Here is a 115,343-nt window from a genome sequence, read left to right on the forward strand (position 1 = left end):
GACATCGTATCCCGGTCGAAATCGCAGTGTTGTCCAAGTCAAGTACACTAACCTGATGTAATCGAGAGATTGCATCACATGCTTCCCTGAACGAACCAGTCAGGGAAGTGGGAAATGTATGACTTCTGATCTAGAAAGCCATTAAGTTGGCGCGAAGTTTGGCCCTGCCAAGAGCCTTGCTTTTTCTGGATCAGATCAAGCGCGAGAAGGGCGTTTGGTGGATGCCTTGGCAGTAAGAGGCGATGAAGGACGTGATACTCTGCGATAAGTCATGGTTAGCCGAGAATAGGCTTTGATCCATGAATTTCCGAATGGGGCAACCCACTTGATACTCTGTTATTATTGATCTTCGGGTCAGCTAATAACTGGGTAAACCAAGTACTTTTTACCTGAATACATAGGGTTTAAAGAGCAAACCCGGGGAACTGAAACATCTAAGTACCCGGAGGAAAGGAAATCAACAGATACTTCCCTAGTAGCGGCGAGCGAACGGGAACCAGCCGAGCCTTGAGAGTGATCAGAACATGTTGGGAAGCATGGCCATAGTGGGTGATAGCCCCGTATGAGAAGCTCGATAGGACGTATTAAGTAGGGCGGGACACGTGAAATCCTGTCTGAACATGGGGGGACCACCCTCTAAGGCTAAGTACTCCTTACTGACCGATAGCGAACCAGTACCGTGAGGGAAAGGTGAAAAGCACCCCGACGAGGGGAGTGAAACAGTTTCTGAAACCGGACGCCTACAAGCAGTGGGAGGCCCCTTGAGGGCTGACCGCGTACCTTTTGTATAATGGGTCATCGACTTGGTCTTACTAGCAAGCTTAAGCCGATAGGTGTAGGCGCAGCGAAAGCGAGTCTTAATAGGGCGAATGAGTTAGTAGGATCAGACCCGAAACCGAGTGATCTAGGCATGGCCAGGTTGAAGGTAAGGTAACACTTACTGGAGGACCGAACCCACATCTGTTGAAAAAGATCGGGATGAGCTGTGCCTAGGGGTGAAAGGCCAATCAAACTCGGAGATAGCTGGTTCTCTGCGAAATCTATTTAGGTAGAGCGTCATCCGAATACCCCGGGGGGTAGAGCACTGGATGGGTAATGGGGCCCCACAGGCTTACTGATCCTAACCAAACTCCGAATACCCGGGAGTACTAGATGGCAGACACACTGCGGGTGCTAACGCCCGTAGTGGAGAGGGAAACAACCCTGACCTACAGCTAAGGCCCCCAATTCATGGCTAAGTGGGAAAGCAGGTGGGACGACCAAAACAACCAGGAGGTTGGCTTAGAAGCAGCCATCCTTTAAAGATAGCGTAACAGCTCACTGGTCTAAATAAGTTATCCTGCGGCGAAGATGTAACGGGGCTCAAGCCATGAGCCGAAGCTTAGGATGCACATAGTGCATGGTAGCAGAGCGTAGTGTGATAAAACCCAATCCTCCTTAGACCCTTCGGGGTCATTGGAGGACCGGGTTTGGCGATGAAGCAGTCCTGTGAGGGGCTGTGGAGCGATCACTAGTGAGAATGATGACATGAGTAGCGACAAACAGGGTGAGAGACCCTGTCGCCGAAAGTCCAAGGGTTCCTGCTTAAAGCTAATCTGAGCAGGGTAAGCCGACCCCTAAGGCGAGGCCGAAAGGCGTAGTCGATGGGAACCAGGTTAATATTCCTGGGCCAGGAGGATGTGACGGATCGAGACTGTTGTTCACCCTTATCGGATTGGGTGGGCCGCTAATCGGTTCCTGGAAATAGCCCTCCATGAGATCGTACCCTAAACCGACACAGGTGGACTGGTAGAGAATACCAAGGCGCTTGAGAGAACGATGTTGAAGGAACTCGGCAAAATGCCTCCGTAAGTTCGCGAGAAGGAGGCCCGGTTCCAAGGCAACTTGGAGCTGGGGGCACAAACTAGGGGGTGGCGACTGTTTACTAAAAACACAGGGCTCTGCGAAGTCGCAAGACGACGTATAGGGTCTGACGCCTGCCCGGTGCCGGAAGGTTAAAAGGAGATGTGAGAGCGTCGAATTGAAGCCCCGGTAAACGGCGGCCGTAACTATAACGGTCCTAAGGTAGCGAAATTCCTTGTCGGGTAAGTTCCGACCTGCACGAATGGCGTAACGACTTCCCCGCTGTCTCCAACATCGACTCAGCGAAATTGAATTGCCTGTCAAGATGCAGGCTTCCCGCGGTTAGACGGAAAGACCCCGTGCACCTTTACTACAGCTTCACACTGGCATCAGGCACAACATGTGCAGAATAGGTGGTAGGCTTTGAAATCAGGACGCCAGTTCTGATGGAGCCTCCTTTGAGATACCACCCTTGTTCTGCTTGATGTCTAACCGCGGTCCGTTATCCGGATCCGGGACCCTGTGTGGCGGGTAGTTTGACTGGGGCGGTCGCCTCCTAAAGAGTAACGGAGGCGCGCGAAGGTTGGCTCAGAGCGGTCGGAAATCGCTCGTTGAGTGCAATGGCAGAAGCCAGCCTGACTGCGAGACTGACAAGTCGAGCAGAGTCGAAAGACGGCCATAGTGATCCGGTGGTCCCGAGTGGAAGGGCCATCGCTCAACGGATAAAAGGTACGCCGGGGATAACAGGCTGATACTGCCCAAGAGTCCATATCGACGGCAGTGTTTGGCACCTCGATGTCGGCTCATCTCATCCTGGGGCTGGAGCAGGTCCCAAGGGTACGGCTGTTCGCCGTTTAAAGAGGTACGTGAGCTGGGTTTAGAACGTCGTGAGACAGTTCGGTCCCTATCTGCCGTGGGTGTAGGATACTTGAGAGGAGTTGCCCCTAGTACGAGAGGACCGGGGTGAACGATCCACTGGTGGACCTGTTGTTGCGCCAGCAGCAGTGCAGGGTAGCTATGATCGGACAGGATAACCGCTGAAGGCATCTAAGCGGGAAGCCCCCCTCAAAACAAGGTATCCCTGAGGACCGTGGAAGACCACCACGTCGATAGGCCGGAGATGTAAGTGCAGCAATGCATTCAGTTGACCGGTACTAATTGTCCGATAGGCTTGATTTGATCCAGTAATAGCAAGGCTAATACTGGTCAGAAGCATACACACACATGCTTGACTTGGAATTTTGGTTTTTCCTCGGTTTGGTGGTCACAGCGCCAGAGAAACACCCGATCCCATCCCGAACTCGGCCGTTAAGCTCGGTTGCGCCGATGGTACTGCGTCTTAAGACGTGGGAGAGTAGGTCACCGCCAAACCTAGAAAAAACCAAAAAAACGTATCTCTCAGATCGATGACAATCCAAGCCTCAGAACAAAAACACTGAGGCGCCTAAATGGCGCGGGATGGAGCAGCCCGGTAGCTCGTCAGGCTCATAACCTGAAGGTCGCAGGTTCAAATCCTGCTCCCGCAACCAACGAAATCTGACAAAATGACAAAAGATCGGCCCAAGGGCCGCTTTCAGGCGTTTCCGTAGCCCCCTGAAAGGCCGAGGACAGGTCGCCCTGTATCTCGATCCGCATTCCGTCACGGGCCTCCGGATCCCCCCACAGACGCACCTCGCCAAGCATCTCCCTGAGAAGGGCATTTGCCGCCACGATCTCGTCGCTGCCGGTCAGAAGTCCCTCGAGGCGCGCGAGTTGATCCTGGTAGATCTCTTGCAGCTCGTCCAAAGAGGGAGCAACGAAGGGCTGCATACCCACGCTACGCTGCGGACTCCGCCAGCAGACTCAAAGGCGATGAAATGGGCTTCACTGGAGCGCTTAGAAAATCAACGGCCGGTATCGGCGTCCTAAGGATCACGTCCGTCAATCCAAACCGAACACCACCAGATGGGCGCGGGGAAAGTGCGTAGACCGGATTCTCCCCGTGCCGTCGGAGCCGAAACCGACGCCGCCGCCACGTTGAATGACGAGCGCTAATTTATATTTCTGCTGTTAGTGATTTTCTAACGTCTTAATGGCGATCACTCATCGAGGCCGTTCACACCTTGATATACGATCTTGCCTGAGCCGACCGCGCCATTGGCAAAGAATTTGGCACAACCACCGTCTAGGTCCACGGTGTGCTCAATTACTTGGTCGGGCAACCGTGCGTGGAAGCAGATCGGCGGAGCCTTTGCGTTGGGGCAATGGTCCCGGTCTCCTCGCGATTCACTCGGTGGTGACCCGCTTCCACGAAGACGGATATAGGTGATTTCTTTTCGTCAGAATAACGAATAGAAAATATATTTAAGATGAGTAAATCTCAAGGATAGACCGCATGGATATTGCCCTGATCCGGACCTTTGTCGAAGTCGCTGCCACTGGCTCATTCGTGAATGCGAGCGAGCGTTTGTTCGTTACACAGTCGGCCATCAGTTTGCGGGTGCAGCGCCTAGAAGACTCTTTGGGAAAGCAGCTCTTTATTCGATCGAAGGCCGGGGCCGAGCTTACGCCGGCTGGCCGAGAGTTTGAACGCTACGCACTTTCGTTCATCAAAATCTGGGAGGAGGCGCGTCAGCAGATCGGCGTACCGGAGGGGTATACAAAATCTCTCACGGTTGGGGCGCAGTATTCACTCTGGCCGCGTCTTGGCTTTCGGTGGATTGATGAGATGCAGGAAGCGATGCCGACGCTCAACATTCGAGCCGAGCTTGGCATGCCGGATCGGATCACGCGCTTCCTTGTGGAAGGCATGGTGCAGATTGGTTTGCTCTATAATCCACAACTGCGGCCCGGCTTAACCGCACGAAAGGTGCTTGACGAAGATTTGGTACTTGCGGCGTCGTTTGAGGTGGGTCTTGACGACATCGCAGAGCACTATGTCTTTGTCGATTGGGGGCCAGAGTTCGTCCATGCTCATTCGCTTGAATTACCTAACCTCACAAACCCAGGTCTCACACTTTCTCTTGGCGCAATGGCAGCTGAGTATGTTGTTCGACGTCGTGCGGCTGCGTATCTGCCTGCGCGATATATCAAGCGATACCTGGATGAAGGCCGTTTACATCTTGTCCCAGACGCGCCGACCTTCCCCTATCCTATCTGGTCGATCTGGCGTGATGATCTGGATGAGGACATTCGAGCCACGGCCGAGGCCACCCTTGTGGCAATCCAATCACAGATTGACGATGAGCAAAGTGCGGTAATCGCTGAATTGGCTGACATTAGCGAGGGCGAAACCGTCGAAGTACTTGGAAACGTTGAGTTGCCAGCTTCAAATAAGTAATACTCGCTTAAAGCATAATTATTTTGAATTTTACTTGTTTAAGGATCTTACCTAAATCCCAATGCAGCAGAAATGCTCCCGCCCTCTGGGGACGGGTCACACTTTGTTGGGAAAGGATTAGACCCATGAACAAAGAACTCAAACTTGGTGTGGGCGTGCTTGCTCTTTTCGCGGCGCTGTCCGCAACTTCCGCAACCGCTCAAAGCCTGATTGGCCGCGACACGGTTGCCGGTGAGCGGAACGAGGACCTCGTTGAAGCTATCGAAGACGACGCAGAGCGCGATCTTGACCGCTTTGGCAACGAAGGCCGTCCGCAAGGTTTCACCGGCTCGTTCGCACTGCGCGGTATCGCCGAAACCGGCAACACCGAGACCCTGAACGTCGGCATCGGTACAGACATGAACTATGTTTGGGGTCCTAACGGCATCGAACTTCAGTTGAACTATGCCTATTCTGACGATGATGACTCGGTTGCAGAAGAGAGCCTGTTCTACGGTCTCGAATACACCCGTGACTTCAACCCGCGAACCTTTGGTTTTGCAAAGCTGCAAGGCTCGGTCGACAGCGCGACAGATGCACAGTTTGAATCGGACACCTTCGTGTCGTTTGGTGCGGGCTATCGTATCTTCAACGAAGCGGACCGTCAGTGGTCGGTACAAGCTGGCCCTGGCTATCGCTTCGCCGAACTCTCGGACGTCGGATCGGCTAACGTAAGTGAAGGTGCCTTCGGCGTTTCGTCGGACTATGCACACAAGCTGACGGATACGCTTTACCTTACCAACGACACGGACGTGATCTGGTCGGAATCTGACACTGCTATCTTTAATGACCTGGCGCTGAATGTCGCAATGACTGACGCGCTTGCGCTCCGGACTAGCATTCTGACCGAGTACCATTCGGACTCTGGCTCTGCGAAAAGCACCGACAACACGTTCGGCGTCTCGCTGGTCTACTCGTTCAACTAAGACGCACGAATTCCCTCGTGAACCTTGGGGGCGGAGCAATCCGCCCCCAACCGTTTTACCGAATTGTTGGAGAGGAGCTGACAATGTCGATCTCAAACAAAGTTCATGAAACCGAAAATGGTTATTTGGAAGTCTTCACGACCCAGAGGACAGGCACAGAGTTTGGCTATCGGATCGTTGGAGCAAAGCCAGGGCCACAAGTCGTTGTGGCCGGTCACTGTACCTCGACCGTCAAGGTCTTTGAGCGGCTCTTGGCGATCCCAACGCTTCCATGGATGCGTGGCAACCTTGTTCTGATCCGCCTTGATGCGCTCGACGATCTAATCCACGACATCACATCCATTGCTTCGATTGGAGTTGTAGACCGTACCGTCATTCTCGCAGACAGCGTGTCCGAAGAGGGTGATGAGAAGCTTCAGCGCCGAAACTACCATATGATCCTGAGAACCTGCAGCCAAATGGGAATGGTCGCTGGACGCGGTGTCGCAGCGGGGTGAGGGAGCAGACATGAAGAAACTAATCGCACAAATTCGTTGGGTGTTTTTGGTGGCCGTGGCAGCCCTTCTGGGTGTCTTTATCCTGCAGAACGCAGCCGCCGTGGACTTGCAGTTTTTATCTTGGACCATCTCAACACGCCGCGCATTCCTTGTTCTCGTCTGCGTTGGGTTGGGGTGCGTCGTGGGATGGGTGTTCGGGTATTCCAGCAGACAGAGATGACAAACGTGGCCGAGCGACGGGTTTTCAACGAGAACCATGTCAACTGGATACGACGGTCTTTCTGATACAAAACCGACCACCTTTGATACAGGTTTCCCCCGTTTGCGCGAAGAGTGATCGGTCCTGATACAGTTTACCTGTTCAGGACTTGCCTCTCCAACGCCGCAAAAGCGGTAAGTGCCGAGTTGCCAGCCAGCTCAACAGTTTAGGTAACCCTTCGCGTTGAAGGGAGTGACTGACCAAATGCTGCATGCTCGTAAGCTTGATATCGGGTTGAAGAAATGCACCGTCATCATAGCAAAGGTGACAGTATAGCCCGCTTTTGCTGCCGTCTGCGTCGCGTCCGGGCATCAGGCCTTTCTCGCTCATTGGCATCCCACAGCTTTGACAGAGACGAAGCATTTGATCGCTCCTAAGGCATCAGGTTGTGTGTGCGCTCGGTGGCGTCAACTTCTTCTGGCGATGGTGTTTGCCAAGATGGCCAGAAGCAAGCCGAGTGTGAAATAGCCGACGATAACCTCGCTTATGACAAGTATTTCACCCATCAGGCTGTTGGCCGTCACGTCGCCATAGCCAAGTGTCGTGTAGGTCACCACCGAATAATAGAAGGGTGTGAACCAAGTTTGGGCGGAGTTTGAATAATCCATCACATTCCAGCCAAACGTCATATCGGCGAGATAGATAAAGCCATACAGCATGGCGATTATCGTAGCGTAGAAGGATACTTTCAAAAGGCTTCGGCCGTGGTCGATCAAGGCCCAGGCGCGGAACAGAAACAAGTCCAGAGACTTGATAAACCCGGGTGATTTGTCATTGAGCGACTGAAACAGCGTGTCGATATAGTCCTGATCCTTGGCATCGCGCACGAAGAGGGCGCTTCCGTAGCATTGTTCGACGCCCCGCACACCCAGATAAAGCCCCTCCATCTGCCTGTAGTTTCCATATTTCAGATGGGTGACATTGGCCTCGGCCAGTTGGGCAAAATGGAATTTCGCCCCTGTGATATCCGCAAGCGACAGATCGGCGCCTGTCAGGTCGGCTTGTGAAAAATCGGCGCCACGCAAATCGGCTCCAGCCAGATTGGCCCCGCGCAGGGTGGCACCTCTAAAGTCCGCGCCCCGGCAGTCAGTCGAGGACAGATCGGCCTCGGTCAGGTCGGTTTCATGCAGGATCGCCTTGCTTAAGTCGGCTTTGTACAGGGCCGCTTTCTGCATTTTGCTGTTGGCCAGTTCCGCCTTGTGCAGAATGGACTTTTTCAAGTTGGTACTGGTCAGACAGCCAGCAAAGAAATCCACATGGGAAAGGTCAAGCGACGAAAGATCGCGATCACTCAGGTCTAATTCTGAGAAATTCGCATTATGCAGAGCGTTGGGAACAGAGGCCAATTCGGCGACGGTCTTGCGCCAAGTCTCTCCTCCTTCAAGCAGCGCAGCTTTGACGGTGTCTTGTGAAAGAACGGTTCCGTCATCCATAAGAGCGCTGCTTACCCCTCGATCCATTTGCTGATTTTTTCCAGCAACCGGGGAAGCTCGACGGGCTTGGTGTCGTAATCGTCACAGCCTGCTTCAAGCGCCTTTTCCCGATCTCCAGCCATGGCATGGGCCGTCAGGGCGATGATTGGAATGTCTTTGGTATCATCACCGCTTTTCAGGGTGCGTGCCGCATCCCAGCCGTCGACAACGGGCAGGCTCATATCAAGAAGGATAAGCTTGGGGTTGCCGGCCCGGGCCATGTCGATGCCCTGTTGACCGTCGATCGCGATCTCTATCTCAAAGCCACGTTTCTTGAGCCGCCTTGAGAGCATATCGCGGTTCAACTCATTGTCCTCTACCAGCAGTATTCTGGACATATTCCCCCCGTCGCATCTGTTAACAGCATAGTAATTTGTATTTTATCTGGCAAATGTTCAGTCCCCTTTGGTTTGTCGCGAAAGGATCGTCTGAACCAGTTTGCGCAGGTGAATTTCCAACATGGTTTCAAATTGTTCGATGCGATCGAACATGTGGAAAGCCGCTGCATAGGATCCATCCTCGCCCATAAGCATCCGTTCGCGGTAATCATTTAGGCGGTCGATTTGTTCCAGCCGATCCAGAACTTCTTCCCGGTTTTCAAGAGAAATCTCGGGGTAACCGGTTTTCAGGTACAACAGCATTTCCGGCTTGCCGGTCGTGCGGTGACCGGCCAACGCGTCCTCGAATTCAAACGCAGTACCGGATTCATAAAGTGATCCATCCTCACGCCGGATCGTGTCCGGAAGCGGTGATCCAATCCGCGACCAGAGAACGCCCAGATAGATGTCGGTTTCATGCGGCGGGTGAATTTGTGCCTGAAAGGTCTGGGTCACCAGAAGGGGTTCCTCTTCCCACAAGATCGGAACCAAAAGGGCGCGGCCTGCATATTCCTCGTTCAGCCGCCCTAGCACCATCTTTGCGATCTGCCGCTCTGGGATCACGTCCCCGGGCGACGAGATGAAGACTTTGATCTGCCGCGCGGCGTTTCGGCGCAAACGCACCTTTTCCAGCGCGGCATTGATCCGGGCAATCAGCAAGACCGGGTTGAAAGGTTTGGCGACATAATCGTCGGCCCCAGACAGGATGCAGCGGACCATGACGTCGGCGTCGTCGGTCGCCGACAGCATAATGACGGGGATCGACCTGATTTGCGGATTGGCTTTGATCTGTTGCAGCGCCTCAAGCCCAGAGAGGCCCGGCATCATGTGATCCAGCAGGATCAGATCGAAACTGCGCGTTTGCAGGATATCCAGTGCCTCTTCGCCTGATGACACTGTGGTTGCAGTGTATCCTCCGCGTTCCAACCGTCGGGACAGAAGCTCGCGGTTCATCTGGTTGTCATCGACCACAAGGATATCACCGCCAAGGCCCGTAATCGCAGCCGCGGCAAGGTCATGCGGGGCAGGGGCATTGGCGACGGGTTCCTCATCGCTTTCCCCCAAAAGCAGGGCACCCATGTCTTCGATCAAGGCTAGAACCGATCTGTCGGCAGAGGTGATGCGGCCTAAGTCATCGATCAAGTCGGTCTCTTCGCGATCAACGGCTTCTTCTCGCAGCATTTCAGCATAGCCACCGATGTGGTTCAGCTGTAGCCGCAGCGCGAATTGGGCTTCTTCAAGCGAGATGTCTTCCAGTGATTTCTTCGACGCGTTGAGGTGTTGGTCAATGATCGCCAGCATCTTCTGACCCGCACTCAGAATGGCAGCAAGGTCATGGCCATAGGCTTCGCGCTGCTCAGTTCCCAGATCCTCGTCGATCAACTCTGCATAACCGATGATGTGACCGATAGGCGTCCGTAACTCGTGCCGCAGGTTCGACAGGCGGTCCTCGAAGGAAAGTGCAACCTGATCGGACTTTGCCATGCCTATCCTGCTGCCGGGGGTTCGTGTTCACGGTGGTAGCGATGTACGCTCCACATGTAGATTTCGATCAGCGCTTTGTCCGCCAGATCCCGGATGATTTTCTGACCGGCCTCAAGGCTGTTAGCCTGTTCGATCTCGCGGTTCGCCGCGCGGAAATAGCGGCTTTGATTGGCATATTGCCAAAGCAATTCTCGTGTCGCCATCTTGCCTTGGTACAGTTCCCAAACAGCGACCCAAAGCGGCAGAAGGCCCATGAAGAACACCAGCCAGGCCTTGCTGTCGTAACCCATCATCTCTAGGTGAACGAGCGTCTTCTTGAAGAAGATCAGCGCCAGCGCGCCAAGAACGGACCCGGCCAGCAGCGCAACCTTGATGCGTTCCAGTCGTTCATGCTGGCGGTGAAGTGTGTGTTGTTTCTTTTCGAAATAGCCAAGTTGGTCGCGGATCCATCGGTCTTGCACCACGTTCAGCGCGTCGCTTTTCGTGCAATGGCCGAAATAGACCAAGGGCTCTGCAACGCGGATGGCCTCTTGCAGCCACTCGAAGCGGCGAAATTGGTCGACCGAGGTCAGCGCCAGTATGCGTCTGGGATTGTACCCATCGCCCGCGCCCGACAGGATCAGGAAGAATTGCACGCGAAAGGTCTCTGCCAAAGCCCTGAAGGCCAAGTGTTTAGAGTGCAGATGTTGGCGGTGCGAATAGCGAAACCCAAGGAAGCCAGCTGCGAATAGCGCGATATAGACGATTAGAAAGACTTTGCTGGCCAATAGTTTAGCGTAGATGAGGAAGGCCAGGCCCATGCCGGCAGCCAGCAGTCCAAACAATGCGAAAAGCTTATGAGACTGGGCCTGATAGAACCGCGCGATCTGGTCTGCGCGCACGAACTCTGCATCAAGACCGCGTGGGTCGCCCGATTGTAAAGTGTCGCCGCTTTCCGAAAGCCCATAGGCGGGTAGGTCCGCGCCGTGGTCCGAAATGCGTTCTGCATAGAACCCGTCGAAGCCTTTCCACCGCGTCAGGATCGGTTGAGGTAAAGTGTTGTCCTGCCAGAAGCAGTCATAATTGGCATTGGAAATCAGATAGCAGGCGCCAGATGGCAGTTCGCCAGCGGTCGAACTTTGTCGGTCGACAGGCACCCAGGCCATGATATTTCCGCAGCCCTCATTGGCATTCTCTTCACGTTCAATGCGGTTTGGGGTCTCTCCTCGTCCGTCGCTGAGATAGCGCATCACCACATCGGATGTGCCGCCGACGAGACCGGCATCTACCCCGTCCCAGACGGCCACCAACAGGTTGGACCGTCGCCGCAGATAATCGGCCAGCAGGCGGTATTGTTCATCCCGTGCCGCTTGGTCCGACATCTCTTCAGCAGAGCGCCCTTCGGCCAGCGGTATCTCAAACACGCGCACACCGTCGTCTGCCAAGAGGGACTCTAACTTGGTTTTCGCGTCACCCTCGAAGTCTTGCAGGTAATGTTCGCGCGGCATCGGAAGAACGGCCACAACGCCCAGCCCAAGCTCTAGTGCCACTTCAGCGGCCAGGGTGTCCGCACCTTCTGCAAGCCCGGTCGCGATCCGTACCGGGAGGTATTCGAACGTGTCAGAGACGGTCTGAAACAGGGTTCGCAGTTCAACACGTGCGCGTTCGATATCGCCCGCTGCAATATCGCGGTGACCGGTAATCCCAACGATGAACTCCGGTGTGATACCCGTTTCCGGCAGGGCCTCGCCAATCGCCGTCACCATTCAAAACCCCCGTCCCTCGTGGCCATTTTCAGCTTGTGCCAAGCGGCCCGAAGTTAACCGATCATAAGTCCATGCCTTCTTCCAAAGCAACAATTGGGTCTGTCGGGCAGGTGTCACTTGGATCGGGAAAACGCGAAATTCTTTGCTTTATTAGGTATTTCGATCAAAAATATCCCCATGGGGGACGGGATTATGAGTGAAGAACCGAAGATCCGTATCGGAGATCGGGAAGAGTTACTCTTCATGTTGGCCGAGGCTGCCGCGATCGAGCACAACGTTATGTGCTGCTACCTTTACGGAATATGGAGCCTGAAGCGTGGGGAGCGTGATGGGCTGACGCCTGAACAAGCCAAGGTCGTCGCAGCGTGGAAACGCCACATGACCGAAGTCGCTGTCGAAGAGATGACCCACCTTGCGCTGGTCGGAAATCTTACTGTCGCCATCGGGGGCTCACCCCACCTTTCGCGCCCCAATTTCCCGATCCCTGCGGCCTATCATGCCGCAGAAGTCGATCTGGAACTGATGGGCTTTAGCCGGGCCCTTGTGGATCACGCGATTTTTCTGGAGCGGCCCGAGGGGGTCGAGATGAACGATGCACCGGAATTCGTTCATCCCGCCGAGTATCATCGCGCTGCGCCCAAGGGCATGATCATGCCAAGTGCGCAGGACTATCAGACCATCGGCCATCTTTATCGCGGTATTTATCACGGGTTCGAAGTGCTGGCGCGCCGCTATGGCGAGGCCAACCTATTCTCGGGTGACGTCGCGGATCAGATCAGCCCCGCAGATGCGCCGTTGCCCGGCCTATGCACAGTCACTGATCTGGCAAGCGCCCACGACGCGATCGAAACCATCGTCGAACAGGGAGAGGGCGCGCCCGAACACACAGAGGACTCTCACTATCAGAAGTTCCTCGACCTGAAAGACCAGTTCGAAAAGATGGTGGCCCAAGACCCAAGCTTTGAGCCCGCTTTCCCGGTCGCCCGCAATCCTGTCCCAACTGAACCGCTGGACCCGGACAATCAGGTCTGGATCACCGATCCACATGCGGCAAAGGTGCTGGATATTGGAAATTCGCTGTACAACATGATGCTGCGTTTTCTGGTTCAGGGCTATGGTCGTGATCCCGGAGAAGCCGATCACAAACGCCTGTTCATCACCCTGTCACGCGAAATGATGTCTGTGCTGACACCAGTTGGCGAGTATCTGGCCTCGTTGCCTGCTGGTCCGGAAAACCCGGGTGTGAATGCAGGTATGACCTTCTCGATGGTCCGCGACATCGGTCGTCTTCCGTCAGGGCGGGGCGAGATGCGCCTGCTGAACGAACGCCTTCACGAGATCGCAGATCACGCCGGTCGGGCCTTCCCCGAAGGTCACGAGTTGGACTCGGTAGAGGCCGCATTACGCGGCATGGCTGACCGCATCATCGTTCCGGGAGAGCCCCCCAAACCGCCCGCAGTCACGGCGCATGATGATCGTCCAAAGCCGGTTTCCGCGGACGCGGTCAATGATAATGACATCGTTGGACACGGCGATGGAAAGGACATGCTGCTGACTTTTGACACGCGGCGCTGCATCCACGCGCGCCGTTGCGTTCTGGGGGCACCTAAGGTGTTCTTGTCGGGCGTCACGGGCGATTGGTTGTTCCCGGACGAGATGGACACGGGCGCGTTGCGCGGTGTCTGTCATTCCTGCCCCTCTGGTGCGATCACCTATGACCCTAAGGGCGACACGCCCGCCGAACCGGTTCCAGAGGTCAATCAGGTCAAGATCCGCGAGAATGGACCTTATGCCTTCAGGGCATCGCTGGTGGTCGATGGCGAACCAGATGGCTTTCGCGCGACACTGTGCAGATGCGGGGCATCAAAGAACAAACCTTATTGTGACGGCTCACATGTCGAAGCAGGGTTCCGGGCAAGCGGAGAGCCGGAAACGCGGCAATCTGAAAAACTGGAGGTCCGTGATGGTGATCTAGAGATCACCCCACTTCCAAATGGTCCGCTTCAGGTGTCCGGCAATCTGGAAATCTGTGCCGGGACCGGGCGCAATGTCGACCGTGTTACGACCGCGCGCCTGTGCCGTTGTGGGGGCTCGAAAACGAAACCATTCTGCGACAACACGCATTTAAAGATCGGGTTTAAGTCAGATCAGTAATCAGCCGGGGCATGACCATGGCGCGAAAGACCAAGACACCAAACACGTCCGAAATGAACCCATCCGGTTCATCCGGAGCGCTGATGGAAGAATGCCCTTACCCGATTTTTCGGCTTGATCCGAAAGGAAAGCTTTTGCTTGCGAATCGGGCCACGCTTAAAGCCCCCGGTATTCTGTCTGACGACGGTAAGCGTGTCTCTGACGAGCTTTCAAAGCTGGTTGTGAGCGCTTTTAAGAACAACTCAAGCGAACGGGCGGATATCCAATCTGGAAGCCGCATCTACAATCTTCTGTTCAATCCAGAGATCGAGTCCGGCTATGTCAACGTATTTGGGCGGGATGTCACCTCTATCCGCGCGCAAAGCAAGACAATGGCGGATTTCGCCAAGTTTCCTGAAGAGAACCCAAATCCGGTGCTTCGGATCACGCCGGAAGGAGAGGTCCTTGTTGCCAACCCGTCGGCAAGAAAGCTTGAAGGACTAATCGTGCCAGGACCGCCCGAAAGGGTGAACCCAGAATTGGCCTGCTTTGCATCTGAAGTCGCGAGCAACGGGAAGAACGGCGACTTTGAATTTGCGCTTTCTGACGGCCGTGTCCTTCTTTTCAGCTTCGCCCTGATCGAGGGGAAGGGTTACCTGAATACCTATGGTCGTGACATGACGGCCGAGTTGCAAGCCAAGAAGGATTTAGAAGCCGCGAATGATCGGTTGGAGGCGCGGGTCGCAGAACGCACTGCGTCGGTCCGGTTGCTGCAAAACGTTGTGCTTGCGGCCAATACTGCCGACAGCTTTGAAACAGCTTTGCAGTCTGCATTGCACGAAATCTGCCTGTTTGCAGATTGGTCCGTGGGGCATGCCTATGTGGTGCGGCACGAGAACGGCAAGGATGTCCTTGTGCCTTCGGGTATTTGGCAAATCGAGGATTCAAAGCAGGCCTCAGCCCTGCGAAATGCGACAGAGACTTTGCGGTTTGGAACCGATGAAGGCTTGCCGGGGCGCGTTCTTCGCACGGGTCAACCCGCCTGGATCGAAGACCTTTCGCATGACACTTCGCTACGTCGGATAGAGTTCGCGCGCGCTGCGGAACTTAATGCGGCGATGGCATTTCCGATTGTGTTGCACGATCAGGTTGTTGGCGTCTTGGAGTTCTTCGCGAAAGAGCCTCAGGTCTCGGATGTCGAGACAGTCAAAACGCTGGGGCATGTGGGGACTTTGTTGGGGTCTGTCGCGCAGCGAAAACAGGCAGAGGACGCTGTCTCTCTCAGCAAACAAGAGGCCGAGACAGCCCATGACCGCCTGATGATCGCTTTGGAAGCGATGGATCAGGCGATTTGCCTATTCGACAAGGATGACCGGATCGTCTTGTTCAACAAAGGGTATTCTGACCTCTTCACCGTCTTTACCGGCGGCGTCCCCCCAAAGATCGGTAATAGTTTCGAGGTCGGCCTGCGCTTGTCCTCGAAGGTGATGCACGCCCGCATGACCTCGGAAGAGCAAGAAGCTTGGGTACAGAACGTGCTGAAGGTCCGCCGCGAAAACGCGGTTCGGGACTCGACCGACCTGATGCCCGACGGGAAATGGATGCGTTCGCAAGGCTATGCTACCGCCGATGGCGGAAGTGTCTCTGTCTTCACCGACATCACAGAGGCCAAGCAACACGAAGCTGAACTTGGTCGTTTGGCCGAAGAGGCAGAGTTGGCCCACAGTCGCTTGATGGATGCGGTCGAGGCGATGGGGCAGGCGATTTGCCTTTTCGACAAAGAAGAACGGATTGTTCTGTGGAATTCAGAATACGAGAAGGTCTCTCGCACCCTTGCCCCGGGCCTGAAGATCGAACAGGGCATGCCATTCCGCGAAATACTGAAGCAAACAGCGCCCAATGTGCATCCAGAGTTTTCCAAGAAAGAATTGGACAAGTGGATGAACCAAGTTCTGGAAGAGCGTCTTTCTACGGATATCCGTAGCTCGATGAACCAACTGCCAGACGGAAGCTGGCTTCGCTCTGAAGGCTATCGCACCAGCGATGGTGGGACGGTGTCTGTCTTTACCGACATGACCGACGCGAAAGAGACAGAAGCAGAGCTTGCCCGACTGGCCGACGAAGCCAAGATCGCGCACCAGCGCCTGACGGCTGCGATCGAGGCGATTGGTCAGGGGTTTGTTCTATACGACAAGGATGACCGGGTAGTCCTTTTCAACCAACGGGTCAGCGAACTGTTCAGTTCCAGCTTTGGTGGCAAAGAGGTCTTCAAGGTCGGTCTGAAATTTGAGGACATTATTCGGCAATCCGAGAACGCGACCCGAAACCTCACGAATGACAAAGATCGAGAGGAATGGGTTCAGAAAGTAATGAAGGCCCGGCGCGAGCAGAAAGTGCGCAGTTCGGTCGATCAACAGTCCGATGGTCGTTGGCTGCGGTCCGAAGGTTTCCAGACGGATGAGGGTGGGATCGTCTCGGTCTTCACCGACATCACGGAAACGATCCAACACGAGGCCGAACTGGACGAGCTTGTGAAGGAGCTGGGCGTCGCCCGCGACGCGGCGGTTCAGGCAAACTCTGCCAAGTCGCAGTTCCTGGCAAATATGAGCCACGAGTTGCGCACCCCGCTAAACGCGATCATCGGGTATTCCGAGTTGCTGATCGACGACACAGTCGATGATGGCAATGACGACTATGTGCCTGACCTCACCAAAATCCAGAAGGCTGGGCAGCATCTTCTTGGGCTGATCAATGACATTCTGGATCTGTCCAAGATCGAAGTTGGCAAGATCGAATTGTACGCCGAGGAATTCGATCTTGATGAATTGTTGGAGGATATCAGAAACACCATCAAACCGGTGGTCGAGAAGAACTCTAACACACTGCAAATCCGGAACGACTGCGGTCAGAAGACAGCCCACAATGACCTGACAAAGCTTCGGCAGTGCTTGTTCAACCTGTTGTCAAACGCCGCGAAATTCACTGAGAACGGTGAAATTCATCTGACGACCTCTTTGGCCGAAGACGGCACTCTACTGGAATTCAAGGTCAGGGACCAAGGTATCGGGATGACCCCGGACCAGATGGAAAAGATCTTTGATCCTTTCACGCAGGCGGATGCGTCCACATCGCGCAACTTCGGTGGAACCGGCCTTGGGCTGTCCATCACGCGTGAGTTTTCCCGGATGATGGGCGGAGAGTTAACGGTCCAAAGCGAACCGGGAGCCGGATCAACCTTTACGATGACAGTACTGAAAGAGGCTGGCGAGATTGGGTCGGCACCCGGCGCTCGCGAGGTCGAAGACCTTCCGGAAGATGCCCCGGTCGTTTTGATGATTGACGATGATCCATTGGTTCGAGACCTCTTGTTCCGCCACTTTACCAACGCCGGTCTTCGTACGATCGAAGCGGCAAGTGGGGAAGAGGGGCTTAAGCTGGCACGTTCGGAAAAACCGGATGTCATTACATTGGACGTAATGATGCCGGGAACCGACGGGTGGTCGGTTCTGGCCGCGCTTAAATCGGACGCCGAAACGTTCGAGATACCAGTGGTTATGGTGACCATTGTCGAAAACAAGCGGCTCGGGTTCTCTATGGGGGCCGCAGATTACATGACCAAACCAATAGAGCGCGACAAGTTGGTCAAGATTGTCCGGTCTTTGGTGGCTGATGAAGAGAACCCTCATCTGTTGGTGGTCGAGGACGACGCCGACACGCGTTCTTTGCTGTGCCGCACGCTGGGCGAAAGTGGCCTGACCTTCGAGGAAGCAGAGAATGGGAGAGTTGCTCTTGAGAAGCTCAAAACTTTCAGGCCGTCGCTGATCCTTCTGGATCTGATGATGCCGGAAATGGACGGGTTTGAATTTGCTGAAGCCTTTCGAAGCAACAAGGAGTGGGACGACATTCCGATTATCGTGCTGACGGCCAAGACCTTGACCTCAGAAGACCGCGCACGCCTAGAGGGCTGGGCTGAAGCCTACTACGCCAAAGGCGACAGAAACGTTGAGCAGATCGTAGCTGACGTTCAGGGTAGGATCGGTGACAAGCGCGCGAAATCAGGTGCTTGACGGCAAATAGAAGCAGCGCATCCGACGCTACAATGAAAACAGCCGACCCAGAAGGTACTGGATCGGCTGTCAGTTTTTCAATCGTTAGCGTTGCCAGACCAGAGCCCCGTGCGCATTGCCTTTACGAGACAAAAATGGGGGTCCGGTCTGATGCAGTTACGCCTTACCCGTAAACCAGATTTGGCAGCCAAGTGATGATCTCTGGGAAGAGCATACAGATGACAAGACCAAGGATCTGCAACGCAAGGAAGGGCAGGGCCGCCTTGAAGATGTCGCTCATCGGGATTTCAGCCGGTGCCACACCACGAAGGTAGAACAAAGCATAGCCAAACGGTGGTGACAGGAACGACATCTGCATGTTCACAAGGTAGAGAACCCCGAACCACAGAACTAGGTCGTTCGGATCTGTCATGCCGAAAGGCTCTGGACCCATTGCCTTGATGATCGGGACAAAGATTGGAACACAAAGCAGCAGGATGCCGACCCAATCGAGGAACATGCCGAGCACGACAAGTACCACCATCATCACGATCAGAATGCCCCAAGGGCCAAGGCCTGTCGCTGCAAGGCTGTCTTGAACAAACTGCTGACCGCCTTCCAGAACATAGAGGCCGACGAAGATCGTGGCACCGAACATGATCCAGATGACCATCGCGCTTGCCTTCAACGTTGTCAGGCAGGCACCACGAATGGTCGGCCAATCCAGCTTGCGGTGAATGGCCGCAACGATGAATGCGCCAAACGTACCAATGCCGGCCGCCTCCACAGGCGTCGCAACGCCCGAGAAGATCACACCCAGCACAACCACGATCAGGGCAATCGGAGCAGACATCTTGCCGATCAGCTGGACCTTTTCGGCGGTGGACACGCGTTCCGAAACCGGAATCGGAGGACCTAGATCAGGGTTGATGAGCGAGCGGAGCAGGACATAGACGATGTACATGCCCGACAGCAGAAGGCCGGGAATGACTGCGCCGATGAACAGTTCGCCCACGGACTGTTCTGCAACAACCGCATAGATGATGGCTAGGATAGACGGCGGGATAAGGATGCCAAGTGTTCCCCCCGCCATGATCGAACCCATTGCGATCTTGGGGTCGTACCCGCGCGACAGCATCGCTGGCAGCGCAATAATCCCCATTGTCACAACGGCAGCACCGATCACACCGACCATCGCAGCAAGGACCGTGGACGCGATGATCGTTGCCGCAGCAAGACCGCCTTTAACGCCCCCAAGCACCTTGTAGATCACATCGAACATATCGTTGATGATGCCTGCCCTCTCGAGCATCGCCGCCATAAAGATAAACAGCGGGATGGCCGAAAGCTGGTAGTTGGTCATCAGTGGGAAAACGCGACTTGGAACGATGTTCAGGGCATTTGCGTCCCCCAACAGAAACAAGAACACGCAGGCAAGGCCCCCGGTCACGAAGGCCAAGGGAAGACCAGCCATCAGCAGCGCAAGAAGGCTGCCGAACATGATGAGCGTTAGCAGCTCAATACCGATATCAAGACCCATGACTTATTCTCCCCGCGCGATCGCGCGGATGTCTTTCGACACCTTCGATACGCCTTGTAAGACCAACAGAAGGCCCCCCATAACCATGACCCATTTCATTGGCCAAAGCGGAACTTCCCATTCGTTAAAACTGATTTCACCCCAACGGATATTCGGGTCGGTCCACTGAGCAAGGTTCAGATTTGCCAGCATTTCCGTGGTGGATAGCTGCCCACGAGCCCATTCAGACAGAACCGAGTTCCCGGTTGGAACGGCCAGTGCGTCCATTGCGAAAATCCAGCTGGTAATCAAAAGGGTACCAGCAAAAATGAAGAAGAAGATCGACGTTAGAAGATCTACCCACGCTTTGGATTTGCGTTTCATCGGGGCATAGAAGATATCCACCCGGACGTGTGTCTCTGTCAGCATCGCGTAGGACCCTGCAATCAGGTACTGCATGCCGAACATTAGGTACATCGCTTCATGAGCCCAGTTTGTCGGGCTGTTGAAGACATAGCGGGCCACCACTTCGTAGTAGTAGACCAATACCGCGATCACAGCCCAGTAAGAGACAAATTCGCCGCAAACCAACGAAAGCCGGTCTATCCAGTTTTCGGCATAGTCGCGATCGTCTTTGGGGGCCTCGCCGGTGGCATCCACCTCGGGGATTTCGTGGTCTTCGCTGTGATCAAGCTTCGCATTCGCGCTCCGCACCATCTTCGGTAGAAGCACGGCGTCAATCAGCAGAAGAGCCAAGATCACGTAGAAGGCATATCCCGCAAGAGAGTTCCAGAAAGCACGGTTTCCGGTGGCTTCTTCCAAGGCGTTGCCGATCTCGGCCAGAGATTGCTCTGCTTCTGCAAGTTTTTGACTGCTCTTCTCGATCGTGCCCTGGGCACGTTCCAAGCGTCGCTCTGCTGAGCGTTTCGCGAAAGAGCCTTCTTCCGCCTCATCAAAGGCAGCCTGATACTCTGCCAAGCTCGCGCGGGCTTCTTCGACCCTAGGTGCTTCGCGACTGATTGTACGTTCCGCGACCCGAACTTGGTTCGCGACATCAGACTCGATGTTCCGAGCGGCTTGTTCATTCGTATTGGCGACAAGGATCACCAAGAAGATTGGTAGGTAAACAAGCCCGAGCAGGCTTTTCAGGTAAAACCGGTGTAAGCCGATAATACCGCCTGCGATCAGGATCATGTATCCCAACACGGATGAATATTGTTTGCGTTTTGGTGCGGGGCGACGCGCTAAGACCATGGCGATGAGGGGGAACCCGATGAGTCCGACCCAATAAAGCCAATGGGGCAGCGTAAAGCTGAGGCCAGGCATTCTGACGATCCTGTTTTCTGGTAGTGCAAATCAAACCACCGGCGATGAAACCCGCCGGTGGTATCGTTGATTTTCAGAGTGTCTTAGAGGTCCAGTTCAAGACCTTCGATCTGCTCAGGGCGAACATAGCCCAACGAACCGGACATCATGTAATCCAGCTGAATCTTGAAGATCCGCGCTGCATTCTTGTCCCGGTTGGCGTATTTGAACCAGATCGGAATTGCGACTTCGGTCATCAGTTCAACGTCGTCCTGCGACAGACGCGTGACCTCGGTCCCGTCCTCTTCAAACTTGGCCCACGCTTCCTGGTCCGCTTTCTGGATCGCCGCGTGGTGCATATCGGAATAGACGTGTGTTTCCATCTCGACAAACTGCTGCATTTCCGGGCTTAGGGCGTCCCAGGCGGCTTTGCCGACCGTGATGTCCATAAGGTCAACCGGCTGATACAGCGACATGAAGCCCGGAGGGCCCATCGAGATGTAGTCAGTGACCTGGCTAAAGCCCAGAGCGTAGTTAACCGCCGGACCCACATAGTCGGCCACGTCGATGGTACCTTTTTCAAGCGCAGGGAAGATCTCCGAACCCGGAAGAACGGTGGTTTCCGCACCGATTTCCGAGAATACCTCGGCGACCATGCCGCCCGGTACGCGCATCTTGCGTCCTGCGAAGTCGTCGATCGAGCGGATCGGCACCTTCGAGTGAATGATGTTCGGGCCATGGTGGACCGGACCCACGAAGTGCAGGCCTTGCGCCGCGAACAGTTCGCGTGCGATCTCAAGACCGCCGAGGCTGTAATAGAACACATCCCACTCGTGCGGGTTACGCAGACCAAGCGGGTAGCTGGTCATGAAGGTCGCCGCCGGGATGATGCCCTGATAGTAAATGGTGAACGGGTTGATCGCTTCCAGAACGCCGTTCTTCACAGCATCCGCGAGTTGGAAGTCGCCAACGACGTCGCCAGCGCCAAACGGCTGGAACGACAGTTCGCCACCGGTTTTTTCTTGGATCGTCGCACACCAGTCTTTGAAGATCTGCAAGCCTGCACCACCTGGCCAGCTTGTCTGAATTCTCCATGTTGTCCCATGCGCTGCAGCAGAGGCAATGTGAGGTGCTGCCAAGGTGGCGGCGCCTGCTCCTGCCAGAGCACGCAGAGCGTTACGACGTGTGGTTGAATTGTTAGTCATTTCTTTCCTCCCTTGTTGGCTTGGCCTGCGTCGTTTTTTGCGAGCATTGACCCTGCCAGACGACAACGTTAGCGCGTTTTTCGATTTTTGGTAATTTTTTCTTCTAGAATTTGAAAGTTTCTCAAGAAAAACCTGTGTTTTCAGGGGGCTGGAGGCCGCGGAAGGGGTGTTTAGGGCTCTGTCTCGAATGATTTTGGGGGACTCACTCCAGAGTTGAGAATTTCGCACCGCCTGCCGGCATTGAGACGGCAACCTGCCCCCTCTCAGGCGGCGAGCCGGAAAGGAAGCACGCCATCGGTTGCCTTTTCTCAATTTATGTTAGGTTGCTTCATGCGAGTGGTAATGTCGGTAAAAGGGAGGCATCTCATGCAGATAGGAAAAGCGGGAAAGGCGACAACGTCAATCTCGACAGCAACTCACGACGCTATCACGGTTCGCAACCATGACCTGGTGAACGAGTTGATGGGAGGTGTCAGTTTCACCGAATATTTTTTCCTTCTGACGACAGGCCGCAGACCTACGGCAGAGCAGACTTTCTTTCTCGATCTATTGCTGGTTTCGATTGCCGAACATGGATTGGTCCCGACCAACCAAGCCGCGCGCATGACCTATGCGGCGGACCCGGATTTCCTGCAGGGCGCCGTCGCTGCCGGGTTGCTTGGCTGTGGCAAAGTCATTCTTGGAACGACCGAGATCGCAGGACAGTTCCTTCTGGAAACTCAAAACCGAATTGCGAACAGCGGTGAAGCAGTAGACGACATTATCGTCGAGCTGCGTGACAGCGGGCGACGCATTCCGGGTTTTGGGCATCCGTTGCACAAACCTGTCGATCCGCGCGCGCAGCGCATTCTGAATCTGGCTGAAGAACGCGGCGTGATGGGCACCTATTCCAAACTTGCCCGTGAGGTGGAAGACTCCGTCACTCGGCTCTGGGCAAAGCCTTTGCCGATGAACGTGTCATTTGCCATCCCGGCGGTGCTTCTTGATCTGGAGTTTCCGGCCTCGGTGCTGAAAGCGATCCCAATCTTGGCACGAACGGCAAGCCTGTTGGCGCATCTGGCTGAGGAAAGCGAAACACCCATTGGATTTACCTTGGCCCACCACGCCGAGAAGGGGATCAGCTTCGATCCTGGCGGAGGCTCGGAATGAGCCAGTCTAGCGTTTCTAAACCATTAACGGGTAAGTCTGACCCAGAGCTTGATGCAGCTTACCGGGCCCAAATCGCATATCTCCTTGAGCATTCTGAGTTCTATCGGTCGAAGCTGGCTGCTGCTGGCATTTCGTCAGCCGAAGAGGCCGGCGGGCTTGATGAGATTTCGCAGCTTCCATTCACCGAAAAGGACGAGCTTCGCGCAGCCCGAGATGAAAATCACCCGATAGGCCGCCACCTTGCGGCCCCCATGTCGGATGTCGTGCGTGTCTATTCGACAAGCGGAACCACCGGGACGCCCAGCTACATTCCACTGACAGCCGAAGATTTGGCGAACTGGGTAGAGATTTCGACTCGCTCCTATGGTGCCAGCGGGCTGGCTAAAGGCGAGCGGATGGTCACGACCTACAACGCTGGCCCCTTTGTCGCTGGCGTTACGCTGGATGCCTTTGCCAAACTTGGGGTGTGTCACATTCCTGTTGGCGCGGGAAACACCGAACGATTGATGGCTGCCGTTCAACTTCTGAAACCCACGACCCTTGGCTGTACGCCTTCTTATGCTCAGTACCTTGCTGAATGGGCCGCCGAGCGCGGGATCGACACAGCTGGGTCTTCGGTGAACAAAATTCTTGTAGCGGGCGAACCGGGCGGTGGGGAATCCGCGATGCGACAACGCATAGAAGCTGCTTGGGGCGCGCGCGTGACCGAGGCCATGGGTATCGGCGACATTTCGGTCTCGCTTTGGGGGGAATGCACCCATCAGACCGGCATGCACTTCTCTGGCGACGGCTTGGTTCATTTTGAACTTATTGATCCGGCGACCGGGGCCCCCGTTCCGATGGAAGACGGCGCTGAGGGAGAGCTGGTTTACACGCATCTCAAGCACAAAGCGGCACCGCTTCTTCGCTTTCGCTCTCGCGACAGGGTGCGGCTGAGCACCGGTGCCTGCCCCTGTGGCCGAAGCGGTCCCAGAATTCGGTGTATCGGGCGGACCGACGACCTTTTGATCGTTAGAGGTGTCAATCTCTTCCCTTCGGCCGTACGAGATGTCGTGGGCAAGATTGGGAAAGGTGTCAGTGGTACAATCTCGATCAAACCGAAAACCAAAGAGGTGCGGCAGACGCCACCATTATCGGTTGTCGTTGAGTTGGCGAAAGACGAGCAAGCCAATCCCGCTTTGTCCGACCTTATCCGCAAGCGGATACGCGACGAGCTTTTGGTCTCTACCGAAGTCACCTTGGTTGACTATGGGTCGCTACCCAGAACCGATTACAAATCAAAACTGATAGACTGGACTGAAGCCGCGGAAAGCGGCGCGAAGGGGGAATAGACAAATGGATAAAGCGAACGAACTGAAATTAATTCAGACGCAAGGTGTTCACCACATCACCATCATCGGGGCCGATCGGCAAACGTCGATCGACTTTTGGGAGGGGGTGCTTGGCATGCCTTTCGTCTTTGATCAGCCGAACCTCGACAACCCGAATGAGGGTCACCTTTATTTCGATCCGGGCGATGGGCGTCTGATTACCATCTTCACCAACGAAGAGCGGAAACCGGATGCGACCGCCGTGCCCGAAGATACAGGTTCGCTGCACCACCTTGCGCTTAACGTCAGTCAGGCAACGTTTTGGCAAATCCCTGAACGCCTTGATGCCCGTGGCGTAAAGCATTCTGGGCCGGTCGATCGTGGCTTCATGGACTCTATTTACTTCCGTGACCCGCTGGGCCTTCGGATCGAGCTGGCGTCCTACCGCTTTGAACCCCCGGAAGGGTGCCGCCATGCCGATGTCATGATCGAAGCGCACCGCATCCGGGTGGCACGTGGCGATCACCATATCGACAAGGAACATCTGGCGGACGCGATCGAAAAGCTGGTGCAGCGCGATCAACAATCTCTGTCGTCAGATCGCTCTGCGCGAAACCCGTATGGAAGAAACTAAGCCGACTGGGTTACATCAAATGTTTGAAGGCAAAAGTGGAATGGACGCTGAGCTAAGCGATCTGGGCAAGCGCGAAGGCTTGCCCGATGCACTGAAGGTGCTGCTTAACGAGTATCCGCGCGACATCTGGCAGGCGCATCCCGGTTTTGACGGTTTGATCCGGTTCTGGCTGGAACGGCACATGATGTTCCGTCGTCTTATGGACGTTCTGACCGCCGAAACCCAAAAGCGGCTGGATAAAGAGGTGGATGCAAGGGCGTATCAGGCATCTGTCTCACGATTTGGTTCGATGCTCGTTGGGGATCTGCACGGCCATCACAATATCGAGGACATGCATTACTTTCCGGTGCTGGCAAAACTGGACACAAGAGTGTCGCGCGGTTTCGACATCCTTGATCGCGACCATCACGCCTTGGACGATATCTTGTATCGTTACGTCGAAGCCGCGAACGCGGTGATCAACGCAGACGCTCAGTCGACGCGCGAGACCGCCAAATTCCTCGATGAAACTCAATCTCTGGAGGCTCTGTTATCGCGGCACCTGATTGATGAAGAAGAACTCGTCGTCCCGGTCATCTTGAAACATGGGGCAAATGGGCTCGGCTAAGCCGTGACTAAAAGGGCGTTTGTCACCAAGGGTAAGCGGCCGACTAGTCGTTTACCTAGGTCGCCAGTTGACGCCGTTTCGCGGCCCGGGTTTCTCTTTCCTTTTGCGCCTGTGTCTGTCGGAAAGACTCTTCAACGAAATCCATGTGCGCGCGTGCAGCGTCTTCGGCACGCTTGGGGTCTCCGCTGCAGATCGCTTCTACGATTTCGATATGCTGGTCCAAAAGTTTCTTTCCGGCACCATCCAAGGTGCGCAGGAAGTCCCGATTATAGAAAACGCCTTGGCGGGTCAGGTCATAGACCGAGGCCATCATGTGGATCAGCGTGGTGTTCTGAGAGGCGTCGACCATTGCGACATGCAAATCGAAATCTGCCTGCTTGCCGGTTTCAAGGTCGCCTTCTTCCCAGGCGGTGATCATCTTCTGCAGAATTTCTCTCAACCGCTCTTTGTCAGGAGCGGTCGCACGCATGGCGGCAAGGCGGCAGGCAAAAACTTCCTGCTCGCGGCGGTATTCAAGGTAGTCGTAAAAGGCTGAGCCGTGGCGTGCATAGAGCGCAAGCAACGCAGGGGACATGGCATTGCCCGTAAGAGAGGCAACAAAGCTGCCTTCGCCATGGCGTACGTTGATCAAGCCACGCGTTTCCAGGACCTGAAGAGCTTCGCGCAGTTTGGGGCGAGAAATTCCCATCGCTTCTGCAAGCTCACGTTCCGAGGGCAGTTTGCGACCTTCTTTCAGGATTCCGTCGACGATCATCGATTCAATTTGCTCGATCGCCGCATCCGCGACCGATTCGTGTCCGACAGGTTCAAAGGGGCTCGTATCGCTCATGGTGCGCTCAAAAAATGAATTGGGTTGTCAGATTACTTTACCAAGGCAAACGGTCAAGAGAATTACAGAAAAATCTCTTTTGGATATACGTTTCGTATTTAACGCCCTGAAATCAAACGAGATAGCTCGAATTGATTGGAGAGTTTTCTGCCCCAGCCAGCCGCCCGAAGTTCCGTAAGAATGGCGATTAGTGGTAAATAATATTGACCTCAATAGGTGGTAAATAATATTTACCGCTGTGTCGCTGGGATGGATGCGACTGGACCGTCGCTTGATGGGCGACCACTCACTGGAGGAGAACCATGAAGAAAACCCTGACTTCACTTACCGTCGTTGCTTCGCTGCTGACTGCACCGGCAGCAATGGCGGCAGACAAAATGCTGCTGAAGACGCCTATTGCTTTCTCGACCTCTTTGCCGGGTCTGGGGTCGCCGATCCCGCGTGTTGCCGAGCAACTGGATGTTATGTCTGGCGGCACCTTGAAGATGAAAGTCTATGAACCGGGTAAACTGGTTCCGCCCTTTGAAATTCTGGACGCTGTGTCCTCGGGAAAAATCAACTCGGGCTACACCACGGCAGGCTACTGGGCAGGGAAAATCCCGGCCGCCCCGCTGTTCTCGGCCGTTCCGTTTGGTCCTGAAGCTGGCGAATACATGGCGTGGCTGTACTATGGCAACGGCATGAGCCTGTACCAAGAGATGTACGATCAGGCTGGCTATAACGTCAAAGTCCTGCCCTGCGCGATCATCGCACCCGAAACCTCTGGCTGGTTCGCCAAAGAGATCAACAGCGCCGAAGACCTGAATGGGCTGAAGATGCGCTTCTTCGGTCTGGGCGGCAAAGTCATGCAGAAGCTAGGCGTTGCGACATCGCTGCTGCCGGGTGGTGAAATCTTCCCCGCACTCGAAAAAGGCGCGATCGACGCGACCGAATTCTCGATGCCCGCGATCGACGCGCGTCTCGGCTTCCACAAGCTGGTCAAGTTCAATTACTTCCCCGGCTGGCACCAGCAGGCGACTGTCTTTGAACTGATGATCAACAAAGACGTCTGGAACGAGGCCAGCGATCAGCACAAGGCGATCATCGAAAACGCCTGTAAAGCGTCCATGGCTGACAGCTTTGCTGAAGGTGAAGCCATCCAGCACGCCGCCCTGATCGACAACGTCGAAAACAACGGCGTGACCATCAAGCAGTGGAACGACGAGATGCTGGCCACCTTCCGTGCAACTTGGGATGAGGTTGCCAAGGAAGAAGCCGCCAAAGACGAGTTCTTCGCCAAGGTTCTGGGTGACCTGACCGAGTTCCGCGAAGGCTATTCGGTTTGGAAGACGAACGCCTTCCTCCCGCGCAAGTAATCTCTGCTTGCGCATCCGAGGGCGGGCTTTGCTTCCCGCCCTCGGACCCAATTCTGCCCCGTTAGTTCCCATCAGCCCACGGTTTCGAGGAGGATCCCATGGCCGAAAATCTGCAAGTGACCGACCCGATTGAGGTCTACGAGGATATTCTCGAGCACGAAGACCGTGACACGCAAAAGTTCGCGGTTGCCTTGGACAAAACCGTCAAAGGCGTGGGCAATGTGGTTATGTGGGCGAATGTCCTGTTGGTTCTGGCCATCGCCTCGCAGGTTGGGCTGCGCTACTTGCTGAACCAGAACTACCCCAAGCTGGATGAGATCCAGTGGCATTTCTACGGTCTCGTGACCATGGTGGGCATTTCTTATGCGCTGGTCACAGACAGTCACGTGCGCGTCGACCTGTTGCATATGCAACTGTCGCGCCGGGCACAGCGGGTCATCGAAGTTCTGGGCATTCTGACCCTGCTGGTTCCGTTCATCTATCTGATGGTCGATCAGGGGTACGACTATTTCTATGAAAGTTGGCGCGTGAACGAGCGCTCAGACAGCCCAACCGGGCTGCCGGCACGTTGGGCGCTGAAGGCTGTGATCCCGCTTAGCTTTGTCCTTTTGGCTTTGGCCGCATTGGCTCGCCTGATCCATGACGGCCACGCTCTTTGGGCCAACCTGCCGGAAGAGCGTGAGGGCAAGGGGCTGCGCCTGATCCTCTGGGCGATCCTTGGCTTTGCAACCGTCGCTGTCGCGCTGACTTTCCTTGTTCATACGACTGAGGAAAAGCTGGTCATCGCGATGTTCCTGACCTTCATCGCCTTGCTTTTCACAGGTTTTCCGGTGGCGTGGACGCTGGCCGGGGTGGGGGTGGCCTTTTGCGGCATCGCCTATCTGTTCGACAATGATCTTATGCTGTGGACCGGGTTGGAAGGCACCCTGACCGGTCTGGATTACCTTACACTTGGCGCGGTGGTGAACCGGGTCTACGCGACCATGTCAAACGCGGTTCTGGTTGCCTTGCCCATGTTCATCTTCATGGGACTGATGCTGGATGAATCCGGTGTGGCAGAACGTCTGATGACCTCGATGCAGCGCCTATTCGGCACGGTGCGCGGTGGTCTGGCCATTACCGTGACCCTGATCGGGATCATTCTCGCGGCCTCAACTGGGATCATCGGTGCCTCGGTCGTTTTGCTTGGTGTTCTGTCTCTGCCGTCGATGGTCGAGCAGAAATACAATAACTCTCTGGCGACTGGCGTTGTCGCGGCCTCTGGTACCCTTGGTATCCTGATCCCGCCGTCGATCATGCTGGTGATCATGGCTGACCAGATGGCGCTGTCAGTGGGTGACTTGTTCATGGCAGCGGTTTTCCCGGGCGTGATTATTGGTGGTCTGTACCTGACCTATATCTTCATCATCGCTTTGGTGAAGCGCGACGTAGCCCCGGTGCCCGAAGGTGCAAAGGCCCCGGATTGGGCGGCTGTCAAAGATGTGCTGATCGCTGTGCTGCCGACATTGGCGTTGATCCTGACGGTTCTGGGCTCGATCTTCGCGGGCATCACCACCCCGACCGAGGCTTCTGGTATCGGGGCGCTGGGTGCGACCCTACTTGCGCTGGGCTATCGCAAGTTGACTTTGCGCAAGCTGATCAACGTGTTGAAGTCCACCTTCAACACCACGGCCTATATCTTCGCGATTTTCCTTGGTGCGACGGTTTTCTCTTATGTCCTGAGGGAACTGGGTGGCGATGCACTGATCGAAGACATGATCCAGGGCACCGGCCTTGGTCCGTATGGCACCGTCTTTATGATCTTGTTCATCGTCTTCCTTCTGGGGTTCGTTTTGGATTGGATCGAGATCACCCTGATCGTCCTGCCATTGATGCGCCCGATCGTTAATGGGCTGGGACTGGATATCCCCGGCTTTGGCGCGATTGATGAACCGGCGCTTTTGTGGTTCGTGATCCTTGTGGCCGTCACCTTGCAAACCAGCTTCTTGACGCCGCCCGTTGGTTTTGCACTCTTCTACCTGAAAGGGGTGTGCCCTCCGCAGATCAAGCTGACGGACATCTACAAAGGTATCATTCCCTTCGTATTGCTGCAGTTGACCGGCCTGATGTTCGTGTTCCTCTGGCCTCAACTAGCAACATGGCTGCCTTCGGTAGCCTACTAGGGAGGCCGCACCATGACCGATGGTGAACTGATCGGAAAACTGGAAGCCATTTGCGGGCGTCGTCACGTGATGACCAGCGCCCGCGCCACCCGGCGCTTTCGCCGTGGCTTCCGGTCGGGCGAAGGCGATGCGTTGGCGGTCGTCCAGCCCGCTACATTGCTAGAGCAGTGGAAGGTTCTGCAGGCGTGCGTGGCAGCCGATAAGATCGTCATCATGCAGGCTGCAAACACCGGCCTGACCGAAGGCTCGACCCCGAAGGGCACTTATGATCGCGATGTTGTTCTGATCAACACGCGCCGCATGGATCAATTGCAGTTGATCCGGGATGGTGAGCAGGTGATCAGCTTTCCGGGCTCGACGCTTTTTGCCCTTGAAAAGCTTCTCACACCGCTGCGCCGCCAACCGCATTCGGTGATTGGATCATCTTGCATTGGGGCCTCTGTCGTGGGCGGGGTCTGTAATAACTCTGGTGGCTCGCTGGTCGAACGCGGGCCGTCTTACACGGAATTGTCTCTGTACGCACAGATCACCAAAGACGGTCAGTTAGAGCTGGTGAACCACCTTGGGATCGATCTTGGCGACACGCCGGAGCAGATTTTGACCCGGTTGGAAGATGGCACCTACACACCGGACGATATCGAAATGGATAATCGCAAGGCGTCGTCTACGGATTATGCCCAACGGGTGCGTGATGTAGATGCAGATACGCCCGCGCGGTTCAATGCCGATACGTCCCGGCTGTATGAAGCCGCTGGATGTGCCGGAAAACTGGCGGTTTTTGCCGTTCGTCTGGACACATATCCGATGAACGCTATCGAGCGGACTTTCTATATCGGGGCCAAGGATACGGCTTCTCTGGCCGACCTTCGTCGTCGCATCCTGTCAGAGTTCAAAACGCTGCCCGTCAGCGCCGAATACATGCATGAAGAGGTCTTCGATATCTCGGATGTCTACGGCAAGGACACGATGGTGATGATCGACAAGCTGGGGACAGACCGGCTGCCGATGTTCTTTGCCCTCAAAGGTGCGGTGGATGCGCGTCTGGAAAACATTCCTGGTATGGCGAGTTTCACCGACCGGTTCATGCAGGTCCTGTCCCGGCTTTGGCCCGATATCCTGCCGAAACGGATGCGCCAATTCCGCAAATCCTATCCCCACCACCTGATCCTTAAGATGCGGGATGGTGGAATTGATGAAGCGCGGGCCCTTTTGACAGGATTGGCGACCGACGATGGCTTTGACTTCTTCGAATGCGATGACCGCGAGGCCAAACTGGCCGGTCTGCTCCGCTTTGCGGCTGCAGGGGCGGCAGTGCGTTACATGGCGGTGCATAGCGCCAAGGTTGAAGACATCATCGCCTTGGATATCGCGCTGCGTCGGAACGACATTGATTGGTTCGAAGAACTTCCGGATGAGATCGCGGACCAGATGGTCAGCAAGCTCTACTATGGCCATTTCATGTGCCACGTTCTGCATCAGGATTACATCTTGAAGAAAGGTGCAGACCCGGTTGCGATCAAGAAAGCCATGCTGGAAATTCTGGATCAACGTGGCGCGGAATACCCGGCAGAACACAATGTCGGCCATCTTTATCCGGCCAAAGAAGGGCTGGCAGAGTTCTATAAGTCGGTGGACCCGACCAATAGTATGAACCCAGGCATCGGGAAGATGTCGCGCAAGAAGAACTACGCCTGACCAGTTAGACACCTACTTCCTATTCTTGTGTCCAATTGAAGTAGTCTGTCTGCATTAGATTTGAATTCGGCTGAAAGTGAATACTTTCTGCCGAGAAACTCGTGTTTCCATAGCCGCATATCAAGCAAGAGGCAGGTATGTGAAATACTCGGCGGCTCGAATTCTTTGGGAAGGCCTGACGGGGCACAAAGGCTGGAAACCCGTGTGGCGCGATCCAGCGCCCAGGCCTCACTATGACATTGTTATTATCGGGGGTGGGGGGCACGGTCTGGCCACCGCGCACTATTTGGCCAAGGTCTATGGCCAGAGGAAGATCGCAGTTCTTGAAAAGGGCTGGATTGGCGGCGGCAACGTTGGCCGCAACACAACGATCATCCGATCAAACTATCTACTGGATGGGAATGAACCCTTCTATGAATTCTCGCTGAAACTGTGGGAGGGGCTGGAGCAGGACCTGAACTATAACGCGATGGTCAGCCAGCGCGGCATCATGAACCTGATCCATTCCGATGCGCAGCGCGATGCGTTTCGCCGTCGGGGCAACGCGATGATCCTGAACGGGGCGGACGCGGAACTTCTGACGACAGAACAGGTCCGCAATGAGGCGCCATTCCTGAACTTCGAAAACGCGCGTTTCCCGATCAAGGGTGCCCTGATGCAGCGTCGGGGTGGTACAGTGCGTCACGATGCGGTGGCGTGGGGCTTTGCCCGGTCAGCGGACAGCCACGGTGTCGACATCATCCAGAACTGTGAGGTCACCGGTTTCAAGATCGAAAACGGCCGGGTCAAAGGGGTAGAGACCTCTCGCGGCTTCATTGGAGCAGGCAAGGTTGGCGTCGCGGTGGCCGGGAATTCGTCGAAAGTCATGGCGATGGCGGGCATGCGTCTGCCTATTGAAAGCCACGTGTTGCAGGCCTTTGTCAGCGAGGGGCTGAAACCCATAATTCCCGGCGTCATCACCTTTGGCGCAGGGCATTTCTATGTCAGCCAGTCCGACAAGGGTGGGCTGGTCTTCGGTGGGGATATTGACGGCTATAACTCCTACGCACAACGCGGCAACTCGCCGGTGGTCGAAGACGTGGCCGAAGGTGGCATGGCATTGATGCCGATAATCGGTCGCGCGCGTTTGTTGCGCATGTGGGGCGGGATCATGGACATGTCGATGGACGGGTCGCCCTTTATCGACCGAACCCATATCGAAGGGCTCTATTTCAATGGCGGCTGGAGCTATGGCGGCTTCAAGGCCACCCCGGCTTCAGGCCATGCTTTCGCGCATCTTTTGGCCACCGATACCCCGCATGACACCGCCAAAGCCTATCGTCTGGATCGCTTTCAAAGCGGTGCGATGATCGACGAAAAAGGTGCGGGCGCGCAGCCCAACCTGCATTGAGGCGAAAACGATGCTGATCAACCATCCCCTTCTTGGACCACGTGACGCGCAAGAGTTCACCTATCTTGGCGATGCCTCGCTGCTGAACCGTCCCGACGGCATGGCCGGCGGTGCGGCGCAGGCTTTCCACGACTACCTGTACCTGCGGGACAACCCGACCGGCGAACACCGCGAGCTTTGGTATCACGAGCAAGGCGACCGGTCTTGGTTGATCGTGACCCGCAATGTCTCGACCCACGAAATCCTGAAAGTTGAACTGGCCTCTGACGTGGCCCTTTCGCAAGGCGCAAAGCCATGAGTGAGCAGACCAACAGACTGAGCGGCGGGCTGATTGATACAAGCAAGTCCCTTCAGTTCACATTTGACGGCCGTTCATTCACGGGTGCCCAAGGGGATACGCTTGCCTCGGCCCTATTGGCCAATGGCATTCGGCTTATGGGAAGGTCGTTCAAATACCATCGCCCACGCGGTCTGATTTCTGCGGGTTCGGAAGAGCCGAACGCGTTGATGGAAATCGGCACTGGTGCGTATCGAGAACCCAACACCCGCGCCACAGTGGTCGAACTGTTCGATGGTTTGACCGCCAATTCGCAAAACGCATGGCCCTCATTGAAATTTGACGCATTGGGTGTGAACGATCTGGCGTCGAACTTCCTGACGGCGGGCTTCTACTACAAGACCTTCATGTGGCCCCGGGCGTTCTGGGAAAAGCTATATGAACCCGTGATCCGCCGTTCGGCGGGTCTTGGTTCACTGTCGATGCAGGCCGATCCCGACAGCTACGACAAGGGGTTCCTGCATTGTGATCTGCTGATCATCGGCGCGGGCCCGGCGGGCCTGATGGCCGCGCTGACCGCAGGTCGGGCAGGGGCCAAGGTTATCTTGGCAGACGAAGACTTCCTATTCGGTGGTCGTCTGAACGCCGAGGTCGAGGAACTTGACGGTCAATCCTCTGCCGACTGGGCGGCGCGGGCCGTGGCAGAGTTGCGAAGCCTTCCCAACGTTCGCCTGATGCCCCGCAGCACGGTATATGGGGCGTTTGATCATGGCATCTTTGGCGCGGTCGAGCGTGTAACGGATCATCTTCCAGCAACCGCGAAAGCAGGTCTGCCTCGTCAAACCTTATGGCGCATCACCGCGCGCCAAAGCCTGCTTTGCGCCGGTGCGACCGAGCGCATGATTGCATTCGCTAACAATGATCGTCCGGGCGTGATGTTGGCCGGGGCGATGCGCGCCTATGCCAACCGCTGGGCAACGACCGCAGGTAAACGCGTAGCGGTTTTTACCAACAATGACGACGGACACCGCACCGCCAGAGACCTTGTCGCAAAGGGTGTTCAGGTTGTCGCGGTCATCGACCCGCGAGAAAACGTCCGCGCCATCGCGGAGTACCCATTGTTTAAGGGGGCTCAAGTGGTCGGGGCCAAGGGGAGGCTTGGGCTGAAATCGATCTCGACCCGTCTTTCGGACGGGTCGCTTAAGTCATTCGAATGCGAGGCGCTGGGCGTCTCGGGCGGTTGGAATCCCAATGTCTCGCTCACCTGCCACCAGCGGGGGCGCCCGACGTGGCACGACGACATCGCCGCATTCGTTCCCGGAGGCACTTTGCCAGTGGGCATGTCTGTCGCAGGCGCAGCCAATGGCGACATGACCACACATTCCGCGCTACAATCAGGTGCAGAAGGGGCGGTTGCCGCGCTGTTGGCGCTGGGTATCTCGGCCACTGCGCCTGAACTTCCCAGAGCCGATGACACCTCGATTAACCTGCAACCCTTCTGGTACGTCGCCGAGGGGAAATCTCGTAAGTGGATCGACTTCCAGAATGACGTTACCGTCAAGGACGTGAAGCTTGCGCATCAGGAAGGGTTTCGCTCAGTCGAACACCTGAAACGCTATACCACCCTTGGGATGGCAACCGATCAAGGTAAGAACTCGAACCTTGGCGGGTTGGCGGTGATGGCCGAGATGACCGGCCAGGCCATCAGTCAGACCGGCACCACCATGTTCCGCCCGCCTTACACGCCGGTGGCAATGGGCGCGCTGGCGGGCCGTTCGGTCGGCAAAGAGTTCAAACCTACCCGCCTGACCCCAAGCCACCACTGGGCAGAACGCCAAGGCGCGGTCTTTGTTGAGGTCGGCCAGTGGATGCGCGCGCAGTGGTTCCCGCAAGCGGGTGAAACACATTGGCGCCAGTCAGTTGACCGCGAGGTTCTGGCTGTCCGCAAGTCGGTTGGTGTCTGTGACGTCAGCACCCTTGGCAAGGTGGATGTACAAGGGCCCGATGCAGCCGAGTTCCTGAACCTGATTTATGCCAACGGTTTCGCCAAACTGGCGGTTGGCAAGACCCGCTATGGGCTGATGCTGCGCGAAGACGGGATCGCCATGGACGACGGCACTGCCGCGCGTCTGGCCGAGGATCATTTCGTGGTCACCACCACCACCGCCAAAGCGGGCCAAGTGTACCGTCAGATGGAATTCGTGCGCCAATGCCTGCGCCCCGATCTGGATGTGCAGCTGATCTCGACCACGGACGCGTGGGCGCAATATGCGGTAGCGGGGCCGACGTCGCGGCTGCTACTGCAAAAGATCGTGGATCCAGAGTTTGATATCTCGAACGGGGGCTTCCCCTTCATGAGTTGTGCCGAGATTACCGTCTGCGGTGGACTGCGGGCGCGGCTTTTCCGGATCTCTTTCTCGGGTGAATTGGCCTATGAAATCGCGGTGCCGACCCGGTACGGCGAAGCAATGATCGAGGCCCTGATGGCCGCGGGCGAAGAATTTGGCGCAGTCCCTTACGGGACAGAGGCGCTGAGTGTTCTTCGAATTGAGAAGGGCCACCCGGCTGGCAATGAGTTAAACGGTCAGACCTCTCCGGCGATGCTTGGGATGGGGCGGATGGTTTCAACCAAGAAAGACAGCATTGGCGCGGTCCTGACGCGAAGAGAGGTTCTGTCAGACCCGGACGGTCTGCGGCTGGTGGGGTTTGAGGCGCTGGATGCAGAAAAACCGTTGTGCGCAGGCAGCCACCTGTTTGCGAAAGATGCGATCGAAACCGCCGCGCAAGATCAGGGCTGGCTGACCTCTGCCGCCTATTCACCGCACATGGGCAAGCCGATCGCGCTTGGCTTCCTGAAGCGCGGCGACCAGCGCCTTGGTGAGGTGATCAAGGCCGCGAACCCGCTTGAAGGCAGTACCGTTCAGGTCCGGGTTGTCAGCCCGCACTTTGTTGACCCTGAAGGAGGACGCCTGCGTGTCTGAAATTCGTCTAACTCAGATTACCGCATTTGGCCGAGTTGAAGCCCAAACCGCGTCTTTCGGTGACGTCACCCTCACCGAACGCCCGGATTTGGCGATTGCCTCTGTCGCGGCGCGCCACGGGCAGGAAAGCACTGTACGGTCTACGCTGGAACAAATGGTCGGTGGCGCGCTAGAGGTCAGCAGCTTTCGCGAAGGCAACCGCTTCAGCGCTTTCTGGACGGGTCCCTCGCAGTGGTTCGTTATGGCCGACCATGACGATTACGAAACCCTTGCGGCGAGCCTAAAGGAAACGCTCAGCAGGGCGGCTTCGATCACCGAGCAAAACGACGGCTGGGTGGGATTTGACATGGACGGTACGGATTGCGACGCCGTGCTGGAGAGACTTTGTAACATTGACCTGAGTGGTTTTACTTCAGGCCGGGCGCAGCGGACCGTGATCGAACATGTCAGCTGTTTCGTCCTTTGCCGTAAACAGGGCTGTGCCTATCGCATCTTTTGTGGCCGCTCCTACGCCTTGTCGCTTTGGCATGCGCTGGCAACCACAGTCGCATCGGCCACTGCGGTTGCCAAGCTAGCAACCCACTAGGCGCCTGAACATTAGGTCGCGCCCAACGACAGAAGTAACGCCTTGTTGCTTGGATCGCCAAGTTGCCCTTTCGGAGGGATCAGTCTCGGGCCAATGAAATCTGCCCAAACTGACCTTTTGGGGCCCAAGATGCCGGTTTTTAGGGGAATTATGACCCAAGGGTCAGCTAATCCAAACTAGCCTCTTTTCCGCAAAAAACTGTTGTGTTTTCTCGGTTTAGAGCAAAACTGAGCGTGTCTAGACAAACGTGGCAGGAGGATCGATGGGGGAGCTTTGGGAAGGGATCGTGCAAGCGTTCGTGCTTGTCGTGACCCTTGATGCAGGCCTCGTCGAGATTTCCATGCGCTCTTTGCGTGTGACCCTTTCCGCGCTTGTGATTGCCTCGGCCATTGCGCTGCCGCTTGCGGCCGTCCTGACAATCCAACGGTTCAGATATCGCCGCATAACGGTGGCAACCCTCAACGCACTGATGGGCTTGCCGCCCGTGGTGGTGGGCCTGTTGGTGTACATCATGTTGTCACGCAGCGGCCCGTTCGGCGTGTTGGGACTGCTGTTCACACCATCGGCCATGATCATCGCCCAAGTGATCATCATTGTCCCCCTGATCGCCTCGATTGCGCATCAGTCGCTACGCGAGCTTTGGTCGGACTATCATGATCTTCTGATTTCTTTGAACACGACCAAGCGACAGCGGATTTGTGCGCTGCTTTGGGATGGGCGGCGGGCCTTGCTGACGGCGGCCCTGGCCGGGTTTGGGCGCGCGATCGGTGAGGTTGGCGCAATCATGATTGTCGGCGGCAATATCGATCATGTCACCCGTGTTCTGACAACGGCGATCGTGTTGGAAACCGGCAAAGGAGACTTCGCATTGGCGCTTGGTCTGGGCTTTGTACTGATCGCTATGGCGATCCTCGTCAACTTTGCCATTCACAGCCTTTCTAAAACCGAAACACGGGGGCGCTGGTGAGTTCGATCCTTCCCCTGACCGTCAAGGATGCGGCTGTTCGTCGAAGGGGTAAAACCCTGATCGGCCCGGTTGATCTGACGCTCGGCAAAGGTGGCGTGACCATTGTGGTCGGTCCCAACGGGTCCGGAAAGACGACGCTGCTGCGAATGCTTCACGGGCTAGAGCGTCTTGCTGATGGGACCCTTGATTGGGCGGTTCCGGTAGAGGCAGCTAGGAAGCGGCAAGCCTTTGTTTTTCAATCGCCGATTTTGATGCGGCGCTCTGTCCGGGATAATCTCGCCTATCCGTTGCAGCTGACCGGAACGTCGCGCAGCGAGGCGCGCCAGACGGCTGAAGAGTGGGCCAGACGTGTCGGCCTGTCTGATGCGCTGACCCGCCAAGCCATGGTTCTGTCCGGCGGAGAACGTCAAAAGCTGGCGCTTGCGCGGGCATTGATCCGCGATCCTGAAATGGTCTTTTTGGATGAACCCTGTGCCTCGTTGGACGGACGTGCGACCCGCGAGATCGAGGAAATTCTGACACGGGCCGCTGCGTCAGGGACACGGCTTGTCATGTCGACCCATGACATGGGGCAGGCCCGTCGGTTGGCGGATGACGTCATCTTCATGTTGCATGGCAAGGTCCACGAAATTGGGCCTGCCGCAAAGGTTTTGGAAATGCCTGAAACGGCGCAGCTTCGCGCCTTTATCAAAGGAGACATTGTCGAATGAAGGCAATTGTTTGGGGGGCTATGGCCTGGGCTGCGATGGCGGTCACTACATTCGCAGACGAGATGAAGATGGCCGTGACGACCTCTTTCCACAACTCGGGACTGTCAGAAGTTTTGCTACCTGCCATCAAGGAAGATCTTGGGCTGGATGTGCACCTGTTGATTGTGGGCACGGGGCAGGCACTGCGCCTTGGTGCCGCGGGGGATGTCGATGCGATCCTCGTACATTCCCGAAAGGCAGAAGAGGCGTTTCTCGCCGATGGCAATGGCACCCAGCGGCGTGAGATCATGTACAATGACTTTGTCATTATCGGCCCCGCAGCGGACCAGGCTGGCGTGGCAAACGCGACGAGTGCGGCCGAGGCACTGCAAAGCATATCGAACGCCGAGGCGCCATTTGTCAGTCGGGGCGATGACAGCGGCACGCACAAGAAAGAACTAAGCCTTTGGACTGCGGCGGAACTTGATGCCGATACATTTGGCAGCTGGTACCGCGCGGTTGGCGCGGGTATGGGCGCCGCCTTGAACACCGCCTCTGGGATGAACGCCTACATCATGGCGGACCGCGCGAGTTGGCTGAACTTCAAAAACAAAGGCGAGCTTGCGTTGCTTTATGCAGGCGATCCGGTTCTGTTTAACCAATATGCCTATATTCCGGTGCATCCGGGCAAACATCCGCATGTGAAGAACGATCTCGCGATGAAACTGGAAGACTGGCTGGTCTCGGACAAGGCAAAAGGGTTGATCAACGGCTACAAGATCAACGGCGAAGGCCTGTTTGTTTTCAATGCAGAATGACTGATGAGACGGCCCCAAAACTGGGGCCATTTCTTATTCGTCTAGCGATCCGTGGATCGCAAACTGTTCCAACCCCGCGTCTTGCGCTTCGATCACGCGATAGGCTTCTTTGACCCCGGCCGGGGTCAGTTCCCGTGCCACGGTCAAAAGCGTGTTGGGATCATGGTCTTCGCAAAGCTCTGCCATATGACCAAGCTCTTCTGCGGCCACCGGACGTGCCGCTGCTAGGTCGGGCGCACCGTAATAGGTCACGAAGTGCTGGGCCAACAGATCGGTTAGGGTTTCCAACTCGGACGGTTCGATCTGGGTCACCGCAACAAAAGTCACCCGGCCCGAGGTTTCCAGCCCGAACCATCCGTTGGCAAAGGCCTGACGGGCCTTGCCCACCAGATCGCCCTCTGTCCAGTTAGAAAACTCGAACCCGCCAGAGATGCACCATTCCCCGGTGCGCGCGGGGTTGTGAAAAATCCTTTGGTCGCTTTCGTCAAAGTGAATGGCTCGGGCGAGTTTCATCATGGGGTCTCCAGCAAAGTGGTCAGCGGGATCAGGTGTGTGGTTTCTGTGTCGCGCAGCAACATACCGAACTGCTCATCGACGCCCAGGAAGGTGCCGGTCAAATCGCCCTGAGTGGTCTCTTCGCCGATCCCATGGGCAAGGCCGCGCCATTCGGCATGGACAGGTTTCGTGCCCTCATCTTCCCATCGGGCAATCCAGTTGTACGTGTGCCGCGCCCAAGCCTCTAGCAGCAGGGGCGGGGACACGTCTGCACAGCCTTCGGAAAACAGCGCTGTGTCATCTGGTGTCAGACCCGGATCATCGCCAAGCGGCATCAAGGTCAGCTCAAAGCCGACCACCAGCCAATCAGGCGTGGCCTGTGGATCTTCAGTGCTGGCCATGACCCGAAGACGCCCGCAGCGCGCGCCGTTCACGCGGATCGGACCTGTCCATTCCAGATGAACCGATACTTCGGGTGGGGCGAGGGCCCCAAGCGCATTCTGAAAGCCAACACCACAGGTCGGAAGCATCGCCATCGCATCTGCCAGCGGAACCTCTGGTGCGAAGACAAGGGCAGCGCTCATCCTGTCGGCGTCGATCCGGTAAAACACCATACCGGCGTCGCACCCCATCGTTGCCTTTACGCAGGCAACGGAGAAAGGATCGTCCGCGCCAGAGACTTCTTGCCCCGACATCATTGGAGGGAAAGAGAGGGCGCTCATGCGGTCTCCTTGGCGGCAATGACCTTCGCGACGTCGTGGAAGGCCTGGGCCTGCGCGCTGTCCGGTTTCGACACGACGATCGGGGCGCCCCCGTCGGCTGCCAGCCGGATATCCAGATGAAGCGGAATTTCTGCCAGCAACGGAACGCCAAGCTTCGCGGCCTCTGCGGCGACGCCTCCATGGCCGAAGACATGTTCTTCGTGACCGCAGTTGGAACAGATATGTGTCGACATGTTCTCGATCATGCCAAGAATCGGAACGTTCAGCTGATTGAACATGTCGATCCCCTTGCGGGCGTCGATCAGCGCCACGTCCTGCGGGGTGGAGACGATGACCGCTCCGTCCACCTGCGCCTTTTGGGCAAGCGTCATCTGCACGTCACCCGTGCCCGGCGGCAGGTCCACAAGCAGCACATCCAAGGCGCCCCATTGTACCTGCATCATCATCTGCTGCAGTGCCCCCATAAGCATCGGTCCACGCCAGACAACCGCCTGATCGTCGTTGGTCATCAGACCAATCGACATCATGGTGACGCCGTGGTTCCGCATGGGCAGGATGGTTTTGCCGTCCGGGCTGGCCGGACGCCCGGACACACCCAGCATTCGGGGCTGCGAGGGGCCGTAGACGTCAGCATCCAGAAGGCCAACGCGCACCCCTAGTGCCGCCAAGGCGCAAGCTAGGTTGGCCGAGACCGTAGATTTACCGACGCCACCCTTGCCAGAGGCCACTGCGATGATCCGATCCACCCCGGGGATCTTTTCAGGACCCGCAGGCGCAGCTTTCTTGCCCAGCTTCAGATCCGGCGGCGCAGGTTGCGCGCTGTGGCCGGTCAAAACGACCGAGACAGAACCCGCGCCGGGAAGCGCTTTGACCAGGTCTTCTGCCTTGGCGCGCAGTGGCTCATAGGCATCTGCCTTGGCGGGGTCGATCTCCATCACAAAGCGCACGGCATCGCCGTCGATGTTCAGCGCCCGAACCACACCGCTTGCCACGATGTCGCCTTGGCCAGAGGGATCAGGAATTGTTTTCAGTGCCGCCAATACGGCGTCGCGTTCCAAAGCCACGTTTCGTCCTACCCTTGAATTTTTCCGGTCACGACATGTTCCATGTCCAGCCCGTCGATGGTGATCACGGCCTTCGCCTCGAAGGTTTTCCCAGAGGTTTCAGCGTCGCGCATCGCCTTCTCGATCGCTTGCTGCGAGGTCACCCCGACCTGCTTCAGGAATTTGCGCATCGACATGTTTAAATCATCGCTCATTTGTCTTGTCCTTTCGACGATTGTTGACCTGAAGGCTTAGTCCTCCGTACCATGAGATATGGTAAGAGCATCTTTTTTCACCTTTCTCTTGGCGGCCATGATCCTTGGGCAAACCGGAATTGTCCATGCAAATGACAGGCTTATCCGACTTTCCTTGCCCACAGAGTTGGTGGAATCCGGGCTTCCAAAATACCTTTTTCCCCGGTTCTCTTTGAAAACGCAGGTGCGGGTTGAAACCGTAGCGCCGGGTGAAGAGGCCGAGATTGCGCTGGGTTCGGAAGGGCGGCCTGTCTTCACCGGCCTTGACCAAACATGGAGTATGCAGGTCGTCTCGACCGAGCATCCCGGAGCGCAAAAATTTGCGGATTGGATTAGATCGGAAATTGGACAGCGCGCTGTGACCAGCTACGTCGTTGACGGTGTCCAAATGTTTGACCTGCCGCAGCTGGAAGAGGTTGAAACGGTCGTCGCGGCCTATGATGGCGATGCGGCGCTTGGCGCGATCCGATCGCAAGAGATGTGCGGACGGTGCCATGTGGTGGACCCGGCCAGACGAATGAGCTCGATCGATTCCTCGCCGTCCTTCTTTGCTTTGCGCAGTCTGCCGGACTGGGAGGATCGCTTTCAGACCTTCTATGTGTTGAACCCGCACCCCGCCTTCACGCAGATCGCAGATGTCACCCCGCCATTTCCGGACGAGCTTCCGCCGCCCATCGTTCCGGTCGAAATGACGCTGGAAGACGTGGATGCGATCCTCGCCTTCGTAGCGGCCCTGACGCCGGCTGACCTTGGGGCTCCGTTGCAGCATCAGTGATCGCGGCGCTTGCTTAGGTAGTCTTCGGTGGTGCGCGGACGCGGACGTTCCCCAGCGGCAAACGGGTTGTTCTCGGAATGGAACTGCGCGTTCACGCGGCAATTGTCACACATCTGGATCATCCGTGCGGCCTCGGGCTTGGCGAACATAGAGTGTTTGCCTGCCAGTTTTTCGGTGATCCGCTCGATCGTCGACTTAGAGCCGAAAAGCACACCGCATTCGATACAGGCGAAAGGCTCTTCCTCGTTTAGCACCACCTGCTCCAAGGCGCTGTCGGCCAGATTGAGGCGCGGCTCATAGGTGATCGCGTCCTCGGGGCAGATGTTCGAACACAGACCACACTGCAAACATGCGTCTTCCTGGAACCGAAGCTGCGGCAGGTCTGGGTTATCGCCCAACGCACCGGACGGACAAAGAGAGACACAAGACAAGCACAGCGTACAGCTATCCGTATTCACCAGCACAGCGCCGTAGGGTGCATCCTCGGGCAGGGGCAGGCTTTCTGCCTCTGGGTTCAGTGCCTTGGCTGCCATACGCGTCACTTGCCGACGGGTCCCCATAGGGCGGACCGGGTCCGTGACGGGTTTGGGCGCAGTGCTGTCATAAAGCGCGTCGGACAGGGCGTCGGGGTCTTGGGTGTCGATCAGTTCGACCGCTTCGGCAGAGCCGATGGCCTGCGCAAGCGCGGCCTCTTTTTCAAGCGGTGCGCGTTCGGTGGTCGGGGCCAGCAGGATTGACACTTTTGCAAAACCCGCTGCCAATGCCGACAGGATTTCGGCGTGGCCAAACCCGTTCAACGCATCAACCTCTAGTGGGATGACATCAGCCGGCAGACCCCGGCCGTGACGCGAGGCCAAGCGGATCATTTCACTGCCATGGGCGTTTACCACCAACAGGCGCGGGGCGTTTCCGCCAGCCGTCAGAAAGGCTTGCGCCAAAGTCTGAACGCGCCGCATCGTCAGGTCCACTGGGGGTGCATCATAGGTGATAGCGCCAGACGGGCAGAGCGAAGAACAGGTGCCACAGCCCGCACAAATCATTGGATCAATGGACACATGATCGCCATTTGGCGTGATCGCGCTGGTGGGGCAATTATCAAGACAGTTCGAGCATCCCACCTGTTCGGCACGCGAATGAGCGCAGAGCAGCGGTTCCAGCTTCACATAAAGCGGTTTTTCGAAGGTGCCGACCATGTGCGAGGCCTGAAGGAGCGCGTTGCTGACCGCGCCAATGCTTCCCGGGTCAGCCCGAAGATAGCCTTCGCGTTTTTCCGGAGCAGGGAAAAGCGGCGTACCGCCTGTCAGATCCAGAATGATATCGCACTGAGATCGCGCACCATTGCGGGGCTCTGACCAGCCACGCTCTCCGCGACCGCCAAGAGAGGGCTGCTGAAGCGCATCAATACGGATATCGAAGTTCCCAAGTGCGCCTTTCGCAGATTTGAGATGGCCGCGCAGAACGTCAAAGTCGCGCGAGTCGACTGGGGCGCTGTCGTCTGTCAGCAGGACACTGACACTTAGAAAATCCTTCAATTGATCGGCTGCGGCAAAAGCTACGTCGCCGGTTCCAATGATCAGGCATAGACCCTCGGAAAGGATATCGACCGTTTTTGTCGACGGGGCAGGCAGGTTTGCCTCTGACACCAGCGCGGTCATTTTGGGCAGTTTTGACCCCCCATCGGCTGACCAACCTGCGCGATCACGCAGATCCAGGAAGGCCGGTGTGGGGGCCTCTAATTCGGCTGCCAGCTCTTCGAAAAAGGTCTGCTCTTGTCCGCAGCAAAAAATTGCATCGCCCGCTGCGATGGCCTTGGCGGCCTGCTCGGTCTGGGTTGTGCAGAGCCCGGAATGCACTTTCGAGCATGCCAGTCCGGTCGCGCTTGAAAGCGCCTCTGCGTCCAGTTCGAAAGTCTCTGAACAGTTGCATAAAATCAGTGACTTAATCATGTTTCCTCCGGTGCTTGAATGCCGCCAATTTGGCCGGTTTCAAGGCTTGATTTGTGACTAGCTAGGCATGATTCTTGCGTGTCGTAAACCGCGTTTATTCGCGTGCCCGTCCGACGAAAGCCCCGAATCACTTCTTCGAAATAGGCCGGAATTCTGCTTGGTCCATTAACCAACTAAATTACTCAAAATAGACATTTCGTCTTTGGGGCTCGAGGTGGGTGAGGGGGTATGCCCAAAATGTCCAGAGCGGACGAATATTCAAATTTTTTAAGAGTTTAAACTTTGTGCAAAGCGCCCTCTGCGTCAGACTTTTCCCACAAGGCACCGAAAAAGATGCCGGGGAGGAAAAAAGATTAACCCTGAACGCTACGATGTTTTGCCGCTTGGCATCGTGATCCGACGCTCGCCGGGAGTGACCCGCTGGGCGCGTTGGTCGTGGAAAGCTACCAGTGTCCTGCCCGGCGCGGCAGATGCGGACTGGCGCGAAATTCGCGTTGAAGGCGATGTCACCGAATTCCATGCCGGGACTTTGCCGCTGGAGATGCACGGAGCGGATGCCGAGGCTTACATGCACGGGCTGTCCGCCGAAGTTCCCTGTGTCTACGTCGTACTTCGAGAATCCGATGTGGCAGACAAACCCTTCGAGGTGCTGTTGGTGACGGCTTCCCCCTACGAGGCGCAGGACTATGCCGACAACGGCGAGGATCTGGTCGAGAAGGTTCCGATGCCTGAAGGTCTGGTGGCGTGGGTTCGTGATTTCGCCATGGCCCATCACGAGGATGAGGAATTCAAGAAACGCCGCCGCGACAAGAAACGGATCGACAAGGTCGAAGACGGGATCGGTGATGAGCGGATCTCTCAGATCAGCGACGTCTATCGCTCGCCTGCCTCTGCCAAGCGGAGGAGACTGCATTGAGCGATTTCTGGAGCAGACGCAAAGCGGCAGTTCAGGCCGAACAAGAAGCCGAGCTTCGAGAGGAAGAAGCGCGTATCGCTGAAGAACGCGAAGTCGCGCTGGCAGAAAAGTCGGACGAAGAAATTCTGGAAGAGCTGGGTCTGCCGGACCCGGATACGCTTTCTGAAGGCGACAATTTCAAGGTGTTCCTGACAGAAGCCGTCCCCGCCCGTATCAAGTCCCGCGTCCTGCGCCGCCTGTGGATGACCAATCCGATTTTGGCAAATGTCGATGGTCTGGTAGACTATGGCGAGGACTTTACTGATGCTTCGATGGTCGTAGAGAATATGCAGACGACCTATCAGGTAGGAAAAGGCATGACCCGCCATCTGGAAGAAATGGCGCGGCAGGCGGAAGCCGAGCAGCAAGAAGAAGTGGAAGAGGCGTCGGAAGAGCCTGAGACCCTTGAAGATGTTCCGGAGGAAGATCTTGAAGAGGTTTCGCCCGAGGTGCCGGATTTGGTGGCGGAAGAAGCCGCGCCTGCTCCGGTCGTTTTGGCTTTTGACGATGATGCTGAAATCCCGGAAGCTCCCCGTAGGCGGATGCGATTTGCATTCGACGAACAAGGGGAAGACGAATGACAGAGGAGAATTCGATGACAGCGCAAGCCGCGCAAATTGCCATCGCTGAAGAGGACCGCCTGCGCGCGGACCTTTATAACTTTTTAGGGGTACTGCTGTCCGGCCCGCCGGATCAGATGATGTTGGATCAGACCGCCGGTCTGTCGGGTGATGAGGGCCCGCTGGGCACCGGGATCAACGCGCTGGCAAAAATCGCCAAACTGTCGAAGCCCAAGGCCGTTGAAAGCGAGTTCAACCGTCTGTTCATCGGTCTGGGTCGCGGCGAGTTGCTGCCCTATGCAAGCTACTACCTGACAGGGTTCCTGAACGAGAAGCCCCTCGCCACGCTGCGCCGGGATATGGCGGCACGCGGGCTGACGCGGGCAGAGAACGTATACGAGCCCGAGGACAACATCGCCTCGTTGATGGAAATGATGGGCGCGCTGATCGTAGGTCGCTTTGGCGATCCGGCGACGCTGGAAGACCAGCGCACCTTCTTCAACCGTCACATCGCGCCATGGGCGGGACACTTTTTCACAGATTTGGAAGCGGCCAAGAACTCGGTCTTCTTCGCAGCGGTCGGTCAGGTTGGCCGGGCGTTCATGGAGATCGAAACGGAAGGCTTCCGGATGAGCGCGGAGTAATCCGCATTTAACGGCGGGCAACCGCCATAACCAAAGGGAGGAAATCTCTCATGACCAAGAAAACCGAGGACGGCACAAGCCGCCGCGATTTTCTGAAGATGGCCGGGACCACGGCGCCGCTTGCGGCGGTTGCGGTTGCGACCAGCGGGACCGCGGCGGAAGCCGCACAGCCTGATCTTTCATCTGAGAAGATGCAGGATACGGTTCACACCCGCACCTACTATGCCAGCGCCCGGTTCTGATCGGACGTTGATTTCTGCCTGCGGCGACTGGTTGCGTGACGCCCGACTGCCAAAGGTTTTCGTTAACCGAGCAAGCTCAATGAAGCTAGCAAGGGAGGTTTAAATGCTTAGGAAAAAGACCAACGGGGTTGCGCGACGCCCCCAGCGGACAAGTATCCTGTCTGATATCGCAGAGAAATCTGTCGATCGCCGCGCGTTTTTGCGTGGCTCTGGCTTGGCCATTGGTGGCCTGGCTGCGATCAGCGCCACTGGCGGCACGGTGACTGCAGCGAATGCACAATCCGCCGCGAATGGGGCTGTCGAGACCGTTAAGTCGGTCTGCACCCACTGTTCTGTCGGTTGTACTGTTGTTGCCGAAGTCTCGAACGGTGTCTGGGTCGGGCAAGAGCCCGGTTGGGACAGCCCGTTCAACCTTGGTGCGCACTGCGCCAAAGGGGCATCGGTACGCGAGCACGCTCATGGTGAGCGCCGCCTGAAGTATCCGATGAAAAAAGAGGGTGGTGAGTGGAAGCGCATCAGCTGGGAACAGGCGATCAACGAGATCGGCGACGGCATGATGCAGATCCGCGATGAAAGCGGACCTGACAGCGTCTACTGGCTTGGTTCGGCCAAGCACAACAACGAGCAGGCGTACCTGTTCCGCAAGTTCGCAGCCTACTGGGGCACGAACAACGTGGATCACCAGGCGCGTATCTGTCACTCGACCACGGTTGCGGGTGTTGCAAACACCTGGGGCTACGGTGCGATGACGAACTCGTACAATGACATCCACAACTCGAAGGCCATCTTCATCATCGGCGGCAACCCTGCCGAGGCGCACCCCGTCTCGCTGCTGCACGTGCTGAAGGCCAAGGAAGAGAACAACGCTCCGCTGATCGTCTGCGACCCGCGCTTTACGCGTACCGCAGCACACGCGGATGAATATGTTCGCTTCCGTCCGGGTACGGACGTCGCCCTGGTCTGGGGTATTCTGTGGCACATCTTCGAAAACGGCTGGGAGGACAAAGAGTTCATCCGCACCCGTGTTTGGGGCATGGACCAGATCCGTGAAGAAGTAGCAAAATGGACCCCGGAAGAGGTCGAACGCGTCACCGGTACCCCCGGTTCGCAGCTGCGCCGCGTGGCCCGCACTATGGCCAACAACCGTCCCGGCACCGTGATCTGGTGTATGGGTGGTACGCAGCACACCAATGGTAACAACAACACCCGCGCTTACTGCATTCTGCAGCTGGCCCTTGGCAACATGGGCACCTCGGGTGGTGGTACCAACATCTTCCGTGGCCACGACAACGTGCAAGGCGCTACCGACCTTGGCGTTCTGTCGCACACCCTGCCGGGCTACTATGGCCTGTCGGGCGGCGCATGGGCCCACTGGGCACGTGTCTGGGGTGAAGATGGCGAATGGCTTGCTGGCCAGTTCGACAACATCACCGGTGCTGACGGCAAGGAAAAATCGCTTCAGAACCTGACCGGTATTCCGGTTTCGCGCTGGATCGACGGTATCCTTGAGGACAAGGAAAACATGGATCAGCCGAACAATGTTCGCGCCATGGTTCTTTGGGGTCACGCACCGAACTCGCAAACGCGGATGAAGGAAATGAAAACCGCGATGGAGCAGCTGGACATGCTGGTCGTTGTCGACCCGTATCCCACCGTCTCTGCCGTGCTTCATGACCGGACCGATGGCGTCTATCTGCTGCCGGCCGCAACGCAGTTCGAGACCTATGGCTCTGTCACGGCGTCGAACCGTTCGTTCCAGTGGCGCGACAAGGTTGTCGATCCGCTGTTCGAGTCGAAGCCCGACCATGAGATCATGGGCATGTTCGCCAACAAGTTTGGCTGGGCTGACCGGTTCTTCCGCAACATCGAGATGGACGACGAGAACACGCCGAACATCGAAAGTGTCACGCGGGAATTCAACCGGGGTCTGTGGACGATCGGCTATACCGGCCAGTCGCCAGAGCGCCTGAAGATGCACATGGCAAACCAGCACACCTTCGACCGCACTACGCTGCGGGCTGTTGGTGGGCCTGCTGACGGTGACTACTATGGTCTTCCGTGGCCGTGCTGGGGAACGCCGGAAATGAACCACCCGGGTACGCCCAACCTCTATGACATGTCCAAGCCTGTCTCTGAGGGTGGCCTGACCTTCCGTGCTCGTTTCGGTGTTGAACGTGACGGCGACAACCTGCTGGCCGAAGGCGTCTATTCGGTGAACTCGGAAATCCAGGACGGATATCCGGAATTCACGATGCAGATGCTGATGGACCTTGGCTGGGATTCAGACCTGACCGACGAAGAGCGCGCAGCGATCGACGCGGTTGCCGGTCCGAAGACCAACTGGAAGACCGACCTGTCGGGCGGTATCCAGCGTGTCGCCATCAAGCACGAATGTGCGCCATTCGGTAACGCCAAAGCGCGTGCCGTCGTGTGGACTTTCCCGGATCCGGTGCCGCTGCACCGCGAACCGCTCTACACGCCGCGTCGCGATCTGGTAGCCGACTACCCAACCTACGAAGACCGCAAGTTCTATCGTCTGCCGACCATGTATGCGTCGATCCAGAAGCAGGACTTCTCCAAAGACTACCCGATGATTCTGACTTCGGGCCGTCTGGTCGAGTACGAGGGTGGCGGCGACGAAACCCGTTCGAACCCGTGGCTGGCGGAACTCCAGCAAGACATGTTTGTCGAAATCAACCCGCGTGACGCCAATAACCTTGGTGTGCGGGACGGCACGCAAGTCTGGGTAGAAGGGGCCGAAGGCGCCAAAGTCAAAGTCATGGCAATGGTCACCGAAAGGGTGGGTGAGGGCGTAGCCTTCATGCCGTTCCACTTCGGCGGTCACTTTGAAGGCGCGGACCTTCGGGACAAGTATCCTGATGGGGCCGATCCTTACGTGTTGGGCGAAAGCTCGAACACGGCGCAGACCTATGGCTATGACTCTGTGACCCAGATGCAGGAGACCAAGTGTACTCTCTGCAAGATCACCGCAGCATAAGGAGAAAGAGAAATGGCAAGAGCTAAATTCCTCTGCGACGCCGAACGCTGCATCGAGTGCAACGCCTGCGTTACTGCCTGTAAGAACGAGCACGAGGTGCCTTGGGGCATCAACCGCCGTCGGGTTGTAACCATTCAGGACGGCAAGCCGGGCGAACGCTCGATTTCGGTGGCCTGTATGCACTGTTCGGATGCACCATGTATGGCGGTGTGCCCGGTCGACTGCTTCTATCAGAACGAAGAAGGTGTCGTCCTGCACTCCAAAGACTTGTGCATCGGTTGTGGTTACTGCTTCTACGCGTGTCCGTTTGGCGCGCCGCAGTTCCCGCAGGCAGGCAACTTTGGGTCCCGCGGCAAGATGGACAAATGTACCTTCTGTGCCGGTGGTCCTGAAGAGAACCACTCGACTGCAGAGTTCGCCAAGTACGGCCGCAACCGGATTGCAGAAGGCAAACTGCCGATCTGCGCCGAAATGTGCTCGACCAAGGCGCTTCTGGCGGGTGATGGCGACATCGTGTCGGCCATCTACCGCGAGCGCGTGGTTGCCCGTGGCTTCGGCTCGGGCGCCTGGGGTTGGGGTACGGCCTACGACCAAAAAGGCGGCTGATCCCGTCTTGGCTTGGTAACTACGGGTGGCCCTTTCGAGGGCCACCCAGCAACCTCGTACAAAGTATTCCTGAAGGAGGGTGCCAATGTTGCGCCTTGTACTCGCGTTCCTGTTGACCGTAACGCTTGGGTCGGCTGCCATGGCGCAGTCCACTGACCGAGCAGCGACGGGCGGAGCCCAAACGCTGGAAGATATTATGGCCCGACAGCAGGGCCTTTCGATTGATGATTCATTTCGCCGGAGCGCCACGGGCGACCCGGACACTGCCGCTGCAAGCTCGGCCCAATTGGGTACGCTTGGCGGTGCCTCTGACCCAGAGGTCTGGCGCGGGCTGCGCTATGGGTCGGCAGATATCACCGTATCCTCTGGGGGCGAAGTTGCCTCTGTCCTGATTCAGGACGGTGGGATGTGGTGGCTAAACTGGCGCCAAGGTGAACTGCGCCAATATGGTGGCTGGTTGCTTCTGGGAACCATCGGCCTGTTGGCGGTGTTTTTCCTGCTGCGCGGACGGATCAAGGTGGATGAGCCTATGACGGGCCGCACGGTCACCCGTTTCGCCGGAATCGAGCGGTTCGCTCACTGGCTTCTGGCCGGGTCGTTCATCATCCTTGGCCTGACCGGTTTGGCTGTATTGTTCGGCCGCGTATTCATCGCGCCGATGATGGGGAAAGATTTCAACGCCGCGCTGCTGAGTTACAGCAAGATCATCCATAACAACGTGGCCTGGGCATTCATGCTGGCATTGGTCATGGTCTTCGTGATGTGGGTTGTCCACAACATCCCGAACCGCACTGACCTAACGTGGATCCGTCAAGCTGGCGGTATTATCGGCAAGGCTCACCCGCCAGCGAAAAAGTTCAACGCGGGACAGAAGCTGATCTTCTGGTCGGTGATTTTGTTGGGCGGTTCGATCTCATTGTCGGGCTTGTCGCTGTTGTTCCCGTTCGAACTTCCGTTGTTTGCCAAAACCTTCACGATGCTCAATGGAACAGGCTTGCCTGACATGCTGGGCTTCGGCGTTCTGCCGGAACAACTGGCCCCGCATGAAGAGATGCAGTTTGCCCAACTTTGGCACGCAATCGTCGGCTTTGTTCTGATGGCGATCATCCTTGCACATATCTATATCGGCTCGATCGGTATGGAAGGCGCATTTGATGCGATGGGCACGGGTGAAGTGGACGAGGCTTGGGCCCATCAGCACCACTCGCTTTGGCTGGACGAGGTAAAGGCCAAATCCGGCGATGCGAAAGCAGGTGAGGCCACTCCGGCCGAATGATGCGAGGTGCGGTAGCGCATATCTTCGCGTTGACAATCTGGGCCGCCACACCGCTGGCGGCTCAGGAGTTCACGACGCTCAAGGGGCACGGTGGGCCTGTTATGGGGATCGCCGTATCGCCCGAAGGGCAGGTGGCGACAGCCAGTTTCGATAACTCTGTCGGCCTTTGGGCCGGGCGCGAGCCGAAGTGGTTGGACGCCCACGAAGCCGCAGTTGTCGATGTGACCTTCGGGCCAAACGGGCCGGTGTCTTCCGGTGACGATTTCACGATTTACGCATGGGCGGATGACGAGGCCAAGAAGATAGGCACTCACAAAGGCAAGGTTGCCGATGTAGAGGTGTCGCCCGACGGATCGCTGGTCGCCTCGGCCAGTTGGGATGGGACCGTCGGGTTTTGGACTTTTGACGGAACCGGAGAAACGCGTAAGATTCCGGCGGGCTCTGTTAGCGACGTGGTGTTCTCCCCGGATGGGGAGCTTTTATACGCGGCTGGTTCTGCAGGGGTGATCGTGGAGTTGCCGGTTGGCGAAGGTGATCCACGGGTCATTGTGAAACACGGGTTCGCTGTAAACGTACTGACCATCGCACCTGACGGATCATGGCTGGCCTATGGGGCAGTGGACGGAGGCACCCGCGTGGTGGACCCGCGAACCGGCGAACAGATCGCGGATTTTTCACTCGACCGGCGCCCGATTTTGTCGATCGAACACCATCCGGAAACCCACACTTTGGCGGTTGGCGACGGCCACGGTTTCATCATGGTGATCGACACGGAAACATGGAAAATCACGCGCGATTTCCAAGCGACACGTCGCGGCCCGATCTGGGCGTTGGCCTTTGATCCGAGCGGTGAGGTCATCTATGCTGGGGGCATTGACGACGTTGTCTATTCATGGCCCATCGCGTTTCTGGATGAATATGATGCCATCGATAACCCAGAGCGAAGCTTCTTGCGTGCCCCGGAAGAGATGGCCAATGGTGAACGGCAATTCATGCGCAAATGCTCGATTTGCCACGCGCTGGAAGACGGTGTCTCGCGCAAAGCCGGCCCTACGTTGCATGGCGTCTTTGGGCGCGCAGCGGGGACGGTTGATGGATATCGATACTCTGACATCCTTGACGGGTCGGACATCATCTGGAACAGCGAGACGATCGACAAACTTTTTGACCTTGGGCCGGATCATTACATCCCCGGTTCCAAGATGCCCATGCAGCGGATCACGGGCCCACAGGACCGGGCCGACTTAATCGAATTCTTGAAAACAGCGACCAAGTGAGGGGAAGCAAAGATGAAAGCAATGGTGGCAGGTTTCGCTGCAATTATTGTGTTGGCCTTCGTGGCTGATTACGCTTTGAAGCAAGCGGGGTTCTCCTCGCAGGAAAAGTATTCTGGTAACGCGGTTCGACTGGACTAAGCACTTATGAACACGGCGCAGTCCGATACCTATGACGCGAATCTGGGTAACGCGTCGATCTTGGTGGTCGACGACGAACCCGGTATGCGCAACTTTTTGACCAAGATTCTGACGCCACGGTGCCGACGGGTAGAGCAGGCTGCCTCGCCCAAAGAGGCCGGGGCAATTTTGGACAAAGCGCATTTCGATCTGATTATTGTCGATAATATCATGCCGGGCCAGACGGGCTTGGAGTGGTTGCAGGAACAACGTCGTGTTGGCCTGTTTGCCGACACCATTCTGATCACAGCATACGCCGATCTTGAAACGGCGATTAAAGCATTGCGGATTGGGGTGACGGACTTTGTGCTGAAACCTTTCCGTGCAAATCAAATCCTGAACGCCGCGTCGCAGGCGCTGGACCGCAAGCATTTGCGCCGAGAGAACTTTCTTCTTCGCCATGCCCTGACCACTGAGCAGCCTTCGAACCGCGGGCGATTGTTGGGCAATTCGCCTGCGATTACTCAGGTCCGCGATACGCTGCACAAGCTTGCGCCGCTTCCGACGTCGGTCTTGTTCACCGGGCCAAGCGGGGCAGGCAAAGAAGTCGCCGCCCGAACTTTGCATTCGTTGTCACCGCGAAGCGACCAGCCCTTCGTGGCCATCAACTGCGCGGCCATTCCGCCAAATCTTGCTGCACAAGAGTTCTTTGGCCTCGTGGACGGGGGCGAAACCAAACAGGACGGTCTGTTCCTGAATGCCGACGGCGGAACGCTGTTTCTGGATGAGATCGCGCAGATGCCCGAGATCGTGCAAGCCGCCTTGCTGCGCGTTCTAGAGGACAAACGTATTCGGCCCGTCGGAGCAGAACGAGAGATCCCGCTTGATCTGCGTTTCATGTTTGCGACGAATGCCAATCTGGAAGAGGCGGTGAAGAACGGCCAGATGAGGGCGGATCTTTATCATCGGATCAATGTCCTTCAGATCGAGATGCCAACGCTGAAAGATCGTGCAGAAGACATGGTCGAACTGGCGGCCTTGTTCGTGGAAGAGTTCTCGACCGCTCTTGGCGTCCCGCCGTTGGAACTGGACGATCAGACCTTGCTGAAAATGAGCCGCTACGACTGGCCGGGCAATGTCAGAGAGTTGCGCAACCTGATCGAACGCTCGGTCATTCTAAGCAGCTTCCCTGAAGAGTTTTCGGGCAACGGAAAGGTCACTGGTTCTGTTGCGGTCGAAACGCTGGAACTGGTTACTCAACGGCACATCATGAACGTGCTGGATGCCTGTAATGGGAACCGAGCCGAAGCCGCGCGCCGTTTGGGCGTGTCTCGGAAAACGATCGACCGGAAGTTTGCTGCCTGGGATGTCAGCGTGGAATAAGGTCGTTCAAGCCGCCTCACCCGGCAACCAGACAGTGAATTCCGCGCCACCTTCGGGCCTGTTCCTAACCGAGATCAAGCCGCCCGCTTTTTGGATAATGGTCTGGCTGATCGATAGGCCCAGGCCCGTACCTTCGGCGGACTTTGTCGTGAGAAACGGGTCAAAAACGGAATTCAGATGTTCTTCTGGAATGCCGGGGCCGGTGTCCGCGACCGTTAAGCCGAACCCACTCTCGCCAGAGCGCGCTTCGTCGAAGGTCGAGATCGACAAGGTGCCTTTGTTGCCCATGGCCTGTACCGCGTTGATCAGCAGGTTGATGACCACTTGTTGGAATTCACCCGGATCGATCCGGACCCGGGCAGTCCCCTGAAAGTCGCGCGTGACGTCGATATCTTGTTTTGAATACTGGTGGCTGACCAGCACCAAGCTGTCATTGACCAATGGAGTCGGGTCGATGCTTTCGGTGAAATCGCCAAACTCGCCGGGGCGGGCGAATTGAAGAAGCTTGCCAACAATACCGCCGATGCGAACGATCTGCCGGTCAATCAGGTTCAACTCTGTCTCGACCGGTTTGCTTTGCTCGCCCAAAGACTGCCGGATCACGTCGACATTGCCCTGAATTACGGCGACCGGGTTGTTGATCTCATGGGCGACGCCTGCTGTGATTTCACCAATCGAAGCCAGCTTTTCGGACATGACGAGCTGCTGGAATGTGTCTTCTAGCTTCTTGTTGGCTTCGTGCAATTCCGCTGTGCGACGGTCCACGCGTTCTTCCAGTTCTGTCGCCCACGATCGCAGTGCCCGGTCACGCTCTTGCACCTGATCCAGAAGCTCGTCCAAGTGCGTCGCGACCTGACCGATTTCGTCTTTCGATCCGACATTGCCAATTCGGGCGTCCAAATTGCCTGCTTCGACTTTCGACATGGTCTGGGTCATGCGTTCAAGTGGCGAGAAGATACCTTTTGCCAAAAACAAAAACAGGGGGGCGGACAAGGCCACAACGGCTGCAAATGCTGCCAGCACGGCGAAGTAAGCAGCGCTTTTTGCGGCTTTAAACGGAGATTCCAGAAAGCCTACGTACAGCATTCCGACCCGCTTGCCGAAACTGTCAGTGATCGGAAGGTAGCCGGAAATATACCAATCATTCACTACGAAGGCGCGGTTCAGCCAGGTTCGGCCTTCGTCAAGAACGGCTTGACGAACAACTGCGGAAACGCGCGTTCCCAAGGCGCGGACATCTTCAAACAATCGCACATTTGTCGAAACGCGGACGTCTTCAAGGAAAAGGGTCGCCGTACCCTGCCTGTTGGGGGTTCCATCTTCCTCGCTTTGATAGACGAGTGCGTTGATCGTATCGATAAATTGAAGGTTTCTATTCAACAGGATGCCACCGACAAGGACCCCTTCGTTCCCTTCGATAGCAACTGGGGCCGCACTGTGCACAACCATTCCACGGTCTTCGACTGTTCTGTCCGTTGGAACAGCGGCTTCCGTTGCAATCAGGGAAAGCCGCGCTTGATCTTCCAATGCTGGTGATAAAGCTCGAAGATCAGCCGCTGACAGGATATCGATCCGGGTTTCCAAATTGCCAGAGACCGCATTCGCGATCACCGGCCAACGGGTTGAAGCATCGACGGCGTCGTTTTGAGGCAAGAAATAAAGGAAATCGAGCGAAAGCCGGCTTCTGGCATTTTCCAGATAAGCCGTCACGCTGGCGTCACCCTGTTGCGTTGCCTCAAGGAAAGACGTGGATTCAGAAACGGCCAGCAGGCCCGCCCCGGTGCCCGCCAAAATCTGCCCAAGGTATTGTTCGGCAATGCGCAGGTCACTGTCGACCTTGGCAATCAAAACGTTGTCATAATCCGAGTTCCACCGAGTCATCGCCAAGACCAGCAGCAGCGGCATCAACACGACGAGCGGCAGGAGGGCGAGAACCAGAATGCGGAGGCGGACTGACTTCAAAATGTCTCCATCCGTTGCGCATCGAACCAAGCATTGATGGCCGAAGGTTCGGCTTTGATCTCTTCCGCGAGGTCGCCGGTAAAGCTGGTGAAGACCTCAAGATAAGAAGGGCGGATCGCGGTTAGGACCGGCACGCCAAGTGTCATCGCTTCGCCGATCAGTTGGCGAAAGCCTCCACCTTCCATTTCCTGCTTCCCGAATTTGTTTACAATCAGCAGATCTGTGTCATCAGAAAGCTGTGCGGAAGCAAACCCAACGGCGCGTTCCAGCGCGTCAGGGTCCAGCCGACACCCGGTCGCACCCGGCCCCAAATTTTGACTGATCGTGATCGGGTCTGAATGGCCGAAGATGCGCAGTACCATATCACATGCCGTGACTTCATCACCGCCAATGTTTTCCTGCACGGCACCCGCGACATTCAGGCCGTCTTTGCGAAAGCGATCTGCCATTTGAAACAGCAATTTGTCGCTGGCTCCGCGCGCATCGTCCGAGATATAGCCCAGCATGGAAATCCTTTTTATTCCGCACACTTGTCATTGCTTTTCAATGTCTACATTATCCTTATTGAAAAGGAAAATAAACGATGTTGCGACGCCCAATCCTTGTACCGGATCCGACGGATTCCAGCCTGACGAGGCCTGTTATGGGCACGGACCATACGGGCGCCAAAACCGAGATCCGCGTGGTCGAAGAGCGTCCGTTGACGATCTTTCTGAACAGTCAGGAAATCGTGACGGCGATGACGATCGGGGATTATCCTGAGTATCTGGCTCTGGGCTTTTTGCGCAATCAAGGCATGCTGCTTTCTGACGATATTGTCACGGGTGTCGACTTTGATGAAGAACTGGAAACCATCGTCGTCAGAACAGAGCGTGAGACCTCTTATGAAGAGAAGGTTAAGAAGAAAACCCGCACCTCTGGCTGCGCTGTCGGTACCGTCTTTGGCGACATGATGGAGGGGCTAGAGGGTCTGACCCTGCCGCAGGCCGAGCTTCGGACAAGCTGGCTTTATTCTCTCTCCAAAACGATCAACACCATGCCGTCGCTTTATCTGGAAGCCGGTGCCATTCACGGCACCGTTCTGTGCCGCGAAGACCAGCCATTGGTCTATATGGAGGACGTCGGGCGCCACAACGCCGTTGATAAGATCGCCGGCTGGCTGTTCCGCCATCAGGAAGAAACCGAAGACAAGATCCTCTACACGACGGGGCGGTTGACCTCGGAGATGGTGATCAAGACGGCGCAGATGGGCATACCCGTGCTTGCTTCGCGTTCTGGGTTTACCGCTTGGGGTGTCGAAATCGCCCGTCAGGTCGGCCTGACCTTGGTTGGGCGCCTGCGTGGGCAACGGTTCGTATGCCTGTCGGGTGAGGATCGTTTGATTTTCGATGCTGACGTGACATCGGTGCCCAAAGAAGACCGCAAGCACCGGCGAAAGAGTGCCTTGCATGACTGAGAGTATTCCGGGTGTCATTCTGGCCGGAGGTCTTGCCACCCGAATGGGCGGCGGGGACAAGGGCCTGCGCGAAGTGGCGGGTGAACGGCTTATCGACCAGGTCATTTCACGCCTGTCGGCGCAATGCGGCCCATTGGCATTGAACGCGAATGGGGACCCCGCACGTTTCGACGATCTGGGATTGCCGGTTCTGCCAGACAGCATTTCGGACTTTCCCGGACCGCTGGCTGGTGTGCTGGCCGGATTGGATTGGGCCAGCGAAATTGGGGCCACGCATATCGTGTCCGCGGCAGCAGACACGCCATTCTTCCCAGAAGACCTCGTTTCTCGCCTGTGGGAGGCGCGCGGCGAAGAAGGGATTTGTCTTGCGGCATCGGTCGGGAAGGGTGGACGGGTGTTTCGACAACCAACATTCGGACTGTGGCCAGTCGCTCTGCGCGATGATCTAAGGCAGGCATTGGAAGGCGGATTGCGCAAGGTTGTCTTGTGGACAGATGCACACCACGCAGGACAAGCGGTGTTTGAAAGTACGCCGTTCGACCCGTTCTTTAACATCAACACACCAGACGACATAGATGAAGCAAAACGCTTGATCTCCGGGGAAGTCAAATGAGGATATACGGTGTAACTGGCTGGAAAAACTCGGGAAAAACGGGTTTGGTAGAGCGTTTGGTTTCAGAGATTTCCGGTCGTGGCTTCACTGTTTCCACGATCAAGCACGCCCATCACGCGACCGAAATCGACCACCCTGGCCGCGATAGTTATCGCCATCGAGAGGCCGGCGCGCGCGAAGTATTGGTGGCGTCACCCGTTCGTTGGGCGCTGATGCACGAGCTTAGGGATCAACCGGAACCTCCGATCGAAGAACTTTTGCAAAAGCTGAGCCCGGTCGATTTGATCCTTGTAGAAGGCTACAAACGAGAGGCGCACCCGAAGGTCGAAGCCCATCGGTCCGAAACGGGAAGGGGTTTGCTGGCCACGACAAACGAGACGATCAAGGCGATCGCCTCTGACAGTGCGGTTGAGGCAGATGGCTTGCCCGTTTTCGATCTGGATGACACCGCTTCGATCGCGGATTTCATCTTGGGTGAGGTGGGTCTGTAGACTGCTCAAAGGGCGTCGGTCGCAGAGTTGAAGGAACACGTGATGAGCGAAACACCTTTGGTACCACCGCGTTTGAAAAACGACTGTTTCGCCATGCCTCAGGGTGTCGATTGGGTGAAAGTCGACGAGGCCCTTGCCCGGCTTCGCGATATTCTGTCGCCCGTCACAGAGGTTGAAACACTCCCAACCGCCGATGCCAGAGGGCGCGTGCTGGCCGAAGATTGCGTTGCGCGACGGTCCAACCCTCCGGCCGCGAATTCAGCGGTTGATGGGTATGGGTTTGCGCATGCGGCTACTGGCGACGGCGTACAGAATTTGCCGCTTGTCGATGGTCGTGCGGCGGCTGGCCAAGCCTACGCAGGCGAAGTTCCTGCGGGATCTGCGATCCGCATTCTGACCGGGGCGATCCTGCCGCCGGGGGTCGATACTGTGGTGTTAGAGGAAGACTGCGCGACAGATGGGAACCGGGTGGCCTTTGACGGGCCGATCAAACCCAATGCCAACACCCGAAAAGCAGGAGAGGACGTGGCGAAAGGTGAGGTTGCCTTGGAAAAGGGCCACGTCATTCGTCCCCCTGATATCGCGTTGCTGACGGCGTTGGGGATCGCGGAAGTGTATGTCTATCGGCCGTTGAGGGTCGGCGTGCTGTCCACCGGCGACGAGCTATTGTCCGATCCGATGGCTGAAGGCGGGGCGGATAAGATTTATGATGCCAACCGCCCGATGTTGCTGTCACTGATTGAAAGCTGGGGGTTGGACGCTGTTGACCTTGGCCATGCGCTGGATGACGAGGCCGCGATACGACAGCGGCTGGACGACGGGGCCGCGAAGGTGGACGTCATACTGACCTCGGGCGGGGCTTCGGCCGGTGACGAGGATCACGTCTCGCGCCTATTGAAGTCCACGGGCAGCTTGTCGAGTTGGCGCATCGCATTGAAACCGGGGCGCCCTCTGGCCTTGGCGCTTTGGCAAGGGGTTCCCGTTTTTGGCTTCCCCGGCAATCCGGTTGCGGCTTTCGTCTGCGCGCTGGTTTTCGCAAGGCCCGCGCTGTCGTTGCTTGGCGGAGCTGGATGGCGAGAGCCAACATCGTTTGTCGTGGCGGCAGCGTTTTCTAAAAACAAGAAGCCGGGGCGCCGCGAATATTTGCGGGCAAGGTTGAACAAAGACGGTGCTGCGGAAGTCTTTCGGTCCGAAGGGTCTGGCCGAATTAGCGGGCTATCATGGGCTGAAGGCTTGGTGGAATTGCCAGACGAGGCCATCAACGTAACCCCGGGCGTGCCGGTAAAATTTCTGCCGTATTCGGGGTTCTAAGCCGTCTTGCGAACTAGGAAGATCGTGTTTTCGCCGTCTTCTTCTGAACCAAGCAATTCGTTCCCCGATTCCGCGCAGAAATGAGGGATGTCGATCAGGGCCGCGGGGTCGGTCGTCACAACACGCAGGATCGTCCCCGGTGCCATGGCTTTCAGCCTTTTACGGGCCTTAAGAACGGGTAGGGGGCACAGCAGCCCGATCGCGTCGATTTCGTCATCCCATGTCATGTGAATTAAGTAGAAAGAGTGATCCTGCTTGTCCAGTCGGTTCCTGCGTGAAGCCCTTGTGGAGCAAGGTGAGAGGACGTTGGTCTTGAGGTTGCAGCCACCTCTCGTTTCGTGCGCGTTTGTCTGGTCAGAGGTCAAGCTCGATGACACCATCTGGGTCCGCTGCTCGGCTTTGACAGGTGATGATTGCGGTTTCTCGTTGCTTGTTGGAAAGCACGAAGTCGCGATGTTCGACGTCCCCAGAAACCAACCCGCATTTGCATACACCACAGATCCCGTCGGAACACTTCACATCAATATGGACCCCATTCTCGATCAAAATGTCCGATAGGGTTTTGTCCGCAGGGACAAGAAACTCTCGCCCGGAACGCCTTAGTCGGACAGTGAACGGGTGGTTCTCATATTCGGGTTGTTCGGGGACCGAGAAGTACTCTAGATGCCGCGCCTCTTCCGGAAAGCCTTGCCGTTCAGCTGCTTGGATCACACCGTCCATGTAACGATCCGGTCCGCAGGTGTAGACATGCCAGCCGTCGACATAGTCGGACAGGATTTCATCCAGATCAGCGCGTGTCCCTTCGTCTGAAACATGCAAAGTGACGCGATCCGCCCAAGGGACTTTGGCAAGATCGTTCAGGTAACCCGCACCGTCGCGTTTGGTGACCGAATAATGCAGCGCAAAGTCCCGGCCCAGTGCGTGCAGCCGATGGGCAAAGGCGATCATTGGCGTGATACCAATGCCGCCCCCCATCAAGAATGTTTTTGAAGCATCTTCAACCAACTCAAAATGGTTGATCGGCTTTGAGATAAAGACCTTCCGCCTTTCGTTGAAGATACGGTGAAGCATTTTGGATCCGCCACGGCCGCCATCTTCGCGCAACACGCCGATCTGGTACTTGGAACGGTCAGCCGGATCGCCGGACATAGAGTACTGGCGCAGGAACTCTGGGGCCACCAACACATCCAAATGTGCGCCAGCGGTCCAAGCGGGCAGGTCTGATCCATCCATCGTCGAAAATTCGTACTTCGAGACGTCAGCGGACATCTGTTCAACCTTCGAAAGCTCGACCCGAATGACGGGGGCATCCGATGGGTCGGGAACGGTGAAGCGGTGGATGATACTGGTGTCGCCCTTTGCCAGCCGGTCTTGGTATTCCTGCGCGCTTATCATCGCGTCATAAGCCGCGATCCCAGCCTCGCGATCCATTGGGAATGGGTAGGGCCAAGGGTGTGGCGCCAAAGGGGCAGGGTAGACGGCAAGGGTCTGGTCTTCGTATTTCAGGTCCAGATCTTTTTGCAGGTCTCGTCGGTTAAGCGGGTGCGCAGAGGGCCGATAGGCGCCGTCCTGCTGCAATTCGATATCCCACCACCATTTCTTGGTGTCGTTAAGGCTGCCATTGCCGATTGCGTCGTCCAGTTTGGCCAAGGGCCGCGCCAGTACCGGAATGTTCGATGCGGCCCACCGGAATGGGGCTTCTGCGAACAGGCCTTCAAGGTTCCACGGACAGGTTTTCATACAGCGCCCGCACATGGCGCCGCCGGGTGTTGTAATGCGGTACGTGGCGCATTTCTGGCTGTCGGATTTCCAGATTTCGTAGCCGTTGAACATCAGTTTAGGCCCGGCTGTGATCGCCCCCGAAGGGCACTCACGCGCGCATTTGTTGCAGCTTTCGCAGAAGTTCTGAAGGCCGAAATCAATGGGCTTGTCATGCTCCATCGGCATATCGGTTGAAACCACACCCGATTTCAGACGTGGGCCAAGATAGGGGTTCAGGATCACCTCGCCAATCCGGCTGACCTCGCCCAGTCCAGATAGCAGCAACAATGGTGGCTGTAGGACTTCCCCATCAAGAACCGTGTGAGCCTTGGCCTTGTAACCAAGGTTGCGGATCTGCTGCGCAATCACCCCGCCAAGCAGCGAGAACCGCAGATAGGCCCGCATTGATTGGGCGACTGAAATCCAATCGTCGCCGCTGGCGCCCTCCATGGTCTCATATCCCTGATCAATAATCATAGAGATCGCTTGATCGTGGGGTGGGTCCAGCGGTTCTCCGGCGGCATCATGGGAATACCACGCCCACTCGGGGCAACGGGAAAGGCCTACGGCGTCAGCGCCAAGAAAGTAACAGGCTGCCTTGATATTTTCGGCATTCCGCTTGCAATCAGAAGGTCGCGGTCCATCTAAGCTTTCGCCGTCTTGCAACAGAACGAACGCCCCAAGCGCGCGTCGTTGCGCGAAGGAGGGCGCGCTTTTGCGGGCATAGTGACCGCCTTTGGCACCTTCCTGGACGGTGGGGCCCATGTCGCCGAACTGGGCCCGGGCGAACATGTCAGCGCGCTTCGGCACGCGGGCGACATTTGGTTCGTCAATATAAGTTGTGGGCGTGTCCACGCGTTTCAGCCGCTCAAAGGGGTACGCGCCATCGACAAAGCGTCGCTTAGCGTAGGGATCCCGGTTCAAGGCATTCTTGGAAAAACCCTTGCCCATCCACCAAGCCGGACCGCGGGTCGAAAACCAAGGCTGCTTTTCCGGCGGTGCCAGCGGTGCATCCACGGTCATCCCCAATGCGCAGGTGATTGCCGCCAGTCCAAAACTGGGCCCGATATAGGGGGCCACTAGCTTGTCACCGTCCACCCAGGCCAAACCCGAAGCCACAGCAAGCTTGTTCAGGTCCACATCGGACGCCGATCCGGAATGAGCCTTTGCGTCGAACCCGAGCAGTCGAATGTAATTGGCCAGCACACAGGCCGTCTCGTTGGCGCGAAGACTTGCCCGCTGGTCCAGTGCATCGTCCAGCCAGTCGGTTCCCGGCTCATCCTTATTTGGTGCACGCGGGTTTTCATACAGGAAAACAATCGCATGCGTGTGGCCGCCGATGGTGGAGGGCGGGGCCTCCATGCTTTCTTTGAGGTCGGCCATGATGACGTCGATCCCAGAGGCAAGCGTCTTCGTTTGTCGCGTACGTAAAGCCTCCGCCAGACGGGCGATTTCCGGGTTCGCGATTGGGTCTTTCAAAAGGGCATCTTCAGTCAGCCAGCAGATACCAATGGCAGAAGCATCCGAGAAATAGCCGAAGGCCTTCAGATGTTGGGCGCGTTCCGTCGGGTCCGTGGGGATCTCCGCCGTGGCCCTGTTCACCAGGCCATCCCGGATTGCGTCCATCATTGCCTGGTACTCTCGCATCGCGTTCACGATGCTTTTCGGCGCCTCTGGACGATTGAACGAAACGGCCTGCATTGCGGGTACGGCCGCCATGTCCGGCATGTTCCCGCGCCTTAGTCGTTCCAAAGGGTAGGGACCTAGGTGAACTGGCCGATCTTTGTCCGAAAAGAAACGCATCCTACACAGTCCCAAGTTTTGAAAACGGTTTAGCCATCGAAAGCCAGCATATCGGTGATGACCGGCTGAAAGAAATCCATTTTCGGAGCTACCCCTGATTTCCAATCTCCTTCGATGCAGCCCAATGGGCTGTCAGCTGATTTTCCCTCATTGGCTAGCCTCACTGTGGACGGCTTTAGGTATTCCGCTAGGTATTCTTGAGATGTGCAACCTGCGTTTGGATTGAAAGACTTATCCAGTGTTAGGCTGATTACTTTTCAAATTCGGCAATTAATTCGTAATTTATCTCATTTTACTTTCTAAAAATGACATTACAATCTGTAGCCAATGATTTGACAAGCTGTGTTCGAGGAGGAGAGCTATGCGCACTCAAGTGGCCATTATCGGAGGCGGTCCTTCGGGGCTTTTGCTATCTCAGCTTTTGCACCGCAAAGGCATCGACACGATCGTGTTGGAACGTAAGACGCGCGATTACGTGCTTGGCCGCATTCGTGCTGGCATTCTTGAAACGGGGTTCGTTGATCTCATGCGTGAGGCTGGCGTCAGTGAGCGCATGGACAAAGAAAGCTTTGTCCACGACGGCACTGTAATTGCTTTCGGGAACGAACAGTTTCAGGTGAACTTCACCGAACACACCGGCACTCCGGTGGTTGTCTATGGCCAAACCGAAGTGACGCGCGACCTGTATGACGCTCGTGAAGCGATGGACGGCAAGATCGTGTTTAATGTCGAGAACGTGGAAATCCACGATGCAGACAGTGATGCGCCCTATGTCACCTACTCGGTTGATGGAAGAGAAGAACGGATCGACTGTGATTTCGTGGCGGGCTGCGACGGGTTCCACGGTGTCAGCCGCCAGACCATTCCGCTGTCCGTGCGCAAGGAATACGAAAAGGTTTACCCCTTTGGCTGGCTGGGCGTCTTGTCAGAGACTCCGCCTGTGCATGACGAACTGATCTATGCGAACTCGGACCGCGGTTTTGCCCTTTGTTCGATGCGCAATGCGAACCTAAGCCGCTATTACATCCAGTGCTCTCTGTCGGACGATGTCGAAGACTGGACCGATCAGATGTTCTGGAATGAACTCAAGCGCAGGATCCCGGAAGAGGCCGCTGAAAAGCTGGTGACGGGCCCTTCGATTGAGAAATCCATTGCTCCGCTGCGTTCCTTCGTGACAGAGCCGATGCGTTGGGGGCGACTGTTCCTGTGTGGCGACGCCGCTCATATCGTGCCGCCGACCGGGGCCAAGGGGCTGAATACGGCGGCTTCGGATATCCACTATCTTTATCATGGTCTGCTTCAGTACTTTGAAGAGGGCGACAGCGAAGGGATTGATCGCTATTCGGAAAAGGCCTTGGCCCGCATCTGGAAGGCGGAGCGTTTCAGCTGGTGGATGACCAACCTGCTGCACCGTTTCCCCGACCAGACAGAGTTCGATATCAAGATGCAACTCGCGGATCTCACATTCTTGCGCGACAACCGCGAAGCACAAAGCGTTTTGGCGCAAAACTACGTGGGACTGCCCTACTAACCCAAAACTCAAAGGCCAGCGGTTTCGCTGGCCTTTCTGCATTTGGCTGGGTTTATCTTTGACTTGAGGCCGACGCGGGTATCAGGCCGTCCGCAGGCGGTATCACAATTCTCTGTCAGCGCGCCGCCAGGTTTTTCGCAGCAGTTCGAAAAGTGCAGAGACGGCAGGGTTGCCCTTAAGGCGCTCTAGCGTGATGAAACTCAGGCTCGCGGGAATGGACACGTCGTCACACACGGCAAGTCCAAAAGACTGTTTCTGTTGCAACGCGATCGAGTCACGCGACAGCGAAAGCCCGACCCCGGCCCGGACCATCTCCAACATGGACGACTCCTGATCAACCAGCGCAACAACGTTTTGCTGGCAGCCATGCTCTTCGAAGATTTTACCAAGCAGCCGATGATGAACGGAAAGCTCTGGCGTCCCAATCCAGGGGAGTGCCGCCAGCTGTGTCCAGTCGGCGCCCGTGATGCGGTCCTGCCAACCATCGGGCGCGATAACCTTGTATGAAAAGTCAGCCAGCTTTACCGCGTGGATCGGTTCGTCTTGGTCTGAAGAGAATTGATCGACGTCGTCAGGCCCGCTTAGGAAGAACCCTGCGTCGATCTGGTTTCGCCTGAGCCGCGCCAAGATATTGCCGCTCATGCCGTGGACCAGTTCTGTTTCGATCTCGGGGTATTCAACGCGCAAGTTGCTAAGTAAGCGCCCCAACCGGATAAACTCTGGATCGACGATGGTGCCAATCCTAAGTTTTCCGCGTACTCGGCCAGCGCGCCGATGCGCGCTGCGGTGGAACTCTGTCATGACCTCCAGAACTTGCTCTGCCTTTCCCAACAGCGCTTTACCATCCGGTGTAATTCGCAGGCCGCCCGGGGTGCGATCGAAGAGTGTTATTCCTGTTTCTTCTGTCAGGCGCTTGATTTGGTGGCTGATCGCTGGCTGGGTCAAATTCAGCACTTCTGCTGCCTTGGACACGCTGCCCTCTCGGGCCACTGTAACGAAGGCTAAGATCGTGTTTATATTGGAAAAACGCTCCATATAAAAATTACTAATATGCCACTGTGAGATTCGTCATTAGATTTCTTCACACCGAGACCTCAAGAGAGGTTCCATCAAGCGCCCGGGGAGGGGCGTGAAACTGACCTAAAATCCTGTCCTGTCGCGATTTCTCGGGGACGAGGGTTTTTCACGATCTTCCCGCAACGCATTTGGTGGCCCATTAAATGTTAAGTGGATAGTGAAAGTGTCAGAAGAAGTGACCGAGTTCGACTATATCGTCGTTGGGGCTGGATCGGCCGGGTGCCTTATGGCCAATCGGCTAAGTGCCGACCCGAAGCACCGCGTTTTGCTTCTGGAAGCGGGCAAACCCGATACCTATCCATGGATCCATATTCCGGTTGGCTATTTGTATTGCATTGGCAATCCACGTGCCGACTGGATGTATAAAACTCAACCGGCTGATGGCTTGAACGGACGCAGCTTGCTGTACCCGCGCGGTAAGACGCTTGGGGGGTGTTCTTCGATCAACGGCATGATCTATATGCGCGGTCAGGCCCGCGATTATGACAATTGGGCCAAGCTGACGGGCGAGGACGCGTGGAGCTGGCAAAATTCTCTTGCCGATTTCAAGGCGCACGAAGACCACTACAAACTGGATGACGGAGCGGACCCTGTTGCTGGGGACAACATGAGGTTCTCCGACCTTCACGGCCATGGTGGTGAATGGCGTATCGAAAAACAGCGACTGCAGTGGGACGTTCTGGACAGCTTTGCCGACGCGGCCACTGAGGCTGGTATCCAAAAAACGGACGACTTCAATTCGGGGGACAATGCCGGTGTCGGGTATTTCGACGTCAACCAAAGTTCGGGTTGGCGCTGGAACACGTCCAAGGCCTTTCTGCGTCCAGTTAAGTCGCGGCCGAACCTGACGATCTGGACCGAAGCACAGGTTGAAAAACTTCTCATTGAAAAGGATGAGGCTGGACAATTACGTTGCCACAGCGCGCTTGTGCATCGCAAAGGCCAGACGACAAAAGTAAACGCGCTTAAAGAGGTCGTTTTATCGGCCGGTGCTGTGAACTCTCCACAGATTTTGCAGCTTTCGGGGGTCGGGCCAGCGGCGCTTTTGAAAGAGCATGGGATCGACGTTGTCATGGACGCGCCCAATGTCGGGGAGAACCTGCAAGACCATTTGCAAATTCGTGCGGTGTATAAAGTGAAAGGCACCAGAACGCTAAACACCTTGGCCAATTCCATGGTGGGCAAAGCGAAGATTGGTTTGGAGTACCTGTTCAAACGCTCTGGACCGATGAGCATGTCCCCCAGCCAGTTGGGGGCTTTCACCCGGTCTGACCCCAGCCGTCCATACGCGAACCTTGAATACCATGTTCAGCCGCTCAGCTTGGAAGCGTTCGGCGAAGACTTGCATGACTTCCCGGCCATGACGGTCAGCGTCTGTAACCTGAACCCGACTAGCCGCGGTCACGTGCGCATTGCGTCGTCAGATTTCCGGCAGGCCCCCGAAATCGCACCGAATTATCTGGACACGGACGAAGACCGTAAGATAGCCGCCGACAGTCTTCGGCAAGTCCGCGAGATCATGTCGCAGCCGGCGATGGCGGTATACGAGCCGGAAGAATTCAAACCGGGCATCCAGTATCAAAGCGATGAAGAGCTTGCCCGGCTGGCAGGCGACATTGCCAGCACGATTTTCCATCCTGTCGGGACTATAAAGATGGGCCGCGATGACGATCCAACGGCCGTTCTGGACCCGCATCTAAGGGTCAAAGGGGTTGCCGGGCTTCGCGTCGTGGACGCGTCGATCATGCCAGAGATTACCAGTGGCAACACGAATTCACCCACAATCATGATCGCAGAGAAGGCCGCCGGCTGGATGCTGGCTGGCCAATAAGCCTGATGTTCAGAAGTTTTTGAGGTTAAACATGCGCTCTTCGTTCTCAAAGCTACCGTTAACCGGCGTTAAGGTTGTCGATTTTGGCCAGTATATTGCAGGCCCCGCCGTCGCCATGTTGCTGGGGGATCTGGGCGCGACTGTCGTTCACATTGATCCGCCGGGTGGTCCGATGTGGGATAGCCCGGCCAATGCGACGCTTAACCGGAACAAGATCATTGTTAACCTTGATCTAAAGACCAAGGACGGGCTGCAAAAGGCGCTCGAACTTTGTGCGGAAGCGGACATCGTGGTTGAAAACTTCCGCCCCGGAAAACTGGCGGCGTTGGGTGTCGACTTCGCGGAGATGCGGAAGACGCGGCCCGAGCTTATTACAATCTCATTGCCCGGTTTTGCCTCTAATGACGAACAGCGGCGCGAATTACGCGCATATGAAAGCATCGTGGCGGCCTCTTCTGGCGTTTTCACCGATATGGGGCTGAACCGCGTGTTGATGGGGCTGAACCCTTCGTTTTCGCCGCTGCCTTTGGCTTCGGCGTACGCGTCACAAATCGCGGCTTCGGCGACCGTTCTGGCGCTTCAGTCCCGACAGGTAACCGGTTTGGGCGACCAGATCGAGGTACCGCTGGCCGCCGCCGTGATGGAGGGGCTTTGCTACAACTCGATCAAGGTCGAGAACATGCCAGAACGCTATCTGACACAGCGCGAGGTCGAGATCGAACGGCGCCGTGCCGAAGGCCTGCCAATGAACATCAGTTACGAGGATCTGCAAGAGCTTCTTGATCCGTTCTTCCGCAGCTACATGTGCAAGGACGGGCGCATGTTCTACGTGGTCTGCCCCTCTCACAAAAACCACGCGCGGCGATGCCTCGAAATCCTCGGCATCTACGAAGAAATGGTCGAAGAGGGCCTGACGTCCGAAGAAGACACTTATAAGCCCTACAGCGAATGGGCTTCTGATACCTCTTTGGGTGTCTATCCGATGCCAAAGTTCTGGGCGGATAAGCTTTCGGCACGCATGAAAGAGGTCTTTATGACCCGGACCTCTCATGAGTGGAAGAAGATGTTCGGGCGTGGTGGCGTGCCGGGTGCGCCGCAGCGATGGCTTCAGGAATGGGTGCACGACGAGTATGCGGAAAACTCGGGCCTGATGATTGACGCCTGGGATCCCGAATATGGCGAGATGACCCAGCCCGGACCAATCGTCTGGATGGAGGAGAGTGGCGAAGAGGCCTTGAACCCATCCCCCCGCCGTTGGGTAGAGTTCAACGAGGCGCTTGGTATCCTGAAGAAAATCCGCACCGAAATACCTGATCCCGTGGATGACCCCGAAGAGGGTTGGTTGTCCGGGGTCCGCGTGTTGGATCTGTGTAACGTTATTGCCGGGCCGCATTCCGCCAGTTACCTGGCCCGGTTTGGCGCCGAGGTGATTAAACTGGACCCGGCGCAGCCGCTTTATGACAGTTGGAACACGGTGGTTTACGGGCTGTCGCAAATGCGAGGCAAACGTTCGATTCTGGCCGATATGAAATCGCATCACGGTCGCAAGGTATTCGAAGACCTCGTGAAAACTGTGGACGTTATCATCTGGAATGCGCCTGACAACCAGATCAAGAAGATGGGCTTGGACAGGGACAGCCTGCACAAGCTCAATCCCGATGCGATCTTCTGCAAGCTGGACTGTTTCTCGGGTGTGCGCCGGGGCGTGCGAACCGACTATATCGGCTATGACGATTTGGTGCAGGCCGCAACCGGGATCATGTTGCGTTTCGGCGGGGCGATGGACCGACCCGAAGAGCACGCGCATGTTGGCACCATAGATGTCATGTGCGGATTTGGTGGGGCGTTGTCAGTCGCCGCGGCCTTGTATCAGAAATACCGTCATGGCCGGATCGGGCGTGGACGAACGTCTTTGTCTGCCAACAGCGGTCTGCTTCAGGTGCCGTTCTGTTACGACTACAAGGGCAGGGGGCTTTTCGACGAACCATCCGGTCCAGAAGCTAATGGCTTCGACGAACTGTCCCGTTTCTATTGGACGGCGTCCGGCACCTATATTCTTCTTAGCGCTTACCCTTCCGATCTACCGCGCTTCCGTCAGGTCGAAGGGCTGGAAACGCTTGTTGAACTTCCTGAAGGGTCCCGGGCCGGGTATCTGTCCGCCATGTTCCAGACCCAGCCTGCTTCCGAATGGATTAGGCGTCTGCGCGCCGCGGACATTGGGGTCACCATTTGCGAGAACATCGAGGCGCTTCGCGCTGAAAATACCCGCGACGCCGATGGTCTGCCCGGGACGGAGAATGGGAGTTACTCTTTCTCCACCTACCCGGACCACCCAAGCGGGCACGAGATTACCCAATTGGACCCCTATGCGGTGCGCGCGACCCGCGGCAAGGTCTTTGCAGTCGAACCGTCCGAGAAGTTTGGCAGTTCGACGCGCGCCATTCTTAAGGAAGTTGGCTACGCCGATCAGGCCATTGATGCGATGCTAAAGGCCGGCGACATCAGCGAAAGCTGGAGCGAGGAGTATTTGCCAAGCTGATACGTGCCGATGTACCGAAATCGGATGTCACCCCTGACGGCAGCCATACAAAGATTTGTGGTTCACCGTGCAGGGCGCCGTTTCTCAACGAATGCTCGTGCACCTTCTAAACTGTCAGCGGTATCGATGATCTCGCGCAGCTTCTGGTCGTTCAGATCCCAATTTTCGATCATTCGAATTGCTGAGTCTGCAAGCTCTAGGCTCGTGGCGACTGACATCGGGGCGTTTTCAGCGATGCTGGCAGCCAGACTTAGCGCCCGCTCCATGACTTTGGCCTGTGGGACGATCTCGTTCAGCAAGCCCAACTCCATTGCGGTGGCCGCATTGAAGGGTTTTCCAGTCAGCAAAATTTCATTTGCGCGCACGCGTGGAATACGTTGCGCCAGACGCATCGCGCCACCAGCGCCAGCGATCAGCCCCAACTTGGCCTCGGGCAGGCCAAACTTGGCATCAGTTGCGGCGACGACCAAATCGCAGGCCAGCATGAATTCGAAACCACCTGCCAATGCGGCCCCTTCAACGGCCGCGATCACGGGCTTGGTACGCCTGCGTTTCACGAAGCCGCCAAAGCCAAATTCACCGAAAAGGATGCGCTCTGCATCACCATCGGCGAAGGCTTTGAGGTCCATGCCCGCGCAAAACATGCCGCCAGCACCCGTTAGGATGGCGACGCGAATGGCGTCATCGCTTTCGATGCGATCAAAGGCGTCGCGCATTCCTTCGCAAACGTCGTGATTGATTGCGTTACGTTGATTGGGACGGTTTATTGTAACCTTGGCGATGCTGTCCTCTACCTCCAGCAAAACGGCATCAGTCATTACACATCTCCCTAAGATTACGACGGATAATTTTTCCAGTGGTGGTGGTTGGCATAGTGTCAAGAAAGCGAACTTCACGCGGGTATTCGTAGGCGGCAAGGCGCTCTTTAACGTGGGCGGCGATTTCTTTGGCCAAAGCTTCGCTGGCACTGAAGCTGTCGGCCAATTGAACAAAGGCCACCACGATTTCCCCGCGTAACGCATCGGGTTTTCCGACAACCCCGGCCATTTGAACAGCGGGGTGCGTAAGAAGACAATCTTCGATCTCTGCGGGACCGATACGATATCCGCCAGAACTGATGATGTCGTCGTCACGCCCGACAAAGCGGATCCGACCAGTTTCGGTCATCATGCCGGTATCGCCGGTCAGCAGCCACTGTTCGCCGTCAATCGTCACGAATTTTTCGGCGGTTGCCTTTGGGTTCTTCCAATACTCAAGAAACATAACCGGATCCGGTGCGCGCACTGCAATCGGGCCTTCGTTGTTGCCTTCGGCAAGGACTCGCACCTCATGGCCCGGCACAGCGAATCCCATCACCCCCGGTTCGGCAGGGGCAAGTTCCGCACAGGAAGACACGATCATGTTGCATTCGGTCTGGCCGTAGAACTCGTTGATCGTGGTCCCAAAGACCTTCTCTCCCCAACTGATCAGTTCCGCCCCTAACGTTTCGCCCCCGGATGCGATAGAACGAAGTTCGATTTCGGGAGGGGTCTCGACCTGGCGCATGATTTTCAACGCGGTCGGAGGCAGGAAGGCGTTGCGGACCTTGTGCTTTTTCATCAGCTCAAACGCAGCGAGACCGTCGAACTTCGCAAAGCGATGGGCAACAACAGCAACGCCGTGGTGAAGCGCGGGCATCAGAACATCCAAGAGCCCGCCGATCCACGCCCAATCAGCAGGGGTCCAGATGCGGTCTCCGGGTTGCGGGAAGTAATTGTGGGACATTTCGACCCCCGGTAAATGGCCCAACAAAACCCGATGGGCATGCAGCGCCCCTTTGGGGTTTCCGGTGGTGCCGGAGGTGTAAATCAGAAAGGCGGGATCATCTGCGGCTGTATCAACCGGGTCGAATTGATCCGACGCAGCTGCCAAAGCACTGTGCAAGTCGGTCGCTTCTTCCGTTGAAGCATCAACTGAAAACACCACCTCAAGGTCGGGAAGTTCCGAACGAATACCGTTGATGACCGAGGCGCTTTGCGCATCGGTAATCAAGACGCGTGCACCGGAATCGCGCAGTCGGTGCATCAGCGCCTCTGGCCCGAACAAGGTGAAGAGCGGAAGTGAAATGGCACCCATTTTCAAAATGGCGATATGAGAAGCCGCTGTTTCAAGACGTTGAGGCAAAAGAACCGCGATCCGATCGCCTTGTTTGGCATGGCCTGACAAGACATTGGCTATCTTGTTGCTGAGAGCCTTGAGCGCGGCAAATGAAGTTACCGTTTCACCCACGATGATCGCAGGGGCATCGGGGGTGTTCAAAGCAATCCGGTCGCAGACATCGACACCGATATTATAACGCTTCGGAATGTCCCACCTGAAGGCGTCACGCGTCTCTTCGATGGTAGCTCTGCGTTTCAACATGGTAGATTCCTCCTCATTCCACCAAGTGAACAAGCGTTCATTTAATCGACTTTATTCATACATTTTATCAAGAGCTTGAATAGCCCTGATATTAAATCCTTAGCGCGAAATTAGCCTTTCGTTCTTCGGCACTCTGTGAATACCATACTCGGACCATGGCCTTCACATTACGTCAGCTTCAGTATTTCGTCGCCGTTGCGGAGAAGGGATCTGTAAGTCGAGCATCTCAATCTCTGGCAATCTCTCAGTCCGCAGTGACTGAAGCGATCAAGTTTCTTGAAGAAGATCTTGGGGTAAAACTTTTCGTCAGGCACTCTCGTGGTCTCAGTATCACCCACAAGGGGCATCAGTTCCTGAGGCATGCGACCTCGATCCTTTCGGGTGTTTCCGAAGCTCGAAGATCGCTGGAAACCAAAGAGCAAGAGATTCAGGGCAACCTTCATCTGGGCGTCACCTCGCTGATGGCGGGCTACGTAATGTCCGACCTCTTGGCTCGGTTTCGGCGCGCCAATCCCGATGTGGAAGTTTCGGCCATCGAGGACAATGGCGAGTACCTAGAGCACCTTTTGATTGGCGGTGAGCTGGATGTGGCCGTGATGGTGATCTCGGATCAACTGGACCGGCTGGCGCTTCATGTCGAGATTCTGGACGTTTCGCCCTATAGGCTTTGGCTGCCGATCAGCCACGATCTTGCTAGGAAAGACAGTATCAGCGTTGAAGATATTTCTGCTGACTCCCTAATCGCGCTCGACATTGATGAGATGGGTGAAAACGCCACCAAGTTTCTATCTGCACTAGGCATACGGCCAAAGGTGGCGTTTCGTACAAGGTCGGTGGAAGCGGTGCGCAGCCTTGTGGCGACAGGTGCGGGAATCGCACTGCTGCCAGACTTGGTTTACCGGCCTTGGTCATTGGAAGGGGACCGGATTGAGTCTCGTGATATTTCGGGTGCATTGCCGTCTGTACAGCTTGGATTGGTTTGGCGGAAGGGCTCCCCGCTTTCTTCCGCTGCCCGGGACTTTGTCGAAATAGTGCAGGGAATTCATAGCACTTAGGCCGATTGGGGCTCTCATATCGGTTTTTCCGATATCACTTTTCTGATAATTGAATTTGCGAATTCTCGCGTTTCGCAACATGCTTTGCTCAATGCCGGGCCGTCAGAGCCCAATGACTACGTCAACATTCGGGGAGAAAAGCATGAGTAAATTCCTTAAGTCCTGTACGGCGATCACCTGTGCCGTAAGCATCGTCGGCCCAACACTGGCGGCGGACATGGTCACCGAGATCGGCCCCGGTGAAGGCCAGGTGAATATTGTGGCATGGCCGGGCTATATCGAACGCGGCGAAACCGTCGAGTCCTTCGACTGGGTGACCAAATTCGAAGAAGCCACCGGATGTATGGTTAACGTCAAGACCGCCAACACCAGTGACGAAATGGTTGCCCTGATGAACGAAGGCGGCTTTGACCTTGTGACTGCATCGGGCGATGCCTCGTTGCGCATGATCGCAGGCAAGCGCGTTCAGCCGGTCAACATCGACCTGATCCCGAGCTGGTCCACGGTGGACGATCGCCTCAAAGAGGCGCCCTGGCATTATGTGAACGACACGCATTACGGCACGCCCTACATGTGGGGTCCAAACGTGCTGATGTATTCGACCGATGCATTTGCCGAAGCTCCCACCAGCTGGTCGGTCGTATTTGAAGAAACCACTCTCTCGGACGGCAAGTCCAACAAGGGCCGCGTTCAGGCCTATGATGGTCCGATCCACATCGCGGACGCGGCCAACTACCTGATGTATCACCAGCCTGAGCTTGGCATCACCTCGCCCTACGAGTTGAACCAGGATCAGTACAACGCAGCGCTGGACCTGCTGCGTGGCCAGCGTGAACTGGTGTCGCGCTACTGGCATGATGCATTCATCCAGATCGACGACTTCAAAAACGAAGGTATGGCAGCATCCGGTTCGTGGCCGTTTCAGGTGAACCTGCTTCAGGGCGACGGTGCCAATGTCGCTTCGGTCATCCCCCAAGAAGGTGCGACCGGCTGGGCGGATACCACCATGATGCATGCAGAGGCCGAGAACCCGAACTGTTCCTACATGTGGATGGAGCACACGCTGGCGTCGAACCTGCAATCGGACCTGTCGGTCTGGTTCGGTGCGAACCCGGCGGTTCCAGCCGCGTGTACCGATGGTCGTGGCATGCAGACTGCTGAAGGCTGCACCAAGAACGGTCTGGACGACTTCGAAAAAATCAAGTTTTGGCAGACGCCGGTCTCCAAGTGCGAAAGTCAGGGAACCTGTGTGCCCTACTATCGCTGGGTGTCTGATTACATTGGCGTAATCGGCGGCCGGTAACCCACTCTCTGTCAAAAAACTGCTGGCCACCAATTTTTAGTGGTGGCCAGCAAACCAAACGGAATTCCCATGACATCAGCTGTCGTTTTTAAAGGCGTTTCACGCCACTTCGGATCTGTTCGCGCTGTGGACAATGTCGATATCAGCATCGCAGAAGGAGAGTTTTTTGCCATGCTGGGCCCGTCGGGCTCTGGCAAAACAACCTGCCTGCGCTTGATTGCCGGGTTCGAGCAACCGACTGCCGGTGAAATCTCGATCTTCGGGCAATCCGCTCAGGGCGTGCCCCCCTACAAGCGCCACGTAAACACCGTGTTTCAGGACTATGCGCTCTTCCCGCATCTCAACGTATTGGACAACGTTGCCTATGGGCTGATGATTTCCGGTGTTTCGAAACGGGATCGGCATCAGGCGGCTGAAGAGGCCTTGGAGCTAGTCGCTCTGACCGGATATGGCGCTCGCAAACCCTCAGAGCTTTCCGGGGGCCAACGGCAGCGGGTGGCCCTTGCCCGTGCGCTGGTGAACAAACCCAAAGTTCTGCTTTTGGACGAACCTCTTGGCGCGCTTGATCTGAAGCTGCGCGAACAAATGCAAGAAGAACTCAAGGCGCTGCAGCGCAAGCTGGGGATCACCTTCGTCTTTGTTACGCACGACCAAGGTGAAGCCTTGTCGATGGCGGACCGGGTTGCGGTGTTCAATGAGGGTAAGATCGTTCAGGTCGGCAAACCCGAAGACATTTACTATCGCCCAGAAGTCCCCTTCGTCGCGGATTTCGTCGGGTCTTCTAATGTAATTCCTCCACATGTCACCGAGAAAGTGACCGGCACGAGGGCGACAGCATCTGTGCGCCCCGAAGCGGTCAAACTTGGCGACAGTGGGTTACCCGCCACAGTGCGGGCGACCAGCTTCCTCGGCACCTCCACCCGAGTTTCGCTAGAACTTGAGGGCGTCCAAATGGTTGCCCTTCTGGCGAAAGGGCAGAACATTCCCGAAGTTGGCGAACACACGCATGTTTCCTGGGGTGAGGATGATATCCACCTGATGGAGACGGCGGATGAGTGACGCCATTCTCGATACGGGTCGCAATGGGATCATGGCCAGGATTTCCGACACTTTGTGGCGGAACCCCCGGCTGACGGTCCTGTTATTGCTGGCTCCTCCAGCGCTTTGGCTAGGCGTCGTCTACCTTGGGTCGCTTTTTGCCCTTCTCGCCCAAAGCTTCTTTTCGATTGATGAGTTCTCGGGGCTCATCATCTACGAGTTTACTCTCAAGACCTACGCAGAGCTGTTCACGCCGGCGAATTTCGACATCATCGTTCGTACCGTCATGATGGCATCAGCCGTGACGATCGCGGCGGCGATTGTCAGCTTTCCAATCGCCTATTACGCAGCGCGCTATGCCAGAGGGAAATGGAAGGCCATCTTCTATCTTGGCGTCATGCTGCCTTTGTGGTCGAGCTACCTTGTGAAGGTCTATAGCTGGAAGCTTATCCTTGCGAAGGAAGGCATCCTGAACTGGTTGTTCGAGACCTTGCATCTTAGCTGGTTGCTGGACGCCTATCTGTCGATCCCGATCATTGGCGGCAACTCGCTGTCGGTGAGCTGGACCGGAACGTTCCTTGTATTCCTGTACGTCTGGCTGCCCTTCATGATCCTGCCGATCCAGGCCGCGCTCGAGCGTGTCCCGCGCTCGATGTTGGAAGCTTCGGGCGATCTGGGCGCCACGCCGGGCCAAAGCTTCCGGTTCGTGCTGCTGCCGCTGGCGTTGCCGGGGGTGATTGCCGGATCAATCTTCACATTCTCGCTGACCTTGGGTGACTACATCATCCCTCAGATCGTCGGCTCCTCGCGCCGGTTCATCGGTCAGGCTGTCTATGCCTACCAAGGGACGGCCGGAAACATTCCTCTGGCTGCCGCCTTCGCGGTGGTGCCGATTGTAATCATGGGCGTCTATCTGTGGGCCGCCAAACGAAAAGGGGCATTCGATGCACTCTGATCGCGCTTCGACCGGCTTGAAAATCGCCGCGGGTCTGGGCCTTGCCTTCATGCACCTGCCCATCCTGTTGATCTTCGTCTATGCCTTCACAACTGAGGACAAATCCTATCAGTGGCCGCCCCCCGGTTTGACCCTGAAGTGGTTTGCAGTCACTTGGAACCGTCCCGACGTCTGGGAGGCGTTAACGCTTTCGGCCAAGGTTGCGTCCATTTCAACCGTGATCGCCCTTGTGCTGGGTACACTTTGCGCCGCAGCGGTTAGCCGGACGAAGTTCTTCGGGCGTGAGACGATATCGCTTCTGGTGATCCTGCCCATCGCGCTTCCGGGCATTGTGACCGGTATTTCGCTGCGCTCGGCCTTCAATCTGGCGGATATTCCGTTCAGCTTCTGGACCATCGTTTTGGGGCACGCAACGTTCTGTATTGTCGTGGTCTACAACAATGCTGTGGCCCGTTTCCGTCGCACGTCGGGTTCGCTTGTCGAGGCGTCGATGGATCTTGGCGCCAACAGTTTCCAGACGTTCCGCTACGTGATCCTGCCGAACATCGCGACCGCGCTTTTGGCCGGTGGGATGCTGGCCTTCGCACTGAGCTTTGACGAGGTGATCGTCACCACATTTACCGCTGGTCAACAGCAAACGCTGCCGATCTGGATGCTGGAAGAACTGGTGCGCCCGCGTCAGCGACCGGTGACCAACGTCGTGGCCATGGTGGTGGTCATCGTTACATTCCTGCCGATCCTCGGCGCCTACTATCTCACCCGCGGAACCGACACGGTTGCCGGTCAGGGAAAATAATAACAGGGAGAAAATCATGGAAATCAGCATGTTGATTGACGGGGCCTTTGAGGCAGGCACGGAAATGAGCGAAACCGTTCTGAACCCCAGAACCGGTGAAACGATCCTGAAGATGCCCGAGGCAAGCCCCGAACAGATCGACAGGGCCGTCGCTGCGGCGCGAACAGCATTCCCGACCTGGTCGCGCACAACTCCTGGCGAGCGGTCCGCAATCCTGCTGGCCGTAGCCGACGCAGTTGATGCCAATCTAGAAGAACTGGCCCAGCTCGAAGCCTTGAACTGCGGAAAGCCGATCAACGAAGTCCGCAACGAAGAGGTCCCCGCCGTCGCCGATTGCTTCCGCTATTTCGCGGGCGCAGTGCGCAACATGCATGGGCCGGTTGCTGGCGAATACATGGAAGGCCATACCTCGATGATCCGGCGCGACGCGATTGGCGTCGTCGCTTCGATCGCACCATGGAACTATCCCATGATGATGATGGCATGGAAACTAGCCCCGGCATTGGCCGGCGGTAATACCGTTGTTTTGAAACCGTCCGAACAAACTCCACTCACGGCACTCAAACTCGCGAAGATCATGAATGACATCCTGCCAAAGGGTGTTCTGAACGTGATCGTCGGTCAGGGCGCAAGCGTTGGCAACGCCCTGATCAACCACCCAGGCGTCGATATGATCTCGATTACCGGTGATATTGCCACCGGTAAGAAAGTCCTTGTCGCTGCCGCTAACTCTGTCAAACGCACGCACTTGGAGCTGGGCGGCAAGGCACCGGTCATCGTCCATGACGATGCGGACCTTGATCGCGTGGTCGAAGGGCTCAAGGCGTTTGGCTATTACAATGCGGGGCAAGACTGTACCGCTGCTTGCCGGATCTACGCGGGATCCAAGATTTATGACAATCTGGTCGCGGACCTGACATCTGCCGCGGCGTCGATCGTGTTTGACGACGCGGACGATACGGTCAACGAAATTCCACCTCTGATCAGCCAGCGTCAGCGCGACCGTGTGGCCAGCTTCGTTCAGCGCGCGTCCGAGCAAAGCCACATGGAAGTTACGACCGGTGGCGAATATCACAATGGTAACGGGTTTTATTTCAAACCCACCGTGATCGCAGGGGCCAAACAGCAGGACGAAATCGTGCAGCGCGAGGTCTTCGGACCAGTTGTTTCGGTCACCCGTTTCGATGCTGATGACGATGTGGTTGGCTGGGCCAACGATAGCCAATACGGCCTTGCTTCGTCGGTTTGGACCTCGGATATCGGCAAGGCGATGGAGACCTGCGCCCGCCTTCAGTACGGCTGTACTTGGGTCAACACGCACTTCATGTTGACCAATGAAATGCCGCACGGGGGCTTGAAGCAATCGGGCTATGGCAAAGACATGTCGATGTACGCGCTGGAAGATTATACCGCAGTGCGCCATGTGATGATCGCTCACTGATCAATCTGAAAATTTGTGGAAAAGGAACCAAATGCAACTTTGCGTTTGGTTCTTTTTTTGCCTGCAGAGAATTTGGGGCGCGAAAGTTGAGTTGCCGACCCAGATATTGTTCGCCAGACTTCCTTTGTAGAGGCGAGGGCTTTATAAGTCCTCGCCTGCTGTAAAGCTCAATAGCTAAGCGTTAGAACGCAAGCGAGACCATTGCCACTAGGCCCGCGTCGCTATCTGCGGAGCGCCGCCGTCGGTTTGCAAATAGCCTTCGAAGACATAATCCGATACGAAGTCGACCCCGAACTCGAACGATACCTCAGCTGCTGCAGTCGAGACCGAAACTGCCAAGGCAGCCGCCGCGACAAAACCGAGTTTGTTCATCTTTAGATCTAATTTCTTCTTCCCAATTTCGAACTGGATTACGAGGACGACGCTTCCATCGAGTGTATGGGGTTACGCCGGCGCCGTGATTGTTTGACCCGCGCAAACATATGCGCGGGACAAGAGTTTACTACCGTGCCACCTGCTCATCTCGTCGTTGGCGAACGATGGCTCGTTTTGAGGCGATAGATGCGGTGATGACACCGATCGCCACAAGCGCGATAATGATCGTCGACAGAGCGTTGATTTCTGGACTGACCCCCAATCGGACGGATGAGAAGATCTTGATTGGCAAGGTCGTCGCTGACGGGCCAGCGGTGAAGGATGCAATCACTAGGTCATCCAAAGACAGGGTGAAAGCCAACAGCCAACCAGAAATCACAGCCGGTGAAATGATCGGTAGGGTCACGGATTTGAAGGCATCCCAACCGGTACAGCCAAGATCCATCGCGGCCTCTTCCAGACTTTCATCAAAGGTCGCCATGCGCGATGAAACGACCACAGAGACATAGCACATCGAGAATGTGCCATGCGCCAACACGATGGTCATCACACCACGGTCCATACCGATCGCGATAAACAAGAGAAGCAGGGACAAGCCTGTGATCACTTCGGGCATCACCAATGGGGCGTAAATCATCCCCGAGAACAGCGTGCGCCCAAAGAAGCGCCCGGAGCGAACCAAAACAAAGGCCGCCATCGTTCCAAGGACCGTCGCGATTGTTGATGAAATGACGGCGACTTTTAAGGTCACCCAAGCCGCGTCGAGGAACGCCTCGTTTTGCATCAGCTCGCCGTACCACTTGGTCGAGAAGCCCGCCCAAACCGTAACCAACTTGGATTCGTTAAAGCTGTAGACGACCAAAATCACCATCGGGATGTATAGGAACGCAAACCCGAAGGTGAGGGAAACGACGTTAAACCATGATAGCTTTCTCACTTCGCGGCCTCCCGTTGCTTTTGTTGGTTCTGTTGAAACAGGACGATCGGAACAATCAGGATCATGAGAAGGATCACTGCGACTGCCGCCGCGACAGGCCAGTCACGGTTCGAGAAGAATTCCTCCCAAAGGACTTTGCCGATCATCAGAGTTTTCGATCCACCCAAGAGCGATGGGATAACGAATTCACCCAATGTTGGGATGAAGACTAGGAAGCTACCTGCGATTACGCCTGGTTTTGCCAGATGAATGGTGACTGACCAAAACGCCCCAATCCGTGTGCAGCCAAGATCCAGCGCAGCCTCAATCAAGGACTCGTCCAGCTTTTCAAGGCTGGAATAGATAGGTAGAACCATGAACGGCAAATAGGTGTAAACGATCCCGATGTAGACCGCCCAGTCGGTGTTTAGGATGACCAATGGTTCCGAGGTAATGCCAGTCCACATTAGGAACTGGTTCAAAAACCCTTCGTTCGACAAGATGCCGATCCATGCATAAACGCGGATCAGGAAGCTGGTCCAAAATGGCAAGATAACAAGCATCAACAAGCTTGTCCGCCACTCTGGTGGAGCGCTTGCCATGCCATAGGCGATCGGGAACCCAACAAGCAACGTAAGCAAGGTCGCAATCACCGCTATCTTGAGGCTTGAAAGATAGGCTTTCCAATACAAGTCGTCCTGCGTCAGGAAGACAAAGTTTTCAAAATCCCATCCAGCCCAAAGCTCTCTGATTCCTGCCCACCAGCCGTTGGTTGTATCCAGTGTCGGCGTGTAAGGGGGGATAGATATCGCGTAATCTGAAAGCGAGATTTTGAACACGATCAAAAACGGGACCAAGAATAGAACAAGCAGCCAAACGTATGGAATCCCAATAAGTGCTTTTCTCGAGAAATTCATATCGGCCTCCTAGGTTGGCAGGATGATCCCGGCTGTATCGGTCCATGACAGCCAGACGCTGTCTTCCCAAGTGAGGCCCCGGCGCGCAATCCGGCGACTGTTGGCGGTTTGTGCTTTAATCAAGCTGCCATTGTCGAGCCGCACATAATACGTGGACATGTTGCCAAGATAGGCGATGTCTTCGACGACACCTTGCACACAGTTATGAACGTCCACTGGTTTGTCTCGTGAAATGGCGATCTTTTCAGGGCGAATAGCGAAGGCGCCGGAAGACCCTTTCTGGATGCGTTCACCTGATACGCCCTTAATTGCTGGCTTGCCTTCGCTCCAAGAAAGCTCGGCAGCTTCCCCGGACACGTTGGAAACGCCGCCTTCGATTATATTTACGTCACCAATGAAGTCCGCGACATAGACCGAGTTTGGCGCCTCGTAGATGCGGTCGGGTGTATCGACCTGCACCAATTTACCATCATCCATAACTGCGATCCTGCTAGCCACTGTCATGGCTTCTTCCTGATCGTGCGTCACGATGACAAAAGTTGTTCCAGTTTTCTCTTGGATGTCCATCAACTCAAACTGCGTTTCCTGGCGCAGCTTTTTGTCCAATGCCCCAAGTGGTTCATCCAGCAACAACAGCTTCGGAGCCTTTGCGAGCGCGCGCGCCAAAGCGACACGTTGTTTTTGCCCGCCCGACAACTGATGTGGTTTGCGGCCTGCAAACTTTTGGAGCTTAACCAGGCGAAGCATTTCTTCGACCCGGCCCTGAATTTCAGATTTCGGCATGTCAGACCGTTTCAGGCCGAATGCCAAGTTATCGGCGACGGAAAGGTGTGGGAACAAAGCATAGGATTGGAACATCATGTTCACGGCCCGCTTGTTCGGGGGGATGCCCGCCATGTCTTCGCCGTCGATGGTGATAGAGCCCTTCGTGACAGTCTCGAAACCGCCAAGCATGCGCATCAAAGTTGTCTTGCCGCAGCCGGAAGGCCCTAAAAGCGCAAAGAACTCTCTCGGGTAGATCTTCAGATCGATGTTATCGATCGCAGTGAATGTCCCGTAGTTTTTCGTGACACCCTTGAATTCAATGAGTGGTTTAGCTGCAGGATCTTCCCACGGTGCAAATTGCGCATTGTTCATATTGGATTCCCCCAGCCGGTCGCGCCGGACCCGAAGGCCCGGCGCTGATAGACGTCGACGAGTTAGGTGCCGGACTTAATGGTGGTCCACAAACGGGTCACCGTCCGCTGTACGCGAGGCGGGTACGGCGTTGTGATGTACAGTTTGTTCAAAGTGTCTTCACTTGGGTAAACCGCCGGGTACTCAAGGATTTCATCATCAATGAATTCCTGTGCCGCTTCGTTACCGCTTGCGTACCAAACATAGTTCGTAGCGGCCGCAGCGTTTTCAGCATTCAGAATGAAGTTGATGAACTTATGCGCACCTTCTGGGTTCGGAGCATCGGCAGGGATCGCCAGCTGGTCGAACCACATTTGCGCGCCTTCATTCGGAATCGCATAGTCGATCTCGTGACCGTTCTCTGCTTCTGACGCCCGGAATTGTGCGAGGAAGACGTCGCCGGACCAGCCGACAGCAACGCAGATGTCACCATTGGCGAGCGCGTTGATATACTCAGAGCTGTGGAATTTCCGGATATACGGGCGAACCGCCTCAAAGACAGCTTCCGCTTTCGCGATCACTTCCGGATCATGGCTGTCGGGGTCTTCGCCGATGTAGTTCAGCGCGGCTGGGATCATCTCTGTCGGTGCATCAAGGAAATACACACCACATTCCGCGAGCTTTTCCATGTTGGCAGGATCAAACACTAGATCCCAGCTATCCAAGGGTGCGTCTTCGCCCAAAATTTCGGTAACTTTGCCGATGTTGAAGCCGATGCCAGTGGTGCCCCACATGTAGTTTACGGAATACTCGCCGCCCGGATCGTAGGGTTCTGTTCGTGCTTGAATGTCCGACCAGAGGTTGCCGTGGTTGGGCAGTTGCGAAATATCCAGCTTCTGGAACGCCCCGGCTTGAATCTGACGCTGCAGGAAGGTGGCCGAAGGAACGACAACGTCATAACCAGAGCCACCGGCGAGCAGTTTTGTTTCCAGAACTTCGTTGCTGTCGAAGACGTCATAGATGAGCTCAATGCCGGTCTCTTGTTCGAACTTTTCAAGCAAAGATTCGTCGATATAGTCGGACCAATTGTAAACGCGAACTTCTTCGGCGAATACGGCTGATGCAGAGGCAATAAGTGCGACTGCAGAGATTGTACCCAGTTTGTTCATTGTTTCCTCCTTGTATGGCAAATATTTTGATCAAAAGTTTGACAAGCACAAGTTTTTTCTGAAGTCTAAGGGGGAATAGGCTGTTACACCTGCGCAATTGATTGAAAAATGACCGAATCTAAGAAAATCCCAGAGCATCAGGCGATATACGAGAAGCTGCGTGATGCGATTCTTGTTGGGAAATTTGCCCCGGGCGAACCTCTTACGATTCAGGGTTTGGCCGAACGTTACGGTGCTGGAATGACGCCGGTTCGGGAATCGATTCGTAGATTAACCGCAGAGCATGCGCTTCAGACCTTGGGCAACCGTCGTGTGATTGTTCCAGAGCTAACGCGCCGTCAAATTGAAGATATCTATTTCCTTAGATTGACGATCGAACCCGAACTGGCATCTAAAGCAACAAAACTCATGTCAGAACATGACCTTAAGATGCTGGCGGCTGTGGATAAGGAAGTCGACCTTGCCATCGAGCGCGGGGATGTAGAAACATATCTTGAGCGCAATCGCGCTTTCCATTTCTCAATATACGACTGTGCTGATGCGCCCGTCTTATTGCGATGCGTACAGTCACTTTGGGTGCAAATTGGCCCCAGCCAACGGGTGGTGTGCGGTCGCTATGGGACGGCGAGCTTGCCAGATAAACACTCTGAACTGCTGAGTGCGTTTCGGGCCCAAGACCCGCGCGCAGCTGCAATCGCGATGCGTGAAGACCTGGAACAGGGAATGGATCTCATATGCCAGTCCTCGGCGGATTAATTTGATCAAATTTGAGGCGCCTAATGAAACGACCGAAGAAAACCAAAGAAAAAGACACGTGGCAATCAGAGCTTTCGGACACTGTGCAGGAGTTTCTTGAAGGGCGGCGGCTCGAAGAAATTGAATGCATCATCCCCGATTTGGCAGGCACGGCGCGCGGGAAGGCAATGCCATCCTACAAGTTCAAGCCGGAGGAGACGATTTTCCTTCCGATTTCGTTGTTCTACCAAACGATTTCAGGGGAATACGTGGATATGGACATCGAGAACCAATGGATGGAAACAGACATTGTTCTGGAGCCAGACATGTCCACTGCTACGGTAGTGCCCTGGGCAGATGATGTAACGCTTCAGATTATTTGCAACATGAAGCAACGGGATGGCACGGACCTCGAGGTCGCGCCACGTAACGTCCTGCGGCGGGTCTTGAAGCTTTACGAAGACGCGGGTCTCAAGCCGATTGTCGCTCCGGAATTGGAGTTCTACCTCACCAAGCCAAATATCGATCCCAATGAGGCGATCGAACCACCGATCGGACGTACTGGTCGCAAGGGCGCAAGCCGCCAGGTCTTTTCGATGTCAGCTGTTGATGAATATGGTCCTGTCATCGATACGATTTACGACTTCGCGGAACCTCAGGGCCTGAAGATCGACACCATCATTCAAGAAGGTGGTGCAGGTCAGATCGAAATCAACTTGCAGCATGGCGATCCATTGTCGTTGGCCGACCAAGTGTTTTTCTTCAAGCGCACCATTCGCGAAGCCGCATTCAAGAACGGAATTTTCGCGACCTTTATGGCCAAGCCTATCCGCGATGAACCGGGCAGCGCGATGCACATCCACCAATCTGTCGTAGATGCGAAGACCGGGAAAAACATTTTTTCCGACGAAGACGGAAACGCCAGCGAGGCGTTCTATCACTTCATTGGCGGGTCGCAAAAGTATCTGATGAACTGCGTGCCTCTGCTTGCGCCTTATGTGAACTCCTATCGTCGGATCACGAAAGAAGGGCAAAGCGCGCCGGCCAATCTGGAATGGGCTGCGGACAATCGTACAACCGGGCTGCGTGTCCCGCACTCTGGGCCAGAAGCCCGGCGGCTTGAAAACCGTGTCATTGGGATGGATTGCAATCCTTACATCGCCATCGCCACGTCGTTGGCATGCGGACTGTTGGGAATGCGAAACAAGATCGAGCCCCAAGAGCAAGCGATGAGCGAGGTTTGGGAAACAGAACTCAATCTGCCAGCAAGCCTGAACGCCGCGCTCGACCTTTTCCGCGACAATGATGAGATTCATGAATTGCTCGGACCAGAGTTCTGTAAACTCTACCATGACATCAAGCGTGCCGAGAACGAGGAATACCAACGCGAAATCTCGCCCTGGGAGAGACGGCATTTGCTGCTGAACGTCTAATGGATCTACTGGAAGCGAACGACAAGCCGGGGACTTATCCCCCGTCATTCTATGCGAGCAACATTCAAGAACTGACGGATGTAGAGGCTGTTAAAGGTGACGTGACATGTGATGTCTGCGTCATTGGTGGCGGGTTTACCGGCCTGTCGACGGCTCTGCATTTGGCTGAAAAAGGTTACAATGTCCGGCTACTGGAAGCGCAGCGTGTCGGCTTTGGCGCCTCTGGTCGCAACGGCGGTCAAGCCGGGCAGGGGCAGCGACTGGATCAAGACCAGTTAGAACACTTGATGGGACATGATCGTGCGCGCGACCTGTGGAAGATCGGGACGCAGGCGGTCGAATTGGTGCGTGAACTTTCCAAGTCAGATGAGGTCCATGCGGATTTTCATCCCGGGATTGCCCATGCTGATCACCGTCAAAGGTTTGTGTCCCACAGTCAGGCCTATGTAGAGAAATTGAATGAGGACTATGACTATCCTCATATTTCTTTCCTAAATAAAATCGAGATGCGAGAGCTTGTGAATTCGCCCGCCTATTATGGTGGAACATTTGACACGCGTTCGGGTCATATCGACCCTCTCCAATTCGCGCTTGGTTTGGCGCGATTAGCGCAGAAAGCCGGCGCAAAGCTGCATGAACGCAGCCGTGTTACCCAGATCATTCCGGGAAAACAGGTCTCGATCAAAACTGCAGATGCTGAAGTTAAGGCAAGCCATTTGGTGTTGGCCTGTAACGGCTATATCGGTGACCTGCACCGCGATGTCACACGCCGTGTCATGCCGATAAACAACTACATCGTTGCGACGGAACCGCTGACAGAAGCGCAGAAAAACAGTGTTCTTTCGCAGAACATTGCGGTGGCCGATACGAAATTTGTGGTCAACTATTTCCGCTTTAGCGATGACAACCGGATGCTGTTCGGCGGCACGGAAAGTTACGGCTATCGGTTCCCGAAAGACATCGCTGCGCAGGTCCGCAAGCCGATGGAAGAGATATTCCCGCAGCTTTCTGGCTTTGCGATCGATTATGCTTGGGGCGGTACTTTGGCTATCACAATGAACCGTTTGCCACATTTTCAAAGGTACGAAGGCAACATCCTGAGCATGTCCGGATTCTCTGGTCAGGGTGTCGCGCTTGGTACTCTGTCTGGACAACTCGCTGCCGAGGCAATCTCGGGTCAGGCAGAGCGTTTCGATATCATGGAACAAATCGAAACGCGCCAGTTTCCGGGTGGGCCGCTTTTGCGCCAGCCGCTACTGGTGCTTGCCATGCTTTGGTATTCTTTCCGCGACAAACTCTGAGGGCAAAATGGTTCAAGTCATCCCTGTAAATACCAACTCCGATCCTGTGGCGGACGAAATTTCCGCGACAAAGTTGATCTCTGGTGAAAAGGCAACGCAGTTATGGCACACGTTTTCCGACGCATCTGATCGCTTCCACGTGGGCCATTGGGGCAGCGAGGAATGCGAGATTGATGTCAGTTATTCTGAGAGCGAGCTATGCGTGATTGTTGAAGGTCGCGTTTCCCTGACGTCGAAAGACGGCGCGGTCGCTGAATTCAAAGCTGGCGACGCCTTCGTTATTCCATCGGGCTTTGAGGGCACTTGGAAATCGATTGGCACGGTCAAAAAGATCTACGCCAGCTTCGAGTAACTGAAACGAAAACGGGCACCCAATAATGTGGTGCCCGCTTGTTTTTGGTTTAACCGATCTTGATCCAGGTCGATTTCAGCTCGACGTATTTGTCGAGCGCATGAAGCGATTTATCCCGCCCAATACCTGACTGCTTATAGCCGCCAAAAGGTGTCGTCATGTCATCGCAATCATAGGCATTTACATAAACCATCCCTGCACGGATCTTGGCAGCCATCTTATGCGCCGTAGACAGGTCATCGGTCCAAACGGCAGATGCCAGACCATAGGGGCTGTCGTTTGCGACTTTGATCGCTTCCTCGGCGCTATCTACCGGGATCACCGAGACCATCGGGCCAAAGATCTCTTCCTGCGCGACGCGCATGTCATTGCGAACGTTGTTGAACACAGTCGGCTCGATATAGGAGCCGCCCGTTTCAACGCGGGCACGTTTGCCACCGCAGGCAATCTCTGCGCCATCTTCGTTTGCGATATCAACGAACCCCATGACGCGATCAGTGTGCCGGGCGTCAACCAAAGCACCCATAGATGTTGCGGGGTCCAATGGGTCACCAGGGACAAAGTTCTTGGCTTGGGCTTTCAGGACCTCAACCACTTCATCTTGAACAGAACGCTCGACGATGAGGCGGCTTGGGCAGGTGCACATTTCACCCTGATTGAACCAAGCTGAATTTGCCGAGGTGCGCGCTGCATGGGCCGTATCCCGATAGCTGGACAGGATGATGTTCGGGCTCTTCCCGCCAAGTTCCAGACCAATCTTCTTCAGGTTAGACTTGGCGGCATATTCCATGAAGAATTTTCCAACCATGGTGGAGCCGGTGAAGAACAGGCCGTCAACGTCCATATGAAGACCCAAGGCTCGGCCAACATCTGGCCCCAGCCCGGTCACAACGTTGAACACCCCTTCAGGAACGCCTGCTTCGAGCGCCAATTCAGCCAAACGAATGCCAGAAAGCGATGATTGTTCCGCAGGTTTCAGGATGACAGAGTTTCCCATCGCCAAAGCCGGCGCAACCTTCCACGCAGCCATAAGCATCGGGAAATTCCAAGGAACAACAGCGGCAACAACTCCCAAAGGTTCCTTAGTCACCATCGCGACATAGTCTTTGCCGGTCGGCGCGATCTCGCTGTAAATCTTATCCAAGGCTTCACCATAGTAGGTGAAACAGTTAGCAACGGCCCTGACATCAATCGACGTGCTGTCGCCAATCGGTTTGCCCATATCAAGCGTTTCAAGCAGTGCCAGTTCGTCACGGTGTTCGCGGATCAATTCGCCCAGACGGATCAAGACCAAGCGACGTTCGGTCGGCGATCTGTCTGCCCAACGGCCGTCTTCGAACGCTTTGCGGGCGGCGGACACCGCTGCATCTACGTCATCCTCACCCATTTTGGGGATGTTGGCCAAATGGCGGCCATCAATCGGACTGATGGATTCAAATGTTTCTCCGCTTAGCGCGGCGACCTGACGACCGTCTACGATCGCTTTCTCGGAAATGTTCAGGTCGCGGGCAGCAGAGTGCCAGTCGATATCAGCAATATCTCTCATCATTTCCTCGTGAATTCTTCTAAAGCGGATTTAAGCTTGTCTTCGGCTCTGAGGGCGATCATCGCCCGTCCTTCTAAAAGGACGCCGTCTTTAATGTCTTGCTTGAGTGCAAGGACCAGTGCGACGGCGTCCCGATCCGATAGGGCTGCCAAAATTGTTTTGTGATGGTCGACGAGATAAAACTTGCCTACGTCTGTGATCATTTCTCGATGGAAGGGACCTAACTGCAGCCATACGCTTTCAATGAGTGGCATTGCGCTGTGGTTCGGGTTTGCGCAGTAAAGTTTCCGGTGAAATGCTTGGTTGAGGCTGGTCAGGCGGTCATAGTCCAGATTTGGGATCGCCTTGTCCATTTCAAAGTCAATTTCGCTCATTTCTTCGATCAGAATATCGGAGACATAAGGTAACGCTCTTTCAGCGGCGTGGCTTTCCAAGGCGACGCGCGTTGCGACCAAGTCCTCAAAACGCCCAATCGTCATCTTGGGGATAATTAAGCGTCGGTTGTCCTTTAGTTCGACCGCAGATTCAGAATTCAAACGGCGCAATGCTTCGCGGATAGGTGTTGGGCTCAAATCCATCAGCTGGGCCAAGCCACGCATAGTGAGCGACGTTCCAGTTGGAATAGCGCCAACCATAATCGCGTTCCGCAGGCGTGCGTAAACGTATTCCTGACTGGTCAGGCCGCTCACATTTTCTAGTTCCGGAATGTTGAAACTCAATGGGCTTACTCGCTTGTCCGAAGTCCCAAGACATTACGTTTCAGTTTGACAGGTGTCAATAAAGGTGTCACAAAATCACAAATGATATCACTTTTTGGAAAAGGTATCTCAACCATGCCGGCGAACAAGCCCAAAGATTGGCTCAAAGCGAATCCAGATATTGATTGGGTGATCGTTGCGGTCTGCGATCTCAATGGGGTTCTGCGTGGGAAGCGGGTACCTCGCAATCAGGTCAGGAAGGCGCTCAAAGGCGGCGTTCGCATGCCTCTGTCTGCCTGCGCTGTTGATATTTGGGGCCGCGATATTGCGGAAAGTGAGCTGGTATTCGAAAGCGGTGATGCCGATGGCATCTGCGCTCCGACTGAGCGCGGTATCGTTCTGCGAAATTGGAAGCAGGACCCTTCAGCCTTGCTTCAAGTCACAATGGCTCATGAAGATGGCACGCCGGTTCAAGTGGACGCACGCCAAGCGCTGGCAACGGTTGTTTCCAGATTTGCTGAAGCGGGCCTTACTCTTGTCGTGGCGACGGAGCTTGAATTCTATCTGACCAAGTCCAAAGGCGGGACAGTCGTCCCGTCCGACGGAAACGGCAACACATCGCCTTCTGACAATGTGCTGTCAGTGAGTGAACTGGATAGCCTTACGCCCTTCTTGGACGACGTATACGCGGCCTGCGAAGCGCTGGATATCCCTGCCGATGCCGCCATATCGGAAGCAGGTGCCGGGCAAGTTGAAATCAATATACTGCACACTGACGACGCCATGAAAGCCGCGGATGACGCGCTGCAGTTCAAGAACATCGTCAAGGATGTAGCCGATAAACACGGGCTAACAGCCACCTTCATGGCAAAGCCATTCGGCGACCAGCCGGGGAACGGGTTCCACGTGCACTTTTCCCTGCTCGACAGTGCTGGCAAGAACGTCTTCGATGATGGGACGGAAGAGGGAAGCCAGATGCTGCGGCACGCGGTAGGTGGTATTTTATCTGCTATGCAGGAAAGCACGCTGATTTTCGCGCCGCATCTCAACAGCTTCCGGCGCATTCGTCCCGGGTCGCATGCGCCAACCGGCGCAGGATGGGGGTATGAAAACAGAACCTGCGCAGTGCGGATTCCGGGCGGGCCGAACGAGGCTCGGCGAATAGAGCATCGCGTCGCGGGCGCTGACACCAACCCGTATTTGGTTTTGGCCGCGATTTTTGGAGCAGCGTTTTACGGGATTACGCAGAAAACTGAACCCTCTGCACCTATTGAAGGCAACGCTTATGACGCATCACTGCCGTCTTTGCCGTTGGGGTGGAATTCAGCAATCGCTCGGTTTCAGAGCGGAGAAATCCTACCGACTATTTTCTCTCCGATGCTGCTGCGTTTATTTGCGCAGACCAAACAACAAGAACTGGGTCACTTCCTGTCCGAGGTGACCGAGCTAGAATACCAGACTTATTTGGAGACTGTTTGATGAGTGCCGTCATGCGCCACTACGCTGGTAATTGCGAACACACCACCAGCTATTATGCGGCTTCTGCCAACAAGCGGAAACTGCGCCCTGAATTGTTGGGGGATCATGCGTTTGATGTTTGTGTTGTGGGGGCAGGCTATTCTGGCCTATCGACCGCGTTGCATCTGGCGGAAAAGGGGTTTTCCGTTGCAGTCATCGAGGGTGCGAGGATTGGCTGGGGCGCCTCTGGCCGCAATGGCGGTCAGATCGTAAACGGTTTGAATGCCTCCTTGCAGACGATCAAACGTCGGTATGGCCAAGACACCGCAAACTTCGTTGCCGGTCTGGTGATGGAAGGTGGGGATATCATCCGCGAACGTGTCAGCACGTATGACATCCAGTGCGACCTTAAACCGACCAACCTGTTTACAGCCTATACACCCGCGCACATGCGGGAATTGGAAGAGCGGCTAAAGCTTTGGCAGGGCTACGGCATCAATACGCAAGAGATGGTTTCAGCAGAGCAAATCCGCGACCATGTCGGTACCGATGTCTATGCTGGTGGCATGATCGACCATGCAGGTGGGCATATGCATCCGTTGAACCTTGCTCTGGGTGAAGCTGACGCGATCGAGACCAACGGCGGAACCATTTTCGAAATGTCGATGGTCACGGATGTCGATTACAGTGGGCAGAAGCCCGTTGTGAAAACCTCAAAGGGATCGATCACCTGCAAGACATTGGTTCTGTGTGGGAACGCCTATCTTGGCAAAGTCGTCCCGGCTCTGACCTCTCGCGTGATGCCGGTTTCCACTCAAGTCATGGCGACCGAGCCGCTTTCGGATGATCTCGCCAAAAGGCTGTTGCCAACAGATACATGTGTTGAGGACATCCGGTTTATCCTCGACTACTTCCGCCTGTCTGCGGACAATCGAATGTTGTTTGGCGGTGGGACCGTCTACGGCGGCGCGGACCCGAAAGACATCGAGGCGAAACTTCGCAAGAACATGAACAAGGTTTTCCCTGAACTGGCGAAAGTGAAGGTGGAATACGCGTGGAGTGGGAATTTCGCCTTGTCCTTTAGCCGTGTGCCTCAAATGGGGCGTTTGAATAACAATACCTACTTTGCCCATGGTTATTCGGGGCATGGTGTCACCGGCTCGCATACATTTGGGCGGATCCTGTCCGAGGCGATTTCTGGCGATGCCGAACGGTTCGACGTTTTCGAAAACGTTCCTTGGATACCATTCCCAGGTGGCCGGATGTTCCGCGTGCCCTATTCCGTGATCGGATCTTGGTACTACGGCTTCAAAGACAAATTCGGATTATGAGGTCCCAATGAGCTCAACAGGTGATCAAGCATTTCTGAAGCAAGAAACCAAGGGCCGCTGGCAAGAGCTGACCTATGCCGGCGCCCTCAGCTTTCTACGCCGCAACTATTCACGTGATCTGACAGGTGTCGATGTTGCTGTAATGGGGGTCCCATTTGACAACGCCGTAACCTATCGCCCCGGTTGCCGGCTTGGTCCGCGCGCGGTTCGTGCCGCTTCGGTGCAGTTGGCTGAACTCAAGGCATTCCCATGGGGCTTTGATCCCTTTGATACATTGAGTGTCGTTGATTTTGGCGACGTGATGCTTGATCCGCACCATCCAGAAACAGTTCTGCCTGCGATCCAAAAGCAGGCAGCAGAAATTATTGCAGATGGTACTAAGCTTTTGACGATTGGGGGGGATCATTCGATCTCTTACCCATTGCTGAAGGCTCATGCCGAAAAGCACGGCCCGATCGCATTGATCCAAGTTGATGCGCATTGCGACACTTGGGAAGACGACGGGACGCGCCAAGACCATGGAACCATGTTTGCCCGCGCCGCAGCGGAGGGGGTCGTTGACGTATCCAAGTCCACGCAACTGGGCCTGCGGACGTACAACGACAGCGACCACGGCTTTGAAATCGTAACAAGCCCTTGGATCCACCGAAACGGAATCCATGCTGCCATCGATATCGCAAAAGAGCGTGCCGCTGGTGCGCCGGTCTATCTAAGTTTTGATATCGACGGACTGGACCCTGCCTTTGCCCCGGGTACAGGTACACCGGTTCCGGGTGGTCTGGCCTCTTGGCAAGGACTGGAAATCGTACGATCCCTTGGTGATCTGGACCTGATCGGGATGGATATAGTCGAAGTGTCCCCGCCCTATGATCACGCCGAAATCACGGCGCTGGCCGCTGCACATGTTGCACATGATTGGCTATGCGTCCTCGCAGCCCAATTGGGTGCCAAGCCAAATCCCATTGGTCGAGTTTAGAGACAATCTATGAAGATCGGTATCTTACAAACGGGACGATCCCCCGACCAATTGCAGGACGAGTTCGGCGACTATGATGACTTCTTTCGCCGCTTCCTTGATGGCCGTGGTTTCGAATTCGAAACCTATGAGGTTCTAGACGGGGTTCTGCCGAAATCCCCCGCCGATGCAGATGGCTGGCTAATCACGGGGTCGCGTTTTGGCGTGTATGAGGACCATGATTGGATTCCGCCGCTCGAAGAGTTCCTTCGGGCTGCCTATCGCGCTGGCGCTCCGATTTTCGGTGTCTGTTTTGGGCATCAAATCTTGGCCCAGGCCTTGGGTGGCATCGTTGAAAAGTTTGACAAGGGCTGGGCCGTTGGGCCCACAGAATACAAAAGCCCATTGTTTGGCGACCAAACCATGATTGCCTGGCATCAGGATCAAGTCATCGAACGGCCTGCGGAGGCACGCGTCCTTGGCTCGTCAAGTTTCTGCGAAAACGCAATCCTCGCATATGGCGATACTGCGCTAACGGTTCAGCCGCATCCTGAGTTTACCGCCGAATTTATGGCAGACCTCCTTGAAGCGCGGGGCGACATTTTGCCTGATGAGGTCAAAACCTCTGCGCTTGAAAGGATGGGTGACAACCTCACATCCCGCGCATTTGCCGATACCGTCGAAGCGTTCTTCAAAACCAGAACCATTCCCAGCATCAAACGCCCTTCGGGGGGCGATACACGGGAATGATTAAATGTCCCAGCCATTGTGATGTTTTGGTTGGTGCGCATCATTGCGTCTTTGGTCTGTGGTATGAAAGGCGTCTGACCATCGTTTGTGACCGGTCCGCAAAGGGGACGATCAAGTCGCAGCGACCCATCGAAGTTTCATCACTATGGATCACATAAAATCATACTACGCGGCAACCGCGCGCAACCGTGTCGACTATCCCACTTTGCAGTCTGACATCACAGCGGATGTTGCCGTTGTTGGTGGGGGCTTCACGGGCGTAGCAACAGCCCTTGAATTGGCAGAGCGCGGGTATTCAGTGGCGCTGTGTGAAGCAAACAAGATCGGATGGGGCGCGACAGGTCGCAATGGCGGGCAGATAACCGGCAGTTTGTCCGGCGATGTCGCAATGCAACGAGAGTTCCGTAGAACCTTGGGGGATGAGGCGTCAGATTTCGTCTGGTCACTGCGCTGGCGCGGGCATGACATCATCAAGAATAGGGTCGAAAAGTACAAAATCGACTGTGCGCTTCAATTCGGGCATATGCAGACCGCGATGACGCAAGCACATATGAAAGAACTGACGCAGACCTACACCGAGGGCTGCGCCAAGGGCATGCAAGATGACCTTTCGTTAATTCCTCAGGACCAGATGCGGGACTATCTGGAAACAGATCTCTACATCGGCGGGCTTCTGAACAAACGAAATATGCATGTCCACTCGCTCGACTTATGTCTTGGACAAGCCAAAGCCGTTTGCGATCTAGGTGGCAGCGTTTTTGAAAACAGCCCAGTTGAGGCAATTGAATACGGTCCAAAACCCATCATTCGAACGGCACAGGGATCTGTCCGAGCGGAAAAGATCGTTTTGGCTGGGAATGCCTATCACCTTCTTGAGCAGAAAAAGCTGGGCGGAAAGCTCTTCCCTGCCGCGCTGTCGAACATGGCAACGGAACCTCTTTCACAAGAGGATGCGCAGGCCATCAATCCACACAAATTGGCGGTCTATGACAGTCGTTTTGTGCTCGACTATTATCGCCTGACAGAAGACAACCGCGTTATGTTTGGCGGCGGTACGAATTATTCGGGCCGCGATAGTCAGGACATTGTCGGGGAACTGTTACCGCTGTTAGAGCGTACGTTCCCCCGTCTAAAGGGAATAGGTGTCGACTACAGCTGGTCTGGTACCGACGGGATTATCCTCAACCGTATTCCTCAAGTCGGCCGACTAGATCGAAACATCTTTTATGTGCAGGGCTACAGCGGGCACGGCATCGCACTAAGCCACATTCTGGCTGAAATAACGGCCGAAGCGATTTCAGGGCATACTCGGGAATTCGACGTCTTTGAAAACGTTCGGCATTGGCATCTCCCGGTCAATCGCACAATGGGTAGCCTGATGATCGCGATCGGTATGTTTTACTATACGTTGCGCGACAAGCTTTCACAGCTTGGGTAGCACGGGCTAATTTTCAAAATGTTGGCTACGTAATTGCGCGATCAACGGTCGGAGATATTCCTTTTTCCACCGTCCTTCTCAACCTGGTTCTGGGTTCGCCAGTCTTCCAGCTAGCTCAATTCACTCGGCCCGCTGCCGAAGGGACAGAGGGTTCCCTGATTTAGAATGATGGTGGTGTGCAGGCGCTGACCAGTACGCATTTTTCGGGTCCGACCTGCCGAAACCGGTGCGGTGATCGACTGTCAAAATAATACGCATCGCCGGGGCCAAGGATTTTCCGTTCGTGGCCGACGGTGACTTCGACACGGCCAGAGATCACGATACCACCTTCTTCGGCCTCGTGCCCATACATCACACGACCCGTATCCGCGTTAAGTTCGTACGTTTCGAGCAGGATCATCAATTGGCGTCCGATCAGGTTGCCACCAACCTGTTTCAAAGACAGGCCCCCTTTACCAATTTCCGTCAATTCTTCGGCCGCGTAGAACACCGTCTTCTCGGGTTCTGGCTCAAATGCGAAGAACTCTGACATCCCAATCGGGATGCCCTGAAGGATCCGGCGGAGAGCCCCAACAGATGGATTCACCTTGCCGGACTCGATCAATGAAATGGTGGAATTGGTCACGTCAGCTCTTTTCGCGAGCGCCCTTTGCGACAGGCCTGCCTGCTCTCTGACTGCGCGCAGGCGCTGCCCCAATTCCATATCTTCGATGTTCGTGTTCTGCATGTTCAATATTCTCAACACAAAGTAATTCATCTTATATATTTCAGTTAGTTACCGCGATCAAGAAACAGACTTTTCAACTCTGCCGAACAGCATAGACTTTCATGTCAAAGCGCTCTGATTCCGTAGAGCCAAGAATTCTAAAGAGGAAATGTCATGCTGAACGCCGAAGTCGCAGAACGCCGCAACACCGCCATTTCGCGGGGTGTCGGAATGCAAACTCAGGTCTATGTCGAGCGCGCTTCGAACTCGGAAGTGTGGGATGTCGAAGGCAAGCGCTATATTGATTTCGCCGCTGGTATTGCGGTTGTGAACACCGGCCATTGCCATCCGAAGGTGATGGAAGCCGTTCAGGGGCAAGCCGCGAAATTCACGCATACCTGCCATCAGGTTCTGCCTTACGAGAACTACATTCAGCTTGCTGAACGTCTGAACGCAAAGGTTCCCGGCGACTTTGAAAAGAAAACCGTGTTCGTGACGACAGGTGCTGAAGCTGTTGAAAACGCGGTTAAAATCGCCCGCGCTGCAACTGGACGCCCGGCCATCATCGCCTTTGGTGGTGGTTTCCACGGTCGAACCTTCATGGGTATGTCGCTGACCGGTAAGGTCGCCCCCTATAAGAAAGGGTTCGGCGCGATGATGCCCGACACCTATCACGTACCTTTCCCGATCGATCTGCATGGCGTCAGCACCGAAGACTCTCTGGGCGCGCTGAACAAACTGTTCAAAGCTGACCTTGATCCAGAACGCGTAGCGGCCATCATCATCGAGCCGGTGCAAGGCGAAGGCGGCTTCTATCCTGCTCCTCCGGAGCTGATGCGTGGTCTGCGCAGCCTGTGTGATGAGCACGGTATCGTCCTGATCGCCGACGAGGTGCAAACCGGTTTCGCACGGACTGGCAACTTGTTCGCAATGGACGCCTATGATGTCGCTGCCGACATTACGACCATGGCCAAAGGTCTTGGCGGCGGCCTTCCGATCGCCGCGGTGACCGGACGCGCTGACCTGATGGATGCTGCCCTGCCGGGTGGATTGGGTGGCACATATGGCGGCAACCCGCTTGGGATTGCGGCGGCACACGCTGTGCTTGACGTGATCGAAGAAGAAGACCTGTGCAACCGTGCAAACGAACTGGGATCGCGCCTGAAGCAGCGGTTGGAATCCATCCGTGCTCGCACACCTGAAATGGTCGATATTCGCGGGCCGGGCTTCATGGTTGCCGCTGAGTTCAACACCACTGATGGCAGCGCCCCCAACCCCGACATGGCCAATGCAATCCGCGCCGAAGCATTGACGCGTGGACTGGTCCTGCTGACCTGTGGTGTCTATGGTAACGTGATCCGTTTCTTGGCCCCGCTCACCGTTCCCGATGATGTGTTCGCCGAGGCGATGGACATTCTTGAAGCGTCCATCGACGCCGTTAAAGGAGCCTGAGATGCTAGATGAAAAAGACGCAATCGTCAGCCTGAACCTGAAAGACGCTTCTCTTCTGGAAACCCGCGCCTTTGTTAACGGCGAGTGGATTTCGAAGGACAAGACTTTCGCGGTCTATAACCCGGCGACCGGCGACTGCATCGCCCATGTTACTGACTTGGATGTCGCGGACACGTCGAAAGCCATCGACGCCGCTTATGACGCCAAGGCTGATTGGGCCGCGTGGACCGGTAAAGAACGGGCAGCAGTGCTTCGCAAATGGTACGATCTGATGATCGAGAACGCCGACGATCTGGCGACCATCCTCACCGCCGAGATGGGCAAGCCATGGCCCGAGGCGCGTGGCGAAATCCTGTACGGCGCCTCGTTCATCGAGTGGTTCGCAGAGGAAGCCAAACGCGTCTACGGTGACGTCATCCCTGGCCACCAGCGCGACAAGCGGATCGTTGTGCTGAAGCAACCTGTTGGTGTTGTGGGCTCCATCACACCGTGGAACTTTCCGAACGCGATGATCGCGCGGAAGGTGGCGCCGGCACTTGCCGTGGGCTGTACCTTTGTGGCGCGTCCGGCGGAATTGACGCCTTTGTCGGCACTAGCAATGGCCGTTCTGGGCGAACGCGCTGGCATTCCCGCCGGTGTCCTGAACGTGATCCCTTCAAGCGACAGCGCCGCAATCGGCCAAGAGCTTTGCGCCAACGAAAAGGTCGCCAAGATCACCTTCACAGGCTCGACCCGCGTGGGCAAAATCCTGATGCGACAGTGCTCTGACACGATCAAGAAAATCTCGTTAGAGCTTGGTGGCAATGCGCCGTTCATCGTCTTTGACGATGCCGACGTTGATGCCGCGGTCGAAGGCGCGATGATCGCGAAGTACCGTAACAATGGCCAAACCTGCGTCTGCGCCAACCGGATTTACGTGCAAGCCGGCGTCTATGACGAGTTCGCAGTCAAGCTGAAAGAAAAGGCAGGCTCTCTGGTCATCGGTAACGGTTTCGAAGACGGTGTGACCACCGGCCCGCTTATCAACGAGGCGGCCTTGGCCAAGGTCGAGGATCACATCACCGATGCCCTCGAAAAAGGGGCCGAACTGATCGAAGGCGGAAACCGTTCCAACCTTGGCGGAACCTTCTTCCACCCCACGGTCCTGACCGGCGTCACGACCGCGATGAAGGTCGCCAAAGAAGAGACTTTCGGTCCGGTTGCCCCGCTGTTCAAGTTTGAGGACGAAGCGGATGTCGTGGCCATGGCCAACGACAGCGAATTCGGTCTGGCCTCGTATTTCTACAGCCGTGATCTGGCGCGGGTCTGGCGCGTGGCCGAGGCACTGGAAAGCGGAATGGTGGGTATCAACACCGGCCTGATTTCGACCGAAGTCGCGCCTTTTGGCGGGATTAAACAGTCCGGCCTTGGCCGCGAAGGGTCCAAGTATGGGACCGACGACTTCGTCGAGATCAAATACCTCTGCATGGGCGAGATCGCTTAGTCGGGCTTTCGCCGACCCTGACGCTAAAAATCAGATTCTCTAGGGCGACAGGTTTTCCCCAAATGGGGGAAGCTTGTTCCCGATCTGTTGAAGTGATCGGAGCAAAATCTCCAGGAAAGGCCGTTTGCTGTTCTGGTCCTGACCAGAAGTAAAAGCCTCAAAATCGCGGTAAAGCCTTCTTCTGGGTTTTGCAGTTCACATTTCCTCGCCAAGTTTCTGTAACCACTCAGACCGGTATCACGAATATCGCTTGTCCTTTGTGCAGAAAGATCAAGGCGTGCATGAATCGCCTTTTTCTCATCCGACATCTCTAGCTCAAAATGCGGTATCCTGCGGATGTTCATTCTGGCTCTCTTCGCACGGTGAGTCATGGATAACGTTTGGGGTGGCTATCAGCCGCTCAGCTACACTCCGATTAGCAGAGAAAACGCGATTTGATTGCGACCCTAAGATATTCTTAAATCGCACATCGTATGGCGAATTCAGCGGACGGCGTCTTCAGAGGTGCTGCGGTTATCTTCGCTCGGCTCGACGTATTTCTCCAAGTCGGGCCTGTCGTAGCACTTTGAGTATACGCTGCCGATTCCGGCACCTGTGCTTCAATCTCTTATTAAAAGGAAATCGTGGCTGGGGTGGTAGGATTCGAACCTACGATACACGGTACCAAAAACCGCTGCCTTACCACTTGGCTACACCCCAACAGTGAGCGGTTAATTACGTCCTCGGCCGCCGCTCTGCAAGCCCATTTCCGACAATATTTTCTGTTTTTTTAATTAGCGCAAAAATTGACTACAGCTCGATCGGGTTGTCCTTGGCAAGCCGGTCGAACGCCATGAGCGTGTCGATCAGTTTCGGCATATCCGAAAGGTAGATCATATTCGGTCCGTCGCAGGGGGCGTTGTCGGGATCTTGGTGAGTCTCGGTGAAAAGAGCGCCGATACCTGTCGCGACAGCTGCACGGGCTAGGACCGGGGCGAACTCTCGTTGTCCGCCAGATGCGCCACCTAGGCCACCGGGTTGGGCTACAGCGTGGGTGGCGTCCATGACAACCGGATATCCGGTACGGGCCATTTCGGGCAGGGACTGCATATCGACCACCAGTCGGTTGTAACCAAAGGAAACGCCGCGTTCGGTCAACAGGATGCGTTGATTCCCTGTGCTTTCAATTTTGGCCACGACGTTGGGCATATCCCAAGGGGCAAGAAACTGACCTTTCTTAACATTGATCACAGCGCCGGTTTCACCCGCTGCCAGCAGCAAAGCAGTCTGGCGGCAAAGGAAGGCGGGAATTTGCAGGATGTCGCACACCTCGGCCACGGGCGCACATTGCGATGCTTCGTGGATGTCGGTCAGGACCGGCACGCCGATCGTGTCTTTGACCGACTGCAGCACCTTCAGGCCGGCGTCCAACCCTAGGGCAGGGGCCGCGTTAAGAGAGGTCCGGTTTGCCTTGTCGAACGACCCTTTGAAAACATACTGCGCACCAGCGGCATCGCAGGCCTCTTTCAGAGTGCCCGCAATCATCTGCGCGTGGTCGGCGCTTTCCAGCTGACAAGGGCCAGCCAAAAGGGTGAGAGGGCGATCATTGCCGACGACAAGGTCGCCGATGGGGACGTGTTTCATATTAGCCTGCTAGTTGTTCGCGCAAGACAGCTGCGGTGATCGAGATCATAAGGTAAACGCCGCTGAAAATCAGCAGGGTCAGGAAAGTATTCTCAAACGCGCGGGGGTAAGCCGCTTCGTCGGGAAGAATCGGGTTCACACTCATCGACAGAAAGCGAGTTTGGCGGTTGGCTTCGACGCGCGCATTCTCCATCTCTTCAAGCGCTGCGGTGACCATCGCCTGACGCGTTTCCATATTCATCTCGGAAATCGTCAGTTCAGCCAAAACGCTGGCCAAAGACTCTGCTCCGTCAATTTCTTCGATCAGGGACGAGCGCAACTCGGCGATGATGCCTTCAAGGCGCGCGATGTCGCTGCGCAAGCCGTTGACCCTAGCAGCACTTGGATCGGGGTTGCTAAGAAGTTGCTGAAGGGTCAGGCGCTTTTCCGTCAGTTCCGTCTCAAATGAAGAAACCTGACCCATGACGCGACCCGTTTCCGCGTCCGCATCAAAAACGGACTTTTGCTTTTGAAGGGTCAGGAATTCTTGCTGGGCCGCACGCAATTGTGCTTCGGCCTCGGCGAAATGTTCACGTGCCCCGCGCATCTGGTCTTCGCGCATCCGCTCTGTCAGCCGGTCAATCCGCTCTTCGGCGTAACCGATCAAGGCCAGTGCGAAGGCCTTGCTGGTTTCAGCGTCGGCAGCAATGATCTCCATCTTCACGATGCCTTCGGTCGTGTCATAGCTGATGCGGACATTGCGCTTGTAGAACTTATACGCCTTTTCGTCGCTCGCATCGGCAGGCAGTCGACGGATCGGGTCGATATGTTCCTGCTGATAGTGGGACTTGAAGTCCAAATCCTCGTTCAACCGCAACATCGCCTCGCGCGATTGCAGGTACCCTTGCACGTTCAGCGAATCCAACTGGGTCGCCATCCCGGTGCCTGAAAACAAGCCGCCGCCACCGCGGGCGCCAGAAGATTCTGACTGCTGAATGACAAACTCTGTTTTGGTTGCGTACATAGGCGTCGCGACCGTGTAGAAGTAATATCCCGCCAGCATGGTAGGCAGCAGGATGAAAAAGCAAAGCCGCATCACCAGCAGCGCAAAGTTGCGGCGGCGGCGGCGGACGATGTCGCGCTGAATGGCGCGGATGCTTTCGGCCTGCGCATCTGTTGTCAGAAGCTGAGGTCCCGGGGCAGAGCGGGCCGCACCCTCGGCAGGCAGGTCTTTACCTTCTTGGTATTTCGCATCGCGCACGACCCGAAGTGAACGGGGCGCTTCGAACGGGTCCAGATCATGATTGCGCAGCATACGCACCGCGTCATAGTCAGAGGCGGGCTCTAACCCGTGACGTTGTGCGTTGCGGCGGGCAAGGCGCAATTGCTTGGGCGTCAGGCCTTCAGCCTCGATCTGCTTGATGGCCTCAACGGGATCAGACTTCTTCGTGGGCTTGGCTGCGGGTTCGGGCTGTTCCGTCTCGGCCGAGGCTTTGGGCGCGCGGACGCGGTATTTCTTGGCTTTAGGAAGTGTAGTCATAAAGTGCTGCCGCCTCTTCCAAACTGTCGAAATGATAAAGCTGTCCGTTGCGCAGAACCGCAGCTGTTCGACAGAACTTCTCTAACGTCGCTGCCTGGTGCGAGACAATGACGAATGTGGTCCGGGATAGCCGTTGCTGCAGAATGCTGCCCGCGCGTCGGTTGAAGGACACATCCGTAGTGGCGGGCATCCCTTCATCAATCAGGATGATGTCGAAATCCAGCGCCAGTTGCAGGGCAAAGGAAAAGCGCGCTTTCATGCCAGAACTGTAGGTGGCAATTGGCATTTCGAAGTATTCTTCCAGCTCGCACAGCCAGCGACAGAACGCTTCGATATAGTCCGGGTCCAATCCATAGATTGAGGCAACGAACCGCGCGTTCTCGCGCGCCGAGTGCTTGGATTCCACGCCACCCATATAACCAATCGGGAAGGACACGGTGCAGGTACGATGGATGGTGCCTTCGTCGGGTTTTTCCAGACCCGCCATCATATTGATCAGCGTGGTCTTGCCCGTTCCGTTCGGGGCAAGGATGCCAAGGGAATTACCAAGCTCGACGCGAAAGGACACCCGGTCAAGGATCACCTTGCGCCGGACGCCGGTCCAGAAGGACTTGCTGACTTCGACAAATTCCAACATGCGCTGCTCTGAGTCGCCCTTGATTATCTCGACCTACTTGGTCGGTTCTTGGCTAGTTGACCTCTCGGGCAGCATTATGTCCGAAGAGGGCCCTAATTTACAATGAACAGCTTTGGAAAAGGCAAACGCTCTCCAAAATGTGTTCCTGATGGTGATGCCGTCAGGTGTTCCGTTTCTGTACCCCGGTCAGCTTTCCCGCGACGATGGCAACAAGGGCAGCGCCGAAGCTGAACAAGGCCCCCATCTTCGCAGCTTCCTGCAGGCGGATGTCGCCCAGCATGGCCGTGCTGTCGAAGGCGACCGAGGCCAAGAACAGCGACACGGTAAAGCCAATGGCGGCCACGCAGCCGATGACCAACAGATCTACCATGCGCATCCCCGAGGGCAGGCCCAGTTTCATCGGGCCCGCGGCGAACCAGCCGAACAGAAGGACACCCAAGGGTTTGCCGATTACCAATCCCCCCAGAACCAACCATGTCGGAGAGCCGATGGAAGAGAATTCCACCCCTGCGTTGAACAGGCCGAACAGGAACAGGATGACCTCTACCGGGTGCTTCAGCAGGTGCTCTACGTGGTTCAGCAGATCGGTCAGATATTGCTCTGCCTCTGCGAAGATCCCGAAGGCTCGGTCGGCATGGGGTAGCGTCGGAACGATGGGCAGAAGGCCAAGCGCGGGGTGCAAGCCAGACTTCTGAAAGGCAAACCAGCTGATGCAGCCCGCCAGAAGGTATGGCCAGAAGGACAGTTTCTGCCGCATCCAGGTCGAGTTTGGGCGGTCTTGATTGCCGCGATCAAGGCGACGCGGGAGCCAGTTGAAAGCGACATAGACGAAGATTGCCGCGCCAAGTGATACCAACAACCATTCAGGGGCAACCTCTGCCGAAGGGTAGAAGATCGCCAGAATGACCAAGCCCGCAGCGTCGTCGGCGATCGCCAGAAGCAGCAAAAAACGCACGGCCGGATGGCCAGCGCCAAAGACCAATCGGCCCACCAAATACGAGAACGCTATATCGGTTGCTGTGGGAATAGCCCATCCGCGAGAGACCGCGTCATAGGTGTCAGAGCCCAGAAGGGCAGCCAAGCCAAGGTAGACGGCAATCGGGCCAATCATGCCACCCGCGGTCGCGAATAGCGGGGTCGCGGCCTTTTTCCCGCGAAGCGAGCCGCTTTCCAAGATAATCGCTTCCCAGACTTCTTTCGCCGCGATGGCAAAGAAGAAGGCCATAAGGATGTCATTCACCAGAAAATGCGCCGTTAGCACCCGGGTTACGTCGCCCACCTCGGTGATGCCGAACTCTTCCCCGTATGTGTGCAGCCACTTAGAGGCGTCTATGCCAACAAGGTCGTTAAACCATATCGGGTATTCGACCATCTGGTGATAAGAGTGCGGATCGACATTCGCCCAGACCAGCGCCAATAGCGCGCCAGCGATCAGAAGCAGCGAATAATTCGTTACGAAATCCCAAACGCGATACATGTCTGACTTCCCCAATCCCTTGGAAAAGGAATTAGATTATGAACGCTTCTGCCGCAAGCGTGGCGGGCCTCAAGATGCGAAGGTCCACAGCATTCCAGCGACGTTAGAACCGGTCAGAGCGAAGGCAAGATAGGCGGCAAAGACACGCGGTTTGACCAGTGCCCAAACCGCAATGGCGGCAGGAATACAGCTGACCCCACCTGCAAGGACAAAGGCCATGGCCGCCCCTTGCGACATGCCTTGCTCCAATAGGCCGCCGACCAAACCAACAGCGGCGTAGCCGTTAAGGTAGGCGGGCATGCCGACCAATGCAGCCAGGATCACGGTGCCAAGGCCCTCGCCCCCCAAGACGGTCGAGATCGTCTCGGCTGGGATATAGCGCAGCATCAGCCCCTCAAACAGGTAGGCCAGCAACAGCCATTTGAACAGGAACACGGCATTTTCTAACCACGTCGCGCGGAAGATTTCGCGGCGGTCACCCTCTGTCCAGAACGCCCAGACAGGTTTGGCACTAAAGGGCTTTTTGACACCACAACAGCCACCTACGGCGGGTTTCTCGCGCAGTGGGTCGACGAATACCGCGCTGCGGGCGAAGGCCATCGTCAGAAAACCACCCATCATGCCAAGGCCAACCGCCGCGATCGTCTTGCCAATTGCGAAGTCCAGCCCGATTTCGCCCCATGTGATTGTGAACATCGCCGGGTCCATTAGTGGTGACGCAAGCCAGAAGGCCATCACTGCGGCCAGCGGTGCCCCAACTGCCAATAGGGCTGCAATAAATGGAATGACTTCACAGCTGCAAAACGGCGACAGGCCGCCCAGAAGAGCTGCCATGACGACCATCTTTGCCGGGTTTCCTTCAAAGGCTTTGGCCAGAAGGTTCTCGGCGCCGGTTGCTTTGACATAGGCGACTAATGAGATCGCGACGACAATGAAGATACCCGTCTGGGCGATGGCTTTTGCGGCGATTTCAAGCGTGGGGGCAACTGCGGGGGTGTCGACAAGAGCCAGCACCATCGGAATGGACAGGATCACCAGCCAAACCTTGTCGATCCCGGCCAAACGAGACTTGAAAGAAGGGCGGGGCAGAGAGGTTTCAGCCATGATTGTGGGCTCCATCGCAGGCATCTGCGCAACATTCGGACAACAGGAAGTCGGACAGGGTTTCGATCTGGTCAAAGCCAGCCCCAGCGCAGATGATGCTGCGCCCCTGTTTCACTTGGCTCACCAGCCCGGCTTGGGTCAGAATCTTCATGTGATGGGTCAGGGTCGATCCGGTCACTCCGCAACGCGCCCCAAGTTCCCCGATGCTCAGACCATCAGGTCCAGCGCGAACAAGGGTGCGCAAAACGGAAAGCCGCTGCTCTGATCCCAAAGCGGCGAAGCGGGCGGCCATTTCGGCCAAGGCGAGGTCGTCTGTCGATTCCATTTTCATATTTCTACAATTATAGAAATATCGAAATGATGCAAGCCCATTTGGTCTGTCCCGCTTTTGGGCTAGGACGGGTCTATGACTGCCCTGCAATCCGACATCCGCGCCTGCCGCCTGTGCAAGGACCGTTTTGCCCAGACCCACACCGCTCATGCGCCGCGTCCGGTGGTGTGGTTTCGCAGCGGCGTGCGCATCCTGATCGCGGGACAAGCGCCGGGCATGCAGGTGCATGAGAAGGGAAGGCCATTCGACGATCCCTCCGGTGACCGGCTCCGTGATTGGATGGGGATCGGGCAAGACGAGTTTTACGATCAGAATCTCCTCGCCAACTTGCCGATGGCTTTCTGTTTCCCCGGATACAACGCGAAGGGCAGCGACCTGCCTCCGCCCCCGATCTGTGCGAAAACATGGCGCCAAAGGTCGATTAAGGAAATTGGCGACGTGCCCCTGATCCTGCTGATCGGCGGTTACGCACAGAAATGGCACCTTGGCCAGTCGGCGAAAGCGGGCGTGACAGCTACGGTTTCTGGCTGGCGGGACCATGTGCCGCGCGTGTTTCCCTTGCCTCATCCGTCTTGGCGCAATACGGCATGGCTGAAGAAAAACCCGTGGTTCGGGGACGATCTGCTGCCCGTCCTTCGCGCCCGCGTGCAAGAGGTGCTGCGCCCATGACCGAGACCCCGCTAGATCAGGCACATGCCGCGATGGAAGCCAACCCGCTGGACGACGCGATCCGCATGCGGTTCTACGAGCGGTTGGCAGATAACGAACTGTTTCTACTGCTAGAGAAAGAGGCCGAGGGCGACCAGATTTCGCCCATGATCCTAGAGCCCGAAACAGGCCCCTGTGTTCTTGTCTTCGACCGTGAAGAACGTCTGGCAGACTTTGTAGAGGGAGAGGCCCCTTATGCCGCCCTTTCCGGGCGCGGTCTGGTATCCATGCTGGCCGGGCAGGGGATAGGTCTGGGGCTGAACCTTGGTGTTGCGCCGTCTTCGATCCTGATCCCGTCACAGGCAGTGGATTGGCTGGAAAGCTCTTTGCGCGACGGACCTGAGGCAGAAGAAGACACGCCCGTCGAACTGCGTCGCCCCGCTGGTTTGCCCGAAGCCCTGCTGACGGCACTGGACAGCAAGTTCGCGACGATGGCCGGGGTTGTGAAGCTGGCTTACCTTGCCGGTGTTACCTATGAAAGCGGTCGGCGTGGCCACATGTTGGCCTTCGTCGATGCACTGGATCCGGCACAAGAAGCGTTGGCCAAGGCCGTGAACGAAGCGTTGATCTTCAGCGGGATCGAGGCTGGGGCCTTGGATGTTCTGTTCGTTGCGGCCAGCGATCCATTCGCGGCCAAACTGGCGGCCAATGGTCTTAAGCTGGAAATGCCCGAACCGCCGAAAGAGGACTACACCCCCAAAGCGCCGGGAATGGACCCCGACAGCCCGCCGATCCTGAAATAGGTCAGTACCCGGCGGTCCTGTCGACTAGATACAACAGGGGCTCTCCGGCCTCTGAGCGTCGGATGTTTTCAGCCACCACCATCGCAGCGGTCTCGGCACGTGTTTCAGACGCGATGTGAGGGGTCACGGTGACCTTGGGATGAGGCCAAAAGGCGTGATCCTGCGGCAGCGGTTCTTCGCGGAAGACATCCAGCGTCGCCCCGGCCAAGTGCCCAGTATCCAGTGCAGATATCAATGCCTCGTCATCAACCAGCGCTCCGCGCCCCGGATTGAGCAAGAACGCTCCCTTAGGCAGCCAACCAAGACGTTCGGCGTTCATCAGGTTTTCGGTCTCTGTGGTGAGCGGTAGCAAAAGTACTAGGATTTCAGCGCGCTCCAGCGCTTCTTTCAGTCCGTCATCCCCACTGAAGCATGTTATGCCTGCGATGTCTTTGGGGCGACGGCTCCAGCCGCTGACGTCGAACCGAAGGCTAGCCAGAGTTTTCGCACAGGCTGCGCCAAGCGCCCCGAGCCCCAGCAAGGTCACTTTGCGGCGACGCGCCAGCGGGGGCACAGCCGGAACCCAGTGGTGATCGGGGTTCACGATATGGGCATCCATGCCAAGGTGATAGCGCAGCACATGCCCTGCCACCCATTCAATCATACCTTCCTCCAACCCAGCATCGACCATGCGGCAAAGCGGTTGCGTCAGGGTGGGGTTTGTCACGATCTTTTCGACCCCGGCCCAAAGGCTAAGCACGGCTTTGGCCTTGGTGAAGCTCGAAAAGTCACTGACCGGCCCGTGTGGAGAGTAGATGACATAATCCACATCCTCTGCCGCATGGTCCGGTGACAAATCAACCTGCAGCCCCTTCAGCGCAAAAGCCGCGTGCAGCGGGGCTTCGTATTTGTCCCACTTGTCGATGGGGGCAGAGAAGAGCGCTTTAATCATGAGGCGAATACGCCAGAGGTGCTGGCGAACCCTTTCACCTTGATCGGGCTGCCCGAGGGGTCGCGGAAGAACATGGTTCGCTGTTCGCCGGGGTCCCCTTCGAACCGCAAAGTCCGAGGGATGACGAACTCTAGGCCAGAGGCGACCAACCGGCCTGCGAGTTTCCCCCAGCTTTCAAGATCAAGGATTACCCCCAAATGCGGCATGAGCACCATTTGATCACCGACCTTGCCCGTATTTGATGTCGCAAAGGGCTGGCCCACATGCAGGGAAATCTGGTGTCCGAAAAAGCCGAAATCGACCCATGTTTCGGTGCTGGGGCCTTCAGCACAGCCCAGAAGCTCGCCACAGAATCTCCGCGCGCCTTCAAGATCGGTCACGTGATGGGCGAGGTGAGACAGCGATGGCATGGTGCCCCCTTATCTAGCGCGGTCGATGGATATGGGCACTTTGTACCAGCCCAAAGGCCGCCAACAAGACCAGCATCGCCGATCCTCCGTATGAAACCAGCGGCAACGGAACGCCGACCACCGGGGCAAGCCCCATGACCATCGACATATTCACGGCAAAGAACAGGAAGAAGGTGGTCGCGATCCCGATGATTAGTAGAGACGAGAACCGGTCTTTGTTTTTAATCGCCGAGGAAATACAGAAGATGATGATCAGCGCATAAAGCAGCAACAGCGATGAGGCGCCAACAAAACCGAATTCTTCAGCCAATGTGGTGAAGATGAAATCGGTGTGCTTCTCGGGCAGAAAGTTCAGGCGGCTTTGGGTGCCTTGCATGAACCCGCGCCCGGACCATCCGCCAGAACCCAATGCAATCTTGGACTGGGTGATGTGATAGCCCGCGCCAAGCGGGTCTTGGGAAGGGTCAAGGAAGGTATCGATCCGCCGGTATTGGTAGTCCTTGAGCAACTGCCAAGGGGTACCACGAGAGGCAAAGACACCCACGATGGCGCCGACCCCAAGGCTGGCAACCGCCGCGAAATAGGCCCAGTGAACGCCCGCGACAAACATCACAACCGCCCCGCCCATCAGCAACAATAGCGACGTTCCAAGGTCTGGCTGTTTCAAGACCAGCGCCGTGGGAATAAGGATCAGCAAAACCGGGATCAGCACGAATAGAGGTCGCGAAACCTTCTTGATATCCAGCCAGTCGTAATAGGCTGCCAACATCATCACGAGCGCAATTTTCATCAACTCGGACGGTTGAAGCCGCATGAACCCCAAGTCGATCCACCGCTGCGCGCCCATGCCAACGACACCAAAGAATTCCACCGCCAGAAGCAGCCCAATAGACCCGAGGTAGGCCAAAGTCGAAATATTGCGCCAGAACCAGATCGGGATGAAGGCGACGATGAACATGGCTGTCATGCCCATCGCAAAGCGCTTCATCTGAGGCTCTGCCCATGGCGAAAAGGATCCGCCAGCTACCGAATAAAGCATCAGGAAACCGGCGGCGGCGACTGCGCTTAAAAGCAGGACCAACGCCCAGTTCAGGTACAGAATCTTTCGCCAGCCCGTGGGGACTGATTTGACGTTATACTGTAGGTAGGTCATGCGCGGCTGCGTCCCGGTTTGGGCACGACTGGCTCACGCAGAGGAAGCGCCTCTAGCCGTTCTTTGATCTCGTTTCGTTGTTCTTTGGGATAGGCTTCAAGTGGTGGAAGGTCGCCCGCCATCGCCCGAACCGCGATATCTCGGGCAATTGGGGCCGCTGCGGTCGAGCCGCCTCCGCCATGTTCCACCACGACCGAGACCGCGATCCGCGGGTCATCATAGGGGGCATAGCAAACAAACAGGCCATGGTCGCGACGTTCCCAAGGTAGATCTTCGTTCCGAAATACCCCCTGCGCGCGTTCAGCGGCCGTAATGTTGCGGACCTGACTGGTTCCGGTTTTACCAGCCATGATCATTGTGTCATGCACGATCCGGGACCGCCGCGCTGTGCCGCGAGCGCTGTTGGAGACCGAATACATGCCGCGCCGAACCTGTCGCAGCCCCTCGGCCGAGATATCCAGTTCCAGTGCTTCCGTTTCCTGCTGATCCTTGCCGTTGATCGACTTGATCAGCCGTGGATCAACCGACCTTCCGGTTGCGAGGCGCGAGGTCATCACCGCTAATTGCAGGGGGGAGGACAAAACGAAGCCCTGTCCGATCGATGCATTCAGCGTGTCGCCGACCAGCCAATCCTCTTGCCGGTTCTCCACTTTCCACGCCTTGTCAGGGGCGATCCCGGTTGCCACCGCTGACATCGGCAAGTCGTGTTTAACTCCAAGGCCCAGCTTCCGGGCCATTTCGGCGATCTTGTCGATGCCGACACGCCGGGAGACCTCGTAGTAATAGACGTCGCAGGACTGCTCGAGGCTTTTGTTCAGGTTGACTTGGCCATGGCCGCCGCGACGCCAACAGTGGAACCGACGGCCTGCGGTCGTGTAATGGCCCGGGCACCAGACGGTTTCCTCTGGCGAAATGACGCCAGCTTCCAACGCTGCCAGGGCCGTCACCATCTTGAAGGTCGATCCCGGCGGGTACAGCCCCTGCACGGTCTTGTTGGCCAGCGGGCGGTACTTGTTGCCTGTCAGTTCGCCATAGTCGCTGCTGGAGATGCCGCGCACGAACTTGTTCGGATCGAAACTGGGGGAAGAGGCGATCCCAAGCAGGTCCCCGTTCCGTACATCCATGACAACGGCGGCGGCACTTTCCTCGCCCAACCGGGCCTTGATGAAGTTCTGAAGCCCTTCGTCGATGGTCAGCTGCAGGTCGGTGCCCGCAAGGCCCGGCGCGCGGTCCAGTTCTCGGATGACGCGGCCCTGCGCGTTCACTTCGATCCGCTTGGTGCCAGCACTGCCACGCAGGTCGCCTTCAAGTTTTGCTTCGACACCGCTTTTACCAATCTGGAACCGCGGAATTTGGAGCAAAGGATCAGGGTTCTCAAGTTTCGACAGATCATAGTCACTGACAGGGCCTACATAGCCCACGACATGAGCCATATCTTCGGCCACCGGGTAATGGCGCGACAGGCCGACCTCGGGCGTGACGCCGGGCAATGAGGGCGCGTTCACCGCGACTTGGCTGAAATCTTTCCAGCTTAGGCGATCGGCGACTGTAACGGGCACGAAAGCGCTGCGCTGCATGATCTCTTTCAACGCACGGGCACGGGCGGCTTCGTCCATCGGAATGATCTCGGCCAGCTTTGCCAGCGTCTCTTCAACATCGCCCGCATCTTCACGGACGACGACAACGCGGTAGTTTTGTTCGTTTTCGGCCAGGACCTGACCGTTGCGGTCGTAGATTAATCCGCGCACGGGCGGGATCAGGCGCACGTTGATCCGGTTCTCTTCGGCCAAGGTGCGGAACTGGTCAGCTTGGTTCACCTGCATGTACCGCATGCGCAGGGCAAGGCCGCCCATGACGACGGCTTGAACCCCGCCCAGCAATAGGCTCCGGCGGGTCAAGCGCTTGGCGCCAAGTTCCAGATCGCGGGCGTTTTTGCGCATCAGGTGCCTCCGAACCGCTGCCCATCCAAGGGGCGTTTTCGGATGTTAAAGGCATAGAGGCAAACGCCAAGCACCAGCGGATAGGCAAGTGCTGTTGTCAAAGCCTGAAGCATCCCCGCCAATAGTAGAACTGGAGGGGCGGCAACCAAGGCGTTGATGGCCCAGTGGGCCAGCGTGATCGCGATGATCACGACCGTCACCGTGCCCCATTCGACCATGAAGGGCAGGTCTTTGCCGCCGATTTGCTGGCGGCGCATGAACTCTGCCCCGATCAGGGTCAAAGCGGCCCAAAGTCCGGGGGGGCGCATAAGCAGGAAGTCCGCGATCAGCAGAACCGGTGCAAGCAACAGCAGCGGGACATAATCTGGGCGGCGCTGAATCCAGACCAGGACCAGACAAATGAGCAAGTCCGGGCCGGGAATGCCGGGAATTCCGTCTCCGACCGAGACCAGTTGAACCAGAAGGACGCCAAGGGCAAGTCCCGTGAAAATCAGGCGATAGAGCCAGCGCTGCGAGGTGCCGGGATCAACCATCGCCGGCCTCCGTGACCTGATCTACGGGCAATTTGGGGCCCACAAGAACGCCGGGAGTGTCGATCGCTTCGCGCGGTTGGCTGCGCAAAACACGCAGGAACTCCAGACGGCTGTAGTCAGCCGACAGGGTGACGCGGAACTGCTCGTCCGGGCCTTGGACCACTTGACCGACCAAAAGCCCTGCTGGGAACACCCGGCCGTCTCCGGAAGAGACGACACGGTCCCCCGGGCGCAGCTGGTCTGGGTCCTCTACGAAATCCAGAACCGGTTGAACGGTGTTGTCGCCCGCCAAAAGGGCGCGCTGTCCGGTGGGTTGAATGGTGACCGGGATGCGGCTGTTTGAATCGGTCAGAAGGATCACCCGTGCAGTGGATTTCCCGACGCCAGACACGCGGCCGACAAGGCCCAGACCATCGGTCGTCGCCCAGCCATCGCGAATCCCGTCCCGCGAGCCTACGTTCAGGAGGACAGACTGCCGGAAAGGTGAGCCACTATCGGCAAGTACAACTCCTGTTACAAAGGTCAGTCGAGGGTCCAGCCGCACCTTGTTCAGATCCAGAAGCTTGGCGTTCTCCTGCTCTAGCTGAAGCGCGGCTTCTTTCCACGACTTCATCTGTTGCAACTCTCGGCGAAGTTCCTGATTTTGCTCGTAAATCCGGGTGTAGGATTCAAAGTTTCTCAGCATATCGGCGCCGCGATCTACAGGCAGAAGAACCCAGTCGAAAGAAGGCACAAAGCGATCCACCAAAGCCGCGCGCAAGCGTTCCACCCGTGGGCTATCGATCCGCCAAAGCAGGAACAGCGCGAAACATACGAACAGAAGCACGCCGAAAACGATCCGACGGATCGGGCGCCCATAGTCTGATTGTTCGTTCCTGTTTATGGCCACGTTTGCCTCGTCTCAGGCAGACGGCGCTGCCTTAACTTTCGTAGTCGATCACATGCCGAAGTTGTTTTTCAAACTCCAGCGCTTTGCCGGTGCCCAGTGCCACGCAGTTCAGCGTTTCATCGGCGACCGAAATCGCAAGACCTGTTTGTTCGCGCAGGGCAAGGTCCAGATCCCCAAGTAGGGCACCGCCACCGGTCAGCATAACACCGCGATCCACAATGTCAGCGGCCAGATCGGGCGGGGTAACTTCCAGCGCGACCATGACGGCCTCACAAATCTGCTGAACCGGTTCTGCCAAGGCTTCCGCGATCTGCGCTTGGTTGATCTCAATCTCTTTCGGCACGCCGTTCAGCAAGTCACGACCCCGGATCTGCATCGACGCACCGCGCCCGTCGTCGGGCATGCGGGCAGTGCCGATAGAGGTCTTGATCCGCTCGGCGGTGGCTTCACCCACCAGCAGGTTCTGCTGTCGGCGAAGGTAGTTGATGATGGCCTCGTCCATACGGTCGCCACCCACGCGAACCGATCGCGCGTAAACGATGTCGCCAAGGGACAGAACCGCGACCTCGGTGGTGCCGCCGCCGATGTCGACAACCATGTTGCCTGTGGGGTCGGTGATCGGCATGCCTGCGCCAATGGCCGCGGCGATAGGCTCTGCGATCAAACCAGCGCGGCGCGCACCAGCGCCCAGAACCGACTGGCGGATCGCCCGTTTCTCAACCGGGGTCGCGCCATGCGGGACGCAGACCACGATTTTCGGCTTGGTAAAGGTCGAGCGTTTGTGGACCTTGCGGATGAAGGCCTTGATCATCTCTTCGGCCACGTCAAAGTCCGCGATAACGCCTTCGCGCATCGGGCGGATCGCCTCGATGCTGCCGGGGGTCCGGCCCAGCATCAGCTTGGCGTCTTCGCCTACGGCCAGCACTTCTTTGCGGCCGTG

General features: G+C 56.3%; 100 protein-coding genes, 2 tRNA genes and 2 rRNA genes (1 of these 104 cut by a window edge). 60 read left to right on the forward strand and 44 right to left on the reverse strand.

All coding sequences use genetic code 11. The features are described from left to right. Positions 1-193 precede the first annotated feature (193 nt). The 7 genes from CLM58_RS08990 (at position 194) to CLM58_RS09020 (ending at position 6,843) form a co-directional block, all read left to right on the forward strand. Positions 194-3,021: ribosomal RNA gene (locus CLM58_RS08990) — 23S ribosomal RNA — on the forward strand. 77 nt (positions 3,022-3,098) lie between these two features. Next, positions 3,099-3,213 (forward strand): 5S ribosomal RNA (gene rrf / locus CLM58_RS08995). Positions 3,214-3,294: 81 nt separating this feature from the next. Then, positions 3,295-3,371: transfer RNA gene (locus tag CLM58_RS09000), tRNA-Met, on the forward strand. Between the two features lie 845 nt (positions 3,372-4,216). Beyond that, positions 4,217-5,161: a LysR family transcriptional regulator gene (locus tag CLM58_RS09005; protein WP_095595625.1), complete on the forward strand. Its 945-nt coding sequence runs from the start codon at positions 4,217-4,219 to the stop codon at positions 5,159-5,161. Between the two features lie 125 nt (positions 5,162-5,286). Continuing rightward, positions 5,287-6,126 carry a DUF481 domain-containing protein gene (locus CLM58_RS09010; protein ID WP_095595626.1) on the forward strand — a complete coding sequence of 280 codons (840 nt, stop codon included), beginning with the start codon at positions 5,287-5,289 and terminating at the stop codon, positions 6,124-6,126. Positions 6,127-6,209: 83 nt separating this feature from the next. Then, entirely contained in the window at positions 6,210-6,623 is a 414-nt protein-coding gene (locus CLM58_RS09015) for a hypothetical protein (protein ID WP_095595627.1), read from the forward strand. A 10-nt stretch (positions 6,624-6,633) separates the two neighbouring features. Further along, positions 6,634-6,843 (forward strand): lipopolysaccharide assembly protein LapA domain-containing protein, encoded by a 210-nt coding sequence (locus CLM58_RS09020; RefSeq protein WP_143226548.1) that lies wholly within the window; start codon positions 6,634-6,636, stop codon positions 6,841-6,843. 141 nt (positions 6,844-6,984) lie between these two features. Here the strand turns inward: CLM58_RS09020 and CLM58_RS17475 are convergent, their stop codons facing one another. From CLM58_RS17475 to CLM58_RS09045, 5 genes are read right to left on the reverse strand one after another with little or no spacing between them, the layout of a single operon-like run. Further along, positions 6,985-7,245, reverse strand: a complete 261-nt coding sequence (locus CLM58_RS17475; RefSeq protein ID WP_095595629.1) for a zinc ribbon domain-containing protein — start codon at positions 7,243-7,245, stop codon at positions 6,985-6,987. Positions 7,246-7,289: 44 nt separating this feature from the next. Further along, positions 7,290-8,315 carry a pentapeptide repeat-containing protein gene (locus CLM58_RS09030; protein ID WP_158221885.1) on the reverse strand — a complete coding sequence of 342 codons (1,026 nt, stop codon included), beginning with the start codon at positions 8,313-8,315 and terminating at the stop codon, positions 7,290-7,292. 11 nt (positions 8,316-8,326) lie between these two features. After that, positions 8,327-8,692, reverse strand: a complete 366-nt coding sequence (locus CLM58_RS09035; RefSeq protein WP_095595631.1) for a response regulator — start codon at positions 8,690-8,692, stop codon at positions 8,327-8,329. Between the two features lie 57 nt (positions 8,693-8,749). After that, a complete protein-coding gene (locus CLM58_RS09040) occupies positions 8,750-10,216 on the reverse strand; it encodes a response regulator (RefSeq protein ID WP_095595632.1) in 1,467 nt (488 codons plus the stop codon). 2 nt (positions 10,217-10,218) lie between these two features. Next, on the reverse strand, positions 10,219-11,961 hold the full coding sequence (locus tag CLM58_RS09045) for a hypothetical protein (protein ID WP_095595633.1): 1,743 nt from the start codon (positions 11,959-11,961) through the stop codon (positions 10,219-10,221). 192 nt (positions 11,962-12,153) lie between these two features. On the opposite strand from CLM58_RS09045, the gene CLM58_RS09050 reads away from it, so the two are divergent. After that, positions 12,154-14,115 carry a ferritin-like domain-containing protein gene (locus CLM58_RS09050; RefSeq protein WP_158221886.1) on the forward strand — a complete coding sequence of 654 codons (1,962 nt, stop codon included), beginning with the start codon at positions 12,154-12,156 and terminating at the stop codon, positions 14,113-14,115. Between the two features lie 17 nt (positions 14,116-14,132). Further along, positions 14,133-18,161 carry a PAS-domain containing protein gene (locus CLM58_RS09055; RefSeq protein ID WP_158221887.1) on the forward strand — a complete coding sequence of 1,343 codons (4,029 nt, stop codon included), beginning with the start codon at positions 14,133-14,135 and terminating at the stop codon, positions 18,159-18,161. Between the two features lie 163 nt (positions 18,162-18,324). Here the strand turns inward: CLM58_RS09055 and CLM58_RS09060 are convergent, their stop codons facing one another. From CLM58_RS09060 to dctP, 3 genes are all read right to left on the reverse strand, one after another. Next, on the reverse strand, positions 18,325-19,680 hold the full coding sequence (locus CLM58_RS09060) for a TRAP transporter large permease (protein WP_095595636.1): 1,356 nt from the start codon (positions 19,678-19,680) through the stop codon (positions 18,325-18,327). A gap of 3 nt (positions 19,681-19,683) precedes the next feature. Beyond that, the gene (locus CLM58_RS09065) at positions 19,684-20,985 is read right to left on the reverse strand and encodes a TRAP transporter small permease subunit (protein WP_095595637.1); all 1,302 of its coding nucleotides are present in this window, start codon (positions 20,983-20,985) and stop codon (positions 19,684-19,686) included. A gap of 83 nt (positions 20,986-21,068) precedes the next feature. After that, entirely contained in the window at positions 21,069-22,169 is a 1,101-nt protein-coding gene (dctP, locus tag CLM58_RS09070; RefSeq protein WP_095595638.1) for a TRAP transporter substrate-binding protein DctP, read from the reverse strand. Between the two features lie 366 nt (positions 22,170-22,535). On the opposite strand from dctP, the gene CLM58_RS09075 reads away from it, so the two are divergent. The 4 genes from CLM58_RS09075 to CLM58_RS09090 are packed head-to-tail and all read left to right on the forward strand — an operon-like array spanning position 22,536 to position 25,869. Further along, positions 22,536-23,318 carry a citryl-CoA lyase gene (locus CLM58_RS09075; protein ID WP_095595639.1) on the forward strand — a complete coding sequence of 261 codons (783 nt, stop codon included), beginning with the start codon at positions 22,536-22,538 and terminating at the stop codon, positions 23,316-23,318. Then, positions 23,315-24,649, forward strand: a complete 1,335-nt coding sequence (locus CLM58_RS09080; protein ID WP_095595640.1) for a phenylacetate--CoA ligase family protein — start codon at positions 23,315-23,317, stop codon at positions 24,647-24,649. The genes CLM58_RS09075 and CLM58_RS09080 overlap by 4 nt, the downstream gene beginning before the upstream one ends. Positions 24,650-24,653: 4 nt before the next feature. Next, positions 24,654-25,262, forward strand: coding sequence for a VOC family protein (locus CLM58_RS09085; protein WP_373286793.1), 609 nt, complete (start codon positions 24,654-24,656; stop codon positions 25,260-25,262). A gap of 40 nt (positions 25,263-25,302) precedes the next feature. Beyond that, positions 25,303-25,869 (forward strand): hemerythrin domain-containing protein, encoded by a 567-nt coding sequence (locus CLM58_RS09090; protein ID WP_095597028.1) that lies wholly within the window; start codon positions 25,303-25,305, stop codon positions 25,867-25,869. A 55-nt stretch (positions 25,870-25,924) separates the two neighbouring features. Here the strand turns inward: CLM58_RS09090 and CLM58_RS09095 are convergent, their stop codons facing one another. Beyond that, a complete protein-coding gene (locus tag CLM58_RS09095) occupies positions 25,925-26,698 on the reverse strand; it encodes a FadR/GntR family transcriptional regulator (RefSeq protein ID WP_095595641.1) in 774 nt (257 codons plus the stop codon). A gap of 302 nt (positions 26,699-27,000) precedes the next feature. Here CLM58_RS09095 and CLM58_RS09100 point away from each other — a divergent pair, with 302 nt between their 5' ends. The 10 genes from CLM58_RS09100 (at position 27,001) to CLM58_RS09145 (ending at position 39,618) form a co-directional block, all read left to right on the forward strand. Further along, positions 27,001-28,053 carry a TRAP transporter substrate-binding protein gene (locus tag CLM58_RS09100; RefSeq protein WP_095595642.1) on the forward strand — a complete coding sequence of 351 codons (1,053 nt, stop codon included), beginning with the start codon at positions 27,001-27,003 and terminating at the stop codon, positions 28,051-28,053. Between the two features lie 98 nt (positions 28,054-28,151). Further along, positions 28,152-30,215: a TRAP transporter large permease subunit gene (locus tag CLM58_RS09105; RefSeq protein ID WP_095595643.1), complete on the forward strand. Its 2,064-nt coding sequence runs from the start codon at positions 28,152-28,154 to the stop codon at positions 30,213-30,215. 12 nt (positions 30,216-30,227) lie between these two features. Then, positions 30,228-31,910, forward strand: coding sequence for a D-lactate dehydrogenase (gene dld, locus CLM58_RS09110; RefSeq protein ID WP_095595644.1), 1,683 nt, complete (start codon positions 30,228-30,230; stop codon positions 31,908-31,910). 139 nt (positions 31,911-32,049) lie between these two features. Beyond that, a complete protein-coding gene (locus CLM58_RS09115; RefSeq protein WP_095595645.1) occupies positions 32,050-33,300 on the forward strand; it encodes a sarcosine oxidase subunit beta family protein in 1,251 nt (416 codons plus the stop codon). A gap of 10 nt (positions 33,301-33,310) precedes the next feature. Continuing rightward, complete coding sequence (locus CLM58_RS09120) at positions 33,311-33,598, forward strand: sarcosine oxidase subunit delta (protein ID WP_095597029.1); 288 nt, start codon at positions 33,311-33,313, stop codon at positions 33,596-33,598. Continuing rightward, positions 33,595-36,558: a sarcosine oxidase subunit alpha family protein gene (locus CLM58_RS09125; protein WP_095595646.1), complete on the forward strand. Its 2,964-nt coding sequence runs from the start codon at positions 33,595-33,597 to the stop codon at positions 36,556-36,558. Before CLM58_RS09120 ends, CLM58_RS09125 begins: the two co-directional genes overlap by 4 nt. Then, positions 36,551-37,144 (forward strand): sarcosine oxidase subunit gamma, encoded by a 594-nt coding sequence (locus CLM58_RS09130; protein ID WP_143226549.1) that lies wholly within the window; start codon positions 36,551-36,553, stop codon positions 37,142-37,144. The genes CLM58_RS09125 and CLM58_RS09130 overlap by 8 nt, the downstream gene beginning before the upstream one ends. A 262-nt stretch (positions 37,145-37,406) precedes the next feature. Beyond that, positions 37,407-38,111: an ABC transporter permease gene (locus CLM58_RS09135; protein ID WP_095595648.1), complete on the forward strand. Its 705-nt coding sequence runs from the start codon at positions 37,407-37,409 to the stop codon at positions 38,109-38,111. Further along, positions 38,105-38,821 carry an ATP-binding cassette domain-containing protein gene (locus CLM58_RS09140; RefSeq protein ID WP_095595649.1) on the forward strand — a complete coding sequence of 239 codons (717 nt, stop codon included), beginning with the start codon at positions 38,105-38,107 and terminating at the stop codon, positions 38,819-38,821. Before CLM58_RS09135 ends, CLM58_RS09140 begins: the two co-directional genes overlap by 7 nt. Next, positions 38,818-39,618: a substrate-binding domain-containing protein gene (locus CLM58_RS09145; RefSeq protein WP_095595650.1), complete on the forward strand. Its 801-nt coding sequence runs from the start codon at positions 38,818-38,820 to the stop codon at positions 39,616-39,618. Before CLM58_RS09140 ends, CLM58_RS09145 begins: the two co-directional genes overlap by 4 nt. 33 nt (positions 39,619-39,651) lie before the next feature. Here CLM58_RS09145 and CLM58_RS09150 read toward each other — a convergent pair whose 3' ends face one another. Genes CLM58_RS09150 through CLM58_RS09165 form a run of 4 tightly spaced genes read right to left on the reverse strand, consistent with a single transcriptional unit; the run spans position 39,652 to position 42,093 of the window. Beyond that, entirely contained in the window at positions 39,652-40,131 is a 480-nt protein-coding gene (locus CLM58_RS09150; RefSeq protein ID WP_095597030.1) for a DUF6505 family protein, read from the reverse strand. Next, positions 40,131-40,835, reverse strand: a complete 705-nt coding sequence (locus CLM58_RS09155) for a biotin/lipoate--protein ligase family protein (RefSeq protein WP_095595651.1) — start codon at positions 40,833-40,835, stop codon at positions 40,131-40,133. The genes CLM58_RS09150 and CLM58_RS09155 overlap by 1 nt, the downstream gene beginning before the upstream one ends. Further along, on the reverse strand, positions 40,832-41,899 hold the full coding sequence (gene apbC, locus CLM58_RS09160; protein ID WP_095595652.1) for an iron-sulfur cluster carrier protein ApbC: 1,068 nt from the start codon (positions 41,897-41,899) through the stop codon (positions 40,832-40,834). Before apbC ends, CLM58_RS09155 begins: the two co-directional genes overlap by 4 nt. Before the next feature lie 8 nt (positions 41,900-41,907). Further along, positions 41,908-42,093: a DUF6494 family protein gene (locus tag CLM58_RS09165; RefSeq protein ID WP_095595653.1), complete on the reverse strand. Its 186-nt coding sequence runs from the start codon at positions 42,091-42,093 to the stop codon at positions 41,908-41,910. Between the two features lie 58 nt (positions 42,094-42,151). On the opposite strand from CLM58_RS09165, the gene CLM58_RS09170 reads away from it, so the two are divergent. Then, complete coding sequence (locus CLM58_RS09170; protein WP_229666130.1) at positions 42,152-42,907, forward strand: hypothetical protein; 756 nt, start codon at positions 42,152-42,154, stop codon at positions 42,905-42,907. On the opposite strand, the gene CLM58_RS09175 is transcribed toward CLM58_RS09170, so the two are convergent. Next, complete coding sequence (locus tag CLM58_RS09175; protein WP_095595655.1) at positions 42,901-44,853, reverse strand: 4Fe-4S binding protein; 1,953 nt, start codon at positions 44,851-44,853, stop codon at positions 42,901-42,903. The two genes, CLM58_RS09170 and CLM58_RS09175, sit on opposite strands and share 7 nt — an antisense overlap. Positions 44,854-45,247: 394 nt before the next feature. Here CLM58_RS09175 and CLM58_RS09180 point away from each other — a divergent pair, with 394 nt between their 5' ends. The 10 genes from CLM58_RS09180 (at position 45,248) to CLM58_RS09220 (ending at position 54,911) form a co-directional block, all read left to right on the forward strand. Next, complete coding sequence (locus tag CLM58_RS09180; protein WP_229666148.1) at positions 45,248-45,769, forward strand: DUF3305 domain-containing protein; 522 nt, start codon at positions 45,248-45,250, stop codon at positions 45,767-45,769. Next, entirely contained in the window at positions 45,766-46,389 is a 624-nt protein-coding gene (locus tag CLM58_RS09185) for a DUF3306 domain-containing protein (protein ID WP_095595657.1), read from the forward strand. Before CLM58_RS09180 ends, CLM58_RS09185 begins: the two co-directional genes overlap by 4 nt. Beyond that, positions 46,386-47,012 (forward strand): TorD/DmsD family molecular chaperone, encoded by a 627-nt coding sequence (locus CLM58_RS09190; RefSeq protein ID WP_229666129.1) that lies wholly within the window; start codon positions 46,386-46,388, stop codon positions 47,010-47,012. The genes CLM58_RS09185 and CLM58_RS09190 overlap by 4 nt, the downstream gene beginning before the upstream one ends. A 50-nt stretch (positions 47,013-47,062) precedes the next feature. Beyond that, complete coding sequence (locus CLM58_RS09195; RefSeq protein ID WP_095595658.1) at positions 47,063-47,254, forward strand: twin-arginine translocation signal domain-containing protein; 192 nt, start codon at positions 47,063-47,065, stop codon at positions 47,252-47,254. Between the two features lie 103 nt (positions 47,255-47,357). Then, positions 47,358-50,252 carry a formate dehydrogenase subunit alpha gene (locus tag CLM58_RS09200; protein WP_095595659.1) on the forward strand — a complete coding sequence of 965 codons (2,895 nt, stop codon included), beginning with the start codon at positions 47,358-47,360 and terminating at the stop codon, positions 50,250-50,252. A gap of 12 nt (positions 50,253-50,264) precedes the next feature. Continuing rightward, entirely contained in the window at positions 50,265-50,858 is a 594-nt protein-coding gene (fdh3B, locus tag CLM58_RS09205; protein WP_095595660.1) for a formate dehydrogenase FDH3 subunit beta, read from the forward strand. A gap of 85 nt (positions 50,859-50,943) precedes the next feature. Continuing rightward, the gene (locus tag CLM58_RS09210) at positions 50,944-52,134 is read left to right on the forward strand and encodes a formate dehydrogenase subunit gamma (RefSeq protein ID WP_095595661.1); all 1,191 of its coding nucleotides are present in this window, start codon (positions 50,944-50,946) and stop codon (positions 52,132-52,134) included. Next, positions 52,134-53,411: a c-type cytochrome gene (locus tag CLM58_RS09215; protein ID WP_233133063.1), complete on the forward strand. Its 1,278-nt coding sequence runs from the start codon at positions 52,134-52,136 to the stop codon at positions 53,409-53,411. Before CLM58_RS09210 ends, CLM58_RS09215 begins: the two co-directional genes overlap by 1 nt. 12 nt (positions 53,412-53,423) lie before the next feature. Then, positions 53,424-53,549 carry a hypothetical protein gene (locus CLM58_RS17420; RefSeq protein WP_268236409.1) on the forward strand — a complete coding sequence of 42 codons (126 nt, stop codon included), beginning with the start codon at positions 53,424-53,426 and terminating at the stop codon, positions 53,547-53,549. 6 nt (positions 53,550-53,555) lie between these two features. Then, complete coding sequence (locus CLM58_RS09220) at positions 53,556-54,911, forward strand: sigma-54-dependent transcriptional regulator (protein ID WP_095595662.1); 1,356 nt, start codon at positions 53,556-53,558, stop codon at positions 54,909-54,911. Positions 54,912-54,917: 6 nt separating this feature from the next. On the opposite strand, the gene CLM58_RS09225 is transcribed toward CLM58_RS09220, so the two are convergent. Then, positions 54,918-56,873 carry a sensor histidine kinase gene (locus tag CLM58_RS09225; protein WP_095595663.1) on the reverse strand — a complete coding sequence of 652 codons (1,956 nt, stop codon included), beginning with the start codon at positions 56,871-56,873 and terminating at the stop codon, positions 54,918-54,920. Further along, the gene (locus CLM58_RS09230) at positions 56,870-57,379 is read right to left on the reverse strand and encodes a DUF2478 domain-containing protein (RefSeq protein ID WP_095595664.1); all 510 of its coding nucleotides are present in this window, start codon (positions 57,377-57,379) and stop codon (positions 56,870-56,872) included. Before CLM58_RS09230 ends, CLM58_RS09225 begins: the two co-directional genes overlap by 4 nt. Positions 57,380-57,456: 77 nt before the next feature. Here CLM58_RS09230 and CLM58_RS09235 point away from each other — a divergent pair, with 77 nt between their 5' ends. The 4 genes from CLM58_RS09235 to CLM58_RS09250 are packed head-to-tail and all read left to right on the forward strand — an operon-like array spanning position 57,457 to position 60,744. Further along, on the forward strand, positions 57,457-58,329 hold the full coding sequence (locus tag CLM58_RS09235) for a formate dehydrogenase accessory sulfurtransferase FdhD (RefSeq protein WP_095595665.1): 873 nt from the start codon (positions 57,457-57,459) through the stop codon (positions 58,327-58,329). Beyond that, positions 58,322-58,942, forward strand: coding sequence for a molybdenum cofactor guanylyltransferase MobA (mobA, locus tag CLM58_RS09240; RefSeq protein WP_095595666.1), 621 nt, complete (start codon positions 58,322-58,324; stop codon positions 58,940-58,942). Before CLM58_RS09235 ends, mobA begins: the two co-directional genes overlap by 8 nt. Continuing rightward, the gene (gene mobB, locus CLM58_RS09245; RefSeq protein ID WP_095595667.1) at positions 58,939-59,433 is read left to right on the forward strand and encodes a molybdopterin-guanine dinucleotide biosynthesis protein B; all 495 of its coding nucleotides are present in this window, start codon (positions 58,939-58,941) and stop codon (positions 59,431-59,433) included. Before mobA ends, mobB begins: the two co-directional genes overlap by 4 nt. 42 nt (positions 59,434-59,475) lie before the next feature. After that, complete coding sequence (locus CLM58_RS09250; RefSeq protein WP_095595668.1) at positions 59,476-60,744, forward strand: molybdopterin-binding protein; 1,269 nt, start codon at positions 59,476-59,478, stop codon at positions 60,742-60,744. Here CLM58_RS09250 and CLM58_RS09255 read toward each other — a convergent pair. After that, entirely contained in the window at positions 60,741-60,971 is a 231-nt protein-coding gene (locus tag CLM58_RS09255; RefSeq protein WP_095595669.1) for a sulfurtransferase TusA family protein, read from the reverse strand. The two genes, CLM58_RS09250 and CLM58_RS09255, sit on opposite strands and share 4 nt — an antisense overlap. Before the next feature lie 127 nt (positions 60,972-61,098). Next, entirely contained in the window at positions 61,099-64,308 is a 3,210-nt protein-coding gene (locus tag CLM58_RS09260; protein ID WP_095595670.1) for a reductive dehalogenase, read from the reverse strand. A 361-nt stretch (positions 64,309-64,669) separates the two neighbouring features. On the opposite strand from CLM58_RS09260, the gene pobA reads away from it, so the two are divergent. Next, complete coding sequence (pobA, locus tag CLM58_RS09265) at positions 64,670-65,839, forward strand: 4-hydroxybenzoate 3-monooxygenase (RefSeq protein WP_095595671.1); 1,170 nt, start codon at positions 64,670-64,672, stop codon at positions 65,837-65,839. A gap of 102 nt (positions 65,840-65,941) precedes the next feature. Here the strand turns inward: pobA and CLM58_RS09270 are convergent, their stop codons facing one another. Next, the gene (locus tag CLM58_RS09270; protein ID WP_095595672.1) at positions 65,942-66,874 is read right to left on the reverse strand and encodes a LysR family transcriptional regulator; all 933 of its coding nucleotides are present in this window, start codon (positions 66,872-66,874) and stop codon (positions 65,942-65,944) included. 268 nt (positions 66,875-67,142) lie between these two features. Here CLM58_RS09270 and CLM58_RS09275 point away from each other — a divergent pair, with 268 nt between their 5' ends. Continuing rightward, entirely contained in the window at positions 67,143-68,747 is a 1,605-nt protein-coding gene (locus CLM58_RS09275) for a GMC family oxidoreductase (protein WP_229666147.1), read from the forward strand. A gap of 31 nt (positions 68,748-68,778) precedes the next feature. Then, positions 68,779-71,286, forward strand: a complete 2,508-nt coding sequence (locus CLM58_RS09280) for a CoA transferase (protein ID WP_095595673.1) — start codon at positions 68,779-68,781, stop codon at positions 71,284-71,286. A 62-nt stretch (positions 71,287-71,348) separates the two neighbouring features. Here the strand turns inward: CLM58_RS09280 and CLM58_RS09285 are convergent, their stop codons facing one another. Both CLM58_RS09285 and CLM58_RS09290 read right to left on the reverse strand, forming a co-directional pair. Then, entirely contained in the window at positions 71,349-72,104 is a 756-nt protein-coding gene (locus tag CLM58_RS09285) for a crotonase/enoyl-CoA hydratase family protein (protein WP_095595674.1), read from the reverse strand. Beyond that, positions 72,097-73,686, reverse strand: coding sequence for an AMP-binding protein (locus CLM58_RS09290; protein ID WP_095595675.1), 1,590 nt, complete (start codon positions 73,684-73,686; stop codon positions 72,097-72,099). Before CLM58_RS09290 ends, CLM58_RS09285 begins: the two co-directional genes overlap by 8 nt. A gap of 155 nt (positions 73,687-73,841) precedes the next feature. Between CLM58_RS09290 and CLM58_RS09295 the strand changes: the two genes are divergently transcribed. The 6 genes from CLM58_RS09295 to CLM58_RS09320 all read left to right on the forward strand — a co-directional run bounded on the left by CLM58_RS09295 (position 73,842) and on the right by CLM58_RS09320 (position 80,274). Continuing rightward, a complete protein-coding gene (locus tag CLM58_RS09295; protein ID WP_095595676.1) occupies positions 73,842-74,741 on the forward strand; it encodes a LysR family transcriptional regulator in 900 nt (299 codons plus the stop codon). 142 nt (positions 74,742-74,883) lie between these two features. Beyond that, the gene (locus CLM58_RS09300; RefSeq protein WP_095595677.1) at positions 74,884-76,044 is read left to right on the forward strand and encodes an ABC transporter substrate-binding protein; all 1,161 of its coding nucleotides are present in this window, start codon (positions 74,884-74,886) and stop codon (positions 76,042-76,044) included. A gap of 69 nt (positions 76,045-76,113) precedes the next feature. Continuing rightward, on the forward strand, positions 76,114-77,103 hold the full coding sequence (locus tag CLM58_RS09305) for an ABC transporter ATP-binding protein (protein WP_095595678.1): 990 nt from the start codon (positions 76,114-76,116) through the stop codon (positions 77,101-77,103). Continuing rightward, the gene (locus CLM58_RS09310; protein WP_095595679.1) at positions 77,096-78,037 is read left to right on the forward strand and encodes an ABC transporter permease; all 942 of its coding nucleotides are present in this window, start codon (positions 77,096-77,098) and stop codon (positions 78,035-78,037) included. Before CLM58_RS09305 ends, CLM58_RS09310 begins: the two co-directional genes overlap by 8 nt. Beyond that, positions 78,027-78,833 carry an ABC transporter permease gene (locus tag CLM58_RS09315; RefSeq protein ID WP_095595680.1) on the forward strand — a complete coding sequence of 269 codons (807 nt, stop codon included), beginning with the start codon at positions 78,027-78,029 and terminating at the stop codon, positions 78,831-78,833. The genes CLM58_RS09310 and CLM58_RS09315 overlap by 11 nt, the downstream gene beginning before the upstream one ends. 16 nt (positions 78,834-78,849) lie before the next feature. Continuing rightward, complete coding sequence (locus CLM58_RS09320; protein WP_095595681.1) at positions 78,850-80,274, forward strand: gamma-aminobutyraldehyde dehydrogenase; 1,425 nt, start codon at positions 78,850-78,852, stop codon at positions 80,272-80,274. A gap of 207 nt (positions 80,275-80,481) precedes the next feature. On the opposite strand, the gene CLM58_RS17130 is transcribed toward CLM58_RS09320, so the two are convergent. The 5 genes from CLM58_RS17130 to CLM58_RS09340 form a co-directional block, all read right to left on the reverse strand. Continuing rightward, positions 80,482-80,646, reverse strand: coding sequence for a hypothetical protein (locus CLM58_RS17130; protein ID WP_158221888.1), 165 nt, complete (start codon positions 80,644-80,646; stop codon positions 80,482-80,484). Positions 80,647-80,776: 130 nt separating this feature from the next. Then, a complete protein-coding gene (locus tag CLM58_RS09325) occupies positions 80,777-81,586 on the reverse strand; it encodes an ABC transporter permease (RefSeq protein WP_095595682.1) in 810 nt (269 codons plus the stop codon). After that, a complete protein-coding gene (locus CLM58_RS09330) occupies positions 81,583-82,482 on the reverse strand; it encodes an ABC transporter permease subunit (RefSeq protein ID WP_095595683.1) in 900 nt (299 codons plus the stop codon). Before CLM58_RS09330 ends, CLM58_RS09325 begins: the two co-directional genes overlap by 4 nt. A gap of 9 nt (positions 82,483-82,491) precedes the next feature. After that, positions 82,492-83,619: an ABC transporter ATP-binding protein gene (locus CLM58_RS09335; RefSeq protein WP_095595684.1), complete on the reverse strand. Its 1,128-nt coding sequence runs from the start codon at positions 83,617-83,619 to the stop codon at positions 82,492-82,494. A 62-nt stretch (positions 83,620-83,681) separates the two neighbouring features. Next, entirely contained in the window at positions 83,682-84,767 is a 1,086-nt protein-coding gene (locus CLM58_RS09340; protein ID WP_095595685.1) for a polyamine ABC transporter substrate-binding protein, read from the reverse strand. A 108-nt stretch (positions 84,768-84,875) separates the two neighbouring features. Between CLM58_RS09340 and CLM58_RS09345 the strand changes: the two genes are divergently transcribed. From CLM58_RS09345 to CLM58_RS09360, 4 genes are read left to right on the forward strand one after another with little or no spacing between them, the layout of a single operon-like run. Next, positions 84,876-85,523: a GntR family transcriptional regulator gene (locus tag CLM58_RS09345; protein ID WP_095595686.1), complete on the forward strand. Its 648-nt coding sequence runs from the start codon at positions 84,876-84,878 to the stop codon at positions 85,521-85,523. A gap of 23 nt (positions 85,524-85,546) precedes the next feature. Next, a complete protein-coding gene (locus CLM58_RS09350) occupies positions 85,547-86,935 on the forward strand; it encodes a glutamine synthetase family protein (protein WP_095595687.1) in 1,389 nt (462 codons plus the stop codon). Next, the gene (locus tag CLM58_RS09355) at positions 86,935-88,236 is read left to right on the forward strand and encodes an NAD(P)/FAD-dependent oxidoreductase (RefSeq protein ID WP_095595688.1); all 1,302 of its coding nucleotides are present in this window, start codon (positions 86,935-86,937) and stop codon (positions 88,234-88,236) included. The genes CLM58_RS09350 and CLM58_RS09355 overlap by 1 nt, the downstream gene beginning before the upstream one ends. A gap of 7 nt (positions 88,237-88,243) precedes the next feature. Further along, positions 88,244-88,588, forward strand: a complete 345-nt coding sequence (locus CLM58_RS09360; RefSeq protein WP_095595689.1) for a cupin domain-containing protein — start codon at positions 88,244-88,246, stop codon at positions 88,586-88,588. Between the two features lie 49 nt (positions 88,589-88,637). Here CLM58_RS09360 and CLM58_RS09365 read toward each other — a convergent pair whose 3' ends face one another. Beyond that, positions 88,638-90,134 (reverse strand): aldehyde dehydrogenase, encoded by a 1,497-nt coding sequence (locus CLM58_RS09365; protein ID WP_095595690.1) that lies wholly within the window; start codon positions 90,132-90,134, stop codon positions 88,638-88,640. Further along, on the reverse strand, positions 90,134-90,853 hold the full coding sequence (locus CLM58_RS09370; RefSeq protein ID WP_229666128.1) for a GntR family transcriptional regulator: 720 nt from the start codon (positions 90,851-90,853) through the stop codon (positions 90,134-90,136). The genes CLM58_RS09365 and CLM58_RS09370 overlap by 1 nt, the downstream gene beginning before the upstream one ends. Positions 90,854-90,934: 81 nt before the next feature. On the opposite strand from CLM58_RS09370, the gene CLM58_RS09375 reads away from it, so the two are divergent. From CLM58_RS09375 to CLM58_RS09395, 5 genes are all read left to right on the forward strand, one after another. After that, positions 90,935-92,311 (forward strand): glutamine synthetase family protein, encoded by a 1,377-nt coding sequence (locus CLM58_RS09375; protein WP_233133066.1) that lies wholly within the window; start codon positions 90,935-90,937, stop codon positions 92,309-92,311. Then, positions 92,311-93,621: an NAD(P)/FAD-dependent oxidoreductase gene (locus tag CLM58_RS09380; RefSeq protein WP_229666126.1), complete on the forward strand. Its 1,311-nt coding sequence runs from the start codon at positions 92,311-92,313 to the stop codon at positions 93,619-93,621. Before CLM58_RS09375 ends, CLM58_RS09380 begins: the two co-directional genes overlap by 1 nt. Positions 93,622-93,628: 7 nt before the next feature. Continuing rightward, on the forward strand, positions 93,629-94,597 hold the full coding sequence (gene speB, locus CLM58_RS09385; RefSeq protein ID WP_095595692.1) for an agmatinase: 969 nt from the start codon (positions 93,629-93,631) through the stop codon (positions 94,595-94,597). 9 nt (positions 94,598-94,606) lie between these two features. After that, positions 94,607-95,326: a type 1 glutamine amidotransferase gene (locus CLM58_RS09390; protein WP_095595693.1), complete on the forward strand. Its 720-nt coding sequence runs from the start codon at positions 94,607-94,609 to the stop codon at positions 95,324-95,326. Between the two features lie 145 nt (positions 95,327-95,471). Beyond that, entirely contained in the window at positions 95,472-96,764 is a 1,293-nt protein-coding gene (locus CLM58_RS09395; protein ID WP_095595694.1) for an NAD(P)/FAD-dependent oxidoreductase, read from the forward strand. Between the two features lie 160 nt (positions 96,765-96,924). Here CLM58_RS09395 and CLM58_RS09400 read toward each other — a convergent pair whose 3' ends face one another. Next, positions 96,925-97,491 (reverse strand): cupin domain-containing protein, encoded by a 567-nt coding sequence (locus CLM58_RS09400; RefSeq protein ID WP_188720450.1) that lies wholly within the window; start codon positions 97,489-97,491, stop codon positions 96,925-96,927. 153 nt (positions 97,492-97,644) lie between these two features. Here CLM58_RS09400 and CLM58_RS09405 point away from each other — a divergent pair, with 153 nt between their 5' ends. Continuing rightward, positions 97,645-98,922 (forward strand): 4-aminobutyrate--2-oxoglutarate transaminase, encoded by a 1,278-nt coding sequence (locus tag CLM58_RS09405; RefSeq protein ID WP_095595696.1) that lies wholly within the window; start codon positions 97,645-97,647, stop codon positions 98,920-98,922. Position 98,923: 1 nt separating this feature from the next. Then, positions 98,924-100,405, forward strand: a complete 1,482-nt coding sequence (locus tag CLM58_RS09410; protein ID WP_095595697.1) for an NAD-dependent succinate-semialdehyde dehydrogenase — start codon at positions 98,924-98,926, stop codon at positions 100,403-100,405. A 23-nt stretch (positions 100,406-100,428) separates the two neighbouring features. On the opposite strand, the gene CLM58_RS17010 is transcribed toward CLM58_RS09410, so the two are convergent. The 8 genes from CLM58_RS17010 to CLM58_RS09445 form a co-directional block, all read right to left on the reverse strand. After that, positions 100,429-100,749: a hypothetical protein gene (locus tag CLM58_RS17010; RefSeq protein ID WP_143226550.1), complete on the reverse strand. Its 321-nt coding sequence runs from the start codon at positions 100,747-100,749 to the stop codon at positions 100,429-100,431. A 280-nt stretch (positions 100,750-101,029) separates the two neighbouring features. Next, positions 101,030-101,104 (reverse strand) — tRNA-Gln (locus CLM58_RS09415). 90 nt (positions 101,105-101,194) lie between these two features. Then, positions 101,195-102,028, reverse strand: coding sequence for a 3-deoxy-8-phosphooctulonate synthase (gene kdsA / locus CLM58_RS09420; RefSeq protein WP_095595698.1), 834 nt, complete (start codon positions 102,026-102,028; stop codon positions 101,195-101,197). A gap of 1 nt (position 102,029) precedes the next feature. Beyond that, complete coding sequence (locus tag CLM58_RS09425; RefSeq protein ID WP_095595699.1) at positions 102,030-103,547, reverse strand: capsule biosynthesis protein; 1,518 nt, start codon at positions 103,545-103,547, stop codon at positions 102,030-102,032. Next, the gene (locus tag CLM58_RS09430) at positions 103,531-104,184 is read right to left on the reverse strand and encodes an ABC transporter ATP-binding protein (protein WP_095595700.1); all 654 of its coding nucleotides are present in this window, start codon (positions 104,182-104,184) and stop codon (positions 103,531-103,533) included. Before CLM58_RS09430 ends, CLM58_RS09425 begins: the two co-directional genes overlap by 17 nt. Before the next feature lie 160 nt (positions 104,185-104,344). Then, complete coding sequence (locus CLM58_RS09435) at positions 104,345-105,661, reverse strand: Na+/H+ antiporter NhaA (protein ID WP_095595701.1); 1,317 nt, start codon at positions 105,659-105,661, stop codon at positions 104,345-104,347. Between the two features lie 69 nt (positions 105,662-105,730). Next, complete coding sequence (locus CLM58_RS09440) at positions 105,731-106,765, reverse strand: permease (protein ID WP_095597035.1); 1,035 nt, start codon at positions 106,763-106,765, stop codon at positions 105,731-105,733. Then, positions 106,758-107,096, reverse strand: coding sequence for an ArsR/SmtB family transcription factor (locus CLM58_RS09445; RefSeq protein WP_095595702.1), 339 nt, complete (start codon positions 107,094-107,096; stop codon positions 106,758-106,760). Before CLM58_RS09445 ends, CLM58_RS09440 begins: the two co-directional genes overlap by 8 nt. A 75-nt stretch (positions 107,097-107,171) precedes the next feature. On the opposite strand from CLM58_RS09445, the gene CLM58_RS09450 reads away from it, so the two are divergent. Together CLM58_RS09450 and CLM58_RS09455 are read left to right on the forward strand one after the other, a co-directional pair. Continuing rightward, positions 107,172-107,765, forward strand: coding sequence for a uracil-DNA glycosylase family protein (locus CLM58_RS09450; RefSeq protein WP_095595703.1), 594 nt, complete (start codon positions 107,172-107,174; stop codon positions 107,763-107,765). After that, the gene (locus CLM58_RS09455; RefSeq protein WP_095595704.1) at positions 107,762-108,547 is read left to right on the forward strand and encodes an enhanced serine sensitivity protein SseB C-terminal domain-containing protein; all 786 of its coding nucleotides are present in this window, start codon (positions 107,762-107,764) and stop codon (positions 108,545-108,547) included. The genes CLM58_RS09450 and CLM58_RS09455 overlap by 4 nt, the downstream gene beginning before the upstream one ends. Position 108,548: 1 nt before the next feature. On the opposite strand, the gene CLM58_RS09460 is transcribed toward CLM58_RS09455, so the two are convergent. The 7 genes in view from CLM58_RS09460 to CLM58_RS09490 are tightly spaced (at most 31 nt apart) and all read right to left on the reverse strand, a layout consistent with a single transcriptional unit that may run on beyond the window. Continuing rightward, positions 108,549-109,478, reverse strand: coding sequence for a 2-hydroxyacid dehydrogenase (locus CLM58_RS09460; protein WP_095595705.1), 930 nt, complete (start codon positions 109,476-109,478; stop codon positions 108,549-108,551). Beyond that, positions 109,475-109,888: a VOC family protein gene (locus CLM58_RS09465; protein WP_095595706.1), complete on the reverse strand. Its 414-nt coding sequence runs from the start codon at positions 109,886-109,888 to the stop codon at positions 109,475-109,477. The genes CLM58_RS09460 and CLM58_RS09465 overlap by 4 nt, the downstream gene beginning before the upstream one ends. 13 nt (positions 109,889-109,901) lie before the next feature. Beyond that, complete coding sequence (gene rodA / locus CLM58_RS09470) at positions 109,902-111,041, reverse strand: rod shape-determining protein RodA (RefSeq protein ID WP_095595707.1); 1,140 nt, start codon at positions 111,039-111,041, stop codon at positions 109,902-109,904. Continuing rightward, positions 111,038-112,981 carry a penicillin-binding protein 2 gene (gene mrdA / locus CLM58_RS09475; RefSeq protein WP_095595708.1) on the reverse strand — a complete coding sequence of 648 codons (1,944 nt, stop codon included), beginning with the start codon at positions 112,979-112,981 and terminating at the stop codon, positions 111,038-111,040. Before mrdA ends, rodA begins: the two co-directional genes overlap by 4 nt. After that, a complete protein-coding gene (locus CLM58_RS09480; RefSeq protein WP_095595709.1) occupies positions 112,981-113,514 on the reverse strand; it encodes a rod shape-determining protein MreD in 534 nt (177 codons plus the stop codon). The genes mrdA and CLM58_RS09480 overlap by 1 nt, the downstream gene beginning before the upstream one ends. After that, complete coding sequence (mreC, locus tag CLM58_RS09485) at positions 113,507-114,403, reverse strand: rod shape-determining protein MreC (RefSeq protein ID WP_095595710.1); 897 nt, start codon at positions 114,401-114,403, stop codon at positions 113,507-113,509. The genes CLM58_RS09480 and mreC overlap by 8 nt, the downstream gene beginning before the upstream one ends. A gap of 31 nt (positions 114,404-114,434) precedes the next feature. Continuing rightward, positions 114,435-115,343 carry the 3' portion of a rod shape-determining protein gene (locus tag CLM58_RS09490; protein WP_095595711.1) on the reverse strand. Its footprint extends 129 nt past the window's final position, so only the last 909 of its 1,038 coding nucleotides appear in the window; its start codon lies off the right edge, out of view; the stop codon is at positions 114,435-114,437.

The organism is Actibacterium pelagium (assembly GCF_002285415.1).
In the GTDB taxonomy this organism is placed as follows: Bacteria; Pseudomonadota; Alphaproteobacteria; order Rhodobacterales; family Rhodobacteraceae; genus Actibacterium_B; species Actibacterium_B pelagium.

Coding starts and splice junctions, on each gene's coding strand:
- CLM58_RS09005 (WP_095595625.1), top strand. CDS start 4,217: ATGGATATTGCCCTGATCCGGACCTTTGTCGAAGTCGCTGCCACTGGC.
- CLM58_RS09010 (WP_095595626.1), top strand. CDS start 5,287: ATGAACAAAGAACTCAAACTTGGTGTGGGCGTGCTTGCTCTTTTCGCG.
- CLM58_RS09015 (WP_095595627.1), top strand. CDS start 6,210: ATGTCGATCTCAAACAAAGTTCATGAAACCGAAAATGGTTATTTGGAA.
- CLM58_RS09020 (WP_143226548.1), top strand. CDS start 6,634: ATGAAGAAACTAATCGCACAAATTCGTTGGGTGTTTTTGGTGGCCGTG.
- CLM58_RS17475 (WP_095595629.1), bottom strand. CDS start 7,245: ATGCTTCGTCTCTGTCAAAGCTGTGGGATGCCAATGAGCGAGAAAGGC.
- CLM58_RS09030 (WP_158221885.1), bottom strand. CDS start 8,315: ATGGATGACGGAACCGTTCTTTCACAAGACACCGTCAAAGCTGCGCTG.
- CLM58_RS09035 (WP_095595631.1), bottom strand. CDS start 8,692: ATGTCCAGAATACTGCTGGTAGAGGACAATGAGTTGAACCGCGATATG.
- CLM58_RS09040 (WP_095595632.1), bottom strand. CDS start 10,216: ATGGCAAAGTCCGATCAGGTTGCACTTTCCTTCGAGGACCGCCTGTCG.
- CLM58_RS09045 (WP_095595633.1), bottom strand. CDS start 11,961: ATGGTGACGGCGATTGGCGAGGCCCTGCCGGAAACGGGTATCACACCG.
- CLM58_RS09050 (WP_158221886.1), top strand. CDS start 12,154: ATGAGTGAAGAACCGAAGATCCGTATCGGAGATCGGGAAGAGTTACTC.
- CLM58_RS09055 (WP_158221887.1), top strand. CDS start 14,133: ATGGCGCGAAAGACCAAGACACCAAACACGTCCGAAATGAACCCATCC.
- CLM58_RS09060 (WP_095595636.1), bottom strand. CDS start 19,680: ATGGGTCTTGATATCGGTATTGAGCTGCTAACGCTCATCATGTTCGGC.
- CLM58_RS09065 (WP_095595637.1), bottom strand. CDS start 20,985: ATGCCTGGCCTCAGCTTTACGCTGCCCCATTGGCTTTATTGGGTCGGA.
- dctP (WP_095595638.1), bottom strand. CDS start 22,169: ATGACTAACAATTCAACCACACGTCGTAACGCTCTGCGTGCTCTGGCA.
- CLM58_RS09075 (WP_095595639.1), top strand. CDS start 22,536: ATGCAGATAGGAAAAGCGGGAAAGGCGACAACGTCAATCTCGACAGCA.
- CLM58_RS09080 (WP_095595640.1), top strand. CDS start 23,315: ATGAGCCAGTCTAGCGTTTCTAAACCATTAACGGGTAAGTCTGACCCA.
- CLM58_RS09085 (WP_373286793.1), top strand. CDS start 24,654: ATGGATAAAGCGAACGAACTGAAATTAATTCAGACGCAAGGTGTTCAC.
- CLM58_RS09090 (WP_095597028.1), top strand. CDS start 25,303: ATGGACGCTGAGCTAAGCGATCTGGGCAAGCGCGAAGGCTTGCCCGAT.
- CLM58_RS09095 (WP_095595641.1), bottom strand. CDS start 26,698: ATGAGCGATACGAGCCCCTTTGAACCTGTCGGACACGAATCGGTCGCG.
- CLM58_RS09100 (WP_095595642.1), top strand. CDS start 27,001: ATGAAGAAAACCCTGACTTCACTTACCGTCGTTGCTTCGCTGCTGACT.
- CLM58_RS09105 (WP_095595643.1), top strand. CDS start 28,152: ATGGCCGAAAATCTGCAAGTGACCGACCCGATTGAGGTCTACGAGGAT.
- dld (WP_095595644.1), top strand. CDS start 30,228: ATGACCGATGGTGAACTGATCGGAAAACTGGAAGCCATTTGCGGGCGT.
- CLM58_RS09120 (WP_095597029.1), top strand. CDS start 33,311: ATGCTGATCAACCATCCCCTTCTTGGACCACGTGACGCGCAAGAGTTC.
- CLM58_RS09125 (WP_095595646.1), top strand. CDS start 33,595: ATGAGTGAGCAGACCAACAGACTGAGCGGCGGGCTGATTGATACAAGC.
- CLM58_RS09135 (WP_095595648.1), top strand. CDS start 37,407: ATGGGGGAGCTTTGGGAAGGGATCGTGCAAGCGTTCGTGCTTGTCGTG.
- CLM58_RS09145 (WP_095595650.1), top strand. CDS start 38,818: ATGAAGGCAATTGTTTGGGGGGCTATGGCCTGGGCTGCGATGGCGGTC.
- CLM58_RS09150 (WP_095597030.1), bottom strand. CDS start 40,131: ATGAAACTCGCCCGAGCCATTCACTTTGACGAAAGCGACCAAAGGATT.
- CLM58_RS09155 (WP_095595651.1), bottom strand. CDS start 40,835: ATGAGCGCCCTCTCTTTCCCTCCAATGATGTCGGGGCAAGAAGTCTCT.
- CLM58_RS09165 (WP_095595653.1), bottom strand. CDS start 42,093: ATGAGCGATGATTTAAACATGTCGATGCGCAAATTCCTGAAGCAGGTC.
- CLM58_RS09170 (WP_229666130.1), top strand. CDS start 42,152: ATGGTAAGAGCATCTTTTTTCACCTTTCTCTTGGCGGCCATGATCCTT.
- CLM58_RS09175 (WP_095595655.1), bottom strand. CDS start 44,853: ATGATTAAGTCACTGATTTTATGCAACTGTTCAGAGACTTTCGAACTG.
- CLM58_RS09190 (WP_229666129.1), top strand. CDS start 46,386: ATGACAGAGGAGAATTCGATGACAGCGCAAGCCGCGCAAATTGCCATC.
- CLM58_RS09195 (WP_095595658.1), top strand. CDS start 47,063: ATGACCAAGAAAACCGAGGACGGCACAAGCCGCCGCGATTTTCTGAAG.
- CLM58_RS09200 (WP_095595659.1), top strand. CDS start 47,358: ATGCTTAGGAAAAAGACCAACGGGGTTGCGCGACGCCCCCAGCGGACA.
- fdh3B (WP_095595660.1), top strand. CDS start 50,265: ATGGCAAGAGCTAAATTCCTCTGCGACGCCGAACGCTGCATCGAGTGC.
- CLM58_RS09210 (WP_095595661.1), top strand. CDS start 50,944: ATGTTGCGCCTTGTACTCGCGTTCCTGTTGACCGTAACGCTTGGGTCG.
- CLM58_RS09215 (WP_233133063.1), top strand. CDS start 52,134: ATGCGAGGTGCGGTAGCGCATATCTTCGCGTTGACAATCTGGGCCGCC.
- CLM58_RS17420 (WP_268236409.1), top strand. CDS start 53,424: ATGAAAGCAATGGTGGCAGGTTTCGCTGCAATTATTGTGTTGGCCTTC.
- CLM58_RS09220 (WP_095595662.1), top strand. CDS start 53,556: ATGAACACGGCGCAGTCCGATACCTATGACGCGAATCTGGGTAACGCG.
- CLM58_RS09230 (WP_095595664.1), bottom strand. CDS start 57,379: ATGCTGGGCTATATCTCGGACGATGCGCGCGGAGCCAGCGACAAATTG.
- CLM58_RS09235 (WP_095595665.1), top strand. CDS start 57,457: ATGTTGCGACGCCCAATCCTTGTACCGGATCCGACGGATTCCAGCCTG.
- mobA (WP_095595666.1), top strand. CDS start 58,322: ATGACTGAGAGTATTCCGGGTGTCATTCTGGCCGGAGGTCTTGCCACC.
- mobB (WP_095595667.1), top strand. CDS start 58,939: ATGAGGATATACGGTGTAACTGGCTGGAAAAACTCGGGAAAAACGGGT.
- CLM58_RS09250 (WP_095595668.1), top strand. CDS start 59,476: ATGAGCGAAACACCTTTGGTACCACCGCGTTTGAAAAACGACTGTTTC.
- CLM58_RS09255 (WP_095595669.1), bottom strand. CDS start 60,971: ATGACATGGGATGACGAAATCGACGCGATCGGGCTGCTGTGCCCCCTA.
- CLM58_RS09260 (WP_095595670.1), bottom strand. CDS start 64,308: ATGCGTTTCTTTTCGGACAAAGATCGGCCAGTTCACCTAGGTCCCTAC.
- pobA (WP_095595671.1), top strand. CDS start 64,670: ATGCGCACTCAAGTGGCCATTATCGGAGGCGGTCCTTCGGGGCTTTTG.
- CLM58_RS09270 (WP_095595672.1), bottom strand. CDS start 66,874: ATGGAGCGTTTTTCCAATATAAACACGATCTTAGCCTTCGTTACAGTG.
- CLM58_RS09275 (WP_229666147.1), top strand. CDS start 67,143: ATGGCCAATCGGCTAAGTGCCGACCCGAAGCACCGCGTTTTGCTTCTG.
- CLM58_RS09280 (WP_095595673.1), top strand. CDS start 68,779: ATGCGCTCTTCGTTCTCAAAGCTACCGTTAACCGGCGTTAAGGTTGTC.
- CLM58_RS09285 (WP_095595674.1), bottom strand. CDS start 72,104: ATGACTGATGCCGTTTTGCTGGAGGTAGAGGACAGCATCGCCAAGGTT.
- CLM58_RS09290 (WP_095595675.1), bottom strand. CDS start 73,686: ATGTTGAAACGCAGAGCTACCATCGAAGAGACGCGTGACGCCTTCAGG.
- CLM58_RS09295 (WP_095595676.1), top strand. CDS start 73,842: ATGGCCTTCACATTACGTCAGCTTCAGTATTTCGTCGCCGTTGCGGAG.
- CLM58_RS09300 (WP_095595677.1), top strand. CDS start 74,884: ATGAGTAAATTCCTTAAGTCCTGTACGGCGATCACCTGTGCCGTAAGC.
- CLM58_RS09305 (WP_095595678.1), top strand. CDS start 76,114: ATGACATCAGCTGTCGTTTTTAAAGGCGTTTCACGCCACTTCGGATCT.
- CLM58_RS09310 (WP_095595679.1), top strand. CDS start 77,096: ATGAGTGACGCCATTCTCGATACGGGTCGCAATGGGATCATGGCCAGG.
- CLM58_RS09315 (WP_095595680.1), top strand. CDS start 78,027: ATGCACTCTGATCGCGCTTCGACCGGCTTGAAAATCGCCGCGGGTCTG.
- CLM58_RS09320 (WP_095595681.1), top strand. CDS start 78,850: ATGGAAATCAGCATGTTGATTGACGGGGCCTTTGAGGCAGGCACGGAA.
- CLM58_RS17130 (WP_158221888.1), bottom strand. CDS start 80,646: ATGAACAAACTCGGTTTTGTCGCGGCGGCTGCCTTGGCAGTTTCGGTC.
- CLM58_RS09330 (WP_095595683.1), bottom strand. CDS start 82,482: ATGAATTTCTCGAGAAAAGCACTTATTGGGATTCCATACGTTTGGCTG.
- CLM58_RS09335 (WP_095595684.1), bottom strand. CDS start 83,619: ATGAACAATGCGCAATTTGCACCGTGGGAAGATCCTGCAGCTAAACCA.
- CLM58_RS09340 (WP_095595685.1), bottom strand. CDS start 84,767: ATGAACAAACTGGGTACAATCTCTGCAGTCGCACTTATTGCCTCTGCA.
- CLM58_RS09345 (WP_095595686.1), top strand. CDS start 84,876: ATGACCGAATCTAAGAAAATCCCAGAGCATCAGGCGATATACGAGAAG.
- CLM58_RS09350 (WP_095595687.1), top strand. CDS start 85,547: ATGAAACGACCGAAGAAAACCAAAGAAAAAGACACGTGGCAATCAGAG.
- CLM58_RS09355 (WP_095595688.1), top strand. CDS start 86,935: ATGGATCTACTGGAAGCGAACGACAAGCCGGGGACTTATCCCCCGTCA.
- CLM58_RS09360 (WP_095595689.1), top strand. CDS start 88,244: ATGGTTCAAGTCATCCCTGTAAATACCAACTCCGATCCTGTGGCGGAC.
- CLM58_RS09365 (WP_095595690.1), bottom strand. CDS start 90,134: ATGAGAGATATTGCTGATATCGACTGGCACTCTGCTGCCCGCGACCTG.
- CLM58_RS09375 (WP_233133066.1), top strand. CDS start 90,935: ATGATATCACTTTTTGGAAAAGGTATCTCAACCATGCCGGCGAACAAG.
- CLM58_RS09380 (WP_229666126.1), top strand. CDS start 92,311: ATGAGTGCCGTCATGCGCCACTACGCTGGTAATTGCGAACACACCACC.
- speB (WP_095595692.1), top strand. CDS start 93,629: ATGAGCTCAACAGGTGATCAAGCATTTCTGAAGCAAGAAACCAAGGGC.
- CLM58_RS09390 (WP_095595693.1), top strand. CDS start 94,607: ATGAAGATCGGTATCTTACAAACGGGACGATCCCCCGACCAATTGCAG.
- CLM58_RS09395 (WP_095595694.1), top strand. CDS start 95,472: ATGGATCACATAAAATCATACTACGCGGCAACCGCGCGCAACCGTGTC.
- CLM58_RS09400 (WP_188720450.1), bottom strand. CDS start 97,491: ATGCAGAACACGAACATCGAAGATATGGAATTGGGGCAGCGCCTGCGC.
- CLM58_RS09405 (WP_095595696.1), top strand. CDS start 97,645: ATGCTGAACGCCGAAGTCGCAGAACGCCGCAACACCGCCATTTCGCGG.
- CLM58_RS09410 (WP_095595697.1), top strand. CDS start 98,924: ATGCTAGATGAAAAAGACGCAATCGTCAGCCTGAACCTGAAAGACGCT.
- CLM58_RS17010 (WP_143226550.1), bottom strand. CDS start 100,749: ATGAACATCCGCAGGATACCGCATTTTGAGCTAGAGATGTCGGATGAG.
- kdsA (WP_095595698.1), bottom strand. CDS start 102,028: ATGAAACACGTCCCCATCGGCGACCTTGTCGTCGGCAATGATCGCCCT.
- CLM58_RS09425 (WP_095595699.1), bottom strand. CDS start 103,547: ATGACTACACTTCCTAAAGCCAAGAAATACCGCGTCCGCGCGCCCAAA.
- CLM58_RS09430 (WP_095595700.1), bottom strand. CDS start 104,184: ATGTTGGAATTTGTCGAAGTCAGCAAGTCCTTCTGGACCGGCGTCCGG.
- CLM58_RS09435 (WP_095595701.1), bottom strand. CDS start 105,661: ATGTATCGCGTTTGGGATTTCGTAACGAATTATTCGCTGCTTCTGATC.
- CLM58_RS09440 (WP_095597035.1), bottom strand. CDS start 106,765: ATGGCTGAAACCTCTCTGCCCCGCCCTTCTTTCAAGTCTCGTTTGGCC.
- CLM58_RS09445 (WP_095595702.1), bottom strand. CDS start 107,096: ATGAAAATGGAATCGACAGACGACCTCGCCTTGGCCGAAATGGCCGCC.
- CLM58_RS09450 (WP_095595703.1), top strand. CDS start 107,172: ATGACTGCCCTGCAATCCGACATCCGCGCCTGCCGCCTGTGCAAGGAC.
- CLM58_RS09455 (WP_095595704.1), top strand. CDS start 107,762: ATGACCGAGACCCCGCTAGATCAGGCACATGCCGCGATGGAAGCCAAC.
- CLM58_RS09460 (WP_095595705.1), bottom strand. CDS start 109,478: ATGATTAAAGCGCTCTTCTCTGCCCCCATCGACAAGTGGGACAAATAC.
- CLM58_RS09465 (WP_095595706.1), bottom strand. CDS start 109,888: ATGCCATCGCTGTCTCACCTCGCCCATCACGTGACCGATCTTGAAGGC.
- rodA (WP_095595707.1), bottom strand. CDS start 111,041: ATGACCTACCTACAGTATAACGTCAAATCAGTCCCCACGGGCTGGCGA.
- mrdA (WP_095595708.1), bottom strand. CDS start 112,981: ATGCGCAAAAACGCCCGCGATCTGGAACTTGGCGCCAAGCGCTTGACC.
- CLM58_RS09480 (WP_095595709.1), bottom strand. CDS start 113,514: ATGGTTGATCCCGGCACCTCGCAGCGCTGGCTCTATCGCCTGATTTTC.